This is a genomic window from Rahnella sp. P4_A8 (assembly GCF_056402435.1).
In genome coordinates, this window is record NZ_JBFUHK010000010.1 from 1 (window position 1) to 114,363 (window position 114,363).

106 protein-coding genes and 5 pseudogenes (1 of these 111 only partly in view) are annotated in these 114,363 nt (G+C 53.8%); 51 read left to right on the top strand and 60 right to left on the bottom strand.

All coding sequences use genetic code 11. The features are described from left to right. Positions 1–205, bottom strand: a 205-nt coding sequence (locus AC1DUO_RS07720) for a hypothetical protein (RefSeq protein WP_477986957.1), incomplete at its 3' end; no start/stop codon positions are given. A gap of 65 nt (positions 206–270) precedes the next feature. Between AC1DUO_RS07720 and AC1DUO_RS07725 the strand changes: the two genes are divergently transcribed. The 3 genes from AC1DUO_RS07725 (at position 271) to AC1DUO_RS07735 (ending at position 1,760) form a co-directional block, all read left to right on the top strand. After that, a complete protein-coding gene (locus AC1DUO_RS07725; protein WP_013578020.1) occupies positions 271–804 on the top strand; it encodes a cytochrome b in 534 nt (177 codons plus the stop codon). A gap of 162 nt (positions 805–966) precedes the next feature. Next, complete coding sequence (locus tag AC1DUO_RS07730; protein ID WP_477986959.1) at positions 967–1,431, top strand: STM2901 family protein; 465 nt, start codon at positions 967–969, stop codon at positions 1,429–1,431. After that, complete coding sequence (locus AC1DUO_RS07735; protein ID WP_477986961.1) at positions 1,416–1,760, top strand: DUF1493 family protein; 345 nt, start codon at positions 1,416–1,418, stop codon at positions 1,758–1,760. The genes AC1DUO_RS07730 and AC1DUO_RS07735 overlap by 16 nt, the downstream gene beginning before the upstream one ends. 22 nt (positions 1,761–1,782) lie before the next feature. On the opposite strand, the gene AC1DUO_RS07740 is transcribed toward AC1DUO_RS07735, so the two are convergent. After that, complete coding sequence (locus AC1DUO_RS07740; RefSeq protein ID WP_013578023.1) at positions 1,783–2,265, bottom strand: Hcp family type VI secretion system effector; 483 nt, start codon at positions 2,263–2,265, stop codon at positions 1,783–1,785. Positions 2,266–2,446: 181 nt separating this feature from the next. Next, on the bottom strand, positions 2,447–3,370 hold the full coding sequence (gene panE, locus AC1DUO_RS07745; protein ID WP_119262362.1) for a 2-dehydropantoate 2-reductase: 924 nt from the start codon (positions 3,368–3,370) through the stop codon (positions 2,447–2,449). Between the two features lie 156 nt (positions 3,371–3,526). Between panE and AC1DUO_RS07750 the strand changes: the two are divergent. Next, positions 3,527–4,297 (top strand): annotated as a pseudogene (locus AC1DUO_RS07750) (Fic family protein); the annotation flags it as partial. 55 nt (positions 4,298–4,352) lie between these two features. On the opposite strand, the gene AC1DUO_RS07755 reads toward AC1DUO_RS07750, so the two are convergent. The 4 genes from AC1DUO_RS07755 to rhaS (AC1DUO_RS07770) all read right to left on the bottom strand — a co-directional run bounded on the left by AC1DUO_RS07755 (position 4,353) and on the right by rhaS (AC1DUO_RS07770) (position 8,957). Further along, positions 4,353–5,315 carry an ABC transporter permease gene (locus AC1DUO_RS07755; RefSeq protein WP_099049221.1) on the bottom strand — a complete coding sequence of 321 codons (963 nt, stop codon included), beginning with the start codon at positions 5,313–5,315 and terminating at the stop codon, positions 4,353–4,355. A gap of 56 nt (positions 5,316–5,371) precedes the next feature. Continuing rightward, on the bottom strand, positions 5,372–6,385 hold the full coding sequence (locus tag AC1DUO_RS07760) for an ABC transporter permease (protein WP_119262360.1): 1,014 nt from the start codon (positions 6,383–6,385) through the stop codon (positions 5,372–5,374). Next, complete coding sequence (locus AC1DUO_RS07765) at positions 6,382–7,896, bottom strand: sugar ABC transporter ATP-binding protein (RefSeq protein WP_119262359.1); 1,515 nt, start codon at positions 7,894–7,896, stop codon at positions 6,382–6,384. The genes AC1DUO_RS07760 and AC1DUO_RS07765 overlap by 4 nt, the downstream gene beginning before the upstream one ends. Before the next feature lie 68 nt (positions 7,897–7,964). Beyond that, positions 7,965–8,957 (bottom strand): rhamnose ABC transporter substrate-binding protein, encoded by a 993-nt coding sequence (rhaS, locus tag AC1DUO_RS07770; protein ID WP_013578029.1) that lies wholly within the window; start codon positions 8,955–8,957, stop codon positions 7,965–7,967. A 401-nt stretch (positions 8,958–9,358) separates the two neighbouring features. Here rhaS (AC1DUO_RS07770) and rhaS (AC1DUO_RS07775) point away from each other — a divergent pair, with 401 nt between their 5' ends. The 7 genes and pseudogenes from rhaS (AC1DUO_RS07775) (at position 9,359) to AC1DUO_RS07805 (ending at position 16,519) form a co-directional block, all read left to right on the top strand. After that, on the top strand, positions 9,359–10,183 hold the full coding sequence (gene rhaS, locus AC1DUO_RS07775) for an HTH-type transcriptional activator RhaS (RefSeq protein ID WP_013578030.1): 825 nt from the start codon (positions 9,359–9,361) through the stop codon (positions 10,181–10,183). A gap of 195 nt (positions 10,184–10,378) precedes the next feature. Further along, complete coding sequence (gene aldA, locus AC1DUO_RS07780) at positions 10,379–11,818, top strand: aldehyde dehydrogenase (RefSeq protein ID WP_037032738.1); 1,440 nt, start codon at positions 10,379–10,381, stop codon at positions 11,816–11,818. 71 nt (positions 11,819–11,889) lie between these two features. After that, the gene (locus AC1DUO_RS07785; protein ID WP_119262358.1) at positions 11,890–12,471 is read left to right on the top strand and encodes an LUD domain-containing protein; all 582 of its coding nucleotides are present in this window, start codon (positions 11,890–11,892) and stop codon (positions 12,469–12,471) included. 240 nt (positions 12,472–12,711) lie between these two features. After that, positions 12,712–13,689: a hypothetical protein gene (locus AC1DUO_RS07790; RefSeq protein ID WP_477986966.1), complete on the top strand. Its 978-nt coding sequence runs from the start codon at positions 12,712–12,714 to the stop codon at positions 13,687–13,689. A gap of 201 nt (positions 13,690–13,890) precedes the next feature. Further along, positions 13,891–14,163: pseudogene (locus AC1DUO_RS07795) on the top strand (contractile injection system protein, VgrG/Pvc8 family); the annotation flags it as partial. 74 nt (positions 14,164–14,237) lie between these two features. Beyond that, positions 14,238–15,602: a hypothetical protein gene (locus tag AC1DUO_RS07800; RefSeq protein WP_262409258.1), complete on the top strand. Its 1,365-nt coding sequence runs from the start codon at positions 14,238–14,240 to the stop codon at positions 15,600–15,602. A 98-nt stretch (positions 15,603–15,700) separates the two neighbouring features. Continuing rightward, positions 15,701–16,519: a hypothetical protein gene (locus tag AC1DUO_RS07805; protein ID WP_013578035.1), complete on the top strand. Its 819-nt coding sequence runs from the start codon at positions 15,701–15,703 to the stop codon at positions 16,517–16,519. A 34-nt stretch (positions 16,520–16,553) separates the two neighbouring features. Here AC1DUO_RS07805 and AC1DUO_RS07810 read toward each other — a convergent pair whose 3' ends face one another. Next, positions 16,554–17,312 carry an alpha/beta fold hydrolase gene (locus AC1DUO_RS07810; protein WP_119262357.1) on the bottom strand — a complete coding sequence of 253 codons (759 nt, stop codon included), beginning with the start codon at positions 17,310–17,312 and terminating at the stop codon, positions 16,554–16,556. 787 nt (positions 17,313–18,099) lie between these two features. On the opposite strand from AC1DUO_RS07810, the gene pqqU reads away from it, so the two are divergent. Then, positions 18,100–20,253 carry a TonB-dependent receptor PqqU gene (gene pqqU / locus AC1DUO_RS07815; RefSeq protein ID WP_477986969.1) on the top strand — a complete coding sequence of 718 codons (2,154 nt, stop codon included), beginning with the start codon at positions 18,100–18,102 and terminating at the stop codon, positions 20,251–20,253. A gap of 178 nt (positions 20,254–20,431) precedes the next feature. Beyond that, on the top strand, positions 20,432–22,831 hold the full coding sequence (locus tag AC1DUO_RS07820) for a glucose/quinate/shikimate family membrane-bound PQQ-dependent dehydrogenase (RefSeq protein ID WP_112197657.1): 2,400 nt from the start codon (positions 20,432–20,434) through the stop codon (positions 22,829–22,831). Positions 22,832–22,902: 71 nt separating this feature from the next. On the opposite strand, the pseudogene AC1DUO_RS07825 reads toward AC1DUO_RS07820, so the two are convergent. Both AC1DUO_RS07825 and AC1DUO_RS07830 read right to left on the bottom strand, forming a co-directional pair. Continuing rightward, positions 22,903–23,124: pseudogene (locus AC1DUO_RS07825) on the bottom strand (LbetaH domain-containing protein); the annotation flags it as partial. Next, entirely contained in the window at positions 23,105–24,007 is a 903-nt protein-coding gene (locus AC1DUO_RS07830; RefSeq protein ID WP_013578040.1) for an AraC family transcriptional regulator, read from the bottom strand. The gene AC1DUO_RS07830 and the pseudogene AC1DUO_RS07825, both read right to left, overlap by 20 nt. A 134-nt stretch (positions 24,008–24,141) precedes the next feature. On the opposite strand from AC1DUO_RS07830, the gene AC1DUO_RS07835 reads away from it, so the two are divergent. From AC1DUO_RS07835 to AC1DUO_RS07845, 3 genes are read left to right on the top strand one after another with little or no spacing between them, the layout of a single operon-like run. Continuing rightward, on the top strand, positions 24,142–24,885 hold the full coding sequence (locus tag AC1DUO_RS07835) for an SDR family NAD(P)-dependent oxidoreductase (protein ID WP_477986972.1): 744 nt from the start codon (positions 24,142–24,144) through the stop codon (positions 24,883–24,885). Between the two features lie 17 nt (positions 24,886–24,902). Beyond that, entirely contained in the window at positions 24,903–25,307 is a 405-nt protein-coding gene (locus AC1DUO_RS07840) for a VOC family protein (protein WP_013578042.1), read from the top strand. Continuing rightward, positions 25,304–26,287 carry a saccharopine dehydrogenase family protein gene (locus AC1DUO_RS07845; protein WP_013578043.1) on the top strand — a complete coding sequence of 328 codons (984 nt, stop codon included), beginning with the start codon at positions 25,304–25,306 and terminating at the stop codon, positions 26,285–26,287. The genes AC1DUO_RS07840 and AC1DUO_RS07845 overlap by 4 nt, the downstream gene beginning before the upstream one ends. Here the strand turns inward: AC1DUO_RS07845 and AC1DUO_RS07850 are convergent. From AC1DUO_RS07850 to AC1DUO_RS07875, 6 genes are all read right to left on the bottom strand, one after another. Further along, on the bottom strand, positions 26,260–26,919 hold the full coding sequence (locus tag AC1DUO_RS07850; protein ID WP_014416637.1) for a LysR family substrate-binding domain-containing protein: 660 nt from the start codon (positions 26,917–26,919) through the stop codon (positions 26,260–26,262). The genes AC1DUO_RS07845 and AC1DUO_RS07850 overlap by 28 nt on opposite strands. A 296-nt stretch (positions 26,920–27,215) precedes the next feature. Continuing rightward, on the bottom strand, positions 27,216–27,860 hold the full coding sequence (locus tag AC1DUO_RS07855; RefSeq protein WP_013578045.1) for a hypothetical protein: 645 nt from the start codon (positions 27,858–27,860) through the stop codon (positions 27,216–27,218). A gap of 198 nt (positions 27,861–28,058) precedes the next feature. After that, on the bottom strand, positions 28,059–28,298 hold the full coding sequence (locus AC1DUO_RS07860; protein ID WP_072012244.1) for a DUF1272 domain-containing protein: 240 nt from the start codon (positions 28,296–28,298) through the stop codon (positions 28,059–28,061). A 212-nt stretch (positions 28,299–28,510) separates the two neighbouring features. Next, on the bottom strand, positions 28,511–28,882 hold the full coding sequence (locus AC1DUO_RS07865) for a VOC family protein (protein ID WP_119262355.1): 372 nt from the start codon (positions 28,880–28,882) through the stop codon (positions 28,511–28,513). 97 nt (positions 28,883–28,979) lie between these two features. Continuing rightward, the gene (locus tag AC1DUO_RS07870) at positions 28,980–29,669 is read right to left on the bottom strand and encodes a helix-turn-helix transcriptional regulator (protein ID WP_013578048.1); all 690 of its coding nucleotides are present in this window, start codon (positions 29,667–29,669) and stop codon (positions 28,980–28,982) included. Positions 29,670–29,708: 39 nt separating this feature from the next. Next, entirely contained in the window at positions 29,709–31,130 is a 1,422-nt protein-coding gene (locus AC1DUO_RS07875) for an MFS transporter (protein ID WP_119262354.1), read from the bottom strand. Positions 31,131–31,264: 134 nt separating this feature from the next. On the opposite strand from AC1DUO_RS07875, the gene AC1DUO_RS07880 reads away from it, so the two are divergent. Next, positions 31,265–32,170: a LysR family transcriptional regulator gene (locus AC1DUO_RS07880; protein ID WP_119262353.1), complete on the top strand. Its 906-nt coding sequence runs from the start codon at positions 31,265–31,267 to the stop codon at positions 32,168–32,170. Between the two features lie 4 nt (positions 32,171–32,174). Here the strand turns inward: AC1DUO_RS07880 and exoX are convergent, their stop codons facing one another. After that, positions 32,175–32,837: an exodeoxyribonuclease X gene (exoX, locus tag AC1DUO_RS07885; RefSeq protein ID WP_013578051.1), complete on the bottom strand. Its 663-nt coding sequence runs from the start codon at positions 32,835–32,837 to the stop codon at positions 32,175–32,177. Positions 32,838–33,225: 388 nt separating this feature from the next. Here exoX and AC1DUO_RS07890 point away from each other — a divergent pair, with 388 nt between their 5' ends. Genes AC1DUO_RS07890 through AC1DUO_RS07915 form a run of 6 tightly spaced genes read left to right on the top strand, consistent with a single transcriptional unit; the run spans position 33,226 to position 39,667 of the window. Then, complete coding sequence (locus tag AC1DUO_RS07890) at positions 33,226–34,380, top strand: mandelate racemase family protein (RefSeq protein WP_037033211.1); 1,155 nt, start codon at positions 33,226–33,228, stop codon at positions 34,378–34,380. Positions 34,381–34,430: 50 nt separating this feature from the next. Next, positions 34,431–36,074 (top strand): ABC transporter substrate-binding protein, encoded by a 1,644-nt coding sequence (locus AC1DUO_RS07895; RefSeq protein WP_404814849.1) that lies wholly within the window; start codon positions 34,431–34,433, stop codon positions 36,072–36,074. A 41-nt stretch (positions 36,075–36,115) separates the two neighbouring features. After that, positions 36,116–37,132, top strand: coding sequence for an ABC transporter permease (locus tag AC1DUO_RS07900; protein ID WP_119262445.1), 1,017 nt, complete (start codon positions 36,116–36,118; stop codon positions 37,130–37,132). Continuing rightward, positions 37,129–38,034 carry an ABC transporter permease gene (locus tag AC1DUO_RS07905; RefSeq protein ID WP_013578055.1) on the top strand — a complete coding sequence of 302 codons (906 nt, stop codon included), beginning with the start codon at positions 37,129–37,131 and terminating at the stop codon, positions 38,032–38,034. The genes AC1DUO_RS07900 and AC1DUO_RS07905 overlap by 4 nt, the downstream gene beginning before the upstream one ends. Next, on the top strand, positions 38,006–38,872 hold the full coding sequence (locus AC1DUO_RS07910) for an ABC transporter ATP-binding protein (protein ID WP_119262444.1): 867 nt from the start codon (positions 38,006–38,008) through the stop codon (positions 38,870–38,872). The genes AC1DUO_RS07905 and AC1DUO_RS07910 overlap by 29 nt, the downstream gene beginning before the upstream one ends. 24 nt (positions 38,873–38,896) lie before the next feature. Further along, positions 38,897–39,667 carry an ABC transporter ATP-binding protein gene (locus AC1DUO_RS07915; RefSeq protein ID WP_112151588.1) on the top strand — a complete coding sequence of 257 codons (771 nt, stop codon included), beginning with the start codon at positions 38,897–38,899 and terminating at the stop codon, positions 39,665–39,667. Positions 39,668–39,710: 43 nt separating this feature from the next. On the opposite strand, the pseudogene AC1DUO_RS07920 reads toward AC1DUO_RS07915, so the two are convergent. Beyond that, positions 39,711–39,845 (bottom strand): annotated as a pseudogene (locus AC1DUO_RS07920) (type VI secretion system baseplate subunit TssG); the annotation flags it as partial. Beyond that, complete coding sequence (locus AC1DUO_RS07925) at positions 39,791–40,033, bottom strand: hypothetical protein (RefSeq protein ID WP_119262352.1); 243 nt, start codon at positions 40,031–40,033, stop codon at positions 39,791–39,793. The pseudogene AC1DUO_RS07920 and the gene AC1DUO_RS07925, both read right to left, overlap by 55 nt. 230 nt (positions 40,034–40,263) lie before the next feature. On the opposite strand from AC1DUO_RS07925, the gene AC1DUO_RS07930 reads away from it, so the two are divergent. Continuing rightward, on the top strand, positions 40,264–41,244 hold the full coding sequence (locus AC1DUO_RS07930) for a GNAT family N-acetyltransferase (protein WP_013578069.1): 981 nt from the start codon (positions 40,264–40,266) through the stop codon (positions 41,242–41,244). Between the two features lie 16 nt (positions 41,245–41,260). Here the strand turns inward: AC1DUO_RS07930 and AC1DUO_RS07935 are convergent, their stop codons facing one another. The 9 genes from AC1DUO_RS07935 to AC1DUO_RS07975 form a co-directional block, all read right to left on the bottom strand. Next, positions 41,261–43,048 carry an ABC transporter permease subunit gene (locus AC1DUO_RS07935; RefSeq protein ID WP_112151458.1) on the bottom strand — a complete coding sequence of 596 codons (1,788 nt, stop codon included), beginning with the start codon at positions 43,046–43,048 and terminating at the stop codon, positions 41,261–41,263. Continuing rightward, positions 43,048–44,556 carry an ABC transporter substrate-binding protein gene (locus tag AC1DUO_RS07940; protein ID WP_119262350.1) on the bottom strand — a complete coding sequence of 503 codons (1,509 nt, stop codon included), beginning with the start codon at positions 44,554–44,556 and terminating at the stop codon, positions 43,048–43,050. Before AC1DUO_RS07940 ends, AC1DUO_RS07935 begins: the two co-directional genes overlap by 1 nt. A 13-nt stretch (positions 44,557–44,569) precedes the next feature. Continuing rightward, entirely contained in the window at positions 44,570–45,808 is a 1,239-nt protein-coding gene (locus AC1DUO_RS07945; RefSeq protein ID WP_119262349.1) for an MDR family MFS transporter, read from the bottom strand. 4 nt (positions 45,809–45,812) lie between these two features. Continuing rightward, on the bottom strand, positions 45,813–46,628 hold the full coding sequence (locus AC1DUO_RS07950; RefSeq protein ID WP_119262348.1) for an ABC transporter ATP-binding protein: 816 nt from the start codon (positions 46,626–46,628) through the stop codon (positions 45,813–45,815). After that, positions 46,628–47,446, bottom strand: coding sequence for an ATP-binding cassette domain-containing protein (locus AC1DUO_RS07955; protein WP_119262347.1), 819 nt, complete (start codon positions 47,444–47,446; stop codon positions 46,628–46,630). The genes AC1DUO_RS07950 and AC1DUO_RS07955 overlap by 1 nt, the downstream gene beginning before the upstream one ends. Positions 47,447–47,703: 257 nt before the next feature. Continuing rightward, positions 47,704–48,759, bottom strand: coding sequence for a LacI family DNA-binding transcriptional regulator (locus tag AC1DUO_RS07960; RefSeq protein WP_119262346.1), 1,056 nt, complete (start codon positions 48,757–48,759; stop codon positions 47,704–47,706). Next, a complete protein-coding gene (locus AC1DUO_RS07965; RefSeq protein WP_119262345.1) occupies positions 48,760–50,169 on the bottom strand; it encodes a sucrose-6-phosphate hydrolase in 1,410 nt (469 codons plus the stop codon). Next, positions 50,166–51,539, bottom strand: a complete 1,374-nt coding sequence (locus AC1DUO_RS07970; protein ID WP_013578077.1) for a sucrose-specific PTS transporter subunit IIBC — start codon at positions 51,537–51,539, stop codon at positions 50,166–50,168. Before AC1DUO_RS07970 ends, AC1DUO_RS07965 begins: the two co-directional genes overlap by 4 nt. Positions 51,540–51,614: 75 nt before the next feature. Next, positions 51,615–53,195, bottom strand: a complete 1,581-nt coding sequence (locus tag AC1DUO_RS07975) for a carbohydrate porin (protein WP_119262343.1) — start codon at positions 53,193–53,195, stop codon at positions 51,615–51,617. Positions 53,196–53,445: 250 nt separating this feature from the next. Between AC1DUO_RS07975 and AC1DUO_RS07980 the strand changes: the two genes are divergently transcribed. Both AC1DUO_RS07980 and bamA read left to right on the top strand, forming a co-directional pair. After that, positions 53,446–54,384: an aminoimidazole riboside kinase gene (locus AC1DUO_RS07980; RefSeq protein ID WP_013578079.1), complete on the top strand. Its 939-nt coding sequence runs from the start codon at positions 53,446–53,448 to the stop codon at positions 54,382–54,384. 214 nt (positions 54,385–54,598) lie between these two features. Next, the gene (gene bamA / locus AC1DUO_RS07985) at positions 54,599–57,022 is read left to right on the top strand and encodes an outer membrane protein assembly factor BamA (RefSeq protein ID WP_119262342.1); all 2,424 of its coding nucleotides are present in this window, start codon (positions 54,599–54,601) and stop codon (positions 57,020–57,022) included. Between the two features lie 211 nt (positions 57,023–57,233). On the opposite strand, the gene AC1DUO_RS07990 is transcribed toward bamA, so the two are convergent. From AC1DUO_RS07990 to AC1DUO_RS08040, 11 genes are all read right to left on the bottom strand, one after another. Beyond that, complete coding sequence (locus AC1DUO_RS07990; RefSeq protein WP_013578081.1) at positions 57,234–57,620, bottom strand: methionine-R-sulfoxide reductase; 387 nt, start codon at positions 57,618–57,620, stop codon at positions 57,234–57,236. 95 nt (positions 57,621–57,715) lie between these two features. Next, positions 57,716–59,086, bottom strand: coding sequence for an efflux transporter outer membrane subunit (locus AC1DUO_RS07995; RefSeq protein WP_119262443.1), 1,371 nt, complete (start codon positions 59,084–59,086; stop codon positions 57,716–57,718). Further along, positions 59,086–62,202, bottom strand: a complete 3,117-nt coding sequence (locus AC1DUO_RS08000; protein WP_119262341.1) for an efflux RND transporter permease subunit — start codon at positions 62,200–62,202, stop codon at positions 59,086–59,088. Before AC1DUO_RS08000 ends, AC1DUO_RS07995 begins: the two co-directional genes overlap by 1 nt. After that, the gene (locus AC1DUO_RS08005) at positions 62,202–63,341 is read right to left on the bottom strand and encodes an efflux RND transporter periplasmic adaptor subunit (RefSeq protein WP_119262340.1); all 1,140 of its coding nucleotides are present in this window, start codon (positions 63,339–63,341) and stop codon (positions 62,202–62,204) included. The genes AC1DUO_RS08000 and AC1DUO_RS08005 overlap by 1 nt, the downstream gene beginning before the upstream one ends. Before the next feature lie 126 nt (positions 63,342–63,467). After that, positions 63,468–63,959 carry a PadR family transcriptional regulator gene (locus AC1DUO_RS08010; protein WP_119262339.1) on the bottom strand — a complete coding sequence of 164 codons (492 nt, stop codon included), beginning with the start codon at positions 63,957–63,959 and terminating at the stop codon, positions 63,468–63,470. A gap of 271 nt (positions 63,960–64,230) precedes the next feature. After that, positions 64,231–64,812, bottom strand: a complete 582-nt coding sequence (locus tag AC1DUO_RS08015; protein WP_119262338.1) for a PqiC family protein — start codon at positions 64,810–64,812, stop codon at positions 64,231–64,233. Further along, entirely contained in the window at positions 64,809–66,404 is a 1,596-nt protein-coding gene (locus AC1DUO_RS08020) for a PqiB family protein (protein WP_112151446.1), read from the bottom strand. Before AC1DUO_RS08020 ends, AC1DUO_RS08015 begins: the two co-directional genes overlap by 4 nt. Next, positions 66,397–67,020 (bottom strand): paraquat-inducible protein A, encoded by a 624-nt coding sequence (locus AC1DUO_RS08025; protein ID WP_119262337.1) that lies wholly within the window; start codon positions 67,018–67,020, stop codon positions 66,397–66,399. Before AC1DUO_RS08025 ends, AC1DUO_RS08020 begins: the two co-directional genes overlap by 8 nt. Continuing rightward, the gene (locus AC1DUO_RS08030) at positions 67,017–67,634 is read right to left on the bottom strand and encodes a paraquat-inducible protein A (RefSeq protein ID WP_119262336.1); all 618 of its coding nucleotides are present in this window, start codon (positions 67,632–67,634) and stop codon (positions 67,017–67,019) included. Before AC1DUO_RS08030 ends, AC1DUO_RS08025 begins: the two co-directional genes overlap by 4 nt. Positions 67,635–67,660: 26 nt before the next feature. After that, positions 67,661–68,323: a DUF3313 domain-containing protein gene (locus tag AC1DUO_RS08035; RefSeq protein WP_013578090.1), complete on the bottom strand. Its 663-nt coding sequence runs from the start codon at positions 68,321–68,323 to the stop codon at positions 67,661–67,663. A 207-nt stretch (positions 68,324–68,530) separates the two neighbouring features. Beyond that, complete coding sequence (locus AC1DUO_RS08040) at positions 68,531–70,903, bottom strand: TonB-dependent receptor domain-containing protein (protein WP_477987006.1); 2,373 nt, start codon at positions 70,901–70,903, stop codon at positions 68,531–68,533. A 386-nt stretch (positions 70,904–71,289) separates the two neighbouring features. Between AC1DUO_RS08040 and AC1DUO_RS08045 the strand changes: the two genes are divergently transcribed. From AC1DUO_RS08045 to AC1DUO_RS08055, 3 genes are all read left to right on the top strand, one after another. Beyond that, on the top strand, positions 71,290–71,901 hold the full coding sequence (locus AC1DUO_RS08045) for a TetR/AcrR family transcriptional regulator (RefSeq protein ID WP_013578092.1): 612 nt from the start codon (positions 71,290–71,292) through the stop codon (positions 71,899–71,901). Between the two features lie 137 nt (positions 71,902–72,038). After that, positions 72,039–72,851, top strand: coding sequence for a siderophore-interacting protein (locus AC1DUO_RS08050; protein ID WP_119262335.1), 813 nt, complete (start codon positions 72,039–72,041; stop codon positions 72,849–72,851). Positions 72,852–72,853: 2 nt separating this feature from the next. Further along, a complete protein-coding gene (locus AC1DUO_RS08055; RefSeq protein WP_223509528.1) occupies positions 72,854–73,336 on the top strand; it encodes a PadR family transcriptional regulator in 483 nt (160 codons plus the stop codon). Between the two features lie 55 nt (positions 73,337–73,391). Here AC1DUO_RS08055 and map read toward each other — a convergent pair whose 3' ends face one another. Together map and AC1DUO_RS08065 are read right to left on the bottom strand one after the other, a co-directional pair. Then, positions 73,392–74,147, bottom strand: a complete 756-nt coding sequence (map, locus tag AC1DUO_RS08060) for a type I methionyl aminopeptidase (protein WP_477987008.1) — start codon at positions 74,145–74,147, stop codon at positions 73,392–73,394. Positions 74,148–74,184: 37 nt separating this feature from the next. Continuing rightward, a complete protein-coding gene (locus tag AC1DUO_RS08065) occupies positions 74,185–74,439 on the bottom strand; it encodes a ParD-like family protein (RefSeq protein WP_013578096.1) in 255 nt (84 codons plus the stop codon). 159 nt (positions 74,440–74,598) lie between these two features. Between AC1DUO_RS08065 and AC1DUO_RS08070 the strand changes: the two genes are divergently transcribed. Beyond that, on the top strand, positions 74,599–74,988 hold the full coding sequence (locus tag AC1DUO_RS08070) for a hypothetical protein (protein ID WP_013578097.1): 390 nt from the start codon (positions 74,599–74,601) through the stop codon (positions 74,986–74,988). Positions 74,989–75,089: 101 nt separating this feature from the next. Here the strand turns inward: AC1DUO_RS08070 and AC1DUO_RS08075 are convergent, their stop codons facing one another. From AC1DUO_RS08075 to AC1DUO_RS08085, 3 genes are read right to left on the bottom strand one after another with little or no spacing between them, the layout of a single operon-like run. After that, a complete protein-coding gene (locus tag AC1DUO_RS08075) occupies positions 75,090–75,356 on the bottom strand; it encodes a pentapeptide MXKDX repeat protein (protein ID WP_477986981.1) in 267 nt (88 codons plus the stop codon). Between the two features lie 51 nt (positions 75,357–75,407). Then, entirely contained in the window at positions 75,408–76,211 is an 804-nt protein-coding gene (locus AC1DUO_RS08080; RefSeq protein ID WP_013578099.1) for a molybdopterin-dependent oxidoreductase, read from the bottom strand. A 10-nt stretch (positions 76,212–76,221) separates the two neighbouring features. Then, the gene (locus AC1DUO_RS08085; protein WP_119262332.1) at positions 76,222–76,848 is read right to left on the bottom strand and encodes a cytochrome b/b6 domain-containing protein; all 627 of its coding nucleotides are present in this window, start codon (positions 76,846–76,848) and stop codon (positions 76,222–76,224) included. A 154-nt stretch (positions 76,849–77,002) separates the two neighbouring features. Between AC1DUO_RS08085 and AC1DUO_RS08090 the strand changes: the two genes are divergently transcribed. The 7 genes from AC1DUO_RS08090 to AC1DUO_RS08120 all read left to right on the top strand — a co-directional run bounded on the left by AC1DUO_RS08090 (position 77,003) and on the right by AC1DUO_RS08120 (position 83,701). Continuing rightward, positions 77,003–77,725: a response regulator transcription factor gene (locus AC1DUO_RS08090; protein ID WP_013578101.1), complete on the top strand. Its 723-nt coding sequence runs from the start codon at positions 77,003–77,005 to the stop codon at positions 77,723–77,725. A 3-nt stretch (positions 77,726–77,728) separates the two neighbouring features. Continuing rightward, positions 77,729–79,195 carry a sensor histidine kinase gene (locus AC1DUO_RS08095; RefSeq protein ID WP_119262331.1) on the top strand — a complete coding sequence of 489 codons (1,467 nt, stop codon included), beginning with the start codon at positions 77,729–77,731 and terminating at the stop codon, positions 79,193–79,195. A gap of 246 nt (positions 79,196–79,441) precedes the next feature. Further along, positions 79,442–80,941 (top strand): UbiD family decarboxylase, encoded by a 1,500-nt coding sequence (locus tag AC1DUO_RS08100; RefSeq protein ID WP_013578103.1) that lies wholly within the window; start codon positions 79,442–79,444, stop codon positions 80,939–80,941. A 59-nt stretch (positions 80,942–81,000) separates the two neighbouring features. Beyond that, positions 81,001–81,570, top strand: coding sequence for a UbiX family flavin prenyltransferase (locus AC1DUO_RS08105; RefSeq protein ID WP_121019887.1), 570 nt, complete (start codon positions 81,001–81,003; stop codon positions 81,568–81,570). Between the two features lie 39 nt (positions 81,571–81,609). After that, positions 81,610–82,323, top strand: coding sequence for a DUF554 domain-containing protein (locus tag AC1DUO_RS08110; RefSeq protein ID WP_112151437.1), 714 nt, complete (start codon positions 81,610–81,612; stop codon positions 82,321–82,323). Between the two features lie 87 nt (positions 82,324–82,410). Continuing rightward, positions 82,411–83,265, top strand: coding sequence for a LysR family transcriptional regulator (locus AC1DUO_RS08115; RefSeq protein ID WP_014416647.1), 855 nt, complete (start codon positions 82,411–82,413; stop codon positions 83,263–83,265). A 115-nt stretch (positions 83,266–83,380) separates the two neighbouring features. Then, positions 83,381–83,701, top strand: a complete 321-nt coding sequence (locus tag AC1DUO_RS08120; RefSeq protein ID WP_013578105.1) for a DMT family transporter — start codon at positions 83,381–83,383, stop codon at positions 83,699–83,701. Positions 83,702–83,761: 60 nt separating this feature from the next. Here AC1DUO_RS08120 and AC1DUO_RS08125 read toward each other — a convergent pair whose 3' ends face one another. The 7 genes from AC1DUO_RS08125 to AC1DUO_RS08155 all read right to left on the bottom strand — a co-directional run bounded on the left by AC1DUO_RS08125 (position 83,762) and on the right by AC1DUO_RS08155 (position 89,097). After that, positions 83,762–84,235 carry a helix-turn-helix transcriptional regulator gene (locus AC1DUO_RS08125; protein WP_013578106.1) on the bottom strand — a complete coding sequence of 158 codons (474 nt, stop codon included), beginning with the start codon at positions 84,233–84,235 and terminating at the stop codon, positions 83,762–83,764. Further along, positions 84,232–85,581, bottom strand: coding sequence for a type II toxin-antitoxin system HipA family toxin (locus AC1DUO_RS08130; RefSeq protein ID WP_119262329.1), 1,350 nt, complete (start codon positions 85,579–85,581; stop codon positions 84,232–84,234). Before AC1DUO_RS08130 ends, AC1DUO_RS08125 begins: the two co-directional genes overlap by 4 nt. A gap of 195 nt (positions 85,582–85,776) precedes the next feature. After that, positions 85,777–85,998 (bottom strand): YdgH/BhsA/McbA-like domain containing protein, encoded by a 222-nt coding sequence (locus AC1DUO_RS08135; RefSeq protein WP_014416648.1) that lies wholly within the window; start codon positions 85,996–85,998, stop codon positions 85,777–85,779. 167 nt (positions 85,999–86,165) lie between these two features. After that, positions 86,166–86,789: an NAD(P)H-binding protein gene (locus tag AC1DUO_RS08140; RefSeq protein ID WP_112151436.1), complete on the bottom strand. Its 624-nt coding sequence runs from the start codon at positions 86,787–86,789 to the stop codon at positions 86,166–86,168. Continuing rightward, complete coding sequence (gene hutX, locus AC1DUO_RS08145; RefSeq protein ID WP_014416650.1) at positions 86,786–87,298, bottom strand: heme utilization cystosolic carrier protein HutX; 513 nt, start codon at positions 87,296–87,298, stop codon at positions 86,786–86,788. Before hutX ends, AC1DUO_RS08140 begins: the two co-directional genes overlap by 4 nt. After that, a complete protein-coding gene (gene hutW / locus AC1DUO_RS08150; protein WP_014416651.1) occupies positions 87,285–88,610 on the bottom strand; it encodes a heme anaerobic degradation radical SAM methyltransferase ChuW/HutW in 1,326 nt (441 codons plus the stop codon). Before hutW ends, hutX begins: the two co-directional genes overlap by 14 nt. A 112-nt stretch (positions 88,611–88,722) precedes the next feature. After that, a complete protein-coding gene (locus tag AC1DUO_RS08155; protein WP_013578111.1) occupies positions 88,723–89,097 on the bottom strand; it encodes a hypothetical protein in 375 nt (124 codons plus the stop codon). Positions 89,098–89,475: 378 nt separating this feature from the next. Here AC1DUO_RS08155 and AC1DUO_RS08160 point away from each other — a divergent pair, with 378 nt between their 5' ends. From AC1DUO_RS08160 to lldD, 5 genes and pseudogenes are all read left to right on the top strand, one after another. Continuing rightward, on the top strand, positions 89,476–89,694 hold the full coding sequence (locus AC1DUO_RS08160; RefSeq protein ID WP_013578112.1) for a YgdI/YgdR family lipoprotein: 219 nt from the start codon (positions 89,476–89,478) through the stop codon (positions 89,692–89,694). A 125-nt stretch (positions 89,695–89,819) separates the two neighbouring features. Further along, positions 89,820–90,152 (top strand): annotated as a pseudogene (locus AC1DUO_RS08165) (ATP-binding cassette domain-containing protein); the annotation flags it as partial. 95 nt (positions 90,153–90,247) lie between these two features. Beyond that, on the top strand, positions 90,248–90,466 hold the full coding sequence (locus AC1DUO_RS08170; RefSeq protein WP_014416654.1) for a hypothetical protein: 219 nt from the start codon (positions 90,248–90,250) through the stop codon (positions 90,464–90,466). After that, the gene (locus tag AC1DUO_RS08175) at positions 90,435–90,701 is read left to right on the top strand and encodes a hypothetical protein (protein WP_112151433.1); all 267 of its coding nucleotides are present in this window, start codon (positions 90,435–90,437) and stop codon (positions 90,699–90,701) included. The genes AC1DUO_RS08170 and AC1DUO_RS08175 overlap by 32 nt, the downstream gene beginning before the upstream one ends. Before the next feature lie 202 nt (positions 90,702–90,903). Then, positions 90,904–92,067, top strand: coding sequence for an FMN-dependent L-lactate dehydrogenase LldD (lldD, locus tag AC1DUO_RS08180; protein ID WP_013578113.1), 1,164 nt, complete (start codon positions 90,904–90,906; stop codon positions 92,065–92,067). A gap of 44 nt (positions 92,068–92,111) precedes the next feature. Here lldD and AC1DUO_RS08185 read toward each other — a convergent pair whose 3' ends face one another. From AC1DUO_RS08185 to fhuE, 9 genes are all read right to left on the bottom strand, one after another. Beyond that, a complete protein-coding gene (locus tag AC1DUO_RS08185) occupies positions 92,112–93,239 on the bottom strand; it encodes a GGDEF domain-containing protein (protein WP_119262327.1) in 1,128 nt (375 codons plus the stop codon). 112 nt (positions 93,240–93,351) lie between these two features. After that, on the bottom strand, positions 93,352–95,544 hold the full coding sequence (gene pqqF / locus AC1DUO_RS08190; protein ID WP_119262326.1) for a pyrroloquinoline quinone biosynthesis protein PqqF: 2,193 nt from the start codon (positions 95,542–95,544) through the stop codon (positions 93,352–93,354). A 7-nt stretch (positions 95,545–95,551) separates the two neighbouring features. Further along, complete coding sequence (pqqE, locus tag AC1DUO_RS08195; protein WP_437176668.1) at positions 95,552–96,685, bottom strand: pyrroloquinoline quinone biosynthesis protein PqqE; 1,134 nt, start codon at positions 96,683–96,685, stop codon at positions 95,552–95,554. Next, on the bottom strand, positions 96,672–96,929 hold the full coding sequence (pqqD, locus tag AC1DUO_RS08200) for a pyrroloquinoline quinone biosynthesis peptide chaperone PqqD (protein WP_037033221.1): 258 nt from the start codon (positions 96,927–96,929) through the stop codon (positions 96,672–96,674). The genes pqqE and pqqD overlap by 14 nt, the downstream gene beginning before the upstream one ends. 26 nt (positions 96,930–96,955) lie before the next feature. After that, complete coding sequence (gene pqqC, locus AC1DUO_RS08205; RefSeq protein ID WP_037032804.1) at positions 96,956–97,723, bottom strand: pyrroloquinoline-quinone synthase PqqC; 768 nt, start codon at positions 97,721–97,723, stop codon at positions 96,956–96,958. An 11-nt stretch (positions 97,724–97,734) separates the two neighbouring features. Beyond that, a complete protein-coding gene (gene pqqB, locus AC1DUO_RS08210; protein ID WP_477986993.1) occupies positions 97,735–98,646 on the bottom strand; it encodes a pyrroloquinoline quinone biosynthesis protein PqqB in 912 nt (303 codons plus the stop codon). A gap of 58 nt (positions 98,647–98,704) precedes the next feature. Then, positions 98,705–98,776 carry a pyrroloquinoline quinone precursor peptide PqqA gene (pqqA, locus tag AC1DUO_RS08215; protein WP_013578120.1) on the bottom strand — a complete coding sequence of 24 codons (72 nt, stop codon included), beginning with the start codon at positions 98,774–98,776 and terminating at the stop codon, positions 98,705–98,707. A gap of 170 nt (positions 98,777–98,946) precedes the next feature. Further along, positions 98,947–99,984, bottom strand: coding sequence for a dipeptidase (locus tag AC1DUO_RS08220; RefSeq protein ID WP_119262324.1), 1,038 nt, complete (start codon positions 99,982–99,984; stop codon positions 98,947–98,949). 336 nt (positions 99,985–100,320) lie between these two features. Continuing rightward, positions 100,321–102,546, bottom strand: a complete 2,226-nt coding sequence (fhuE, locus tag AC1DUO_RS08225; protein ID WP_119262323.1) for a ferric-rhodotorulic acid/ferric-coprogen receptor FhuE — start codon at positions 102,544–102,546, stop codon at positions 100,321–100,323. 599 nt (positions 102,547–103,145) lie between these two features. Between fhuE and AC1DUO_RS08230 the strand changes: the two genes are divergently transcribed. The 9 genes from AC1DUO_RS08230 to AC1DUO_RS08270 all read left to right on the top strand — a co-directional run. Continuing rightward, positions 103,146–104,048, top strand: coding sequence for a homocysteine S-methyltransferase family protein (locus tag AC1DUO_RS08230; protein ID WP_119262322.1), 903 nt, complete (start codon positions 103,146–103,148; stop codon positions 104,046–104,048). 69 nt (positions 104,049–104,117) lie between these two features. Next, positions 104,118–105,659 (top strand): ABC transporter substrate-binding protein, encoded by a 1,542-nt coding sequence (locus tag AC1DUO_RS08235; RefSeq protein WP_187514645.1) that lies wholly within the window; start codon positions 104,118–104,120, stop codon positions 105,657–105,659. Between the two features lie 94 nt (positions 105,660–105,753). Continuing rightward, the gene (locus tag AC1DUO_RS08240) at positions 105,754–106,692 is read left to right on the top strand and encodes an ABC transporter permease (RefSeq protein ID WP_119262442.1); all 939 of its coding nucleotides are present in this window, start codon (positions 105,754–105,756) and stop codon (positions 106,690–106,692) included. A gap of 18 nt (positions 106,693–106,710) precedes the next feature. Further along, on the top strand, positions 106,711–107,526 hold the full coding sequence (locus AC1DUO_RS08245) for an ABC transporter permease (protein ID WP_013578126.1): 816 nt from the start codon (positions 106,711–106,713) through the stop codon (positions 107,524–107,526). Continuing rightward, positions 107,523–109,112 (top strand): ABC transporter ATP-binding protein, encoded by a 1,590-nt coding sequence (locus tag AC1DUO_RS08250; RefSeq protein WP_119262320.1) that lies wholly within the window; start codon positions 107,523–107,525, stop codon positions 109,110–109,112. The genes AC1DUO_RS08245 and AC1DUO_RS08250 overlap by 4 nt, the downstream gene beginning before the upstream one ends. Before the next feature lie 235 nt (positions 109,113–109,347). Next, entirely contained in the window at positions 109,348–111,012 is a 1,665-nt protein-coding gene (locus AC1DUO_RS08255; protein ID WP_013578128.1) for a methyl-accepting chemotaxis protein, read from the top strand. A gap of 125 nt (positions 111,013–111,137) precedes the next feature. Next, positions 111,138–112,025 carry an RAHN family extended-spectrum class A beta-lactamase gene (gene blaRAHN / locus AC1DUO_RS08260; protein WP_119262319.1) on the top strand — a complete coding sequence of 296 codons (888 nt, stop codon included), beginning with the start codon at positions 111,138–111,140 and terminating at the stop codon, positions 112,023–112,025. 102 nt (positions 112,026–112,127) lie between these two features. Further along, a complete protein-coding gene (locus tag AC1DUO_RS08265; RefSeq protein ID WP_041673406.1) occupies positions 112,128–112,541 on the top strand; it encodes a hypothetical protein in 414 nt (137 codons plus the stop codon). Between the two features lie 554 nt (positions 112,542–113,095). Then, a protein-coding gene (locus AC1DUO_RS08270; protein ID WP_014416667.1) for a diaminobutyrate--2-oxoglutarate transaminase crosses the window boundary here: on the top strand, positions 113,096–114,363 show its 5' portion. The gene runs 118 nt beyond the window's last position; only the first 1,268 of its 1,386 coding nucleotides appear in the window; it begins with the start codon at positions 113,096–113,098; the stop codon falls past the right edge of the window.

A 114,363-nucleotide genomic window follows, 5' to 3' on the forward strand; every position in this document is an offset into this window, starting at 1 on the left:
CATTAAAGCAGCGCTGGATGGCGGCGCGACACTTGAAAGCTTCCTGATCGCGCGCTGACCTCACGGCTGATGTGCTGCGCTTTTCTGCCCCGCTTTTTAGCCGGGCAGAAAAACGTACTTCACCGCCAGTTTTTATTCTGCTGTTCCCCCTTTTAAAAATTCTCGCGTTTCTGGGGATTTTTTCCTTTTCATTACTCTCCGTCATTGTTCTTAAGGTAAGCTTAAGTCTGCACAAGTAAGGTTAACGTCTCTTCGTTTACCGGAACTTCTATGCGTACCCGATATTCTTTCGTTCAAATTATGCTCCACTGGCTGGTGTTTGTGTTAGTCGTACTGACCTATGCCACGATGGATATAAAAGGGTGGTTTGCAAAAGGCACTCCAGCGAGGGAGTTATTAGCCCTTACGCATTACAGCCTGGGATTTTGCGTATTATTCCTGATGTGTATGCGTCTGTTTGTTCGCGCAATGTATGTCACGCCGCCGGTTAAACCCGCGTTGCCGCGCTGGCAGCATTATTTGTCAGGTTCGGCTCATGTACTTATATATCTGATGTTTTTAAGCTTGCCGGTGCTGGGCATCTTGTCACGTTATTATGGCGGCCATGACTGGACGATGTTTAACATCCTTATGCCTAAAAGTGTTTTTCCGGATCTCCCTTTACAGAAACAGTTTAAAACGCTGCATGAATGGCTCGCGAACGCCGGGTATTATCTTATCGGATTACATGCTCTGGCTGCCCTCTGGCATCACTATCGCCGGCGCGATAACACGCTAATCCGGATGTTACCTTCGCGAAAATAGCCCGCGGGTGCGTGGGTCTGAGAAACCGTTGCCAGTTTCTGGTATCAACGGAGCGATTAACGTGACGGAAGGAACAATGATGATATCCAGTGCGAGGGGGCATATTGCCTGCTAATAAATGCGGCAGTATCCTAAAGCCCTTCTAATCAAAAGGATATTGAAATGGATACTATTGAAGAGCTAAACGGAACGTACTTTTATCACGGCCACGCCAATCTGARTAATCAAGAGTTATTTGGTCTAATTTTTATTGAAAGCTTATCAAATCACCTCGGGTTAGATACTACGGCTACAGTTCTCATTATTACAGGGCAGCCTTACATTCCGGTTCCGGGCAAGATGGTAACTGCAATACCGGGAACAAGCGTGGCGTCAAAGCTATCGAGGGCCCTTTTAAAGCAAGCGAAACTGCCCTTTGGCCTTAAAGCGTGGACGCCGGTTGGTAAGTCGTTCAATACCTTGACTATGCGAAAAACCACAAAATGGGCTGCACTGATAGATAGATATGTCCCCTTTGTTGGATATGCAATGGCGGTCATATTAATCCAGCAGGTGGCCGCCGAAACCAGATCAAAATATAATTTAATAGCCCGTCCAGAAGATCGTATTGCATGGACATACTTTTAATGGAAGAAAAAGTCTTATCAATGTTCCGCGAGGAAATACCTGGCTACTACGATTTCGATTTGAAAAGAGAGGTTCCGCTTGAGTTTGATACCGAGCTACAAGATTTTGCTCCAGGTGATGATTTCGTATATGCCCTCGAAGCTTATGAAAAAACCTTTAAAGTGGACCTGTCAGTCGTAAATTGGTCCTTCTACTTTCCCTGGGAAAACCTTCCGTTTTTCACTCGCTGGTTTAAGGTTAAGCGTAAGGACATAGAAAAGACCAGAAAGCCCTTAACTGTAAGAATGTTCGCAGAATCGGCTAAGGCGGGTAGATGGCTTTATGATTAAGGGGCTTTAGCCCCTTTTTTAATCATGCGGTTTGGCGATCATTCCACGAGTCAGCAAAGATAATGTTCCCATCATTATGCTTCCAGGTGATTTTCTCGTAACGCAACTCAACAGTTTCCATATGATTTTCATTCGGATTGCTGGCTGCGGCCATTGCTGGTGTAATCGAAACGATACGCACCTTTTCCAACAGCATGTTGAAATACTCCACTTCCTGACCAGCATCATTTATCCGATACCATTTGATTTCAGCTGAAGCAAGGCATTGACCCGTTGCCACTGCCTTGTAGATGTATGGGCTGGACGAATCGAACTCTTTAACCACAAGCAATGGTGAGTGCATACGTGTACCCGTCACTTTGCCCGTAGCGTTATCAGTGGGAATCATTAAGTTGTGGTGAAAACCTCGAACCTCGATACTGTATTCCCGATGTTTGACATCCACACCGCCTTTAATCAGTGCACCGCCGTCGTCTTTAAGCCATAAATATGCCGGGATTGCCATTTCCGAAAATTCCTTTTTAAAAGTGAGGCTTCAAATTATTCCTTTGTTCAGCCAGGCACAATTAGCGACTGTTGTAATAGACTGATTTTCAGATGTTTATTATTCATGGCGGGTTATCATTGGGATGAATGTTGAATGCGCCCGTTCAGCATTTTAACTTGCATAAACAGGCGCAAAAACTTTACTGTTTTACGCCGTTCTTCTGATAAACACACAAATGCGTATACGCCGCCTGTAACAGCGGAATAGTAATCCCCACACGCGTTGCGCGCTCAACCAGATCGCCAATAATCTGCTCAGCTTCGATGGGGTAACCCTGCATCATATCGCGGTACATGGAGGAGGTCTGCGGCGAGCTTTTATCGGTTACCGCTTCCCTGACTTTTGCCACGGCAGCGGCGCGTTCCGCGTAGCCAAAGGCTTTCATGGTGGTCAGCGCTTCGGTGACGATGGCATTCGCAAACTCCGTCCCGCCCGGCGCAGAAGCCACTTGGCCGATATTGCCGCGCATGGTGCAGGTGATCGCGCCGAAGCTCGAGAGCAGCAGCCATTTCTCCCACAAATCCGTGATAATCGTTTCAGACAGCACGGCGTCGATATCGGCACGTTGAAATGCCTCGTCGACTTTCAGAATACGTTCGGTTTTTTCGCCGGAGAGTTCACCGTAAATAATCTGATGCATTGGCGTCATCTGGTGAATATGTCCGTCAGTATCCAGCGTCGCGTTGATTTTACATAAGCCGCCGATCAGGGCGTGTTCACCGAAACGCAGACTCAGCGTCTCCATATGTTTCATCCCGTTAAGTACCGGCATCACCATGGTGTTTTCACCGACAACCGGTGCGATATCTTTCATTGCCGCTTCCAGCCCGAAACTTTTTACAGTCAGTAAAATCAGATCATAAGGCCCGGTCAGCTGCGATGCCTGTAAGACATTGGGCTGGAAATGGAAATCACCGTGCGGACTGTGAATCGTCAGCCCGTTTTGCTCAACCACAAGCGCGCGTTTTTCACGTAAAAGAAACGTCACATCCTGCCCGGCCTGCGCCAGCCGCGCACCAAAATATCCGCCGGTCGCGCCAGCTCCCACCACTAAAATTCTCATGCGTTATCCTTTTTTATCAAGACATTCAGAAACCCTGTGTTTGTTTAAACTACGGGAGGAGGGCGGCAGGGATCAAGAGCCATGATGAATGAGGGATTTTTGAAGATTTTGCCGCGTGATACTATGCCCCATCACTATTTCAACAAGGAGCACTGAATGGCAGGTTATCAGCCTCCGTACAGTATCACACCGCAGATCCTCAACCGGGTTGTGGACGTCGGGGAATTGCTGGGGCGTTGGGCTGCGCATGCTGAACAGTCATCTGTGCTGCTGCGAAAAGAAAACCGTATCCGCACGATTCAGGCTTCACTTGCTATCGAACACAACAGCCTGTCGACACCGCAGGTGACCGCCATTATGGAAGGCAAACGCGTGCTGGCGCCGCAAAAAGATATTCAGGAAGTGCGTAACGCCATTCTGACGTACGAACAGTTACCGGCATTGAAAAGTCATCGTCTTGAGGATGTTCTGAAAGCTCACCAGACGCTGATGCTCGGACTGGTGGATGCGCCCGGCCACCTGCGCAGCGGCAATGTGGGTGTGTATCGTGACAATCGGCTGATTCATATGGCACCACCGGCCGGGCAACTCCCGCGTCTGATGTCAGATTTGCTGAACTGGCTGAAGGAAACGGATATCCACCCGCTCATCGCCAGTTCGATTTTCCATTATGAGTTTGAATTTATTCACCCGTTTGCCGACGGTAACGGCAGAATGGGGCGCTTATGGCAGACGCTGATCCTCAGCCAGTGGCGTTCAGAGCTCGCCTGGCTGCCGGTAGAAACGCTGATCCATAATCAGCAGCAGGATTACTACCGCATTCTTGGCGAATGCGATCGTGCCAGTGACTGCACGGCATTTATCAGTTTTATGCTCGATAAACTGGCGGAAGCATTACGTGAAGGCATTGAAACGCAATCCTCACACTGAACGTCAATGACTCATTCGACACCCCCCGCCCGAAGACGGGGGAGTTACACCGCTATTTCCCCCGCGCCAGAACCTTGCGGTACAGCACCGGCAGTGAAATCACCACGATCAACATCGCACCGACAATCACCGACATCACGATGCCCGGCACATTCAGCAGACTGAGGCCGAAAGTCAGCAGCCCCATCAGAAACGCGGCAATAATTACGCCGGTCATGCTGCCGGAACCACCGAGCACGCTGACACCGCCGAGCACGGCCATGGTAATCACGCTCAGTTCCCATCCGAGAGCCAGTGTTGGCCGCGTACTGCCGAGGCGTGACGTCAGCAAAACGGCCGCCAGTCCGGACATCACGCCGACCAGCACGAACAGCGTCAGATTATGGCGTTTCACGTTAATCCCGGAGTACCACGCGGCGACCGGATTGTTGCCGATGGCATAGGTGCGGCGTCCAAAGTTAGTTTTGTGCAGCAGGAAATAAAACACCGCGCCCAGCACCAGGAACAGCGCGAATTCAAACGACAATGGCCCCCAGACATAGCCCTGACCAAACCACGCGAAACTGGCGGGATATTTATTCAGCGACTGATCGCCGAGCAGCACGTAGGTGATGCCACGGAACAAGCTCATGGTGCCGATGGTAATCACGATAGACGACAAATTCAGCCGGGTGACCAGCAGGCCGTTAATCAGCCCGCACAACAGGCCGACGCTCAATCCGACACCCACCAGCGCCGGTGTTGGCAAACCGGCCTGCGCGCAGAATCCCATAATGGTGGAACTCAGCGCCATGGTTGAAGCGACCGACAAATCGATTTCCCGGGCGATAATCAGCATCGCCATCGGCAGCACAATGATGGCTTTTTCGGTGAAGTTAAACGTTGCGTCCGACAGGTTCCATATATTGAGGAAATACGGCGAGGCGAACGCATTCACCACAAATACCAGCAGCGTCACCAGCAGTAAAAATCCTTCCCAGCACATCAGGCGGCGGAAAAACGGCGTGACAGCCATGGTGGTGTTTTCTCCGGCAGCGGAGTGCGGCGTGTTGCGCGACGTTAAGGTCTTGTTCATGATCTTACCCCGGTTTCAGTTCGCACAGGCTGGACGGCGGGAGAGTGGCGCAGAATCAGCCGTCCTTTACGTTTGTTGGCGCGTTCGTTGAGGATGACGGCAATCACAATCACGCTGCCAGAAATCGCCATCTGCCAGAACGGCGACACTTCAATCACCGGCAGGGCATTGTTGATGACGCCGAGGAACAGCGCGCCCAGCAGGCAACCGACCACCGAGCCGATGCCGCCCATGGTGCTGATCCCGCCAATGACGCAGGCTGCAACAATTTGTAATTCAAAGCCGTTGGCGACGTCCACGTAAGCCACGGCGAAGCGTGAGATCCACAGATAGCCGCAGAAACCCGCCAGCGCGCCGGAAAGGCAGAAGCTGACGAACTGCATTTTGCCTGCGTTGATGCCGGTGTAATACGCCGCCGTGGCGTTGCCGCCAGCCGTGTAAAGTGCGCGTCCGGTCCGGCTGTAACGCAGGAAATACGCCACCAGAATCAGCGCGGCAATCGCACACCAGCCAAGCAGCGGCAGACCAATAAAGGTGGCGCGTGGCAGACTGAGGAATTCCGGGCTCATCTGATGGGCATTGATCCAGCCGCCGTTTGAGAGCAGGAAGATAATGCCGCGATAAATGCTCATGGTGCCGAGCGTCACCACAATCGGCGGAATACCGACTTTCCACACCAGGAGGCCATTAATCGCCCCCATCACCAGCCCGAGTACGGTTGCCAGTAACACCAGTGACCACACCGGAATATCCGGATGATGGAAGTTAATCAGCGCGACGATCATGCCTGTCAGCGCCAGATTGGCGGCCATCGACAAATCGATACCTTTGGTCAGCAAAACCATCATCTGCCCGAGCGCCAGGATGATCAGAATCGAGGTATCGTTAAACATCTCCAGCAGGTTTCCGGCACCGATAAACTCCGGCGAGCGCACGCCGACGCCCAGCACCATCAGCACTATCACCACCGCCAGCAGCAGCTCGCGGTATTTCAGCAGGTTTCTGATCATGCTGCCTCCTCGCCCGCGCCGCTGGCGGCACTGACAATCATTTCTGCGCTGGCTTCACCGGCGTTGAATTCGGCGACCATCAGTCCTTCATGCATCACAATGATGCGATCGGCCATGCCCATGACTTCCGGTAATTCGGAAGACACCATAATCACTGCCAGCCCGCGCCCGACCAGTTCAGACATAAACTGATGCACTGCCGCTTTCGAGCCGATATCAATGCCTTTGGTCGGTTCATCGAGAATGATGATGTCCGGTTTGGTCGCCAGCCATTTGGCGATCACCACTTTCTGCTGATTTCCGCCCGACAGCGTGCCGACGGCCTGTTTCCAGCTTGACGCTTTCACCTGCAACCGTCTGGCGTAATCATCGGCCAGCGCCCACTCTTTTTTGTCGTTGAGCACGCCGCGCGGATTAAGCTGGCTGAGCTGTGGCAGGCTGATGTTCTGGCTGATGGGCAAATCAATAATCGCGCCTTGTTTCTGGCGCTCTTCCGGCACATACACAATCCCCGCGCGGATGGCCTGAGAAGGGCGGGAAAAATGCTGTTCTTTGCCGTTGATCAGAATTTTGCCGCCGTTCGGTTGCGTGACGCCAAATAACGCCTGCATCAGTTCGGTTCTTCCCGCACCGACCAGCCCGTAAAAACCGAGGATTTCGCCTTTGCGCAGTGAGAAGTTAATGCCTGCGAATTCGGTCGGATGGCTGAGGTTTTGCACCTCGAGCACGGTGTCGCCCGGTTCGCAGTTCACTTTCGGGTAAGCCTGACTGACTTCGCGACCGATCATCATAGTCACCATTTGCTGTTCGCTGATGTCGCTGATTTTGCCGGAGCCGACATAGCTGCCGTCGCGCAAAACGGTGTAGTAATCGGAAATGGAGAAGATCTCGTCGAATTTGTGCGAGATAAACAGAATCGCTTTACCCTCCTGTTTCAGGCGTTCGACAATCTGATAAAACTCAACGATTTCATGCTGAGACAGGGCGGCGGTGGGTTCGTCGAGAATGACCACCTGCGCATCAAACGACAGCGCACGGGCGATGGCCACCATATGGCGCTGCGCGATGCTTAACTCTTTCAGAATGGCATGCGGATCAATGTTTACTTCCAGACGCGTCAGAATATCGCGTGCCTGCTGATGCATCGCCGGCCAGTTCAGACGTTTAAAAATGCCGCGGTAAAGATAGTGACCGACGAAGATATTCTCGGTCACGGAAAGCTCGTCAAACAGCACGGTTTCCTGATGAATGGCGGTGATGCCGATTTTGTGTGCGGATTCCGGATTCGGCAGTTTTATCGGAATGGCTTTATAGTGCAACTCGCCTTCTTCCGGCTGATAAATGCCGGTCATGACTTTCACCAGCGTCGATTTCCCCGCGCCGTTTTCGCCAATCAGGGCGGTTACTTTTCCCGGATACAAATCCACATGAACGTTATTTAACGCCCTGACACCCGGAAAGACTTTGCTGATGCCCTTCAATGACAACAACGGTGTCGCTGAATCACTCATGGAGTTTCCCCTGTCTGGCTAAGTACAACAAAACGGCTGAACGGTAACCCGGTCAGCCGCATTCAGGATCAGAAGATTTTAGAGAATTTATCGATGTTGCTGGCGTCGTAGACAAACGGTTCAGCCATTGCGCCGCTGCCGTCTGCATCGAGTTTCACTTTGCCTAAACGGCCCATGCTGGCTTCGGTTTTAGTGGCGGTGCCTTTCACCAAATCATCAGCCAGATAAGTGGCGGCGTAACCCAGATCAATCGGGTTCCAGATAGCAAAACTTTTGGTGGCGCCCGATTTTACTGCGCCCGCCATTTCAGACGGCAGCCCCAGTCCCGTTACATACACCTTGCCGATTTTGCCCTGATCTTTCACTGCCTGTGCGGCCGCCACGATACCCACGGAAGAAGGGGAAATAATCACTTTCAGGTCCGGATAGGATTTCAGCAGGCCAATGGTTTCGCGGTAGCTTTTATCTGACAGATCATCGCCATAAGCGACCGTTACCAGATTCACCGAAGGGTATTTCGGCAGCACTTTTTTCATTTCCGCAATCCACAGATTCTGGTTGGTAGAGGTTGGCGTGGCGCTCAGGATGGCTACATCGCCTTTTTCTACGTTCAGGGCTTTCAGCGCATCGGCGGCCAGTTTGACGTTGGTTTCGCCAATCAGCGCGTTGTTAGACGGATTAAGGTGGATCTGGCGGCCCTCTTTGGCGACACCGGAATCCCACGACACGACTTTAATGCCGCGTTGCATGGCTTTTTTCAGCACCGGCACCAGCGCATCCGGGTCATTGGCGGAGACAGCAATGGCATCGACGCCCTGGGCGATCAGGCCATTGAGCACTTCTATTTGCGCCTCGGCGGTGGTGGTGGTCGGGCCGGTATAAATCACTTTCACATCGCCCAGTTCTTTAGCTGCCTGCTGTGCGCCAACGTTTGCTGCTTCAAAAAAACCATTACCCAGCGATTTTGCTACCAGGGCGATTTTCACTTCTGCCGATGCCGCGCCTGCCAGCAGGATGCTGCTCGCCATCAGGGTAAGGCTCAGTACGTGTTTTAATTTCATTTTTTGTACTCCGCATAAGTCCGCATAAAGTTTAACGACCAAAAAGTTGCCGACGCGCCAGGCGCATGATCACGACTCTAGGAGGTTGCTGACAGCCTCACCTTTCCGCGAGTGCCAGTTCAGTGCGAACTATGGCAAAGACGCAAAGGTTTGAGCGAACAACCTCACAATTTGATAACAATCTTATTTCAGGCAGGCTAAACGGTCAGAAAAACACACATTACCGGTTTCAGAAGACCGCACTGAAATAAGGCATAAAGCTACGCAGTACGCCGGATTGCACCGGATTTCATCAGGCGGGAAATGTTTTGTTCAAAAGCGGCTGGCGGATCACAGTTTCAGCCCGATGGCTGCCCCGGCGGCGACTAAGATATTACGATAGTGTTAATAAGGAGTCGGAAATGACCGTGTTACGCAGTAGTGAGTATTTCCCCTCAGGAGATTTCCCGGTCGCCATTGAACCCCGTTATCCGCAGGAAACTTTTCCTGAACATCATCATCAGGATTTCAATGAAATTGTCCTGGTCGAGCAAGGTACCGGCACGCACGTTTTTAATGACCAGCCGCTGATCCTCAGCGCGGGGAGCGTCTGTTTTGTGCGTCACAGCGACCATCATCTTTATGAAGATACCGAAAACCTGCATCTGACCAACGTGCTGTATCGCAGCCCGAACGCGTTTCGTTTCCTTAATGGCGTCGGTGATTTATTGCCGCAGGAAGTGGACGGGGTGTATCCGGCGCACTGGCGCATCAGCCCGACTCAGATTGTGCAGGCCAAAACGCTGATTAATTTGCTGGCGCGACAACCCGCCACGCAATCGCCGGAATCTCAGGCTCAGCAGGAATTATATTTTATGCAGCTCTTATTATTGCTGCGCAAAGGCAGCCGTGATGTCGGATATCGCGGGCAGGGCGGTGATCTGAACAATGTTCTGGACTGGATGAATGAGCATTATGATGAGGAAATCGACTGGCCGGCACTGGCCGCGCAGTTCTCGATGTCGCTGCGTACCTTGCATCGTCAGATGAAACAACAAACCGGCTGCACGCCGCTCAATTACCTCAACCGCCTGCGTCTGCTCAATGCGCGCAACATGCTGCGTTTCAGCGACAGCCCGATCACCGAGATTGCCCACAACTGTGGTTTCTGCGACAGCAATTACTTCTCCACATTGTTTAAACGTGAATTTGGCTATGCACCCAGAAGTGTTCGTCAGTATCAGTAAGCGGAACCCTGTATTTTGCAAAATTGTTATGTCGGGCAGTCCGACCATGACATTTTTGCCATTTCTTAAAATTAAGTGGCAATCACGGAAAGGTAAAAACCAGACGGATAGAACAGGCTGTTAAAACTTCACAAAAAAGAACTTTTTTATTAACAACTCGTTCATCAACTCTATCCGTATTTTGGAGACCCTTACATGAGCACAGTTCAGAAACGTATGTACATCAACGGCGAGTTCGTTGAAAACACCGGCGGTAAGTGGATCGACGTTGTGAACCCGGCGACAGAACAGGTGATTTCGCAGATCCCTGAAGGCTCAGCAGAAGACGCCAGAAAAGCCATTGATGCAGCAGAAGCGGCGCAGCCGGGCTGGGAAGCGTTACCTGCGGTAGAGCGCGGCGTGTGGCTGCATAAAATTGCCGACGGTATTCGTGAGCGCGAAGCCGAACTGACGGAAACCATTATTGCGGAAGGCGGCAAAACCTACGGCCTGGCGCAAACCGAAGTACTGTTCACCGCCGACTACCTTGATTACATGGCGGAATGGGCACGCCGTTACGAAGGCGAAATCATTCAGAGTGACCGGCCAAATGAAAACATCTTTGTGTTCCGCAAAGCCATCGGCGTGACCACCGGTATTCTGCCGTGGAACTTCCCGTTCTTCCTGATCGCCCGTAAAGCCGCCCCGGCGCTGATCACCGGCAATACCATCGTCATCAAACCGAGTGAAATCACGCCAAACAACGCGGTGATTTTCGCGGAAATTATTCACAAAATTGGCCTGCCAAAAGGTGTGCTGAATATTGTCACCGGCTACGGCCCGACCGTCGGGCAGGAACTGGCGGCGAATCCTAAAGTCGGCATGGTCAGTCTGACCGGGAGCGTGGCTGCAGGTATCGCCACCATGACTGCGGCGGCACAGAACGTCACTAAAGTCTCACTGGAACTGGGCGGTAAAGCACCAGCCATCGTGATGAATGACGCCGATTTGGATCTGGCGGTGAAAGCCATCGTGAGCTCGCGCGTCATCAATACCGGGCAGGTGTGTAACTGCGCGGAGCGTGTTTACGTGCAGGAAGGCGTATACGACGAATTCATTTCGCGCATCAGCGAAGCGATGAAAAAAGTGACGTTCGGCAATACCGCCGAGCAAAAAGAGCTGGATATGGGGCCGCTGATCAGCGCGGCGGCATTGCAGCGTGTGGAAGATAAAGTGGCGAAAGCCGTGTCACAGGGCGCAAAAGTGCTGCTGGGCGGCAAACGTCATGGCGACAAAGGTTTCTTCTATCAGCCGACGGTGCTGGTGGATGTGAAGCAGGACATGCCGATCATGCATGAAGAAGTGTTTGGTCCGGTGCTGCCGGTCGCCACGTTCAAAACGCTGGATGAGGCGATTGCCATGGCAAACGACAGCGAATATGGCCTGACGTCATCGATTTACACCAGCAATATAAATACGGCGATGAAAGCGCTGAAACAACTGAAATTCGGCGAGACCTACATCAACCGTGAAAACTTCGAAGCCATGCAGGGCTTCCATGCGGGCTGGCGTAAGTCGGGCGTCGGTGGTGCCGACGGTAAACATGGCTTGCAGGAATATCTGCAAACGCATGTCGCGTACCTGCAGTTCCATTAATTAACACACTGTGGCCGGAGCAGGGGAACCTGACTCCGGTTTTGCTGACTTTCACCTGACAAGGAAACCCCATGAGCCGCAACGATTTCCTGACCGGCATTCGTCAGCATAAATTCATGCAAACGCTGTTCCCGCCACCGGCTGAAAAATCCCATCCGCAGCAAGAATTTGGCCGTGCGCTGACCCTGATGGGCGGTATCTGGGATGACCGGTTCCTGCGGGCACCGCAAAATGGCTACACCACGCTGAATGCCTATCTGCGCGGGTTATATCCGGCAGACTCGCTGTTTTGCTCCGCCACGCCGGAGATTATCGCAGAGAGGAGTCTCGACGCCCGTACTCAGGCGGCATCGCTGAAAGATGTTGATGTCGGCGTGGTCCGTGCCTGTTTTGGTGTCGCAGAAACCGGCGCCGTCTTTCTCAGTGATCCGCAACTTTGTGTGAACACCCTCAGCGCGATGGCTAAAAACCTGGTCGTGCTGCTCGACGTTAACCACATCATCGAACATCTGCATCTCGCCCACCGTCAGCCGCAACCTTTCAATGCCCGCTACACCATTATGGTCACCGGCCCGGCGGCGATGGCCGACAGCGAAAGTGCGCTGATGCTGGGTGCCAAAGGCGTCCAAAGCCTGCGGGTGATCGCGCTTTAAGTCCGAAAACCCACGGATCCTGCTGTACTCATCCCGCTTAAAATAACTCCTGTAAATAAAATAAATCCTATCTGATACAATCAGTAAACGGGTGCACAACGGGCGTGCCCTGACTTTTTACGGCAAGTGAGTGCGGCAACCATGAGCGTGATACAGAGCCTTATCAAACAAGCATTTGGAACCGGTAACAGCAACGAAGCAGCCACTTTCCTGGCCAGTGCGTGCAACCGGATGAAAGCCATGGATAAAACAACCATCGCCCGCGAAGTGGAAAGCGCGCTCAGAGGCATCAGTTTCAGCCGCGCCGAGACAGATAAGGCAAAAGTAAAAACTGTTTATAAAGACACCGCCGTCACGCTCGAAAAGCTCGCCTCACTGGAAAAACAGGTGTGCAGCCTGAAGAATGAACTGGCCGTTGCGCGTAACCAAACAGGCAAAGGCAATACAGAAGACGCTGAGCGGATGAAAGGGGAGTTGTTGCGTCTTAACACCCGCATCAGCGAACTGCTTCGACAATCTGACATACAGAAAAAGCAGCACGCCGATGAACTGGCATTGTTGCGTTCGCGCCAGCGTGCAGACGGCCATTCAAACTCCGCAGAACTCGATGCCGCCAACAGCCTGATTGCGTATACCGGCAGTCAGATGACCGCGATGGCGGCGGCGTGTGATGCGCTGCAACAGCGTTTAACCCGGCTGGAAACCGAGTCGGAACGCCGGGTGCGTGAGGAAGAAGATAAACGCCATGCCGCCAACCGCCGTGCTGACGGGAATTACGCCCTGCTCGGACAGCAGAAAGAACTGACGGCCGAGGCGAACCGTAAAATCACGCAGCTACGGGCCAGCCTGAAACTCGAAGAGTATGAAGGGCAGAACGCGAAGACCGAAAAGGCAAAACTGAAGAAGCAGATGGCCGAGCTGGAAGATGAAAACAGCCGCCTGGCCGAACGCTTGTGTGATAACGAAGAAGACTGCGAACGGCTCAGTAATGCGCTGGAAAGAACAAATCAGGAATTTGCTGCCTACAAAAAGCAAAAAGAACGCCTGACCCGCTGGATCCACATACCCGGCGCCATGATGGGGATTTCCGTCGTTGCGCTGGTATTGTACTCAGATGCCCAACCCGGACATCTGTTTGACAGTCTCGCCCCCGCTGTATTTCTGGGCAGCGTCGTCTATGCCCTTTCCCTGATGATTGCGTTTACCCGCAGGGCGTAACCGGGGGGCGGGTCTAAAGAGCCTCTGTTGTGGTCAGATAACAGAAGGGCTTCACTAGCTTTTGTCTGGTACCTCTTATTATTAACACTTCCCGAATTCCCAATTCTGAGTAAACTCTATTCCCACAATTTCACCATGTGAATACAGTTTCCTCACACCCCGAAAAGCAGGATGCTTTTCACATGTCAGCCAGGGACCGGAATGAACACACTTTCCCGCTATTCTCTCGATATCTGGAACAGCCCGTACCATCTGGACGTGCTGAGCTTTCGCGGCGAGGAACATCTCAGCGAGACTTTTTCCTACACCGTTGACGTCACCTGCCCCGAACCGGATATCGGTGCCGCGCAGATGCTGCGCCAGTTCACCTGCTTTACCCTGGGCACGCCTTTCCAGCCTGAACGCGTCGTGTACGGCGTTATCCGTGACTTTCAGCGCCTGTCCACCTCCGCCGACGAAACCCTGTACCGGATCCGGACTGGGAACGCTACACCTCACTTGATGCGGCAACGGACAGCCTTTTAACGAAATAACAGGGACAATCACCAATGGATGACAATTTCGAAAAGGCGCTGGCATTTTTCACCCCGCCACCTGACAGCTGGGTCTGCAGCGGACAAAGAAAAATTGAGGCCGCAGGCCAGTGGATTTGGGAAACCCTGCAGGGAGATTTCAATACCGGACAAACCACCGGACAGGTCGTCACGGGGACGGTGATTTCCATGATCCCTTTTGTGGATCAGCTCTGCGATATCCGCGATCTGGTGGCGAACTGCAAAAAAATTAATGAAGACGACAGCGACACCTGGGCATGGGTTGCGTTATGCCTGACATTGATCGGCTGCTTCCCGGTGTTAGGGTCGCTGTGCAAAGGCGGATTTAAAGTCCTGTTTTTGTATTTGCGCAAAAGTCATCTGGATCAGCTAAACAACCCCGGCCAGCTTTACCGTGCGCTTGAAGGCGCCATCGGGTTACTGAACGACTTTCTGAATATGCCCGCCACGCGCAGCGCGCTGAAGTATCTGAAAATTTATAATCCTTACCGTTTCCTCGAGGAAAAATTACGCGGCGTGATCGACAGCCTGGACGTCTTCGACCTGTTAAGTGTTTTTGATGAACTCCTCTCCGTCACCAAAAAACTTCTCGATAAAGTCACGGCCTGGGGCCCGGCATCGTTAAAGCAACCCGTAGCCGCGTTGTGGAACATGCTGATGGCAGTACGTCGCAACGCGGACCGGATGCTGGGTAAAGCCCTCGCCCCCGTCACGGATTTACTGGAAAAACTGGCAAACCGCCTGCGTGTTGAAGGTGACAATGCCTACCGCGCGCATGTGGGCACCAACGTACACCTCTACGGCGGCGAACGGGCGGCTAAAGAAGTGGAGATGTTTAAGCAGGAAAAACCGGATTGGGTGGATGTTGGGGTATCCGTGGAGAAATATAAGCCGATTAAAAAACTATCCAAATCACAAATCGTCCAAATTGACCAAGGCTGGCCAGACATTAAAAACATGCCTCACCGCAAAACACCTTTGAATGGGAAATTTAATACTTTCGATAATTCCATGACAGGCGTTGAAATTCCCCCGGGTGAAATTATCTATCGGGTCATTGACCCAAACTCTTCAGACAACAGCATCTGCTGGATGCGTAAGGCAGAGTTTGAAAAACTGACATCGAAAAGTGACTGGCGTAAAAACTTTGCCGTATGGAAAAGCTGGAATGAAAACGGGGAATATGTCGTTTACACCGTTCCGCCGGGGCAACCGCTTAAAGTCTGGGAAGGTCGCGCTGCAACACAAGTTAATGAGAATGCCAAAGAATATTCGCTGGAAGGTGGAGCGGTACAAATCGTACTGGACCCGTCGCAGCTTAGAAAAGAGTTTACCGGTGAGCGGCGTAAAACCCGCTGAGGCTATGGTGATGTGGCCGGTGACCCTGTCAGCCCTTATCTGGGGCTACCGAAGCTAGAGAATAAAAACAACTGGTATGAACCAAAAGGAAAAGAATAATGGGTATTTTACATCCGCAGGAATGTTACTTTTTAGAAAAATTTATCTCAGCAGAACATTATGCCGAAACCCGTGATGCCATTATTGCTTATATCGATGCACATGAGGAAGCACTGGCAAGATATAAACGTGAAATGCCGCTTAACGCCAGAAAGCTCCCACAGTGGCAACAGGCCGATGTGGTATGGGAGTCTCGGGTGATGCCTAATATCAGGCCAATGAAAGAACGATACATGAAAGCTTATATCCTACGAACTCATAACGATATCAAAGCATTCGATATCGGTCATGCTATGAGCAATATTAACAAAGGTATTGTCGAGTTTTGGAATGGCTGGATGAAGGAGGAGGATATTTTAAATATCTCTGAATTAGAATATAAAGCATCAGCATTAGACAATAGACTGTCATATACTTTGCGCGGCAATTGGGACGACGGGGATTTGACCTATACCGGCTGCGGAAGCTTATATTCAAACATTGAACTCCCAGCAAAAATACCTTGTTATGAACTTGATCCTTCCGTAAGAATAGAAATAGGACAAAATCCCGAACAAACAGGATTCTATCTTCCGGATATTAAGTTTGCACCAGCCCGGTTTATTCCCGAGGACTTTGGGCAACCAGTCCCTGCATCTCAGGGCATCAGGCGCAGTAACTGGTCAGACCCAGACACAGGTGAAAAAGATTACGGTTGGGAAGAAACTGAGTGGACCGAAACCGGCTGGACCCTTATCCGTCGGGTTGAAGGCGAATTTATCGATGTGCCGCCAGAAGGTTTTTTCCCAAAAGGATTACCGGAAGAATTATACGGCTGATCAAAGTGTTCGCCTTAGTCCGCCGTCAATAATTTTACTTCACTGCCCCCATTGCCGCCTGCTCAATCAGTGCGGCCACTTCTTTTGGATGTGATTCATAAACGGAATGGCTGGCGCCTGCGATTTCCACGGTGTGGCTGTGTGCGCGTTTGGCGTACATGCGTTCTAAATCAGGGTTAATGATCTTGTCGGCCTTCGCCACCATGTACCAGCTCGGTTTCACTTTCCAGGCCGGATCAGGAATGTTCGCAGTAAATACGCTGGCGGATGTCAGCATCTGGGCCTGCGCTTCGAATTCAGCCTGTTTACGTGGCAGGTCTGCGGCGAAATCAGACGGGAAATTGGCCGGATTGATGTACAGGAAACCGTCCGGCGTTTTCACAAACGGATGCGCGGAGTTCGGGTATTTCTTACCGTTAATTGCTTCGGTTTCCCCGTTGTCCAGCGCATGCGCCGCGATATACACCAGCCCCGCTACGTGCGGATCGTTGCCTGCTTCAGTAATAATCGCGCCGCCATAACTGTGGCCGACCAAAATGGCAGGGCCGTTTTGCCTGTCCAGAATACGTTTAGTGGCTGCAACGTCATCGGCAAACGACGTCAGTGGTTCCTGTACCAGTGTCACTTTATAGCCATCGCGGGTCAGAATGTCATACACCGGACGCCAGCCAGAGCCACCAACAAACGCGCCGTGAACCAGCACGATATTTTTCACTGGCGCAGCGGTGGCTGCCTGGGAACCGAACGCCGCAGTGGCGGCAAACAACAATGTTGAAACTACACGTAAACGCATGGCACGACCTCTTTTACTGTGATCAGAAATGAAACTCAGTGTGTGATGCCACTTTGCGTGTGGCGCTCTGACAGAGGAGTGACCTGCGGATGACAAAAAAGTCATAAAGCCGCTGACCCGCAGGATGCGGTGAAAACGTTTCCCCGGGTTTATTTGCGGGTATTTTAAGCGCTGTGAGAATTCTCCATTTTATATCTTTTGTAAAGACGCCACGGTTTCATTACACGGAACTTATCGTCTGAAAAAACAGCGATGAATATGCCGCTGTCTTGAAATAGTGGTCTATATTTATTCTGAGGTCTGCGCCTTCGTCTGGATTTCGAAAGACAAAAAGGAATTAGCCAGCTGAAAATATTCTCTGATAAATACGCATCAGGTGCATTTTTGTTTTCCGGTAAATCACCTAATTATCAGCAGGTTGTATATTGTGTAATCGTTACCACTCAGGCGCAGATAAATACCGGGAGATCGTTGGATGATTTTTCGAATGAAAGCGGATGTTTATTTTGTATCGGAATATAAACGCTATCAGACGAATAAAACCCTGTATTTTGCGCGGAGATAGAATTTGAAAATGGCCTCAGATGTACACTGCGTGCGGTATTTTGTTAAAAAGTTATATTTGTAAAGTTGCGTATGTACTAACAGGAAGAAAAAATCTATAGTGAGCCCCTTCACGGCTCTCAATCAGATTGGTCAATTTATGTCTACTTCTTATGTCCAAAATTGAGAGATGCGTCGTATTTTTTGACTCAACCTTTTAACGTAAAACAAAAGAACTCATAAAGTGAACGCCAAAACCTCTGCTTTTATCATCACGTTTTTGTCATTTTTTAACCCGGTATCAGTCAGTTACGCCCAGTCTTCGACAGCGTCGCCGAAAGATGATGCGGGTGACACCGCCGGCTCATCAACAATGATGGTCATTAAGCGTGAAAGCACCGGTAAATTATCCGAACTCGATACCCCGGCGGCAGTCAGCGTGATTGATGGCGGGGATTTCAGAAACAGCAAAGCGCAGGTCAATCTGTCTGAAAGCCTTGGCAGCGTCCCCGGTTTACAGGTTCAGAACCGCCAGAACTATGCGCAGGATCTGCAACTTTCCGTTCGCGGATTCGGCAGCCGTTCCATGTATGGCGTGCGCGGTGTGCGTATTTACGTTGATGGTATTCCTGCCACCATGCCGGACGGGCAGGGACAGACCTCCAATATCGATCTGAACTCGGTAGAGCGTGTTGAAGTGCTCCGCGGGCCGTTCTCAGCGCTGTACGGCAACGCCTCCGGCGGCGTGGTGAACGTGGATACCCAGACCGGTTCTCAGCCTGCCAAACTGGAAGCGGGCACTTATTTCGGCAGCTACGGTTCGTTTCGTAACAGCGTCAAAGCCAGCGGCGCAACCGGCGACGGCACCCATGCCGGTGATGTTAATTACCTGATTTCCGGTTCCCGTTTCACCACTGACGGCTACCGTGACCATAGCGGTACGCAGAAAAATCTCGGCAACGGCAAACTGGGCGTGCGTATTGATGATGACAGCACCCTGACGCTGATGTTTAACAGCGTGTCCGTGGATGCCAACGATCCGGGTGGCCTGACAGAATCTGAATGGCATGATGACCCGAAGCAGGCCAAACGCGCCGATCAGTACAACGCCCGTAAGAGTCTGGATCAGACACAAGTCGGGTTACGCTATCAGCGTCAGATGGGCGAAAACGACGAGTTCAGCCTGATGACTTATCACGGCGAACGCCACACGACGCAATACCAGACCATTCCGGCGGCATCGCAGAAAAATCCGCTGAACGCGGGCGGGGTGATTGTTCTGGAACGTAAGTATTCCGGTGTGGATACCCGCTGGAAACATGACGATCAGATAGGTTCCGTGCCGTTTTCCGTCACCGGCGGGCTGGATTATGAAACCATGACCGAGCGTCGTTTCGGTTATGAAAACTTCAATGATGAAGGCGATCTGGGCGTGAAAGGCGACGAACGTCGCAACGAAAAGAATGTGATGTGGAACCTCGATCCCTATCTGCAAACCACGTGGAACCTGACATCGCGCTGGACGCTGGATGCCGGTGCGCGTTACAGCACCGTGAGTTTCGACTCGCAGGATTATTACATTACCGGCAGCAACCCTGATGACAGCGGTTCGCGCCGTTATCACAAACTGCTGCCGATGGCGTCCCTGAACTATGCCGTGACGCCTGCACTGAACACTTATATTTCGGCCGGGCGCGGTTTCGAAACGCCGACCATTAACGAGCTTTCTTACCGCACCGATGGTAAATCTGGCCTGAATCTGGGACTGGAACCTTCCACCAGTAACACCGTGGAACTGGGCAGCAAATGGCGCGTGGGCAACGGTTTAGTGACCGCTGCCGTCTTCCAGACCGATACCGATGACGAGCTGATTGTGGCACAAAGTGTCGGCGGGCGGTCAAGCTACACCAACGCCGGTAAGACACGCCGTCGCGGTCTGGAACTGTCGTTAGATCAGCAGATTGAAGAAAACTGGCGCGTGAAAATGGCCTGGACGCTGCTCGATGCTACTTTCCGCAACGAGACCTGTGGCGCGGGTGATTGCACACCAGCAGGCAACCGACTGCCGGGTATTGCGCGCAACATGGGCTACGCTTCTCTTGAGTGGGCGCCGGTTGACGGCTGGCACGCGGGCGCCGATGTGCGATACATGAGGGACATTGAAGTAAACGACGAAAACAGTGAACAGGCCCCCGCTTATACCGTGGCCAGCGTGAATGCGGGTTACCGCTTCAACTGGAACAAAGTGACGCTCGATTTGTTTACCCGCGTCGACAACCTGTTCGACAGAAATTATGTCGGTTCTGTGATTGTTAATGAAGGCAATGGCCGTTATTTCGAACCGGCACCTGGCAGAAACTACGGTGGCGGCGCTACGCTTTCTTATAGTTTCGAATAACTTTTAGTCAGTACGTTCAGTCAGCAGAACAATGAACCACGCGGTGCTGCCCGTTACCTGCACTTTTTGAAGCGGGGCAGCACATGCAAGGAATGACACCCGGTGAGAACCGGATGTTCTTGAAGATTCGGCTCATGCCYGAATCGACGATTATAAAAAATCAGTAAGGTCATCAACTATGGAAACGAAAGCCTCGTTATCACGCATCGTCGTCATAATTACCGCTTTGTTCGCCGCGTTAAGCGGGATTTATCTTCTTGTCGGCGGTATCTGGCTGGCAAAATTAGGTGGTTCTCTTTATTACATTATTGCCGGTGTTATCTCGCTGGTTACCGCGTGGTTGCTGTATCGCCGTCGCTCTTCTGCATTACTGCTGTACGCAATCTTCCTGTTCGGCACCACGGTGTGGGCGGTGTGGGAAGTAGGCACAGACTTCTGGGCACTGACGCCGCGTTTAGACGTCACCTTCTTCCTGGGCCTGTGGATCCTGCTGCCGGTTGTGTATAACCAGATGCTGGCGAAAAATGCTTTCGCACGCGGCGCTCTGGCCGTTTCCCTGCTGTTCACCGTGATTGTGCTGGCGTACTCCGTCTTCAACGATCCGCAGGAAATCAACGGCACCCTTAAAGCTGCCGATGCTGCACCGGCAGCAACCGATTCCGGCGTTCCTGCCAGTGACTGGCCGGCCTATGGCCGTACTCAGGGCGGTACCCGTTACTCGCCACTGAACCAGATCAACGATAAAAACGTCAGCAAGCTCGACGTGGCCTGGACTTTCCGTACCGGTGACCTGAAGACCCCGAACGATCCGGGCGAAATCACTGACGAAGTGACGCCAATCAAAATCGGCGACATGCTTTACCTGTGTACGCCGCACCAGAAGCTGTTTGCTCTGGATGCCGCGACCGGTAAAGAGAAGTGGAAGTTCGATCCGCAGCTCAATTCTAACCCGACCTTCCAGCACGTGACCTGTCGCGGTGTGTCTTATCATGAGACCACACCTGCTGCACAAGGTGATGCGGCTAATGGCGCAGCGCCTGCTGTCTGTTCACGTCGTATCATTCTGCCGGTCAACGATGGCCGTCTGTTCGCGCTGGACGCTGAAACCGGCGCACGTTGCCCGGCATTCGGTAACAACGGTGAGCTGAACCTGCAAGGCAACATGCCTTACGCAACGCCAGGGCACTACGAGCCAACGTCACCGCCAATCATCACTAAATCTGTGATCATCGTGGCGGGTGCGGTTACTGATAACTACTCAAACCGCGAGCCTTCCGGCGTGATCCGTGGCTTTGATGTGGAAACCGGTAAACTGCTGTGGGCCTTCGATCCGGGTGCGGCTGAACCGAACAAAATCCCTGAAGATGGTCAGCACTTCACGCCAAACTCCCCGAACTCATGGGCGCCTGCGGCTTATGATGACAAGCTGGATCTGGTCTACCTGCCAATCGGCGTAGCGACACCAGATATCTGGGGCGGCAACCGTACTCCGGAAATGGAACGTTATGCGAGCGGCCTGCTGGCGCTGAATGCGACCACCGGTAAACTGGCCTGGTTCTATCAGACCGTTCATCACGACCTGTGGGATATGGACGTTCCGGCGCAGCCAACGCTGGCTGATATCACTGACAAGAGCGGCAACAAAGTTCCTGCGATTTATGTACCGACCAAAACCGGTAACATCTTCGTGCTGGATCGCCGTGACGGTAAGCTGATTGTTGACGCACCTGAAAAACCTGTTCCGCAAGGCGCAGCGAAAGGCGACCACGTTTCTCCGACTCAGCCGTTCTCCGAACTGACTTTCCGTCCGGAAGCCAAACTGACCGGTAAAGACATGTGGGGCGCAACGATCTATGACCAGCTGATGTGTCGTGTGATCTTCCACAAACTGCGTTATGAAGGCACCTTCACACCGCCATCCGAGCAGGGCACGCTGGTGTTCCCGGGTAACCTCGGTATGTTCGAGTGGGGCGGTATTTCTGTGGATACCGACCGTCAGGTGGCTATCGCGAACCCGATCGCACTGCCGTTCGTGTCTAAACTGATCCCACGTGGTCCTGGCAACCCTATAGAGCCAGATGAGAACGATAAAGGTGGTTCCGGTACTGAGACTGGCATTCAGCCACAGTACGGCGTGCCATTTGGCGTGACGCTGAACCCGTTCCTGTCTCCGCTGGGCTTCCCATGTAAACAACCTTCATGGGGTTACATCTCCGGCGTTGACCTGAAAACCAACGATATCGTGTGGAAAAAACGTATCGGTACCGTGCGTGACAGCTCACCATTACCGCTGCCGTTCAAAATGGGTATGCCAATGTTGGGCGCACCGATTTCTACCGCCGGTAATGTGTTCTTCATCGCAGCGACCGCAGATAACTACCTGCGTGCATTTGATATGAGCAACGGTGACAAACTGTGGGAAGCTCGTCTGCCAGCAGGTGGCCAGGCGACCCCGATGACTTACTCTGTGAATGGCAAACAGTACGTTGTTATCGCAGCAGGCGGTCACGGTTCGTTCGGCACCAAACTGGGCGATTACATCATCGCTTACGCACTGCCAGACGCTGACGCTAAATAATTAGCTGTCATAAGCTCTGAAATCTGAAAGGCCGCGAAAGCGGCCTTTTTTATGGCTACAACGCCCGTAGCCATCGCGCCGTGGCCGATAAAGCAGTTTTCCCCGACAGTGACATATTCACAAATAAAGGTATGCGACTGGATTTTTGTCCCCCGTCCGATGCTGGTGTTGGCCTGAATTTCCACAAAGGGCCCGACAAAAACGTCATCACCGAGAATACAGTCATACACATTAGCGGGTTCGTAAATCACCACATCCTGGCCTGCTTTCACATTACGGATTGTCACGCACATTGATGACCTTACGCAGATGGGCAACATCTTTTAGCGGTGGCAGACCAAAGATGCGGGCGTAATCCCTGTTAAACTGGGGCACACTCCTGTACCCCACTTCCTGGGCAACAAACGTCACGCTTTGTTGCCTGCCTAATAACATCGTTCTGGCATGAAGTAGCCTAACGCGCTTTTGATACTGTAAAGGACTCATGGCCGTGACGGCTTTAAAGTGACGATGAAAAGCCGATACGCTCATCGCCTCCCGTTCGGCCAATGATTCAACGACAAACTCTTCTGTAAAATTATGTCTTAACCAGCGAATGGCATTGCCGATTCGGGCCAACATCGTGCCCGGAGAAGCAATGTCCCTCAGCATCCAGCCATGAGGTCCTTTCAATACGTGATACAGAATTTCGCGCTCATAATTGGGCGCGAGGGCGGGGATATCGTCGGGGGTCTTCATCAGACGCAGCATTCTGACCCACGCATCAAGAAGTTCCGATGTCACTGAGGCAACAGAGAACGCGCCTTCCGGTCTGTTTTTCATGGCTGATTGAGGTAAATCGTCCAGCATAGCAGCCACCCGTTGAGGTTCCAGGGTCAGACTCACCGCCAGATACGGTTCTCCCGTCGCAGACGGATGAACAGCACCCACTGCAGGTAAATCAACCGACATCACAAAATACGAGGCAGGGTCATAGTTGAAAACCCGGTCTCCCACCGTCATCGACTTACTTCCCCTGAGGATCAGATTGATCATTGGCTCATAAACCGCAGCCAGTGCCGAAGCCGGAATATTTCCCTGAACCATCGCGACGCGTGGGATCCCCGTCTCCGTTCGCCAGTTGCTGGCGTGTGCGGCAAGACCACAAAGCTCATCAAGCTGGGATTGCATCATCATGTCTTACATCCTCGGTCTCATCGTTGAAAGGAGCATAAAGCAGAAACAGGCAAGAATCGAGCAGGAACACGGAAGCCCCTGTTTGACCCTTACCTTACTATTACTCCAACGCAAACACAGAGAAAGGAAACATCATGAAAGTTATTCTTGTAACAGGTGGAAGCAGTGGTACAGGAGCCAGTACGGCTATCCAGTGTGCCGCACGCGGTATGGGCGTGGTACTCACCTACCATAATCATCCCGAAGCCGCTGACAAGGTTATCAAACAAATCGAAGCGACTGGCGGTAAGGCTATCGCTGTCCAGCTTGACGTTTCGCGCTCTGAAACTTTCCTTACCTTTAGGAAGACCCTTGAGGATTTACTACACCGTTTCTGGCAACGTTCTGATTTTGATGTACTGATCAACAATGCCGGTTTCGGCCTTTTTAACCCGATTGAAACGGTGACAGAAAATGAGTTCGACAGTCTGTTCAATGTTCACCTTAAAGGCCCGTTCTTCCTGACACAGGCTCTTTTGCCCGTCCTTGCTGATGGGGGGCACATCGTGAATGTGACCAGCGCAACGACACGCGTTGCGACTTCAGGTGTGGCGCCTTATGCCGCTTTCAAAGGAGGGCTCGAGGTACTGACACGCTATATGGCCAAGGAGTTTGGGCCACGCCGTATTCGCGCAAACGCTATTTCTCTAGGTGCAATTCGTACCGGCCTGGGCGGCGGCCTGAATGATGAGTTCGAAGCCTTACTCGCTTCACAAACAGCGCTTGGACGCGTTGGGGAGCCTGACGATGTAGGTAAGGCCATTGCGAGTCTGGTGTCGGATGAAAATGGCTGGGTTAATGCTCAGTCCATCGAAGTGGCTGGCGGCTATCACATTTAATGATGACAGGAGGCTCTATGATCGATCATATCTTTCTATCGGTGACTGAAATCGGGCGATCCGTTGCGTTTTACACCGCAGCCCTGGCGCCTCTCGGCGTCACCGTTCGCCTGGACTATGACGGAAATGATGGGCCGCCGGGGCATCCTGACCTCAAAGGCTTTGGTGCCAACGGCCGGATATTTTTCTGGCTGCGCGAGGGGGACGCTGCAGGCGGGGCCACGCACGTTGGCTTTGTCGCTAATAGCAAAGAAAGGGTTGATGAAGCCTATGCCGCAGCAATGAGTGCGGGAGCCGCTGACAATGGTGCGCCGGGCGCACGCCTTTATTATGATCCCCGTTATTACGCTGCCGGCGTTATCGATCCCGACGGCTACACCCTGGAATTCGTCTATAAAAGTTGGCAGCACACCTCATCATGAAAACATTACTTATTTACGGTGCCACCGGTTATACCGGACGCATGATTGCCAAACAGGCAAAAGACGCTGGTCTCAATTTCGTGATTGCCGGCAGAAATAAAGAAAAACTGGATGAACTRGCGAAAACATTGGACGTAAGGGCCCATGCTTTTGCGTTGGATGATGCCGGGGCTCTCCCTCGTCATTTAGACGGGATAACGGTTGTATTGAACTGCGCCGGTCCTTTTGCTCATACCTCAGAATCACTGATGCGAGCCTGCATTATTCAGGGTGTTCATTACCTGGATATTACTGCCGAAATCAACGTTTATCGGCTGGCTGAGTCACTGCATGATCTCGCCTCCACGGCCAGGGTCATGTTACTGCCTGGTGTGGGATGGGATGTTGTGCCAACGGATTGTCTCGCGGTGACGATAGCTGAAAAGGTGCATGAGCCTGTACGCTTGAGAATTGCGCTGCAGGTTGCAGGCTCAATGTCACGGGGTTCGGCCTTCAGTGTGGGAGAGATTATCAGCGCGGGTCTGCTTGCCAGGGTCAATGGTGAACTGACGACGAAAACCGATGCCAAAACAGACTTTTTTGATTTTGGTGAAGGGAAAGTAGAATGTGCGCCACTCTCTTTCGGTGATCTTGTTACTGCATGGCATTCAACCGGCATTCCAAATATTGAAATGTATGTCCATGTGAGTGGCGATGCCTTTCCATCCGGAGATTTATCACGCTTGCCTGATGGCCCCTCTCAGGAAGAGCGCGCAGGTAATGTCGCTCGTGCAGTGGTAGAAATGACCGGGGTTGATGGTGACATTCACCATGCAGTCATTGAAACGGTCAACGGATATTCCTATACGCCACTCGCTGCGGTCGAAGCCGCCAGGCGGGTGCTTAGCGGAACAAGCCAGCCTGGATTTCAGACGCCAGCTAAAGTATTTGGTGCAGATTTTGCGCTGAGTATTCAAGGGACGCGTATTTCCATACTTTGAGCCATAGGTGTGTAAAACCATGCTAAAGCTGCGCGGCAGTCAGTCTCGAGCATCTGTTCAATAAGATTGCGCACCGTTGGCAATCGCTCATGCCTTCGAAATAGTGCCGCCACCTCCGAAACAATAGCAGGGCCGGCAATTTCTCTGAAAACGACATTCGGCAATTGAATCGTGTTGATCAGCACACTGGGAATGATTGCGACACCCATACCCAGCGCTACTTGTGTCAACACCGCAACCAGAGTTCCGGGCGACGAGACGATATGTGGATCGAATTTTCCGCGCCTTGCGACCTCACGCAAGCCCAGACCTTGTTCTGGGATCACAAACGACTCATTGGAAAGCGCGCGCGGGAGAATGTCCGTCGACATCTTCGACAGAGCGTGGTCTGCCGGCAGAGCCACACAGAATCGGTCCCGTGCCATGACATGGCTGGAGACAGACAGAGGCAGATGCACGGGCGTTCGGACAAAAGCCAAATCTATCCTGCCTTCCTCCAGGAGTGGCAGGATCTGCTCGGTGGGTAATTCCTTCGTGTTAAGCATAACGTCGGGCCATTTATTGCGAAACCGCTGGACCTGTTCCTGGAGTACCCCAAAAAATGCCGCTGAACCAACATAACCTATCTCCACTCTTCCAACCTGACCCCAGACACCTACACGCAGTTGTAGCACGTGCCGATTACGGTAAGCTTCATAAGATAATGATCGGAGACAATAAGAATGATTTTGAGGCCGCCCAGGGATACGAAATGTCGTTTGCATTTGCAAATTGGGGTTATGGATCTCTGGTGGACGAGAGTGAAGCAGTCATTCTCAGAAAATTCATAGATATTCTCGACTTCGTAGATTTACCATCTTGATGAAACATCGTGTATTTGTTGACCACTTCAATGCCGGATGGCAGGGAAATCTGGACATAGGTTTCGCTATTTCCCGCAGCCTGTCACTTGCGGATAATTGCGGCAAACCAGCATGAGTTTATGTTTCGGTTCAAAACCTTTATCCAGCATGCATTGCTGAACTTTCGCGGCCTTAAGAATGGTCGGAACGAAAGGAACCGAGCCTAGCGGTTTCGGATATCCGCATTCATACATCATTTGTAACGCGAGCTTATCGTTCTCCACAGCGTGTGAAAAATGCAGTGAGGCGCCCGCTTTACGCCAGCTGATGAGCTGTGACTCATCCCGGCCTGAATCCGGTTTGATCGGGTGAAAACCCTTATCGGCGACAAAAGGTAGCGCTTCGAGCTGTCGCTGACTGAGCGGATGTCCCTGTTGTTTCTCGATGCAGGCAGGGGTGTTTTTGTAGTAATCGCAAATATGGAAATCGCCCTTATAGGTAAATCCTTTCCCCTCCATGCACTGGTAATACAGCACCGTTTCATTGTCGGTAAAAGAAGGTTCCGGCCCCGGAAGCGGGACGCCGCATTGCCCCATCGCAACACGCGCGTCATCTATGGTGCTGCCAGGGCGCTGCCACTGGGTTAAATCAGGCGGGGGCGGACACCCGGTGAGCAGAAAAACCGAACCGATCAGTGCAGATGAAGAAACCAGAGAAGTGATGCGGGGCATAAAAATCCTTTTTAATAATAATGTTATAGAATTCTTTGACTCCCTTTATGCAGCGGGAGTGGCAGGAGAAGGATAACTTTAGTTCAGTTTCAGGAAACAGAAGCGTTTATATGTCCTGAAGTAAGGAGAAGACAGATGACCGTTGTTTTGGATGAAGGCACGCCAGCGGCTGAAACTCTGGCGTGACACTGCGCGGAACTAAGAAGCACAGCCCTCTGGCTTAAATACCCGTGTTATGGACGCCGGATTATTGGCCAGTTTATTGGCCGGTCTGCGCGGACGGGCAACGAGTTCTCCGCCACAGTTGGGGCATATCCCGTGAAGTTTGTCTTCGGCACAGGTTACACAGAATGTGCATTCAAACGAGCAAATTCTGGCATCAGCAGCAGGGGGGAGATCGGTATTGCAACACTCGCAGTTGGGTCTCAGTTCCAGCATAGAATTTATCCTTCAACAGTATGACTTCAGGGATAACCATCAGACGTTCGCCGGTCTGTTTCGTCATAAACATATCCTGAAACAGGTGTTTGGGAAAGATCCGGCGCAAGGACTGACCGGAATAACGAAACATCTGCGGCAATCGCTGGAATGCGTATCAGAACCCGTTGATTTAAGCAGAGCGCCTGTGAGGGCGCTCCGGGTTGAGCTGTTTACTCTATCGACAACCGGTAAACCCGCAGGCGATACCCGTCAGGATCCAACGCGAGAAAGGTATAGCCGAAATCCATCTCAACAGGTTCCTGCATTATCTCAAGTCCCTTATCGCGCCAGAGAGAGCAGAGAGCATCGACCTGTTCATTGCTGTTAGCAGAAAAGACGATCTCACCATTTCCGGCATAACCTTCAGCGGCGGGTTCGACAGTATGCTTTGACCAAAGGCCCAGCCTCATCCCTGAGGGTAGAACAAACATGGCGAAAGTGGCTGAAGCCTCAACGGGTTGTTTTTCCAGAAGGTCTTCATAGAATCTGGCGCTGACCTGCGGATTGTTGACGTACAAAATAACGAAGTTTGAATCAATCATTAATGGCCCCTCAGGAATGAAAAGACATCCGGTTTGATGTCTGTTACTGAGTATCTTAGTGGCCACCACTGCCAGTTTCTGTCAGGAGTGATTCGGGTTACTGAGGTGAGATTTGTTCCTTATCCTGCCACTCTTTCAGCAATCTCTGACGCCGCCTTGGGTAGCGCTCATCCGTTCGTTTGAGAGACATAATGCAGTCGGTGCGGAAATGACGAAAGCTCTGACGCGACTCGCACCATGCGATCAGTATCTGAACCTGATCGAAATAACCGAGGGCAAATGGCCAGATCACCCGGGAGGAACTTTCATTTTTCAGGCTGCGATAAACAATTTCAATTTTACGTTCGTCTTTAATTGCCTGACGGATTTGCGGTAATAAGGCTGCGTCTGCGCCAGAATTGTCTGCTGGGCCGATGAGTAAGGTTGTCGATTCCAAAGACATGCGCAGATCTTCGGGCAGCACCGCTGCAATTTTGGCAAGCGCGTTTTTTGCTGCCGCGCTCAGTTGCCCGTCGCTACGTCTGGATACCCAGCGGGAACCCAACACCAGTGCCTGGATTTCATCCTCGGAAAACATCAGAGGAGGAAGCATGAAACCGGGGCGCAAAATATATCCCAGCCCCGGCTCGCCCTGAATATCGGCTCCCTGCTCCTGCAATGTTGCGATATCCCGGTAGAGCGTTCTGACGCTGATATTGAGTTCCGCAGCCAGCGTTAACCCGGTCACCGGAAACCGGTGGCGGCGGAGGATCTGAATTAAATCAAGCAAACGCTGGGAACGGGACACGGTGTTACTCTCTTAGGTATCGGTTATCTATTATTTCCATTATTTCTCCGCCTGCAAGTGACCGCGCTGACCTCGCAGGCGGCTCACGCTTATCACACTCGCCAGCACCGTCGCCATCACCGCCACCCATAAACTGACCTGCACTGCCCGGGCCTCCTGCACCACACTACTGGCAGAATAAATTGTCAGGATGACCCCGACGCACGCGGCACCGAGACACTGGCCGAAGGTGCGCATAATGGCCAGTACGCCGGAGGCATAACCGCTGTTTTCCCGTGAAGCGTTGGAGAGCATTTCACGGTTGTTCGGGCTCTGGAAACAGCCGAAGCCCAGTCCGCAGATAAAGCTTCTCAGGCCGATATCCCAGACCTGGGGTTGCGCGGGAAGTTGCGCGAGTAACAGTAATCCCACCGCAAATACCGCCAGACCCACAGTAGAAATAATGGCGGCCGGATAACGGTCGGCAAGGCGTCCTGCATGCGGTGCCGCCAGAATAATCCCCAGCGGCCAGGGCGTGAAAAGTAATGCGGAAACAAAGGCGCTGTAACCGTAAACGCTCTGAAACAGGAACGGCAGCGCGACAAAGGTGATGCCCTGGCTGACGAATGAGGCCAGGGAGGTGAAGGCCGCCAGCGTGAACCGCGTGGAGGCAAACATGCCGAGCGGCAGCAGCGGTTTTGGCGCCCGACGCTGACGCCAGACAAAGGCCACGCCTGCAATTATCGCCGTCAGGCCATAGGTTATGGCGGTGGCAAGTTTGTCATTTCCCGGATGCGCAAAGGATTCTGCCGCCATAATCAGCGCGCCCAGTGCGACTGCCGATAAAATCGCCCCGGCAGTATCAAACGGCTGGCGCGTACTGGCGGGGTTTGATGGCACCACGCGCAGCGTAAGAATGACCGCAATAATGCCGAGCGGAATATTGATCGCGAACAGCCACTGCCAGCTCATCGCCGATAATATTGTCCCGCCCAGCACCGGCGCGACAGCGGTGCTGGTGGCGATCATCAGAGCATTCAGCCCCAGTATTCGTCCGAGAAGGCGGTTGGGGAAAACGGAGCGCAATATCGCCGGGCCAATACTCAGCGTGGCTGCTGCGCCAATTCCCTGAAGCACCCGCATGATAATCAACATGTCGAGCGATGATGACAGCGCACAACCCAAAGAGGCAAGGGTGAACACCGTCAGTCCGGCGGCAAACAGCGGACGGAAACCGATGCGGCTGGCCAGCGCGGCGAAGATTGCCAGTGTCATGGACGCCGACAGCAGATAACCGTTCGACACCCAGACCGCTGCACCTGCCGAGATATCCAGTGCATGTGCAATCTGTGGCAGTGCGATGTTGACCATCGAACCGTCGAATACCGCCATCGTTGCCATGATCATCACGGCGGCCATGGCAAATCCCCGTTCACGGCCGGGTAATCCTTCATCGCCTGGTTTGTCGGAAAATAATTCCATAACGCATTCGCCTTATTGATATTGAGTCAGGTAACTATACCGGCAGGTAATATAGTGCGGAAGACGCAGCATCTGCACTTAATACCTGCACCAAACGCCTTCTCTCATTATTGCCGTTGCGTTACTCTGTTCAGATGACTGAACCCGATCTGAACTTACTTATTGCACTTGATGTGCTGCTGGCTGAAGCAAGTGTAGCCGCTGCTGCCCGACGTCTGGGATTAAGCGCCTCTGCTATGAGCCGTACACTGGGTCGCCTGCGCGAAACCACCGGCGATCCGCTGCTGGTGCGCGCCGGACGAAATATGGTGCTGACGCCTTATGCCGAAGAAATCCGCCAGCGCACCCGGAATGTGGCGTTTGAGGCGCGCGCCCTGTTGCGGCCTTCATCAGCAGATTTCAATTTAGCCAGACTTGAGCGTACTTTCCTGATCCGTTCCAACGATGGTTTTGTGGTGGCATTTGGCGCGGCGATGATTGCCGCCGCTGCGCAGGTGGCCCCTTCTGTATGTTTGCGATTTATGCCAAAACCGGAAAAAACCTCCAATGCGTTGCGGGAAGGGCGGGTGGATCTTGAGATTGGTGTTTTAGGCGAAATGGGACCGGAAATTCGTTTGCAAACTTTGTTCCGCGACAGGTTTATGGGCGTGGTGAGAAAAGGTCATCCGCTGGCGCTTAAGAAAACGATTACCGCGCACGAATACGTGTCGTTCGGGCATGTTGTCGTTTCACGTCGCAACAACACTTACGGACCTGTGGATGACGCGCTGGCCGAAGTCGGGCTGAAAAGGAAAATTGCCGCCGTCGTGCCGGGTTTTTCCGCCGCCCTGGCGATTGCGCAAAACTCCGATCTGGTGGCGCTGATCCCCGCGTCATTCATGATTGCTGAGCCAGACCGGTTATATGCTTTCGAACTGCCGCTGGAAACCCGTGAAATCACGATTTCCCAGATGTGGCATCCGCGTTCAGAAGTTGACCCTGCGCACCGCTGGCTGCGGCAACTGGTATTGGGAGTGTGTCGTGATAAGGTGACGCTGTAACGCGTTACTCTACCTCCAGATAATGCCTGAGTGTCATCCGCAGGTCAGGCGTTAATTCTTTGATGTTATTCAGCATCCAGCGCAGGTACATCGGGTCGTCTTCGGCGATTTCAGCAATTTTTCTGCCGCGATATTTCCCAAACATCATGGTGCTCACCAGCGCAGGGCGGCCGGTAATGGTCACCATTTCTTCCGGTGTCCAGCCGGATTCATCCATGATGCGGATAAGTAACGCGGCGGTGATGTAGCAGTCAAACAGCGCGCGGTGATGATGCAGATCCGCAGGCGTTGCCACGTCCAGCTTGAGGGATTTGTAGAGCGCCATGTTGCTGTATTTGATCCCCGGCCATAAACGGCGGGAAAGTTTCACGGTGCAAATCCAGTCACCCGGCATATCGGGTAGCATGCGCTGGTCAAAGCTGGCGTTATGGGCCACATAATATTGGCTGCCGTGATAACGTGGAATGATCTCTTCAATCCACGGTTTGTCGGCCACCATGGCCTCGGTAATTTTGTGGATGGCCATTGCCTGATGGCTTATCGGCCGGTCGGGGCGCACCAGATCACTCATCGGGTTGACGATTTTCCCGTCTTCAATGTCGACCGAAGCCACTTCAACCACGCCGCCTTGTAATCCACAAGTTTCCGTATCAATAACGCGCAACATATTCCACTCCGACTGGTCAGCAAACACCTTCTAAAAACGTTAGCCTAACGGATTGACTTCCTCGTGCCCACTTTTCTCATCACAAAGTAAAGGCCGCAATATCCCCCTACATCCCATCCGTCTATTTCCTGTACAGATCACACTTCCCCTCACTTTCGTGAAAATGCTCACATTCCGTCGTGCAGATGCCCAAATCTACCGGCAAATTTTCGGCTTTTAGCCGTGGAAATGCGTCACCAAACTGGCTAAGTTCAATAATGAAACGCTATTTTATTATTGTTGGATTGCGGTTTTAAAGAAGTGTGAGTGTGCTCACACTGCTGAATGGACGCGCAATGATGAAGCGCTCTGAAGGGCGTTAACTCTCTCAGTAATGGCAGGTATCGCTGTGAAAATAAGTTCTGTTGAAGTCTCTGTTTTTACTTATCCGACCCGTCGCGTTTCTGACAGCGCGGGTCATTCTCATCCGGGTGAAGAAAGTCAGGCGAAAATGGCCATGTTAACGATCACCACTGACGAAGGTGATTGCGGATATTCGTTCGCACCGCCGGAAGTGGTGCGTCCGCATGTGGTGAACGCATTTTTCAGGAAAGTGCTGATAGGTCAGAATCCGTTCGACCGCGAACGCCTCTGGCAGGATCTGGTTCACTGGCAACGTGGCAGTGCGCATCAGCTGACCGAGCGGGCACTGTCGTTTGTCGAGCAGGCATTGTGGGATCTTATTGGCCGCAAACTCAATATGCCGGTGCACAAACTGCTGGGCGGTTTTCGCGAAAAAGTCCCGGCTTACGGCAGCACCATGTGTGGCGACGAACTGAAGGGCGGGCTGTCGACGCCGGACGAATTCGGGCAGTTTGCCGAAAAACTGGTGGCCCGCGGTTATCAGGCTATCAAGCTGCACACCTGGATGCCGCCGGTGGCGTTCGCGCCGGATCCGAAAATGGACATCAAAGCCTGTGCCGCCGTGCGTGAAGCGGTCGGGCCGGATATCGAACTGATGCTCGACGGCTATCACTGGTACAGCCGCAGTCAGGCGCTGACCATCGGTAAGGCGCTGGAAAAACTCAACTTCGCCTGGTTCGAGGAACCGATGGAAGAAGAGAGCATGGCTTCTTATGCCTGGCTGGCGGAAAACCTGTCTATCGACGTGATCGGGCCGGAAAGTCTGGGTGGCAAGCACCACAGCCGTGCGGACTGGGTGAAGGCCGGTGCCTGCGACATTTTACGCGCCGGTGCCAACGGCGTCGGCGGCATCTCGCCGTGCATGAAAGTCGCCAGTCTGGCGGAAGCTTTTGGGATGGACTGCGAAGTGCACGGCAACGGCGCGGCGAGTCTGGCGGTGGTCGGCGCCATCCGCAACTGTCGCTGGTACGAACGCGGCCTGCTGCATCCGTTCCTGGAATACGACGAACCTGCTGCATACCTGAACAGCATTGTTGACCCGATGGATGAACACGGCTTTGTTCATCTTTCTGACCGCCCCGGCCTCGGAGAGGACATTAATTTTGATTACATAGAAACCCATACCGTCAGCCGCGACTGACCTGCGGGCAGAAAAATAATAAACCTCTGACTCTACCCGGAAGGTACATCATGAACTCTGGCAAACCGTGGGGCGCATGGCTTTTCGCGCTCCTGCTGATGACGGCTGGCTGGACGGCGCAGGCAAAAACGCCGCCCGACCAGCTGATCATCGGCATGAACATGAATAACCTGTTAACACTCGATCCGGCAGCGATGACCGGCAATGATATTGTCGGCATCGTGGTCAATCTCTATGACCCGCTGATTGAGCTTGATCCGCAACAACTCACCAACGTGCGCCCCGCACTGGCGACCTCGTGGGAGGTCAACGACGCCCGCAACCTCATCACGTTTCATCTGCGCGAAGGCGTGAAATTCCACTCCGGCAATCCGGTGACTGCTGACGATGTGGTGTGGTCGATGCGCCGCATTCTGCATCTCAATCTGGCACAGGCCTCGGTGTGGAAATCCTACGGATTCAGCAAAAAGAATGTCGATGAGATGGTGCGTTCGCCGTCTCCCGGTATCGTCGAAATTCAGTTACCCAAACCCAATGATCCGAAACTGGTGATCTACTCGCTGGCGGCGCTCGGCAGCGTGGTGGCGCTGGACAGCAAAACCGTGCAGGCCCATGAAGTGAATGGCGACTGGGGTAACCGCTGGCTGACCACCAACGAAGCCGGTTCCGGGCCATTTCGTCTCGATAGCTGGCAGGCGAAAGATGTGCTGAACATGAGTCGCAATCCGCAGTACTGGCGCGGTGAACCGAAACTGTCGCGCGTGGTATTCCGTCATTTTCAGGAATCCCAGACGCTGCGCCTGATGATTGAAAAAGGCGATCTGGATATTGCCAATAACATGGCGGTGTCCGATGTGAAAGCGCTGAGCCACGACCCGGCCATGCAGGTCGATCAGGTGAAAAAAGGCACCATTTATTACGTGGCGATGAGCATGAAAGAGCCGCATTTCGCTAACCCGAAAGTACGCGAAGCGGTGCGCTATCTGATTGATTACCAGGGTATCGGCAAGGCGCTGATGGACGGTTATGGCATCGTGCATCAGCGTCCTATCCAGGTCGGTATGCCTGCCACGTTGCCGGATCCGGGTTATAAGCTGGATATCCCGCGTGCCAGAACTTTGCTGGCGGAAGCCGGTTATCCCAACGGTTTTGATACTACGCTGCGGGTACTGGCCGATCAGCCTTTCCTCAATATCGCGATTGCGGTGCAGTCCACGCTGATGCAGGCGGGGATCCGCGCCAAAATCGTTACCGGTACCGGCAACCAGATTTACGGCGCGATGCGTGAACGCAAGTTCGACATGCTGGTCGGGCGCGGCGGCAGCGGCGTGGAACCCCATCCGCATTCCAGCCTGCGTGCGCTGGTCTACAACCCGGATAACAACGATGCGGCACGGCTGACCAATTTTCAGGGCTGGCGCACCGGTTTCTATGACAAACAGCTGAATGCGGATATCGATCAGGCGCTGCTGGAACGTGACCCGGAGAAACAAAAGCAGGATTACTTCGCCATTCAGCAACGCTACGACGCGCTGATCCCGGCGCTGGTGCCGCTCTCGCAAATGGTTGATTCCATTGTGGTGCGCAGGGACGTCAAAAACTACCTGCCGCATCCTTCTGCCACCACGTTCCTGCGTGACGTCTGGAAAGACGAACCTGCTGACGTGCAGCCAACCGGAGGTAAAGGGTTATGACCATGCAAATTCCGGCTCCTGCTTCAAAGCAAACGGCGCGGATGTCATTCCCTGCCGGGCGCATCGGCAAACGTCTGGTGCAGGTAGCGGTCACGCTGTTCGGACTGCTGCTGCTGACGTTTTTTATCGGCCGCGTGATGCCGGTGGATCCGGTGCTGGCGATTGTCGGACCGGACGCCGACCACAGCACCTATGAGCAGGTTTACCATCAGCTCGGCTTTGATAAACCGCTGTGGACGCAGTTCGGTATTTACCTTTCCGGGCTGGCGCATGGCGATTTGGGCAATGCGCTGCTGACCGGTAAACCGGTGACGCAGGACATTCTGCGCGTGTTCCCGGCCACCATGGAACTGGCGACGCTGGCGATCATTCTCGGTGCGGGCGTCGGCATTCCGCTCGGTGTGCTGGCGGCGGCAAAACGCAACAGCATCGCGGATTATGTGGTGCGCATCATCAGCCTGGCGGGTTATTCCACCCCGATATTCTGGGTCGGCATGATGGGCTTGCTGGTGTTTTACGCCTGGCTGGGCTGGGTCGGCGGTGCCGGGCGGCTGGATTTCAGCCTCGACGGACAGGTTACCCGCCACAGCGGTTTTATGCTGATCGACGCACTGATCGCAGGCAACGGGGAAGTGTTTCGCAACGCGCTTAATCATCTGATTTTACCCGCGGCACTGCTCGGTTTTCACTCGCTGGCCTACATCAGCCGCATGACCCGCAGTTTTATGCTGGCGCAGCTTTCGCAGGAATTTATCATCACCGCCCGCGTGAAAGGGCTGAGCGAATGGCATGTGCTGTGGAATCACGCGTTCCGCAACATTCTGGTTCAGTTGCTGACCGTGGTGGCGCTGGCATACGGCTCGCTGCTGGAAGGCGCGGTGCTGATCGAAACGGTGTTTTCCTGGCCGGGCTTCGGTTCGTATCTCACCAGCAGCCTGATGCTGGGCGATATGAATGCGGTGATGGGCTGCGTGCTGGTGGTGGGTATGATTTTCGTGGTGCTGAATTTGCTCTCTGACCTGCTGTATCAGGTCTTTGATCCGAGGACAAAAGTATGACGATTTCCCTTGATTCCGTCACGCTCAGCGCGGGCGACGAAAAACGTCAGCGCGTGAAAAGGGCGTTTGGCCGGGCGGGCCATTTTCTGTGGCAGATGGCGTGTAATCCGCTGACCGCCATCGGTGGCGCGATTGTTCTGGTGCTGATGATTGTGGCGGTTTTTGCGCCGTGGATCGCACCGTTTCATCCGCTGGTGCAGGATTTAAACAATGCGCTCAGCCCGCCGTCGGCGGCGCACTGGTTCGGCACTGACGAGTTTGGCCGCGATATCTTCAGCCGTCTGGTGTATGGCTCGCGTATCACGCTGTATATCGTGTTGCTGGTGTCGGTTACCGTCGGGCCGCTCGGTTTGCTGCTTGGCGTTACCGCCGGTTATTTCGGCGGGAAAACCGACATGGTGCTGATGCGCGTCACTGACATCTTCATCTCGTTCCCGAGTCTGGTGCTGGCGCTGGCATTTGTCGCGGCACTCGGGCCGGGGCTGGAACATGTGGTGATCGCCATTACGCTCACCGCCTGGCCACCGATTGCGCGTCTGGCGCGGGCCGAAACGCTCTCGCTGCGACAGGCTGACTTTATCTCAGCGGTACGTTTGCAGGGCGCGAGTCCGCTGCGGGTGTTGTGGCGTCACATTGTGCCGCTGTGCCTGCCGTCGGTGATCATCCGTATCACCATGAATATGGCGGGGATTATCCTGACCGCAGCCGGTCTGGGTTTCCTCGGGCTTGGCGCCCAGCCGCCGGATCCGGAGTGGGGCGCAATGATATCAAGCGGCCGTACGTACATGATGGAGTGCTGGTGGGTGGCGACTATTCCCGGTCTGGCGATCCTGATTAACAGCCTGGCGTTCAACTTTTTAGGAGATGGCCTTCGTGACATTCTCGATCCCCGAAATGACTGACGCTCCGGCGTTACTCGATGTGCAGGATTTGCACGTCAGCTTTGTGAATGGCCGTCAGGTCACGCAGGCAGTACGCGGCGTGTCTTTCCAGCTCGGGCGCGAAAAACTGGCGATAGTCGGTGAATCCGGATCGGGTAAATCCACCGTGGGGCGTGCGCTGCTGCATCTGCATCCGTCGAAAGCGCGTATCACCGCCAGCAAAATGCAGTTCGCCGATGTGGATTTGCTGCACGCCAGCCCGGCGCAGATGCGACAGGTGCGCGGTAAGCGGATTTCAATGATTATGCAGGACCCGAAATATTCGCTGAATCCGGTGCTGTGCGTCGGCGATCAGATTGCTGAGGCGTGGCGTTCGCACCACAAATGTTCCTATAACGATGCCAAAAGCAAAGTGCTGAACATGCTCGACGTGGTGCGTATCCGCGAACCTGAACGTGTATACGGCCTGTATCCGCACGAGATTTCCGGCGGACAGGGGCAGCGCATCATGATCGCGATGATGCTGATCACTGACCCGGAAATGGTGATTGCCGATGAGCCGACCTCGGCGCTTGATGTGTCCGTGCGTTTGCAGGTGCTGGCGCTGCTCGACGACCTGGTGAAAACCCGCGGTCTGGGGCTGATATTTATCAGTCACGACATCAATCTGGTGCGCAGTTTCTGCGACCGCGTGCTGGTGATGTACGCCGGGCGCATTGTCGAATCCATTGCCGCAGCCGATCTGGATAACGCGCAGCATCCGTACACCCGTGGTCTGCTGAACGCGCTGCCGGACATGGATAACCGCCGTTATCCGCTGCCGGTGATGCAACGTCAGGCCAGCTGGCTGACCGATTAAGGAGCACGTATGCCACAGAAAACGATGATAGACGTGCGCAACCTGAACCTGAGTTTCGGTGAGGGCGCGAAGACCACGCAGGTGCTGACCGAGGTCAATATTGCCGTGCGTGAAGGCGAGATTTTCGGGCTGGTGGGCGAATCCGGTTCCGGTAAAACCACGGTGCTGAAATGTCTGGCGGGATTGTTTACTCACTGGCAGGGTGAGCTGGAAATCGATGGTCAGCAGCTCGAGCACCGCATTGGCCGCGAGCGTTGCAGACTGGTACAGATGGTGTTTCAGGATCCGTATGGTTCACTTCATCCGCGCCATACTATCGGCGATATTCTGGAAGAACCGTTGCAAATCCATCGTATCGACCAGCGGGAGCAGCGGATTAACACCATTCTGGAGAAAGTGGGTCTGAACCGCGCATTCCGCAGCCGCTATCCGCATCAGCTTTCCGGCGGTCAGCGCCAGCGCGTGGCGATTGCGCGGGCGCTGATCCTTAAACCGCGTGTTCTGCTGCTCGATGAACCCACGTCTGCGCTGGATGTTTCCGTGCAGGCGGAAATACTTAATTTGCTGTTCGATCTTCAAAAAGAGGAAGGGTTGACGTATCTGATGGTGACACACGATCTGGGGGTTATCGCCCATCTTTGCCAGCGTGTTGCAGTAATGAAATACGGCAAAATCCTCGAAACGCTGGACACTGATGCCTTGCTGCGCGGCGATATCCGGGATGATTACACCCGCGTGCTGGTCGATGCCAGCCGTGACTACAGCCGGGAAATGGCGGCAAAAGTGATGCTATAGGAAGGATAAAAGGCCACTGTAGCGGCAGTGATGCAGCGGCCTTTTACCTCTTATCCCTGATCCTGCCCAGTTTCATCGTCACCTGCTCCGGCATTTTATCCAGATTATCTTGCCGCAACCCCATCACCACGTTGTAACCCGCGAACAGAGTGCGATCGCCCAGACGCGGCAGCGGTGCGCATCTTTCCCCGTGCGTGTAAACGCTATCTCATAGCGCAGAATATCGCTGATAGCCTCGCTGCCGCTGAACCTGAGCACTGAAATATCGACGCCGGGCTGCTGAGATTCAAGTCTTTTAAGACGTAGCTGATAATGGTTGTGGACCGGTAATTTACTGCCTGCAAGAATATATTCCTGAATGCTCATTTTTTAATTCCCTTTGACACAACGCAGCATGTGGCTGGTTAATCGACACCCTGTTTACTGGTTATGAAATGAATCCATTGTGTTTCGTTAACATAATGCCAGATAAGTGCCGGCGCAGCGGCTCAGAATTGAACGGTAGTGTATGAGTGGATTGAGGGATGTAGTTCAGGGTTGACAGAATGGCGGAAGCTGTTTAATTTCGTTGATACTATCAACTAACAGAGTTAAAAATGACGGCCATTCATTCGATTCGCACCGAGCTGCGTTACCTTGTCAGGGAGCTCGGGTTGCTGGATAAAAACTGTTTTCGCTCGGGTTTATCTCTTACGCAGGCGCATCTGCTGACCTATCTTTCAAAGAACGGCGTGACGTCTTTTGCTGAGTTATGCCTGCAACTGAGCATGGATAAGGCCTCGCTAAGCCGCACGCTGAACGTGCTGGCCGGAAAAAATTATGTTGAACCGGTCACCGGAGAGAGAGACAAGCGGCAAAAAAGTTTTCAGCTGACGACGGCAGGTGCGCAGTGTTTAGCCGCGGCTGATGCTTCGGCGGATAATGAATTTTCATTTGTTCAAAATGCAATGGAATTACAGCAAGCGCAGGAAATAATTAATGGGTTACGTGCGTTGAGAATAAATACTTTCCGGCGGAATGCCGCACGTCATCCGCAAAGAATACAAATTGAAATTATGCGCAGTAATTACCTTCCCGAAGTGAAAAAACTCTTAATGGAGACTTTTTCGCAGGAACAGAATATTCCGCAGGCGCTTATTCTGTTACCCGCAGAGCTTAAAACTAAATGCTGGATAGTTCGCTCGGGAGAATATGTTCTGGGCACTGTCGCCTGCTGGCAGGAAAATAACGAATGGCACTGGGGAAGGTTTGCCGTTAATCCTTGTTATCGCGGGATGGGCATCGGCAGGCAACTGGCGCGGGTTTCCCTGACGGAGATGCTTGAAGAAACAGATAACGTGATAATGGAGGCGCGGGATTCCACGGTCAGGATCATCAGCGAGCTGGGTGGAAAAATCACCGGGCCCACCCGTGATTTCTACGGCATGCCCATCACCCCGATGCATCTGAAAAAAGAAGATTTTGAGCACGTAACAGAACAGCGAAAAAATACACGCCTGACCGGAGATTGTCATGAGGCGAAATTGAGTCCGGCCGGTCATCAGGGCGGCAGTACCGTCAGATTGGCGCGAAAATAATGATTCAGGTAACAGTTCAGCCAGCCCTGACGGTTTTTTTCCAGCGCAAACTGCTCATCGTCACCGCCATCACGGACAGCAGCGCCAGCGCACCGGCAGGCGCGAGCACACTCCACGGGGCGCGTTCAATATACGGCATCCCTTCCGCCAGCACGCGTCCCCATTCCGGTGCGGGCGGGGATGCGCCAAGCCCGAGAAAACCTAATGACGCCAGCGCCAGCGCGATGCCCGGTAAACGCAGCAGGGCGTGGCGCAACAGCGGACCCGCCAGCGCAGGAAACACATAAAATACATTACGGCGCAACGCGCCCACGCCAATGACCGCAAGCATCTGCATGTATGGCCTTGCGCGGATTTCGGCCACCAGCGCGGCGGTATGTGCTGCCAGCGGCGCCCAGCTTACGGCGGTGACGGCAATCGCCGCGCCGGTGGCGGTTGGGCCATTGATGGCAGCGATCACCAGCCCGGCAATGACCGGCGGCAGTGCGTTAGTGACTTCAATCGGGCCGGTCATAGCACGGGGAAAAGCACCGGTAATCACGCCTGCGAGCAGGCAAATCAGTGAAACACTCAGTGCCTGCAAACAGGTGCTGAATGTGCCACGCGCCACGCGGGCGAGAAGGTCACGACCCATCGCGTCAGCGCCAAACGGCAAAGCGAAAGAGGGGGATTGCAGGCGCAAATACTCTGATGTCAGCGGGTCGCGCGGCAAACCGGCGAGAACCATAACGACCAGAACGCTCAGACAAAGCCACGGCAGCCATGCCCGCTGTTTCTCGGGCGTGGCATCGGGTTGCGGAACCGGCACCGCACCCAATGACAACGCACGGCCCAGTAATATCCGCCGCATGCCGCCCGTCAGCATGCCGATGGCGGAGGCCAGCAGCAGCAGGATCAGCACGCCGGTTTGTAACGCCGGTAAATCTCCCGCTGCCGCCGCGCCCAGCGTAGCGCGCCCCAGGCCGGGGATGGCGAAGACTTTTTCCACCGCGATTGCACCGCCGGTCAGCGACACCAGCACCAGTCCGGTTAACGGCATTACCCCGGGCAATGCGCGCCGGATGATGGCCAGTGCGGTATGGCGGCGCGAAATGCCCAGCACGCTCCAGGTGGTCAGCCAGCTTTCATTAAAGACACCGCTGAGGGCATCGGAATACAGCCGCCCGAGATATCCGCCTGCCGGAATGCCCAGCGCCAGCGCAGGCAGCACAGCGTAATACCAGCCGGACCAGCCATAAGGCGGGAAAAATTTCAGCCAGACAGCGCCGGTAATCAGCAGCACCGACGCCAGTAAAAACTCGGGCAGCGCCGTCAGCAGTGCGGCCAGAAAACCGGCCGGGCGTGCCGTGCCGCCCTGCAAGCCACGAATCATCGTGCCCGCGCATAACAGCAGTGCAATCAGAAACGCCACGCCAGCGGAAGCCGCCATCAGCGTCAGTGAAACGCCGGTGGCCCGCAACATGCCGGGTAAAACCGGCATGCCGGATACCCAGGAAATTCCCGCGTCCCCCCGCAACAAACCGGCCAGCCAGTGGGTCAGTGCATGCCACGGCCCCTGATCTAACCCCAGAGTAAGGCGGATCGCATTGAGCGTTTCTGCCGTGGCTTCCTGCTCACCGGATTTTGCGCGCAGCAAGGTCAGTGCCGGATCACTGCCCGACAGCCACGGCAACAGGCCGATCAATACCACGATGGCGGCCAGCGTCAGCAAGCGCGAAATCAGCGGTATCCACGCACCGCCGGTCTGGCTCATGCGAACACGGCTGACGGCCATGCAGGTGCGGCAATACAGAGATTCACTCATCAGTCGGCCTGAACCGCACGTTGTGTTGCGGCATTGATTAATGTGCGTTCACGCGGGTCGCGCACTGCATCACGAATATCCGCTGCTTCGCCCTGAATCACCCGTTCATGCAACATTGGAATGGCGGCATCCGTGGCGAGGATCAGGTTTTCAGCCTGCATGATCGCCTGGCGGCGTTCAGCGCCAGCCGGAATAACGGCAGCCTTTTGCAGCGCCTGATCGATGTCAGGGCGGCAAAGCTGCGCAATGTTAAACGACCCTTTGCAGGCAAAATCGCTGTACATATAGGCCACCGGGTCGCCGGAATCCAGCACCGTCGCACGGGATAAAATAAAGGCATCGAACTTGCCTGCCAGCGCGTCAGATTCGATTTGTGAGTATTCGCGCACTACCTGTGTCACGGTAAAACCGGCGGCCTTCAGTTGTTGCGCAAGATACACCGCCACCTCCGGCAGTTCAGCGCGGTCACTGAATGTCGCTAACGTGATGGTTTCACCGGCCGGTTTACGGGCAGCTACCGGATGGCTCACCGGCTGGCGCAGTTGTGCTGCCCAGGGGAGTGCCGGGCCGAGCAGACCCTGCGCCACATCTGCGCGTTTTTCGTAGACATTATCCACCAGTTGCTGACGGTTAATCGCCTCGCGAACGGCGGCACGCAGCGCCGGATCCTGCATGACGCCGAGGCGCGTATTGAGATACAGCGTGTTGGTGCGCGGCATCGGCACCTCGTGGATTAAGTTCTGATCGAGCAGCGGGGCCTGAGACACGGGAATGGCTTCGACAATATCCGCTGTGCCGCTGCGTAATGCCGCGCCGCGTGCGGTGCCGTCCGGCACGAAACTGACATCAATGCCGCTGGCTTTGGCCTTTTCACCCCAGTAACCTGCGAAACGTTCAAGCCGGGCGCTGCTGGTGCCATTCACCTGCACCAGTTCAAACGGGCCGGAACCGGTATGGCGTGGATCCGCCACGCCGCTGGCGCTGTAGGCTTTTTGTGAAAGAATCGCCAGTTGCGGGCTGGACAGACGCTGCGGCAGCAACGGATCCGGCAGTGCGGTGGTCACAATCACCGCCAGTGCGCCGTCAGCCACGGCGGTCAGTTGCACGCCATCCAGAATGCGCGGTTTCGGCGCGGCATGGGCGGCGACGGTCAGTGCATTCACCACTGTGGCGGCATCAAGCGGGCTGCCGTCGTGGAATTTCACACCGGCACGCAGCGCGAAACGCCAGCTGTGATTACCGATTGGCTGCCAGCGGATGGCCAGCGCCGGTTGCGCTTCGCCGAGCTTATCGAGCGTCACCAGCGTCTCTGCTGTACTCCAGCGTGAGAGTTTAAATGCATCGTCGCTGAGCGGCGTCAGGCCGGAACGCGGCGGCTGTAACATCGCCAGCCGCAGGCGTGGATCCGCGCTTTTTTCCGGGGTTTTATCGGCTTCACTGAAGCAACCGGTCAGTAAAAGGGCAGCAGAAAGCAGCCCGGCCAGCGGGCTTACACGTAACAGAGACATCAGAAGTTCCTTGTCAGATTGCAGGAGGGGGCAACTGGCGGCAGATTCGCCACATCGCCAGCGCGCTTAAAAAGGGAACGGCGGCCAGCGCCAGCCACGGAATCACTGCGCCCGGAGAGGGTGTCAGGGCGTTATCGAGCAGGCCGCCGAGCAGGAAATTGCCCGCGAGCACCGCAGCGCCGCCCATCGACGACAGCGCACCATAATGCGCACCGAGATTATGTTGCCCGGCAAAGCGCGGAATGAGATCCATCCCGACCGGCACAATCAGCATCTGGCCGACAGTCAGCAGGGTAATCAGTAATACGGAAGGCAGCAGCCGCAGCCAGCCTTCCGGCGGTATTGTCCAGGCGAAAAGCGCCACGGCGATAAACGCGGAAGACAGCAATCCGAAGCCCGCAGGTAAAATCCGCGCCGCGCCTATCCGGCGGGAAAAACGCGCCAGCGGCATTTGCAGAACGATCACCAGAACCGAGGCCAGCACGAACAGCGGCCCGAGATCCTGCTCGCTGCCGCCCGAACGGCGCAGCTCCACCGGCAGCGCCAGATACAACTGGTTGTAGCTGAACAGATAAGCGCTGTAGGCAATAATAAAGGCCACAAAACGCGGCTGACGGAAGGTCTGCCACCACGGCACAATTTTCAGTTCAGCGGTGCGTTCCGGCGTGGCGGGCAGCGTGAAAAACAACACCACCAGCGCAATCAGAAACAGACCGGAACCGGCCAGCGCCACCGGCTGAAAACCGTAACCGGACAGCAGCGATCCGAGCAATGGCCCCAGCACCGCACCCAGTTCCGCGCAGACCGCCGAGAGCGCGAACCATTCTGCCCGGCTGCGTTTTCCGGCTTTCTCGCTGTGCGTTCCTGCCTGTGCCAGCAGCGCTTCGATCGAAGGGGAAAACAGTGCGCCGCCGATGCCGGTCAGACAGGCGCCGAGAATCACCGGTGCCAGTGTGTCGGAAAGCCCGAGCAGCAGAAAACCGGTGATACGCACCACGCAGCCCAGCAGAATGATGACCCGTGCGCCGTAGCGGTCAGACAGTGCCCCGCCGAGCAAAAACATGCCCTGTTGCGAGAATGTCCGCAAACCCAGCACCAGCCCGATCGCCCAGCCGGAAAGCAATAAGTCGTCGCGCAGAAAAATCGCCAGGAACGGCACGACGGCATAAAAGCCAATGTTAAATACCAGATTGCTGGCGAGCAGCAGCGGTGGTTTTGGCGCAGAAGCGCGGGCAATGGAACGGGTCAGCATCCGGTTATCCGTTAACGGTCAAAGGTAAATGAGGAATGGCCTGCAGCAGTTGCCGGGTATGCGTATGGTCCGGGGCGCGCAAAATATCCTGTGTGGCGCGGTCTTCCACAATTTTGCCGCCGTGCATTACCAGCAACCGGTCGCATAGCCCGGCCACCATCGAGATATCGTGCGTGACCATCAGCAGACCCATGCCATTTTGCTGCGTCACCTGTTGCAGCAGTTGTTTGATCTGCCCGCGCAGGGGAAGATCCAGCCCGCTCACCGGCTCGTCGGCCACCAGAAATTGCGGGCGGATCGCCAGCGCACGGGCAATCGCCAGCCGCTGCGCCTGCCCGCCGGAGAGTCCGGCTGCCGTCCGCCCTATCAACGTTTCGTTCAGGCAGACCTGCGCCATCACGTCAGTCACGCGCAGACGGATATTGCCGCTAAACCCGAGGCGTTTCAGCGGTTCGGCAATAATCTGATAAACGGTCTGAGCCGGTGGCAGCGAACCGGCCGGATCCTGCGGAATGTACTGCACGCGCTGCCGGTATGCGCGCAGAGACCGTGCAGAGCCGGGGCGAATTTTAACACCGGCGCAATATACTTCACCGCTGTCGGGAGATTCAAGCGCCAGCAAGATTTTCAGCAGGGAGGATTTTCCGCAGCCGGACGCGCCGACCAGCCCGAGCGTTTCGTGGTGGCCGATACGCAGCGACAGATGCTCAAAAAGCGCAGCGTGCTGCCTGCGCCAGCCGGAACGCGGCAGGGCGAAATGGCGGCTGACGTTATGCAGATGCAGAAACGGTTCGGTGAACAGATGCAGTGAAGATTCCATCAGACGGCAACCCCGCGCAGCGACGCGGCATTCTGATGCAGCGCGGCGGCCTGTCTTGCAGCGTGAACCAGTTTTCTGGAATAAGGATGTTGCGGATGACGGAGTAACTGCGCCATACCGGCAGATTCCACCAGCACGCCGTTTTCCATTACCAGTGCGCGCTCGCATAGCTGCGCGGCGACGGCAATATCATGGGTGATAAACAGCAGCGCCCGGGGTGATTGCGGGCGGGTGCAGGCGTTATGCATGACCTGTAAAACCTGTTGCTGGGTCAGCACGTCGAGCGCGGTGGTCGGTTCATCCGCCACCAGCAGCGAAGAAGAGGATTGCATCGCCAGCGCCAGGCACAAACGCTGGCGCTGACCGCCGGAAAGCTCCGCCGGATAACGGGTGGAAAATTGTGCAATATCGCCCAGCCCGACGGCATCCAGCATCGTGCAGATTTCGTCTTCGCGGGCGGCGGGCAGGGCGAGACGTAGCTGTTTTCCGAGCGTCATCAGCGGGTTCAGTGCGGTGGAAGAATCCTGAAAAACCGTGGCGACGCGGCTGGCAGCACAACGTGAAACCGGATGTATGCCGCGCACTTCGACGCTATTCACCCGAATGCTGCCGCCGTGTATCGCGCCCGCAGGCAATGTGCCGGTGATGGCTTTGGCAGTCAGTGATTTACCGGAGCCGGAAGCACCAAGCAGACAAACCCGTTCGCCCGCACTGACGCTGAAACTCAGTCCGCTGACGCGTTCTTCACCTGCGAGCCGCACTGTCAGCCCTTCCACCGCGAGAACCGGTTCAGTATTTTGCGTCCTGTTGTATGTCATTCCCTAAACCTGTTCATCGCTGCGACTGTTTTGATATGTGATAACATAACAAAATGTGTCAATTTAATGCAAAAGGTTTTGTGATTTTCTCTGTGCTATTTGCCGGTGCAACTGTGTGCAGCACCCTTTCAGGCAGCGAAATGATGAGCTCGCCGCTGTCGTAGCCGGGACATGATGAAGCAAAGCTGGGAGGAACAATCAGATGACGCGAGATGAATTAACATCTCTCATCATCCTCATGTGACGACATTGAATATCTATTTGATCTGCGAGAAGTGCGGGGAACGCCAGTGCAATTTAGGGGTTAAAAAGCATTGTGGCTGTGCGATGGGGTGTTCATTCATCAGATCATTTATCATGCTGAAGCAGTGCATGGCCAGCTCCCCGCAGTCCTGAGCGACGGTATCAATTTTCACGGACAGCGAGTCGTAAAGATAGTGATCGTCAAAACTGCAAAGATGGATATCACTCTCAAGCAATTGATGCTGACTCATATAGCGCAGAACCCCTTCCATCAAACCGCAGGAGGCCACGAAAAGCGCTTTGGGTGGACGCCCAAGCCGGGCACACAGCTGCGCAAACATTTCGTAGCCGGAGCTCGGGTGGTAGTTGCCGTACACAATCCAGTCGGGGTCGAGACTGACACCTGCCCGCTGCAGGCCAAGCTGATAGCCTGCGAGGCGATCGCGGGTCGGAGAAATTCGCGGCTGGCCGCCGATAAAATAAAACTCGTCCCGCTGAATTTTCGCTATCCGCGAAACCAGTTCTGCTGAAGATTCGATGGCTTCACAGACAACAATAGGGAGCTGCGTGTCCTGCATATGACGGTCAAACAAAACGACGGGGACTTGCTGGCTGATTTTTACGTATTCCGCATCGCTGAGCATGCTGGACGCCACAATCAGGCCATCGACCTGACGCTGGATGAGATTATTGACCACCATGGTTTCCTGGCTGGTATTTTCATCCGTACAGGCAATCAGCAGCTGCATGCCGTTCTCACGACACAGTGTTTCAAGTTCGTTAGAACAGGCAGCAAAACCGTAGTTGGTCATTTCCGGCACCACCAGCCCCAGGGTGAAACTGCGGCTGACATTCAGCGAACGGGCGTGAATGCTCGGCTGATAATGATGTTCAGCCGCCACGGCGAGCACCCGATCCCGGGTAGGATCGGAGATACGAAACTTCTTGCTGTGCCCGTTGAGTACCTGGCTGGCAGTCGATTTCGATACGCCAGCCAGTTCGGCTATGCCACTGATAGTGATGCGTTTGGTCTTTTTCACTGCGCCATATTCTGTTGTCCGGAAAGACATTTATTCTATCACGCATTCCGCCAACGACCAGTGGCGCAGCGTAATCTGATGAGAACCCTGCAAGTTCAATTGTGCTGGTAAAACAGGGAAATAGCGTGCGGACATCACCGCTTCTCCGTCATTAATGAAAATTTCAAGGCTCGATGCATCGCTTAACACCGTCAGCTTACGTAACTGCCCCTGCCAGACACGATGTTCAGGCACACCCGTACGTCGGTTTTTACGGCTTAAACGCAGCCATTCTCCGTCGAAGCTGAGGGTCATATCACCACCAAAATCGGCGATGAAGGGGTGCTCAGTGACAATCTCTGTCTCGGCGTGGGTGATGTCCAGAGGCAGGCAATAGTCCGCAATCCCTTGCCATGTCTGCTCGTCACGACGAAGTTGTTGCAGTTCACGGGCCGGTTTCTGGATGATTTTTCCCGCGACCAGTGTCAGTTCGCGCGGGCAGGTCAGGGTATGCAGCCAGCCGTTTTGTATCGTTGGCTGGAAAAATTCATCACCGTCCGGGATCCCCATCCACCCAATCAGCAGGCGTCGCCCGTCATCCGTCTGCGTGGTTTGCGGTGCATAAAATTCGAACCCCAGATCCAGCTCAGCGAAATCGCCGTGCGTAAACGTGGCATTGGCGTAATCCAGTTGTCCGACAAAATAACCCGACTGGAAGGTATTCAGATAACGGTCAGATTCCGCCGCTAAACCTTGCGGGCAGCAAATCAGAATGTCGTTTTCGGCCAGCCGGAATAAGTCCGGGCACTCCCACATGTAACCGAACTCACCCAGCCCGTGTAAACCTGAACCGGCAATTTCGCCGAGCAGATCCCACGCGGATAAATCGTCAGATCGCAGCAATAACACTTTGCCCTGAAGGCTGAGATCCTGAGCGCCCAGCACCATGTACCAGTGTTTGTCATGCCACCAGACTTTCGGATCACGCACATGTCCGGTATAGCCTTGCGGCAGGTTGAATACCGGCCCGGTTTTATCAAACTCACCCTCAGCATTTTCGCGCGCCAGACACTGAAACGCCGTGCGGCTGCCATCGGGATATTTCACGTTGCCGGTGTAAATCAGCGTCAGTTGGCCGTTGTCTGTTACGGCTGAGCCGGAATAACAGCCGTGGGTTTCGTATTCTTCTGACGGCGCCAGCGCCAGTGGTTCATGCTGCCAGTGAAGTAAATCTGCTGAACTCCAGTGCCCCCAGAACTTGGCACCGTGCGCGCAGGCCAGCGGGTTCCATTGATAGAACAAATGGAATCGACCGTTATGCTGGATAAAGCCATTAGGGTCATTGAGCAGCCCGACCGGCGGCGCGAGATGCCAGCCGGGACGGTACGGATCTGCCGCCGCTCTGACCTGACCGGCCACCACACTGCGCAGCGCTTTTTTCAGCAAACTGACTTCTGTCATTTTTCACTCTCCGTGTTGTATTTCAGCAGCAATGACAACAGGAATGCGCTGCCGAAGGCAATCACCAGACCAATCAGGTAGCTGAGAATCGAACTGGACTGCACGATGGCCAGCCCCGGAATACCGGTCAGGCCAACCGCCGTCATATTGACGTGCATCGCAACCACCCAGGCGCCGCCAAGCGCACCGCCGACCAGAGCGGCGAGAAACGGTTTCATGAAGCGCAGGTTGATACCAAAAATTGCCGCTTCCGTTATGCCCAACATCGCGGAGAATGCTGAAGGCACGGCAATGGCTTTAATTTTCGCATCACGCGTTTTGAAATAGACCGCAAGACAGGCTCCCCCCTGTGCAACATTCGCCATCGACCAGATAGGCAGCAGGAAATTCACCCCGATATTCGGGTTCCCCAGCAAACCGGCCTCAATCGCATGGAAGCTGTGGTGAATACCGGTGATCACGATAACCGAATACAATCCGCCAAACACCAGACCTGCCACCCAACCGGCATGGGTAATTAACGTGCTGAGAATAAAGGAGATACCGTCCCCGAGCGCACGACCCGCAGGGCCGATGATCAGGAAAGCGATAAAACCGGAAATGATGACCGTCAGGAAAGGCGTCAGGATCAGATCCAGTGCATCAGGGATCACTTTGCGCAGGCGTTTTTCGATGAAGCTCATAAACCAGACCGCCAGCAAAACCGGGAATACCGTGCCCTGATAACCGATCATCGCAATTTCAATACCAAAGAAATTCATGGTATGGAAACCACTGGCAACGCCCCAGGCGTTAGTCAGTGCCGGGTGAGTCAGAATGCCGCCCAGTGTTGCACCCAGGAACGGATTACCGCCAAATTCGCGCGCGGCAGTGAAACCAATCAGGATCGGCAGAATGATAAATGCCGCCGAGCTGAACATATCGAGCATGATAAAAATCGCGCTCTCAGGGTTGGCCCAGCCGTAGGTTTTCACCATGCCGAGCAGCCCCATCAGCAGGCCGGATGCGACAATCGCCGGAATAATCGGCACAAAGATATTCGACAGCACGCGCGCGAGTCGCTGGAAGGGATTGAGTTTTCGCGCCGCAATATCGGCGGCTTCGGATTTGCTCGATTCGCTGATACCGGCCACTTTAATAAACTCGGCGTACACCTTGTTCACCAGTCCCGTACCAAAAATGATCTGAATCTGTCCGGCGTTGCTGAAACAGCCTTTTACGCCTTCCACTTTTTCGATAGCACTTTTGTTGATCAGACTGTCGTCTGCCAGCACCAGGCGCAGACGTGTGGCACAGTGTGCCGCGCTGGCAATATTGTCCTTCCCACCCAACAGCGGAAGCAGCTCAGTCGCGATTGCATTGATGTTCATAGAATCCCTTAATTTGTCATTACCGTTAACACCCGGTCAGACCGGGTGCTTTTTTTTTAAATCAAACCCTGCCGTTTAGAACCAGGTTTCCATCTGGATGCCGAAATTCCACTGTCCGCCCGCTGTAAAGCCATCAGTACCAAATGAATCACTGGAGGAATAACTGTCGAGTTCTTTGCTCCAGTCCATGTAAGTGGCAAAGAAGCGGATTTCAGGGCGGCTCAGCATGTTGCTGATATCGCCCACTTTGAAGGTTGGTGCGAAGGTCAGTTTGTAGAAACCGCCTTTCACTTTGTTGTAATCGCTGTAACCCTGCGGATTGAGATCCATATACTGATAGCTGCCTTCATACGCCAGCTCGAAGTTCTCGGTAATTTGCTGAATCAGCCGGGTGTTGAAGGTCAGCCATTTATAGTCATCGCCGGAGACATAACGGTCTTTGCTCTGCTGAGCCAGAACAGCCGGAGCAATACTCCAGTTTTTGCTGATCGGTGTGATGCCGTAGGTTGCCAGACGCAGTGTACTGGCATCGTCAGTCAGATGTCCGTCAGAGCCCAGTGCTTTCACCTCCGCCCCCAGTCCGTGACCGTAAAGCAGCGCGGTTTTGGATGACCCTTCACGCAGACCATAGAAACTGTCGCCGTGGTACGCCAGCATGGTATGGAAGCCGGTATCCGCCGCATTAGTGATCCCATTTGTGCCGCTATTTTCGCGATCCTGATTGTTTTTGGCACGCAACCCGCTCAGCATCCACTGGAAAGGCCCGGCATAGTTGTTGGCTGTGACAATGTAATTTTCGATGCGGGTATCATCGTTGTTATCGTCTTCAAGATCGTCAAAGTTTCTTCCGTAAAGCGAGAAGTTACTTTTCAGGTTATCTCCCCATTTGACGTCATAGATCCCGCCGCCGGTCCCCGCCAGGAAGATGATGTCGGAATCGAGCCAGTGAATGTCGAAATTATCGCGGTCAAAGCGTTTACCCGCCCACAGCGTGGAATCTTTCCACGGACCGGTGAACGTCGGCAGCGAGCCGAGTTCAACAAAGGCCTGACGGATATTTAAATCGCTGGTCGCGCCGGTCCAGTCGTTGTAGCTGCGCTGACCGTCAGCCAGCATAACTTTGTAGCGGGAAGTCGCGCCGCTGGCCATTGTCTGGTTATGCTCCAGATTCAGCTCAACGTAGGTGTTGTTTTCATTGCCAAGACGCCCGACTGCTCCGCCGGTTTGTCCGGCAGGCGTCACGTACGGGCCGCTTTCCGTGGAGGTCGCCGAGTCATTCATGATCACGCCGGAACGGGCATATCCCGTGAATTTAAACCCGCTGTTATCACTGCTGTTTTTATTGTTATCAGCGGCTAACGTTTCAGTGCGTTTAGCCACATCGGCGGTTTGCTGCTGGGTGATTTCAGCCGTCTTCGCCACCTGACGGGTTTGCTGTTCGTTGCTGGCGGTGCGTGTTTCGAGTTGCTTAACCTGCTGTTCTGCCTGCGTAGCACGGGCTTCGGCCTTAGCGGCGCGGCTTTCGGCGAGTTGTAGTCGTTTTTCCATCGCCGCAAAGCGCGCTTCAATCGCACTGGCGGAGATATCGGCACCCTGGGCCGCAGAAGAAAGAATAAGTCCAATAGCAACAGCAAGATAGCGAGGTTTCATCATCATTTTTATCCCTTCAGAGGAAGTTTAATTATTATGGGAAAACCATTTTGCTAAATTGCTAAACTGGTTTTCCTGAGCACAATAAACACCCGTTATGTATTTACGCAACGAAGTTCGGCAGCCTTGTGCTGGATTTGTGATCTTGCTGGCAATTCCATCTCTCGTCCTGAAAATTCATTTGCTCTTGATTAGCTAAACCGGTTCTTCTATTTTATCGACAGACGATTTATCAGGATTTAAAAAAGGAATGAAGATGAATAACCGGATTTGGGTTTTGGGTGACGCCGTGGTGGATCTGATCGCTGAAGAGGATGACCGCTTATTAAAATGCCCGGGCGGGGCACCGGCGAATGTTGCCGTCGGGATCCGCCGCCTCGGGGGAGACAGCGCATTTATCGGACGCGTGGGCGATGACCCTTTCGGGAAGTTCCTGATGAAAACCCTCGCGGATGAGGGGGTGAATATTGACTGTATGTACCTTGACCCTCATCACCGTACCTCCACCGTGGTGGTGGAAAACGATGCTGACGGCGAACGCTCTTTCACGTTTATGGTGCGTCCGGGCGCGGATTTATTCCTCCAGGCCACCGATATTCCGGCTTTCCATCCCGGGGATTTTTTACATTTATGCTCAATCGCGTTATCTGCGGAACCTTCACGTTCCTCCGCCTTTCTGGCAATGGCGAAGATGAAAGCGGCAGGCGGTTATGTCTGTTTTGATCCCAATATCAGGCATGACTTGTGGTCTGATGAGGGACAACTGCGTGAAAATCTTGCCCGCGCCTTGTCGCTGGCTGATGTGATTAAAGTCTCAGAGGATGAGCTGGAATTTCTGACGGGCGAAGCGTTGCTGTCGGAGGGGATGCTGCGTCTGTGTGACCGCTATAATCCCGAGCTGCTGCTGGTCACGCAGGGAAAACTGGGGGTTTCGGTTTACCGGAAAAATAATGCCAGTCTGAAGCACTATCCGGCCCGCGAAGTGAAAGCGGTGGATACCACCGGCGCCGGAGATGCTTTTGTCGCCGGATTACTGGCCGGGCTGGCGCAACACTGGCCGCTGACCTCGGAGAGTGTCTGGCAACAGATCATTCATCAGGCACTGGCATGCGGTGCTCTTGCCACCACCGCCAGAGGCGCAATGACTGCATTACCCGACAGCGTTACCTTAAAAGCGTTCTCCTCTCAGGGGTAACCGCGCCCGACGATGTTGCCTGGACCGCAACTGTTCACCCGACGAAAATAATGTAAGTAATCTGTAATCCAACGTCATGTTTTACGAAAATCAAATGTTTGCCGCTGAACCTCCTATATATCCCACAGTCTGTTAGCGAGGTTATTTCTTCTGATAGCAAAATATTTTGTTAACAGGAATTTTTGTTAGTTGAAAAACGGCGAGCACGGATCACATGACAATGAAAAAATTACTCTTAGCGTCGCTGCTGTTCAGCAGTGCCCCGGTTTTTGCTGCCGGCGGGTTTGTCGTAAAAGACATTCACGTCGAAGGATTGCAGCGGGTCACCGTCGGCGCAGCCTTGCTGAGCATCCCCGTGCGCGTGGGCGATACGGTATCCGATGACGATATCAGCCAGACGATCCGTGCCTTGTTTGCGACCGGCAATTTTGACGATGTGAAGGTGCTTGAAGATGGCAACACGCTGATTGTTCAGGTGAAAGAGCGGCCAACGATTGCCAGCATTACGTTCTCGGGCAACAAAGCCATAAAGGACGAGATGTTGCAGCAGAACCTGGAAGCCTCAGGGATCCGCGTCGGGGACGCGCTGGATCGCACCACCATTTCGTCGATTGAAAAGGGACTGGAAGATTTTTATTACAGCGTCGGCAAATACAGCGCGAGTGTAAAAGCGGTGGTGACGCCGTTGCCGCGTAACCGCGTGGACGTGAAACTGGTCTTTACCGAAGGTGTGTCGGCAAAAATTCAACAAATCAATATTGTGGGCAATAAAGCTTTTACCAGTGACGATTTAATCGCCCATTTCCAGCTACGCGATGAGGTGCCGTGGTGGAATGTGATTGGCGATAAAAAATATGAAAAACAAAAACTGTCAGGTGATTTAGAAACACTTCGCAGTTTTTATCTCGACCGCGGTTATGCCCGTTTTAATATTGATTCCACCCAGGTCAGTTTAACGCCGGATAAGAAAGGGATTTATATTACCGTCAATATTACTGAGGGTGCGCAATATACCGTGTCCGGCGTGGTAGTGACCGGCGACATGGCCGGACATTCTTCCGAAATTGAATCGCTCGCCACCATTCCTGCCGGTGAATTGTATAACGGCGCGAAAGTCACCAAAGTGGAAGGTGACATCAAAAATCTGCTGGGCCGCTACGGCTATGCCTATCCGCATGTCACAACGCAAAGCGACATTAATGAAACGGATAAAACCGTGAAACTGCATATCAGCGTGGATACCGGCAACCGTTATTCGGTGCGCCGCATTCGTTTTGAAGGCAATGACACCTCGAAAGATGAAGTGCTGCGGCGCGAAATGCGCCAGATGGAGGGCGCGTGGCTGGGCAATGATCTGGTGCAGAAGGGCAAAGATCGCCTCAACCGTACCGGCTATTTCGAGTCGGTTGATGTGGATACCCAGCCGGTGCCCGGTTCAGCGGATCAGGTTGATGTGGTGTATAAAGTTAAAGAGCGTAACACCGGCACATTCAACGTGGGCCTGGGTTATGGCACCGACAGCGGCATCAGTTATCAGTTGGGCGTAACGCAGGACAACTGGCTGGGCAGCGGTAATACGGTCAGTTTCAGCGGCACGCGCAACTCCTATCAGACCTATGTCGAAGTCTCGGCCACTAACCCGTATTACACCGTTGATGGCATCAGCCTTGGCGGCAAAGTGTTCTACAACCATTACGACGCGGAAGATAACGATCTGGCGGCGTATAATCTGCAAAGTTACGGCACAGGCGTGAATCTTGGCCTGCCGGTCAGCGAAAACAATACGCTGAATCTGGGGCTGGATTATGTTCACAGTACGCTGAGTGATATGGAACCGCAGGTCGCGGTCTGGCGCTATCTCAATGCCAGCGGCGTACATCCGGGGCTGGTAACGACGTCCACCAACAGCGATGCACAACTGAGCACCAATGACTTCTTCGCCAGTGTCGGCTGGGCGTATAACGATCTTAACCGTGGCTTCTTCCCGTCATCTGGCACGCGCGCCAGCCTGGCGGCAAAAGTGACCACGCCTGGCTCGGACGACAGTTATTACAAAATCACCTTTGATGCCAACCATTACATTCCGCTGAGCGACAAATCGGACTGGGTATTAATGGGCCGCGCCAAAGCCGGTTACGCGGCAGGCATTGGCAGCAACGAAGTCCCGTTCTACGACAACTTCTACGCAGGTGGCTCCAGCTCGGTTCGCGGTTTCTCCTCCAACACCATCGGGCCGAAAGCGGCATATTACAAATGCAGCAGCGCTGACAGCTCGTATTCCACCTGTCCGGTGACCAAATCGACTGATGCGGTGGGCGGTAATGCGATGGCGATTGCCAGCGCGGAACTGTATGTGCCGACGCCGTTCATCAGCGAGAAATACGCCAGTTCAGTGCGCACCTCATTATTTGTCGACTCCGGTACGGTGTGGGATACGAGATGGAAAAATACCTCAGCGACCGAAGCCGCGGGTATTCCGGATTACAGCGACCCGACACATATTCGTGTTTCCAGTGGTATTGCGTTGCAATGGCAATCCCCACTCGGCCCGCTGGTGTTCTCTTATGCGCAGCCGCTGGTGAAATATGAAGGGGACAGTGCGGAGCAATTCCAGTTTAATATCGGTAAGACGTGGTAATAATAACGCTGTCTTACAAAGTTATTACTTTTTACAGACGCAATGAGAATAGAAAATAAATCTGATTCAATTATAATGCCGGCATGATGTTTATTGAGCAACCCTTAGGGTAAAACATCATGCCATTATAATATTGTTGGAGTTCTTTCTTTTAAGGGCTGCCCCTGTGCGGCCCTTCTTTTTATTCGTTTATCACAGCAGAAATAAGCGATTATTCTGCTTTGTGGTAATTCCCTTGCGCATCGGCACTTTCAAAAATCATTGAAACGGAATTGACACAATGGCGCAGATTCTTCTCGGTTAAATATTCCCCCTCAAAAACATGCCCCAGATGTGCCTTGCAGTTGGCACACACAATTTCTGTTCTGCGGCCATCGGCATCCGGCACACGTTCTACCGCACCCGGAATTTCATCGTCGAAAGCGGGCCAGCCGCAATGGGATTCGAATTTGTGTTCTGAGGAATACAGCGGCGCAGAACATCTTTTACAGACGTAACGGCCCGGTGAAAAGTGGTCGTTATACTCACCGGTATTCGGGCGCTCTGTCCCTTTGTTTTCGATGACAAAACGTTCAAAATCATTCAGTTCTCTGTTCATTATCATTGCTCCTGGCAGGTGACATTGCAGCCTTATAGTGTAGCGCTATATTGGGGCGACATATCAAGCTGCAAGTGCCCTCCTGCCATAGTGTGCTATTTCACGCCGCCGCCCAGCGTCTGCCACAGGGTGATACGGTTTTCAAAATCAGTCTGTTGCAGGGCAATCAGGTCGGTCTGCGCCGACCACAGTGAACGCTGATCGGTAAGCACCGTCAGATAATCGCCCGCACCGGTTTCATAACTGCGGCGCGCCAAATCGTAACTGCGCTGTGCGGCCGCAACATATTGCTGCTGGGCATCCATCTGTTCACTGAGCGTGGCACGGCGGGCGAGGGCGTCCGCCACATCTTTAAAGGCGCTCTGGATGGCTTTTTCATACGCGGCAATCAGCCCCTTTTTCTCCGCTTCAGCGTAGCGCAACTGCGCGGTATTACTGCCGCCGGTAAACAGAGGCAGGCTCAGGCTGGGCGCGAACGACCACACATTGCTGCCGTGGCTGAACAGGTTCGACAGCGAACTGCTGCCGACGCCTGCGCTGGCAGTCAGCGAGAGCGTCGGGAAGAAATTCGCCCGCGCTGCGCCGATATCCGCATTGGCACTTTTCAGGTTATGTTCCGCTTCCAGCACGTCCGGGCGGCGCAGTAATACCGACGACGAAATCCCGGCGGGCACCAGTTTGATGGCCTGCGGTGCCAGGCTTTCCAGCGTACCCGGCAACAGATTTTGCGCCACGGTGTCGCCTGCCAGCAGATTCAGGGCGTTGATGTCCTGCGCGACCAGCGTCTGGTAGCTGGCGACACTGGCGCGTGCCTGCTGATAAATCGCCATCGAAGAGCTGACGTCCGGCCCCGAGGCGACGCCTTCCTGTTGCCGCCGTTGCGTAATGCTCAGCGAATCCGCCGCGCTTTTCAGGGTATCCTGCGCCAGTTTCAGATTGCTGTTGTCCGCCGCCAGTGTGATCCACGCGGTGCTGGTTTCTGAAATCAGCGTCAGACGGGTGTTCTGCGCGGTCGATTCACTCGCCAGCCAGGTTTCTTTTGCCGCTGTGCTCAGGCTGCGGTTACGGCCAAACAGGTCGATTTCAAAACTGCTGACCGCACCGTCGGCGGTGGCGCTGCTGCTGACGCCTGCATCCTGCGTCCGGCTGCGGGTTTGTGAAAGCTCAGCATCCAGCGTCGGGAACAGGCTGGCGCGTTGCTCGCCATACAGCGCTTTGGCGGCTTCAATATCAGCAATCGCTTCCTGCAAATCGCGGTTGCTGGTCAGCGCTTTGGCCACCACGGCATTCAGGCGCGCATCGGCCATGATGCCCTGCCAGTCGCTCAGCACCGTGGTGGCCGCTGGCTGTGCGCCCTGCGCAGGCCAGACTGCAGGCACCGGCGCGGCAGGGCGCTGATAATCGGGATCCAGCGAGATACAGCCTGCCAGCAACATGGCCAGCGAAATAATACTCAGACGAAAAATCATGCTGACTCCTGCGCGTCTTTGTGACCGGTGAAGACTTTTTTCACCAGCACGAAGAACAGCGGAACAAAGAAAATAGCCAGTAAGGTGGCGGTCACGGTGCCGCCAATAATGCCGGTACCGATGGCGATGCGGCTGTTAGCCCCTGCGCCGGTCGCGACTGCCAGCGGCATCACCCCGGCGATAAAGGCCAGCGACGTCATCAGGATCGGGCGTAAACGGGTGCGGGCAGCGGAGAGCGCGGCAGCGGTCAGGGTGCTGCCTTGTTTGAGTGCTGTTTCGGCAAACTCAACTATCAGGATGGCGTTTTTCGACGACAGGCCGATGGTAGTCAGCAGCGCCACCTGGAAGTAAACGTCGTTATTCAGGCCACGCAGTTCGGCGGCAAGGGATGCGCCAAGCAGACCGAGCGGGATCACCAGGATCACGGAGAACGGCACGGACCAGCTTTCGTACAGTGCGGCGAGACACAGGAATACCACCAGAATCGAGATGGCATACAGGCTGAGCGCCTGACCGCTGGCGAGCTTTTCCTGCAGAGAGAGTCCGCTCCATGCCCAGGTTGAACCGGCGGGTAATTTATCCGCCAGCGCTTCCATTTTTGCCATCGCCGCGCCGGAACTGTAGCCGTCGGTGTTCTCGCCCTGGATCTCATAGGAAGTTGATCCGTTATAGCGCGCCAGACTTTCCGGGCCATAGGTCCAGTGGGTGGTGGCGAACGCGGAGAACGGCGTCATGCTGGTACCGTCGCTGCTGCGCACAAACCATTTATTCAGATCCGCCGGTTTGGAACGAAACTCGCTGTCGCCCTGGATATACACTTCCTTGACGCGGCCACGGTCAATGAAATCATTGACGTAAGTGCCGCCCCACGCGCTGCTTAGCGTGGCAGTGACATCGCTGAGCGTCAGCCCGAGCGCCACGGCTTTGTTGTTGTCGATATCCACCTGCAACTGTGGCATTTGTGGCAAATCATTGGCGCGAACCGATTGCAGTTCCGGACTTTTGGCGGCCAGTGCCAGCAGTTCGGTGCGCAGTTTGAGTAAGTCCGCGCGGCTGGTGCCGCCGGTAGCCATCAGCTCAAAGGTGAAACCGTTGCTTTGCCCGAGCCCGTCCACGGAAGGCGGCGTCATGGCGATGACTTTTGCGTCGCGGATCACCGCCAGATCCCGCATCGCGCGACCGGCTACCGCCTGCGCGGTGTTTACGGCACCCGGACGTTCATCCCAGTTCTTCAGTGACACAAACGCCATCCCGGCATTCTGACCGCTGCCGCTGAAGTTAAAGCCGGTGATGGTGAATATGACGTTGGTATTGGCTTTCTCTTTGCCGAGGAACCACTCTGTAACACGGGAATTGACGGCTTCGGTACGGTTCGCTGTCGCCCCGGCGGGCAGGGTGTATTGCACCATGACTTCGCCCTGATCTTCAGACGGCAGGAAGCTGGTCGGCAGTTGCCACATCAGCACGCCCATCAGTGCGGCCATGGCGCCGTAAATCAGCGCCATCACCACCGGACGGCGCTGCACATGCGTCACGCCATTTTCGTAGCGTTGTTCAGTACGCGAATACAAACGGTTGAAGCCACCGAAGAAACCACGGGTAGCCTGTGGTTTATGGCGCAGAAACGCGCCGCACAGCGCCGGTGTCAGGGTCAGCGCCACCACCACGGAAAGTATCATGGCGGAAATAATGGTGACGGAGAACTGGCGGTAAATCACCCCGGTTGAGCCGCCGAAAAACGCCATCGGCAGGAACACAGCAGAGAGCACCAGCGCAATCGCCACCAGTGCGCCGGAGATTTCTCCCATCGACTTCTCGGTGGCCTCGCGGGCGGGAAGCCCTTCATCACGCATGATGCGCTCAACGTTTTCCACCACCACGATAGCGTCATCCACCAGCAGGCCGATGGCCAGCACCATCGCGAACAGCGTCAGGGTGTTAATGGAATAGCCGAACAGCGCCAGTACGCCAAACGTGCCGAGCAGTACCACCGGCACCGCCAGCGCGGGGATCAGCGTGGCGCGCAGATTCTGCATAAACAGATACATCACCACAATGACCAGCACGATGGCTTCGATCAGCGTTTTAATGACGTCTTCCACCGACACTTTAATAAATTCGGTGCTGTCTTTCGGATAGGCGACGTCATAGCCTTTCGGCATGCTGCGCTGGTATTCGCTGATGGTGTTTTTCACCAGCGTGGCGGTATCGAGCGCGTTGGCGCCCGGCGATAACATCACCGCCATACCCGCCGCCGGATGACCGTTCAGCTGTGAAGACGCGGTGTAATCTTCGCTGCCCATTTCGACGCGGGCGATATCACTGATGCGCACCACCGCGCCGCCGGTATTGCCTTTAACAATGATCTTACGGAACTGCTCCGGCGTTTGCAGACGTGATTGCGCACGCACCGTGGCGGTCAGTTGTTGTGAAGCGGAAGACGGCAGACCGCCAATTTTACCGGCGGAGATTTGCACGTTTTGCGCTTCGATGGCCGTTTCCACATCTGACGGCATCAGGTCATACGCCGCCAGTTTGGTGGGATCCAGCCAGATGCGCATGGCATATTCCGCACCAAACACCTGCAAGCTGCCGACGCCGCTGACGCGCGCCAGCGGATCCTGCATATTACTGACCAGCCAGTCGGCGATATCCGAGCTGCTGGTTTTGTCGGTTTTATCGTACACCGCCATGATCAGCAGGAAACTGGACTGCGACTTGGTGACCGTCACCCCGGCTTCCTGCACTTCCGTCGGCAGGCGTGATTCCGCCTGCTGGACTTTGTTCTGCACCTGCACCTGCGCGGTATCGGCATTGGTGCCCTGTTTGAAGGTGACGGTGATATCCACCGACCCGTCGGAACTGCTGCTGGAGCTGAAATACAGCAGATTATCCAGGCCGGTCAGTTGTTGTTCGATGACCTGCGTGACGCTGTTCTCCAGCGTTTCGGCGTTAGCCCCGGAATAGGTGGCTTTGATTTTCACTGAGGGAGGCGCGACGTCCGGATACTGCGCGACCGGCAGCGTGCGGATCGCCATAATCCCGGCCATCATGATCAAAATCGCAATCACCCAGGCAAAAACCGGGCGACGCACAAAGAAGCGGGAGAACATCAGGCGGCTCCTTCTGTGCTTTTCGCAGCGGCGGCGTTATTCACTTCAACCGGTTTCACCGTATCGCCCACCGTGACTTTGTCACTGCCTTCCACCAGCACGCGATCGCCCGCCTGCAAACCTTTGACAATCAGCCAGTGGGTTCCGGTAGCCTCGCCGGTTTCGATATGACGTTGTTCGACTTTGTTGTCGGCGGTAACCACCAGCGCGGTGGCATCGCCTTTGGCATCCCGTGTCACACCTTGTTGCGGCGCGAGCACGGCATTTTCGACGACGCCTTCATCCACGTCAGCGCGGATAAACATCCCCGGCAGTAAAACGTGTTGCGGATTCGGGAACACGGCGCGCAGCGTGACCGAACCGGTGGCTTCATCGACCGCCACTTCGGTCAGTTCCAGACGACCTTTTTCGGGGTAGGTTGAACCGTCTTCAAGGGTGAGCGTGACACTTAAAGCATCGCTGTTCGTTGCCAGCGCGCGTTTACGCAGACTGAGCAAATCGGCGCTGGAACGGGTGAGATCCACGTACATTGAATCGAGATTTCGCACCGTCGCCAGCGCGGTGTCCTGCGCGGCAGAGACCAGCGCGCCCGGTGTAACGGAGGAAATGCCGATACGACCGGCAATCGGCGACGTGACCCGCGTCCAGTCGAGATTGATTTTGGCCGATTCCAGTGATGCGGTTTTTTCATCCACGCTGGCGCGGTCTTCTGCACAGGCCGATTGCGCATCTTCCGCATCCTGCTGCGACACGCCTTGCTCTTTCACCAGTACGGCATAACGGCGGGCTTTCTGGCAATCCGAGAGCACCAGCGCTTTGGCGCTTTTCAGTGCAGCGGCAGCCTGATCGTACGTCGCTTTATACGACGACGGATCAATCTGATACAGTGCCTGACCGGCTTTAACCCAGTCGCCTTCGGTGAATAAACGTTTTTGAATAATACCGCCGACCTGCGGCCGCACATCCGCCGTCAGTGTGGCGGTGGTCCGGCCGGTTAATTCGCTGACCAGATTGAACGATTGTGCTTTTAGCGTGACGACGCCCACTTCAGCGGGCGCGGCAGTGGGCTGAGCCGGTGGTGAATTATCGCAACCACTCAGCGCGATAAGTATCAATAAGCAGGAGAATCTTAAAGGCATTTTGGTGTCCGTAAATAATAAATAATATAATTAAAGGCAAAGGAGCCCCGGCTGTTTTATCGAAATAAAACAGTCAGGATCCCGTTAAAATTATTTAAAGATGTGCCGTTGTTTATAAATCAGGAATCATAAATCATGAATTTTCTTCGTGACCTCATTAATGTATTTAACCATCTGCTGATATATTTCCGGCGTGACCTCACCGTTATAGGCTTTCGTCCGTACGGTGATTTTTAAATTCTCAATGGCGTAAATCATCTCAGGTGCGGGCGGCGGGTTATTTTCAATCACGCGCTTTTTCATTTTTTCTTCTATGGCGCGGATTTCGTTTCTTCTTGCCGCCAGATATTCAGAACCGGCCGGTGTCATGGAAAACTGTTTTTTCCCGCCTTCTATTTCTGCGGCGGTGGCAAAGCCGTTGTCAACAATATGCGCCAGGATCGGGTAAATCACGCCGGGGCTGGGGATGTACACCCCCATAGAATAGCCTTCGATGGTTTTGATAATTTCGTAGCCATGCACCGGGTTTATCTGGATCAGATGCAACACAAACAGCGCCAGTTCCTGACGGGTGAACAGTTTGCTTTTACGCCGTACAGCAGGTTCGGTTTCGCTCATGATTTTTCTCCTTCGCTGATTGCCGACGACCTCAAGATATATCTTACAAGTTTGCAGGGCAAGACAGTGACGGAGCGGGAAACTAACGTAAGGATAGTGTTAATGCGTTGTTTTATAATGACTAAATCATGATGGTGCTCTCAGGTTTGCCCCTGTTGCTGACACTTCTTAACAGTTCAGAACAGGGGTAACTGATTGATCTTGAGATAAACGGCGGAAAGATGCCGTAAACCTATTTTTGCCGTGTAAGCATTGCGAAAAAGTCCGGTTTTCAGCGGCAGTGGCGGCTTTTTATGGCATCTGAAACATCGGCGGCCAGTGCCGCAATCAGTTTCTGTTGCGCGGTGATAAGTTCCGGCACGCCACCCGTCACGGCAATCTGATGCTGTGCGCGACAGGTCAGCATTTTTTCATCTGCGCCAAAACGCAGTTGCCAGCGGGCTGTCAGACTGGCGTGACGTTGCGGCCAGGCATCCAGTTGCTGCACGGTTACGCGCAGGGTGATAACCGGTTTATCGGGCGGCGGTGTCAATTCGCGGATGTCTGTTGTATTCAGCGAGCGTTCAAGCTGCGCCGACAGCGCACTGCGTATTTCCTCCGGCAGCGGCGCGGCCCACAACGTGCTATCCGATATCACGATTTCGCCGTCACTTTTACGTATCACCAGTTGCGGCTGATTAAGCTGTTCAGGCACGGTCACCGGTTGCACGCGCAGCACAAATGCAGCCGGGGGTATTGCAGACGGCGCATTCTCCGCAGGTGTGATCAGGGTGTAATAATGAGGTGCAGGAGAGGCGCAACCGCTTAACCCCAGCAGGAGGCAAACCCCGGTTATCACGCGGATGACATTCATGGTTGCTCCTTATTTTCACTGTTTCTGCCAGCGATCAGCGCCTGTGGCTGGCGCGTGAGCAGGCCGGTGAGGGTGCGCAGGGAATATAATGTCCGCTGGAATTCGGCCAGCGTTTGCAACAGCGGGGAGTCCGCCGCCAGCAGGGTTTGTGCGCTGCCCATCGTCTGATCGAACTGGCGCAGGGTTTGCGTGGTTTGTGGCAGAACCTGACGGTTCACCTGAATCAGCGTCTGATTGAGATTGCCCAGTGTGGCATTCAGATTGCTGCCAATCGACTCAATGGGCATTGTCGATAACTTGCCAATCAGTGTCGCGAGCTGTTCCTGCAGGTGATCAAAGCCGCCATTGAGTGTCGGGATCTGCAACGGTCGCACAGTCATATCAAAAGACACCGGCAGCGCCGAAGGCACAAAATCGAGCGAGATATACAACTGTCCGGTGAGCAGATTGCCGGTGCGCGCCTGCGCCCGCAGTCCGTGTTTCACCATGTCGCGCAGGAACGTGGCAGCCTGCTGCTGGCCGTCTTTTTCAGGTTTCGGCAGTTTCTCCTGCACATGCCCTAAGCGGTTCGGATACACCTCAATCGTCACCACCGAGATAAACCGTGAAGCGGCAGGGTCGTAATCGAGCTCAATCGCCGTGACTTTCCCGAGCTTCACGCTGGAAAACTCCACCGGCGCGCCGGTTTTCATGCCGCGCAGCGACTGCTGGAAGCGCAACTGCAACACCTGCGGCGTGCCGTCCGGCGGGGTCATTGCCGAGGCCTGATCGTCTGCCAGCGTATATACGCGGTGGCTGGCTGCCGGTTTTGCCGTGCTGTCGTCAGGTGGATTGGCAAACGCGATGCCACCGGCTATCACCGACGCCATGGTCTGCGTTTTGATCTGCAAACCTTCAGAATCGAGCGATAAATCCACGCCGCTGGCATTCCAGAAACGGGTGGCGGAAGTGACGAACCGGTCATACGGCGCATCGATAAATACGTTCAGGCTGACGCCTTTGCCGTCAGGGCGCAGCGCATAGGAAGAGACCCGCCCGACCGGCACGCGGCGGTAATACACCGCCGAACCGATATCCAGTGAACCCAGATCGTCGGCCACCACTTCAAACTGTTTGCCGGGCATCCCGTTGATCACCGCCGGGGGCGATTCCAGTCCCTGAAAGTCACTGCCGGATTTCTGCGATGTGCCGGTATCAAGGCTGATATACGCGCCGGAAAGCAGGGTATCGATACCCGATACGCCGCCCATGCCGATGCGCGGACGCACGACCCAAAAACGGGTGTCCTCCCTGGGCAGATTTTCGGCGTTTTTCATCAGTGAAACGGTGACCAGCACGCGGCGGCTGTCGGGGCTGAGCGAAATCGATTTCACCCGCCCGACCGTGACGTCTTTGTATTTCACTTCGGTTTTACCGGCTTCTAATCCGCTGGCGGTCTGAAAAGTAATGGAGATTTCCGGGCCGGTATCCGCCCAGACCTGTAACAGCAAAAACAAACCCACTGATGCCGCTATGGCGGGCACCAGCCAGATCAGCGAGGGGCGAAAACGGCGCGGGACAATGTCCGGCGGGGGTGAAGCGTGTTCAGTCATTATTCTGATTTTCCCAGAGCAAACGCGGGTCGAACTTCAGGGCAGCCAGCAGGGTGAAGATCACCACTGCGCCAAAAAAAACAATACCGATGCGCGGTTCGGCAGTGCTGAGGCCGGGGAACTGCACCAGCGCTGCGATCATCGCGACCACCATCACATCGAGCATCGACCAGTAACCGATATGTTCCGTCAGGCGGAACAGGCGCGAGCGACGAAGCTGACCGGAAGCGGGACGTCGTTGTACCGCGATCAGCAGCCCGCCGAGGATCAGGAACTTGGCACACGGCACGACAATGCTGGCGGTAAAAATGATTGTTGCGATGATGTAATCACCGGCATCCCAGAACCCGGCAATACCGCCCAGAATGGTGCTTTCACTGCCGCGACCGGCAAAACTGTTGTACATCACCGGCAGTAAATTGGCGGGCAGATACAGCAACAGCCCGGTGAGCAGCAATGCCCATGACTGGCTGAGGCTGTCCGGCAATCGCGGATGCAGCGGCGCATGGCAGCGCGGACACGGCAACGCCCGCACGCCAGGCACTTGTTCGCAGGCCAGTCCGCAGACATGACAGCGCACGATGCCCTGCGTTAATGCGTGCGGAACCGGCGTCATTCGCGCTGGCCTTTTAGCGTTTTGAGGCTCCACAGCGGGTGGAAATCCTGATGGTTGATCACCGGTAATAACAGGCACAATCCGAGCAGCGCCCATGTGCCGGGGCCAGGGGTGATTTGCACCAGTCCCGAGAGTTTGATGGCGGCGATAAGAATGCTCAGCAACGCCACTTCCGCCATGCTCCAGGGCGCCAGCCCGGCCAGCAAACGCATCGCAGAAGCGAGTCCCGGCGCGGCTTTTTTCCGGCAGGCGTGCCATAACACCCAACCCAATAAGACAATTTGCAGACACGGACAGACGATGATCAGCATGGCCAGCGGAATGGCCAGTGGCGATGCGTAGCTGTACGCCAGCGCCATCGCGGTTTGCCACAACGTTGCCGCCTGCACCTGACCATGAAACTGAATTTCCAGCACCGGAAAGGCATTGGCGATAATGAAAAACAGCGCGGCGGTGACCGTCAGCGCAAACCATTGTTCCAGACTCAGCCAGCTTCCCCGATACAGTACGGCACGGCAACGCTGGCAATGTGCGGCCTCGCCGGACCGCACAGGTTTTCGGGTATACAGACTGTCGCAATGTTTGCAAACGACCTGCTGCGGATAGATTTTCATGGTGATGTCCTGTGTCCTGCCGTCACTTATTTCAGTTGTGCCTGCAACTGTTCCGCGCCTTTATCCAGCCCGGTTTCGGCCGCACTCAGCGCACCCCAGGTCGCGCCAATGTTCAGCGAGTTCGGGTATTGCTTCGCGATATAAGCCTTCAGCAACTGATTGGAGGGGGCGTCATAAATTTCCACCGCATAACTCACGGAGCCGGTGAATGAACCCTGTTTGCCGCGCACTGACTGCACGATGTTGTACGGCCCGCCCATCAGATCAAAGCGGGTGAACGTGCCCAGAAACGCGGTGGTGGTTTGCGCGCCGGTGAGCGTCAGCCGGATGCGTAAGGTGCCTGGGGTAATAGCGTTGGTCAGCGGGAAACGCCCGCCGACACTTTTGCCGAACTGCTGCTGCATGTACGCCGCCAGTTGCTGTTTTTGCTCCGCCGTGACGTCATCAAACTGGGCATCCTTGCCCTGATAAATCACCACCGGATCGAGGATCGCGCGGCTGTATTTATTCCAGTCCGTCGGGGTGTTGTAGCTGTATGCGATATGGCCTGAATCGTCCTGGGTATCAGGTTTCATTTGTGGAGAAGAGGTGACCCCGGTGTAGGGCACAGGCTGGGTACTCGCGCACCCGGTGAGAAAACCCAAAGAAATCAAAGCCGCCAGAGAATAGCCGTGAACGGATGCAGACATTTTTCCTACCTTTTTAAGAATCGTCGCGGGACGTCGGTTTCGGTTTATTTCAAAACCGTACGGTACGGTTCATTTATGGAGTAATAAAATTCCCATGTCAAGAAAATGTACAGGTGGGTTTAGTTTTGAGGAGAAGGTCACAAGGCGTAAAAAAGGCGTCATGTTTGCACATGACGCCTATGATGTTGTCCGTTCGGGCGTTATCGGTTAGAAATCGACGTTCACGCCCAACTGGAAGCTGCGACCCGGCATCACAGCCAGCGCTTTGTTGTACTCATCCTGATTGGTGGTTTCGGTCAGGGTGCGGCTGCTCAGGTAATCCCAGTATTTGCGGTCGGTGATGTTATAAACGCCACCGCTGAGTTTCACGTTCTTCGCGACTTTCCAGTAGGCCGTTGCATCCACCATACCGTAGCCCGGCACATTCATGTATTCGGTGGTGGAACCCGTGATTGGCGTACCGGCATTGGTGTAGCTCTGGCGGCTGGTCGCTTCGGCTTTTTTACCTTTCACGAAGGTGGCGGTCAGGGCGGTGCCGTAGATGCCGGATGGCGCATCCCATGCCACGCCAGCCACAAACTTCATTGGCGGCACGCTGTCGAGGTCAACATATTTGTCGCCATCGTAGCTGGATTTCGATTCACCCTTGGCATAACCCAGTGCGAAGGTGGTGCTCAGGCCATCAACGCTGCTGAACCAGGTACCGTAGTTAATTTTGGTACTCAGATCGCCACCGTAGATAAAGGCTTCATCGCGGTTTTCTGCCTGATAAATCGTATAAATATTGGAGGGCACATTGGTGAACATACCCGGGCTGCCCGCGCGGGTGTAGCGGGTGTTAGCAATGAAGTTTTTGTAGGTGTTATAGAAGAGAGAAGTCTTGAAGGTCACGCCTTCCGTGGCTTCGCCTTTCATGCCCCATTCAAAGTTATTGCTGGTTTCGGTTTTCAGATTAGTGTTACCGATCAGCGCGTACTGACCACGGCCTGCGTAGTTAGAACCGAGGTTCCAGGATCCGTAAAGCTGGCTGGCATCCGGGAACTGGGCACCGCGCTGGTACTGCAGGTAAGTCATCAGCTTAGGGGTGATGTCATAGGTGAAGGCCAGTGATGGCAGGGCCTGTGTATCGGAGTTGGCTTTACCGTACAGGGTGGAAACCTGATCTTCAGAAACAATGCTGTTGGACAAGTCTGACAGGTTTTCTGCCTTGGTATTCTGATACGCGACACGCACCGCAGGCACGACAGAGAAGTTATGGCCGTCGAGGTCAAACTTGATGGTGTCTTGCAGGAAGCCGCCGAAGATATACGTCCGGCTGTTAGCTTCCGGCTGCATGATAGTCGTGAAAGCACTTTGATCCGGGCTTTCGCGGAACGGACGTTCAGTGTTGGACACGCGGCCGTTGATACCGGCACTCAGCTCATGGCGACCCAGCGTTTTTAGCCAGCTGGTCTCCGCGCCGTAAGTGTTCACGTCATAGTTTGAGTAGACGTTCATCATCTGCTTACTTTCGTTTGGCAGATAGGTGTTGTCGTGTGCCTGGGTGTACTGGTAATACACTTTCGAGACGATGGCATCCACGTAATCGTTGAATGGCGTCCATTCATCTTTCAGGCTCGCGCCCCAGCGGCGGGTGTTACTTTGCTGTTGTGCGGTACCCAGAATCGCGCTGCCAGCATTGTTCCAGGTATCGTAATGGGTGTGGTTCACTTTCTCGTAGTAATCGAGGGTGCCGGTGACTTTATGTGCATCATTCGGCTGCCAGATGACCGACGTCATAATGGCGTCAGAGTGCCAGTTGGCCGGATACGCATYGAGCGTATCGCTGTTGTTGCTGGTTTCCTGGCCGTCGCGGCGGCTGATGGCGATCAGGCCCCGCAGGGTTTCGTCACCGGCGGCAGCGGTGATGCCGTTGTGCCAGGAACGATCCGAAGAATCATAATCAGACTGGTAACCGAAATAGACTTCCTTGCCCGGACGCAGGTAATCGTCGGCAGATTTTGGCAGGAAGGAAACGGCACCACCGATGGAGGTGTTGGCGCGATCGGCTGATGTGGCGCCGGATTCAATATCCACCTGACCGTAAATATACGGGTCGATGTAATCGCGGCCAATACCAAAGGTGTTCAGGCCCGCACGGCTGACGTAGCTGCGCCCGGTAGCGTTTGGCTGCGGAATACCGTCGACGTCGATACCGACGCGGTTGCTTTCCAGTCCACGGATGTTATAGCCGGTATAACCGCTGCGGTCGAAGCCGCTTTTGCCATTGCCGGAGCCACCACTCGCGCCGGTCGCGGTGATCAGCGGCTCATAACGCATGATAGTGCCGAAATCATTACCGCCTTTTCGCTGCATTTCTGCCGCCGTGATGGTGGTTTTCGAGCCCGGTTTTTTATCCGGCATCGTTTCGGTGACAGTCATGACTTCTTCATTGTTCTGCGCCAGATCCTGCGCGGTACGCACCGCCGGTTTTTTTTTGATGGCTTCAGAAGATTGCGTATTGCTTGCTGTGAGATCGGTATTGTCTTTAACGGCTTCCGCTGCATTTACGTTAAAGGTGGTGGTGAGAATCGTCCCCATGAAAATGACGTTTTTCACCAAACCCTGCTGTGTAAAGGATTTGAACATTTGTTATAAGTCCTGGACTAATTTTTTTAAGTTCTGCTCGCATTTACTGCCTTTCGACAAATCAGACGCGCTGGTCATCTGCATGCAATTCTTCCGTGAAAAGGCCATTATCCTTATAAAATATGGGTTTATTTAACATCCGCACCCATTTCGGCTTCGTGAGAATGATAATGATACTGATAATTGTTATCAACAAAATGATAAAAAAAATGTAGTTCTTAACGAAATCTTTGCAATTCGTCTTTCGAAACGGGCCAGGGGGCGCGGCTTTACAAGCCGGAAAGGCATGGTTAGAGTGGGTACAAATAGAAACTGTACCGTACAGTTAAGGAGTGAAAATGAAAGTACGTACCGAGGCCAGAAGGGATGCCATTGTGGATGCCGCGGCGGAATTATTTCAGGAGTGCGGCTACGAGCGTGCTTCGATGAATGAGCTTGCCCGGCGGCTTGGCGGATCAAAAGCCACACTTTACAATTACTTTCCCTCCAAAGAATCGCTGCTGGTGGCGGTGGTTAAAGCCTACGCCACCGGGCATCTTTCCGATGCCGTTGACGGGCTTTCCGCCCCCTTGCCTGATCTGCCGCTGGAAACGGTGCTGACCCGTTTTGGTGAAAGAATGTTGCTGGTGCTGACCAACGACGGTACCGCGCTGGCGGTATACCGGATGGTGATTGCCGAAGCCGGGCGTTCTGACATCGGTATGTTGTTTCACGATGCCGGTCCGGGTGAAGCCATCGAATCACTGGCGGCATTTTTAGCGCTGGCGATGCAAAAAGGGCAACTCGGCAATGCTGATGCCGATTTGCGCGCGCGCCAGTTTCTGGCGCTGGTGACGGCGCAAACCAATATGCGTTTGTACCAGAGCGACCCTGCGCCACTGGACGTCATCGAGATCAAGCAACTGGTGAAAAACGCCGTCGAGATGTTCCTGTACGGCGCCGTGCGCTAGCCATTCTTCCTCCTGCCACTGCAATCCGAAGCCATCCACGCGATGGCTTTTTTGTTTTTCCTTACACTTTCCGGGATTGCAGAAAACATGACTAAGATATATCTTTCGGCAAACCTTATCGCAAAAGAGAGAACGTGATGGCACAACATCGCACTGAAACCCCTGCCGCAAACCTGCCGGTCCGGGTCAAAAACGAACTGGTTTTCCGTCATATCACGGTAAAAAGCAGTGAAACGATTTCCGGCTGTTTTAAACGCATTGTATTAAACGGCGACGAGCTGACCGGGTTTACGTCACGCGGCTTCGATGACCACATCAAACTGTTTTTCCCGGCGAATCCGGGGGATGCCATTACACCACCCGCTGCAACCGAAGAAGGGATTGTGTGGGGCGAAGGGCCGCGTCCGCTGAACCGCGAATACACGCCGCTGCATTACGATGCACAGACCAACGAACTGACACTGGATTTCTATATTCACGACGGGGGTGTCGCCAGCGAATGGGCGGCTGATGCGAAGCCGGGCGATAAACTGATCATCGGCGGGCCACGTGGTTCACTGATCATCCCGACCACCTATAAATGGCAGTTGTATGTCTGCGATGAAACCGGTCTTCCGGCGGTGAAACGCCGTCTGCGTGAGCTGAAACAGGCGGCGTCTGACGCCAAAATCACCGTGCTGGTGAAAGTGAAAGACGTGAGTTGCGTCAGCTATTTAGATGATGAACAAGACTTCAACATTGAATGGATTGTCAGCGATGAGCACAACGGTTATCAGGAAGATGACGCGGCGGTTAAAAAACTGAAAAGCCTGCCGCTGCCAGAAAGCGATTACTACATCTGGGTCACCGGTGAAGGGAAATTCGCCAAAGGGCTGAATGATTATTTCGTGGAAACCCGTGGATTGGATGCGAACCTGGTGCGTTGTGTGGCCTATTGGCATAATAAATAACGATGATGAATCATAAACACCGCCGCGAAAGAATGTTCGAAACGGGGGATATCCGCCTGCTGATGCTGCATTTTTTGCAGCGGCGTCCCGCCCACGGTTATGAGCTGATCAAGGCCATCGAAGAATTATCCAAAGGTGAATACACGCCGAGCGCCAGTATCATTTATCCGAACCTGACCTTTTTAGAAGAACAGGGGTTGATTTCGGCCAGCCAGGAAGAGGGCGGTAAGAAGCAATATGCGATTACACCGGAAGGTTCGCAATCGCTGGCTGAACAGGGAGAACTGCTCGGCTCAGTGACGGAGAAACTGCATTCGCTGGCGATTTTATCCAACAATCGCAGCATTCCTGAAATGCAGCGCGCGATAAACAATATCCGCATGGCGCTGAACCTGCGGCTGGCGAAAGGCCCCATCGGACAGGAGACACTGTATAAAATCACCGATGCGTTAGACCGGGCGACAAAAGAAATCGAGCGCAGTTAGCCGTACCTCAGAAAGCAAAAAGCCTCCGGATGGAGGCTTTACTGTCCCGGTATTGTCACTTATCTTCCGGCCACGGGGTCAGTATTTCATAACCATCTTTCGTCACCGCAATCATATGTTCCCATTGTGCGGACAACGAATGATCTTTAGTCACCACGGTCCAGCCATCGGGCAGGACTTTGTTTTGTTTTTTACCGGCATTGAGCATCGGCTCGATGGTAAATAACATGCCTTCCTGCAATACCAGCCCGTGACCTTGCTCGCCATAATGCAGCACCTGCGGATCTTCGTGATAACCCATGCCGATGCCGTGACCGCAATACTCTTCCACAATGGAAAAACCTTCGCGTTTCGCCACCGCAGCAATCGCAAAGCCGACGTCGCCGAGTGTTGCGCCGGGACGTACCACTGCAATACCGGCCATCATTGCTTCATAGGTGGTATCCACCATACGGCGCGCCATAATGCCGGGTTCACCGGCGTAATACATACGGCTGGTATCGCCGTACCAGCCGTCTTTGATCAGCGCCACGTCGATGTTAACAATGTCGCCTTTTTTTAGCGCCTTATCGGAAGGAATGCCGTGACAAATCACGTGGTTGACGGAGGTGCAGGTGGTTTTCTGATAGCCGTGATAACCGATATTGGCCGGGATCGCCTGCAATTCGTTGACGATAAAATCGTGGCAGATGCGGTCCAGTTCGTTGGTCGTAACGCCTGGCACTACGTACGGCGTGATCATATGCAACACGCGCGCCGCCAGTTTACCGGCGATACGGGCTTTATCGATGCCTTCCGGCGTTTTGACCATGCGGTTATTGTTGACGAAATACCTGCTGTCTAAACCATTATTCATTGCTTGCCTTCCTGTGTGTGCCACCCACGTTTAACAGCGTGCGGATACTTCCGGTGTTTTCTTCAGATTCCATGCTGCACTGCACCAGCAATTGCGAAATCTGGCTGTGCGTCATATCAGGATGGGTTTCCATCAGCATGCCAATCTTCATCCAGTGCTCGGCCTGTGCGTTCATCGAACGCGTATAAGCCATGCTGGCAATACGCAAATTCTCGTGCATCAGTTCTGAAATCTTAATGATACCCATGGGCTTGCCTCGGTAGTATACGAATCATATATATTTTATATACTACGCAAAGCGAAAACGAAACTCAACCAGCGTGTTTCATGACACCTTTCGGAAAATGGCGTATATTGTGTTGATTTTTCAAGCTCTTATCTCAAATTTTAAATCCAAAAGGTTCACATGAAATCTACAAGTAAGTTACTTATCGGCCTTGTCTGTGTCATGGCGCTTTCTGGCTGCGCGCGTACCGAGCCGGTAACGACGCCGCATACCACGCTGGCAACCCATAATTCAGAAAGTCAGATCAGAACCGCTATTATCGACGCAGGGCAAAAACGTGGCTGGATAATGACGGATGGCGCACCGGGCGTGATTAACGGTCATCTGAATAACCGTGAACACAAAGCAGATATCCGTATTACCTATGACACCCGCGGCTACACCATTAATTATGTCGGCAGCACCAATCTGCTGGCCGGGAAAGGCGAGATTCACCGCAGTTACAACCATTGGGTGAATAATCTCGACAATGATATTCAGATTCGCCTGGCGTCCAGTGCCACAAAATAATTAAGTGTTAAGGGGGCGGGGTATTGGCTCTTAACAGAAAGTAAAACGCCTCCGCTGAACAGACGGAGGCGTTTTCGCTATATGGCCGGGTTTAGTGGCGCTTACTGGTCCGGGGACTCTTTTTTCATCGCGTCTTTGGACATGGAATCATTCGACATGCTGTCTTTCTTCATGTGATCTTTCGACATGCAGTCTTTGCCCATACTGTCTTTCGCCATAGTGTCTTTGCTCATGCTGTCTTTTTTCATGCAGTCTTTTGACATATGGCCCATGGTGTCTTTCTTCGCCATTGCGTCAGCGGCATAGGTGGTGCTCACTGCGCCCATCATCAGGCAAGCAGACATCATCATTATGGTTAACTTTTTCATGGTAAATCCTTCTCTATAGGTTTGATGTACAAAGGGTGTTGTGGAGAGTGTTCAGCTTCCGCCGAACCAGTTGTAGCCCTGATCTTCCCAGTAGCCACCGGTAAATTTATTAGTAATTTCAATCACTTCGATGTGTTTCGGATTCTTGTAGCCGAGTTTGGTCGGCATCCTCAGCTTCATCGGGAAGCCGTATTGTCGCGGCAAAATCTGGCCGTCATAGGTCAGCGCCAGCAGGGTTTGCGGATGCAGTGCCGTCGCCATATCGATACTGGTGTAATACGCGTCGGCGCATTTAAAACTGACATATTCCGCCGTGAGATCTGCCCCGATCAGGCGCAGAAAATCGCCGAACGGCACGCCGCCCCATTTACCAATCGCGCTCCAGCCTTCGACACAAATGTGTCGCGTCACCTGACTGACCTGCGCCATTTTGTACAGCGTCGGCAGTGACCATTCGCGTTTATCCAGTGCCAGACCGGCGATTTTCAGGCGGTAAGCGTTGCCGTCGACTTGTGGCGCGTCGTCTTCGGCGTAAAAAGCGTTAAACGGAAACGGACGGGTGATCATCGATTCGGCATACACCGGCGCGAGGCGTGTTGAACCGAACAGCCAGCCCTGCACGCGGTCATTGAAACCGGAGATTTTGCCCAGCGCATTTTCCACGCTGGCGTTATCGCTGATATCGCAACCGGTCAGCATCGCCACGCCGCCGAGTGTCAGTCCGCGTTGTAAAAACAGGCGGCGGGAGGGCGCATCCAGTTCGCGGATAATCTGTTTTTTCGCTTCCTGTAAAATCGCTTCGCTGTCGGAAGGACTGAAAATCTGGCTGAGGGTTCTTTTAACGATGTTTTTCATCATGTCTTCCTTAACGCCCGCGGATCATGGCAATCAGGGTTTTCGGCACCAGCCCCACCATCACGATGTGCAGCACCACGAATCCCACCAGTGAAGCCATCGCCAGAAAATGCACATAACGCGCGGTATCAAAGCCGCCCATCAGTTCGCGCAGCAGCGGGAATTGCACCGATTTCCACACCACCAGCCCGGAAAGCACCAGCACGATGCCGTCGAACATCACGAACACATACGCCGCACGTTGCACCATGTTGTAGTGCCGTAAATCGTCGTGTTTCAGCTTGCCACGCAGGGCAGCCCGCAAATCATTGAAGATGCCGCGTGGCGTCAGCGGCCAGAATTTCTGTTTCATCCGGCCGGTAAAAATGTTCATCAGCAGATAAAACAGGCCGTTAAAACCGAACAGCCACATACCGGCGAAATGCCACTGAATACCGCCGCCGAGCCAGCCACCCAGTGTCACCGCTGGCGGGAAATCAAAATCAAACAGGGGTGATGCGTTATAAATCTGCCAGCCGCTGGTCACCATAATCAGCACCGCCAGCGCATTCAGCCAGTGGGTCAGCCGCAGCCACAAAGGGTGCACCGTGGCCGGTTTGGATTTTGCCTGATGAGGTAATTCCGTGTGTATTGTCATAATGAAGTCCGGCTGTCCGCCCTGTGATGTAGCGAGTATTGAGCGGATTTGTTCCCCGAGACCTCACGCAAAGTTAAATAAAATGTGATAACTCGCAGACGGTTGCTTGTGTAGACTCAAACCATTAGGAAACGCCACGTTTTTGGGATAACACATGGATAAGACGAAGAAGATCCTGATCGTTGAAGATGACGGGGATATCGCAGAACTGCTCAGCCTGCATCTGCGTGATGAAGGTTATGAGATTACCCACGCCGCCGACGGCAATCTGGGGGTGGCACATCTGGAGAAGGGCGGCTGGGACGCGCTGATCCTCGATCTGATGCTGCCGGGCGTTGATGGTCTGGAAATCTGCCGCCGTGCGCGCAATATGACGCGGTATACGCCGATCATTATTATCAGCGCGCGTTCCAGCGAAGTACATCGCGTGCTCGGGCTGGAACTGGGCGCGGACGATTATCTGGCGAAACCGTTCTCTATGCTGGAACTGGTGGCGCGGGTCAAGGCGCTGTTCCGGCGGCAGGAAGCGATGAGCCGTAATCTGAAAATGGATGCCGGAACGCTGAGCTTTTCCGGGCTGGTGATCGACCCGATTGCGCGTGACGTGATGCTCAATCATCAGTCTGTCGAGCTGACGCCCCGCGAGTTTGACCTGTTGTATTTCTTTGCCAAAAATCCCGGCAAAGTATTCTCGCGACTCAGCCTGTTAAATCAGGTCTGGGGCTATGAACACGAAGGGTATGAACATACGGTGAACACCCATATCAACCGGCTGCGCATCAAGATAGAAACCAATCCGGCCGAGCCGGAACGGATTCTGACCGTGTGGGGAAAAGGCTATAAATTCGTGTCCTCTTCTGAGGCGTCACAAGGGTAAATCATGAAAAATCTCACGCTGGCGCAAAGACTGACTCTGGTGTTTATGGTGTTGCTGATCGCCTGCTGCGCGCTTTCCGGCTATATGCAGGTGCGTTCCAGCAACCAGTACAGCCAGTCGGTGATCCAGCGTCTGTCGGCCAATCTGGCGACGCAGATCGCGGCGAATAATCCGCTGCTCAGCCAGGGCGACTGGGATCCGAAAGCGGTCCATACGCTGTTTGATCAGCTGATGGCGGTGAATCCGAGCGTTGAGGTGTATCTGCTCGACAAAGACGGCAATATCGTCGGCAATGCGGCGCCTCCGGGACGCTTGCAACAGCAGAAAATCGATTTAGCACCGGTGAATGCGCTGCTGCACGGCGCGAAAATGCCGGTATATGGCGACAATCCGCGTGACCCGCAAACCCCTCAGGTATTCAGCGCCGCGCCGTTGCAGGTAGACGGTGTGACCAAAGGCTATGTGTATATCGTGCTTCTCGGCGATGAATACACCGCACTGACCAGCGACGCGCAGTATCAGTCGGCGATTTCTCTGGCGCTGCGGTCTATGGGGCTGGTGGCACTGTTTGGCCTGCTGGCCGGTGCGCTGGCGTTCCGTTGGGTGACGCGCCCGGTGCGTAAACTCACGGGGCAGATTGCACAACTCGATTCCGGCGGCATGGACGCAATTCAGGCGCTGGCGAAAACGGATACTCCGGCCGGTGCCGCCCGCGATGAAGTCACGCAGTTACAACAGGCGTTTGTCGCGCTGGCAAAACGTATCGACCAGCAATGGCAAAGTCTGATGGTGCAGGATCAGCAGCGGCGGGAATTTATCGCCAATATTTCTCATGACCTGCGCACGCCGCTGACCTCCCTGCATGGCTATCTGGAAACGTTGTCGGTGAAAGCTGAACATCTGACCAACGAAGACCGGCAGCGTTATCTGAATATTGCCCTGACGCAAAGTAAAAAAGTCGGGCGGCTGGCGCAGGAATTATTTGAACTGGCGCGGCTGGAATATGGCGTGGTGAAACCGCAGAAAGAACCGTTCTCGCTGAGTGAACTGGTGCAGGATGTTTTCCAGAAATTTGAACTGGCGACTGAAACGCGCGGGCAAAAATTACTGGCGGATATCACACCGGGTATTCCGCTGGTGAATGCCGATTTAGGCATGATTGAACGGGTGCTGACAAATCTGCTGGATAATGCGATTCGTTTTACACCGGAAGGCGGCGTAATCGAAATAAAACTGTGGAAACAGGAAGGGCAGGTGATGGTGCAACTGAAAGACAGCGGACCGGGCATTGCGCCGGAGCTGAAAGACAGCCTGTTTGTGCGTCCGTCAATCCTCAGTACCAATAAACACCGTGCTGGCGGGCTGGGGCTGATGATCGTGCGCCGTATTCTGCAACTCCACGGCAGCGATATCCGGCTGATTGAACAACCGAAACACGGTGCCTGTTTTCAGTTTTCCGTACCTGTTTAAATTCCTGATTTTTAATTTCCGTCAGGGTATGAATGCCGTGGCGGAATTAACGTAATGTTTCGTCATTAAGTTATTGTGATGTATTGATTAGTGTTAAATAATTATTATTTTTTTGATATAAACCAAAAAGGTTTAGCGCGTGAATTTAAACGGTACTTTTTGATCTTCGGCAGTAAATATATATTCAATCCGGCGATGAAAATAATTTTCTCATTATGTGGAATATTTATTTACCTGGATAAAAATATGTCTAAGAAAGAAAGCCACCCTCAAAATAATAACGTGCACGACCTCCGGTCTGCGATTGCATTTTTAGAAAGCCTGCCAGGCGAAATGGTCAGTACCGATGTGGAAGTGGATCCGCATGCGGAACTCTCCGGCGTGTACCGCTATGTCGGTGCCGGGGGAACCTGTGAACGTCCGACCCGTAAAGGCCCGGCGATGATGTTTAACACCATCAAAGGTTTTCCGGGGGTGCGTGTGGTCACCGGCCTGATGTCTACCCGCGAACGTGTGGGCTATCTGCTGAACTGTGCGCCGGAAAAACTCGGTTTCCTGCTGAAAGATTCGGTGAAAAACGCCATCGCGCCCGTGGTTGTGGATCGCGGCACGGCACCCTGTCAGGAAGTGACGTATCTGGCGGATGATCCGAATTTTGACCTGCGCACCTTGCTGCCTGCACCGACCAATACCGAAGAAGATGCCGGTCCGTATTTCACCATGGGCATGTGCTATGCCTCTGATCCTGAAACCAAAGAATCCGACATTACCATTCACCGCCTGTGCATTCAGAGCCGCGACGAACTGTCGATGTGGCTGACCCCGGGTCGCCATATTGATGCTTTCCGCGAAAAAGCCGAGCGTGCGGGTAAACCGCTGCCGATTTCCATCAGCATCGGCGTTGATCCGGCGATTGAGATTGCCGCCTGCTTCGAGCCACCCACCACGCCGCTGGGCTTCAACGAACTGAGCATTGCCGGTGCATTACGCGGGAAAGCGGTGGAACTGACGCACTGTGTTTCCATCGACGAAAAAGCCATTGCCCACGCCGAAATCGTGATTGAAGGCGAACTGCTGCCGGACGTGCGTGTCCGTGAAGATCAGAACACCAACACCGGCAAAGCGATGCCTGAATTCCCGGGCTATACCGGTGAAGCCAAAGCCGCGCTGCCGGTGATTAAGGTGAAAGCGGTGACGCATCGCCGCAATCCTATCCTGCAAACCACGCTTGGCCCGAGCGGCGAACACGTCAGCATGGCCGGTATTCCGACCGAAGCCAGTATTCTGGATATGATCGACCGCGCCATGCCGGGACGTGTGCTGAATGTGCATGCGCACACCTCCGGTGGCGGTAAGTTACTGGCGGTGCTGCAATTTAAAAAATCCTCACCGGTGGATGAAGGCCGTCAGAGACAAGCCGCGCTGCTGGCGTTTGCAGCCTTTTCCGAGCTGAAACACGTGATTCTGGTGGATGAGGATGTGGATATTTTCGATACCGATGACATCCTGTGGGCGATGCAAACCCGCTATCAGGGCGACGTGGATACCGTCACTATTCCGGGTGTGCGCTGCCATCCGCTGGATCCTTCGCAACATCCAGCCTACAGCCCAGGTATTTTGCAGGAAGGTATGTCATGCAAAACTATTTTCGACTGCACAGTGCCGTTTCATCTGAAAGCCCATTTCGAACGTTCCAAATTTAAAGACGTCGATGTGAAGAAATTCCTGCCTGATTTTAAATATTAATATTATGTGCCCTTCATACTTCGCATTGCAGTGCGAAGTATGAAGGGCGGAGAGGTGAAATGAAGAGAAGGCGGATAATTGTCGGCATCAGCGGGGCTTCGGGATTTCAGTATGGAATGAAGGCACTGGAAATATTGCGCGATATCGATATCGACGTGCACCTGATTATCAGTAAAGGTGCCGAAGTGACACGTAGTCTCGAAACCGATATCGGGCGGCAGGATGTGATCCGGCTGGCCGATGACGTGCATTCCATTAATAATCTTGGGGCGTCGGTATCCAGTGGTTCTTTTAAAACCATCGGGATGATTATCGCGCCGTGTTCGATGAACACTCTGGGGTCTGTTGCTCACGGACTCACCAGTAACTTACTGACACGCGCCGCAGATGTCGTATTAAAAGAGCGGCGCAGGTTAGTATTAATGGTCAGAGAAACGCCGTTGAATCTGTCGCATCTGAAAAATATGCAGGCGGTGACGGAAATGGGCGGGATTATTTTCCCGCCGGTTCCCGCCCTGTACCATAAACCTGAAAGCGTGGATGATATTATTCACCACAGCGTGGCACGTGCTCTGGATTTATTTGACCTGGATGTTGGCAATATTAAGCGCTGGGGCGAAGACCGATAAACAGCACAGAGCGAAATACCTCAAATTTGTGGAGTTAACATGTTAATTGGACCTATTGTTAACAGCGGTGCCATTATTCTTGGCGGCCTGTTAGGGGGCTTTCTTGGCGTAAAAATGCCAGAGCGCTTGCGAACCTCGCTGCCCCAGACCTTCGGTTTGTGCTCGATGGCGCTTGGCGTCGTACTGCTGGTGAAAATGCACAGCATGCCGGTAGTGATTTTATCGGTGATCCTCGGTGCGGCTATCGGAGAACTGTTTTATCTCGAACGCTATATTGCCCGTCTTGGGAATATGGCACGCGGTATCGCTTCGAAATTTGCGCCGGATACCGGCATGGACCATAACGTTTTTACCGAGAAATTCGTGGCGATTATTGTGCTGTTTTGCGCCAGTGGCACCGGGATTATCGGGGCGATGACCGAAGGCATGACGCATGATCCGAACATCCTGTTCGTAAAAGCCATCATGGATTTATTCACAGCTGCGATTTTTGCTACGGTGCTGGGTTATGCCGTTGCACTGATTTTTATTCCGCAGTGGATTGTGCAGTTTCTTATCGCCTCGGCAGCGGTGTCTATTTTGCCGCTGACCAATGCTGAAATGATGGGTGATTTCACCGCAGCAGGCGGTTTTATTATGCTGGCGGCCGGTTTTCGCATCAGCGGAATTAAATCTATCGCAGTAGGAAATTTATTACCGGCGTTAATTCTGGTCATGCCCATTTCCCACTACTGGAGCCTGTTTATCCACTGACGGATGTCCGCACAAGCCACTTCCCCGTGAAGTGGCTTTTTGTATACTGGGCGTCACGCGGCCAGACTGACAGGAAGGGAAAGAAAGATGGATCTCAAAAGAATGCGCTATTTCTGTACCATCGCTGAGCAGGGCTCGATCAGCAAAGCGGCGAAAGTGCTGAATATCGCACAGCCTCCGCTCGGAAAACGCCTGCATGAGCTGGAAGAAGAAATCGGTTCGCCGCTGTTTATCCGCACCAGCAAACAAATGGTACTCACTGAAGCCGGACGCTTTCTGTATCGCAAAACCAGCGACATCCTCAATCAGGTTAACAGCGTCACCAGACAAGCCATCGATATCGCCTCGCAAAAAAAACGCCCGGTGCGTATCGGCGTTTCTTACCTTTATCTGCGCTATTTCAACACCGTTTTTCTTGAGCTGTACCGCAAAAACCCGGACTGGGATCCGAACATTTTAGTGTCCGAATCGACCAGTCTGGAAGAGCTGGTGATGAACAAAACGCTGGATATGGCGATGATCCAGACGCCCGCCGACGTGCGTTCTTTCTACGTGCGTGAATTCGAGCCGATAAAACTGGTCGCGGTGGTGTCCGGCGAACTGGCGAGCACGCTGCCGGAACGCACGCTTTCTTTTGCTGATCTCTCCGGTTTCCCGCTGGTGATGCTGCACCGCATGGGCGGCGAGGGGACGTATGAAGTGCTGCTCAACCGACTGTATGAAGAAGTGAAAGACGTGAATGTGATCATGAAAGTGTCCGAACCCCGGATGGTGATCGAGATGTTCCGCGACGGTCTGGTCGGTGCGGCGCTGATGCCGGGATCTGAAGTGGGTGAGAGCCGTCACTTCCGCAGCTTTGAAATCGAACAGAAGGGGAAACTTTTCCGTCCGGCCATTATTACCCTGCACACTGAAAAAGATTCTTTTTTGCCCGAGGCGTAGATTTTGTAAAGTCAGGAAAGAGTGAACTATAATCCCCACTCTTCATGCTGACTGGACGACCAGAGACTCAGCCATACAGATGCAGGGACGACCTTGCGTGTTTTAAGGACATTTTATGGCCTGGGTTTATCTGCTTTTCGCCGGTATTTTCGAAGTGGTCTGGTCGACCGCGATGAAAGAATCTCACGGTTTCACCCGTCTCATTCCCAGTATGCTTACGGTCTTCTTCATGATACTCAGCGTCGTTTTGCTGGCGATTTCCATGAAAACGCTGCCCCTCGGCACGTCTTACACCGTCTGGGTAGGCATCGGCGCCATCGGCGCTTTCATTCTCGGTGTTGTGATGTTTGGCGAAAGCCTTAATCCGCTGCGGGTCATCGCCGTCCTGCTGATTTTTTCAGGCGTAATTTTGCTGAAAGTAGCGACGAAAGGATAGAAGCGGCAACGCGGAACATGACAAAGCCGCTCTGTAAAAGGAGCGGCTTTTTTTTACATCTTACTCACTGCGCTCAAAGAGAGTCCTGAATATCTGCTGAGAAACCGGCACCAGCCCGACTTTCAGGCCAAATGGTCTAAACAGTTTGTTGATGATGTCAGGCGTGTAATTTCCCTTATCATTTTCCACTTCTGATAGCGTCTTACGTGACACTGTCACTAATTTCCCAAAGGCGTCTTGTTTTAACCCCAGCACCGTAATCCTCAGTGCTTTTAGTGCTTGTCCCTGCGTGATTTCACCCAAAAGTAACGCCCGCATGATGTCGAGCCGGGCTTGATTTCGGTCATTGGTGCTGACGGGTTTCGTCAGGTTCGACACTCTTCGCTGGGCTTGTTTTTTTCCCGTGGAAGATGTTTCTTCCTGAGCCAGCATTTGTCCGGCGTCACGCCGCACATGATTCGCCTCATTTTGTTTAGCCCGTATTTTATCAATGGTATTTCTCGCAGAGTTTGCGGCAATCTCTGGTTCTTTCATAACAACCCCCAGCGGCGTAACTTTTCAGGAATAAAACTGAAACTTATCGCGGGCATGTTCAAAATTTGCTGCGGTATGCCACGGGCTTCCAGCCGCTCTTTCAGTCCCGACAGTTGATGTGACGTGTTTTTAAGTGCCGAAAGTAATGTTTCTGCCGGGACAAGATCATCGAGTGATTGTGCAATGCCGGGATAATCGTATTCACCGCCGATTTCCAGCGGAGCCTTCCATTTCGTCGTTCTGGCAATACCTTCCGGATCGGCTTTCATCGGCGCAAAATCGTAGATTGGTGCAAGCCGGATGCTGCGTTCATCTTTCAGGAAAGAGGTGTTACGCCCATGATTATCGCTGTTACCAAAAATAATATTGAGCAGATCTCGTTGTACCCATTCAGTCACAAACCCCGGGATATCAAAATCAAAACCTTGTTCTGTCACCATATGACTGTGTGAAATCTTATCGATCAGTGCACGGAGGGTTTCTTCATGATACAGCGTCACACCGGGCGCTTTGCGCAGGAGTGAATAGACTGATTCCATTCCGAAACGTCTGATAAGTCCTTCCTCTTCAAAAGAAATATCAAAACGCGGAAGCCAGAGTGACGGATAAGTCAGCCCTTCTTCCAGCCGCATGTTTTGCGTCGGGATCGTGTCAAACCCCATGGCTTCAAGCTCATGGTAGAAATAGAATTCTGCCCGAAGAATATTGCAGTCTACCTCTGTTCTTGCGCCACGGGGATATTTGACCAAATAGGGAATGTCCCGGTTGGCAGTGTCATTCTGGTAGGTATCAATCCAGATTTGCTGTTCCTGACTACAACGCAGCAACAGCTTTGGTGCTTCGCCCCCGGCGCCTGTCGCGCCACCGGCAGCCGCACCGCGTTGTTGTGCGTAGTCCAGAAAGTCACCCGCCCGGTTTTTAACATCTTCTATAGTGAAGAAAAGTTTTTCAGCCAGCGGATTATATTCCGGTAATGATTCTTTTATGCGCAGATTGCCAACAGGGGACAAGGTGCCATGTTTGAGCAAAATGAAATTTTGCTGATCGGCTGTCAGTCCTTCGAGATCGAGATAGTTTGCCCAATAGCGGCGACTTGAACCGCTGGGAATAATATCATCAAGAAACTTCAGCCAACCCCGCTCATCGTCACCATCAAAAAACAAAGAGACGGGGTGATTCAACGATGCGGCATGGTTATCGTCACGATCAAGGTTATCAATAGCGTAATCCGAATGATAATTCAGTTCGGTCAGACGATAGTTATTCTGCTCACTGCCGGGAAAAGTGATGTTAGCAATATCAACCCAGGTATTATTGAGGAAAGCTTGTAACGTTAAAAATTCCATATGGGCTCCCATTAGTGTATGAGTGGTATATTACTCATTATCCAATGAGAGTCCATTTAATGTTACCTAAATAACTCATTAAAGGTTTTTTAAAGCAATAATGAGTGATATCCCACTCATTATGTTTTTTACCCCAATGACAAAGCCGCTCTGTAAAAGGAGCGGCTTTTGTTTTTATCTCAGGACTTCAGCAAATCATTTGTACAACACGGCAGTGCCGTGAAGACGGTTCTGACCACCGGCTTCGATGATTTTATAAGAGGTTGCACCGGCGGCAGCAGCTTTGGCTGCGAAGGTGGATTCCAGGCCCTCTAATGTATTGCCAGAAGCAGATACAGTGCCGATTTCAGCGGCGAAGCTACCGAAAGAAACCGTGGCGAGTGCAGCAGCAACAACGAAAGTTTTGATAGATTTCATGATGTCATTCCTTCTCAATGTTTGTTTGGGGAAGGCCATGTGCCTTCGATGAGAAGAAGAATAACGCCGTGGGATTAGAATGAATAGCGAAGTGATTTGCTGATATTGGTTAAAATTTCTGAATAACATGTCAGGGGGCGAAATACCCCGTTTCCGGGGCATTTAATTCAGAACCGTTCTCCCTCCAGCGTCGAATCACACAGCGCAAACACTTTGCCCCAGCCATCGCCTGAGGCCAGCAGTTGCTGGATGTGCAGGGCGGCATCGCTCCTGCGCACGCGGCCGTGAGCTTCGGTTTGGATCAGGTGCGCTTTGCCGGTCGCCTCACCGTTCATCAGGCCACCGGGACGAAGGATACATCCTTCGAGCGAGCTGGTTTGCAGCCAGCTTTCCGCCAGTGATTTCTCACGAACCGCCTGGCCGAACGCCTGTTTTGCCCGTGCGGATAACGTTGGCCAACTGTCGCCGCAACCGATAGACGTCACCAGCAACATCTGGCGGATGCCGGCTTGTTCTGCGGTATCAATGATCAGCCGGTTGGCAGTGTAATCGGCAAGTTTGCCACCCAGCGTTGACACGATTTGCGCGTCCGGACCGGCCATCTGGCAGGCCTGCAATACATCTGCGGAATTGAGTGCATCGCCTTCAATGACGGTCACGCCCTGTTCACGCAATACTGCGGCTTGTTCAGGGTTGCGGATCAGTGCCACTACCGGGCGATCCTGCGCCGTGAGCTTAACCAGTTCTGCGCCGACACCGCTGCCTGCGCCAAAAATCAGCAAAGTATTCAAGGTTGTTTCTCTCTCTCAGCCAGCATGGCGGGAAGGGCACGAAAAGCATTCAGCTGATCGGCAAGAAGCTGGTGATGGCTGTCGCGCCCGACGAAAACCTTGAGCATGGCATAACCGCAAGCGTTTAAAAACCAGACACTTGCTGTGCTCATTCCCATAAATGGCCGTTCAACCAGGGCAATATGCTGGCAGTGTGTGGCACGGATATGGCCGCTCATTCCGTGTTTACCGCGCAAATTAAAGTAGCCGTGACGATGCGTGCCGGTCGGCAATTCGCCGTGGAATTCGAGGATCAGATCCTCGTTATTCACCAGCGTTGTGACCTCACCCCATGCCGTGATGTTGTCCCAGACCGCATCAAAATGCGTGCCTGCAAACAGATAACTTCCCGGCAGATTGCGGATCACCTCCAGCGGCGTGATGGCATATTCCCGGGCGATATCTTCGACAGTGCCGTCGGGTTGCGTGGCTAAAAAGTCGATCAGGGACTGAAGGTTATCCGTGTGCATGTGCGTCATTCCGTAAGGTCAGTTGAGGGATCAGTGTTTGTAAGGCCTGCAACATATTGCTGGCCCAGAACCGCCCGGCAGGCGTGAGATTAAAACGCGGGCCTTCGCTGTGCATCAGGCCGCACTGTTGCCATTGTTGCAACAGGGGTTCAAGCGGGAAGGGGTCTTCAACAATACGGCTGAGATCATAACGGCCCGCTTCGATGCCGCCCTGCAAATCCAGCCGCCAGCGGTGCTCGCGGGTGGTTGACGCTGTCATCATCATGATAGGTTTCAACCCGGCGTCCAGTTGCTGGTAATATGCTTCCAGACTGCGCGCCGTCATATACGACTGACCCTCCAGATTGCCGCCCGCCCCGCTGCCAAAGGCCAGACAATCCGCGCCTTTTTTGATCAGCAAATTGTAGAGATTGCGCTCGCGGGTGTTGCGCGCCCAGTGACTGTTACTGATCTGATGCCAGGCATCACGCGCCAGAAACGCCTCGCCTTCGAGATAAAAATCGCGGCGCATGCTGACATCCGGCAGTGTAGTGCGTTTATTCCCGACCGCTTTGCCCAGCGGCGTGGAAGGCAGCAGGTTCAGCGCATAAAGATCAACGCCATCCAGCGGCAGGTCGCGGATAATCTGCAAATCTTCCCGCCAGCTCTCAGGCGTCTGCTCCGGCAATCCGAACATCAGGTCGCAGACCACGGCAGCCCGGTCACGTTCGCCGAGTTTACGCAGGAAACTGATGGCTTCGTCACGGTCCGCGCGGCGCCCCATTCGCTGGCGGATGCGCGTGTCAAAGGTCTGAATACCGATGGAAAAGCGGTTCGCACCGGCATCCAGACAGGCATCAATCCGTTCATCATCAAAGTTAAGAATACGTCCTTCGACGGTGATTTCGCAGTCCGGCGCCAGGGGTAAACTGCGGCGCAGCGTGGTGATAATCCGGTGCAGTTGTTTCGCGCTGAGCGCGGTCGGCGTGCCGCCACCAAAGTACACGGCGTGGACAGGGGCGGACTGATGCAGCGGCGAACCGGCTTCCTGCTCAATTTCGCGGATCAGATAATCGCAGTATTGTTCTGTGGCTTGCGCTTCCAGCTTGTTCTGGTAGAACCCGCAGAATGTACAGTGCGTGGCACAAAAAGGGATATGCAGATAGACCAGGCGCTTATTGGCCGCAAGTGTGCGCATGCAGAGCGCCTGCCACTGTGCAGGGACATCCTGCGGGGCGACGGGCTGCTGAGGCCGCCATGGCATCACTGCCCGCCGGTCGGGAAATGGCAGTCCCTGATCAGCGGCATAAAAACGCGAGAGGTCTAAGCTCATAGGGTTCTTCTTCTCCTGAAGAATCAATCATTCCCGAGCATTAAACGATAATGATTATCATTCGATCAAACCTAACCCGCGTTTTAGATGATCTGTATCAAGTTAAAAAGGATTACTGATCCAGTTCTGACTTACATTGATGCAACACGGCATCCATATCCCGATACGCCCAGTCCTGAACGTTATGTGTACTTACTGAGCGGCCAATAGACCCCACAGTGGCTTTATCAATCCAGTAGATACCCGCTGTTTCTCCATTTTTACTTACGGTCATTTCTTTCATTATATTGGCTGCATCATTTTCGGGTGTTCCGGTTTGATAGCCTTTTTGATTCAGGTTCTGACGTAAACAATAAGCAATGTCCCAGGGATGATTATTAATATAATCCACTGAAAAATTCTTTTCACCCGCACATGCTGATATCAGAAATATCAGCGTGAGTAATATTGGTTTCCTGAGCATAGTTATTCTCATCTCATTTTTCATTAGAGCTATTCCGGTTATTGATTCTCTCTTTTACCGGGCATGATGATATTGCTGCGCATATACCTCTGCGGACGCCCGATAATGAATATTATCGCGTTCCGGTACGAGCGCCAACAATTTAAAATTAGAAAATATGCGCATGGATTCTGCGTAATGTACGCATAAAAAATTCTTTATCAGGATGTTAAAATATTAACATCATCCTTATTTTTCAGCATCCCGTTGTCAAAGCGTTGTATTTAAGGACAGTATTAACGCATAACATGAGCCATCAGAATACGCTTATGCGAAAGTGGATGGTTAGAAAATAATGATATATTTATTAGCCTGATAGCGTGTTTTTCGGATGTTTAGCGTTAAAATTCAACAGGAGTTATGATGAAAAAAGTATTAAGCGTAGTGGCTGTTATGGGCATCATGTTTGCTGTCAGTGCCTGTTCCAGTGACTATGTCATTTCAACCAATGACGGGCATATGATTACAACACATGGCAAGCCGGTGAAAGACAAAGATACCGGTCTGATCTCTTATAAAGATACTGATGGCAGTGTTCACCAGGTTCATCAGGGTGACGTAAAAGAGATTGTCGAAAAATAAGTGCGCTGGCACAGGAACCGCCATTAATATCATTAATGGCGTCATCTGCAGGGTAAAAATATATATTTCTTTCTCAGAAAGTTATAGCCGATTGCCAGCCCGAAAAACATAAATCTCTCTTATGGTCTGGTTCAAGGGGAAATAGAGCACGTTTGCTGACATCGCTGATGCTGCTCGACGAGCCGACCACCTATCTTGATATCAGCCATCAGGTTGAGCTGATGAACCTGCTGCGCAGTCAGAATCAGCAGGGGAAAACGCGGGTGGCGGTGCTGCACGATTTGAATCAGGCCAGCCGCTATTGTGATTATCTGGTGATGATGGCGGCGGGCAAAATTATCGCGCAGGGCACGCCGGAAGAGGTGATGACACCCGAATTGCTGGCGCAGGTTTTTGATATCGATGTGCAAATCTACCCTGAACCGGCGTCGGGCAGGCCGATGTGTATTGTGCGGTGAAATGGGGTGTTATAGATTGTGGAGCGAGCGTCATGCTTTTTTGTCATTCAAACTTGTAAAATCTCGTGTTAAGTTAAATTTAAGGATGATGCTTCATGACCTTGCATGGAGAATTTGTCGTTAATGATGCGTGTTTTTTACCACTGAAGAGGTTCGGCGCAGGTACTTTCACCCTTCAGCATCGCAGTGATTTTATGGCTATTCGTCAGGCCTTGATGTCTACCCGGCAGACAGAATTACCCAATGGTTTAATGAGTTATGGAATGATAGAGGTGATCCTGAATGGGCAGGCGTCGTGTGACAACGGGATTTAGAATATTAATTGCAGTGGGCATTTACGTTCTGGTTTTTCTTATTCTGCGGCCTTCATCCCCGGTGACTAAAGAACAATATATCTTCTGGAATGACACAGCCGCGTTATTTGGAGAACCAGACGTTGAAGGCTTTATCGGATTGACGCTATTTATTATTTGTCCTGTTATCACAGTTCTTTTGTATCAGGTGATCGTCAGGCTTTTACACTGGCATCTGAACAAACCCGATAAATGATGAATCCGTGGACATCATCAATGCGGCGAGATTAAACCCGCCGCGCATTTTCAAGATTTCTCCTTCTTTCTACTCCCATGCTCTGCCGCGTAAAAATATGGTTTTTCGTTGCCATTGTTTTCTCTCAGGTTGTGTTTATCAGCTACACTTTTGACACCCCTACAGCGCCAATCAAAAGAGCGCAAGATAACGAGAAAACATCATGATCATTTCTGCATCAACGGACTACCGCGCCGCGGCAAAAAGTAAACTGCCGCCATTCCTGTTTCATTACATCGACGGCGGCGCTTACAACGAGCATACACTCAGACGTAATACCGCCGATCTGGCCGACATCGCCTTGCGTCAGCGCATCCTCAAAAACATGTCCGATCTCAGTCTTGAGACACAACTGTTTGGCGAAAAACTGGCGATGCCCGTCGTGCTGGCACCGGTCGGTCTGACCGGTATGTACGCGCGACGCGGCGAAGTGCAGGCTGCACGCGCGGCGGCGAAAAAAGGCATTCCTTTCACGCTTTCCACCGTCTCTGTCTGTCCGATTGAAGAGGTTGCACCGGCCATCGACCGGCCGATGTGGTTCCAGCTTTATGTGTTGAAAGACCGGGGTTTCATGCGCAATGCGCTGGAACGCGCGCAGGCGGCGGGGGTTAAAACACTGGTGTTTACCGTGGATATGCCGACGCCCGGCGCACGTTATCGCGATGCGCATTCCGGCATGAGCGGTCCAAACGCCGCTGCACGCCGCATGTTGCAGGCGGTCATGCATCCGCAATGGGCCTGGGATGTGGGGCTGAATGGCAAACCGCATGATCTGGGTAATGTTTCCGCTTATCGCGGCAAACCCACCACGCTGGAGGATTATATCGGCTGGCTGGGCGCAAACTTCGACCCGTCGATTTCATGGAAAGATCTGGAATGGATCCGTGAGTTCTGGAAAGGCCCGATGATTATCAAAGGGATTCTGGATCCGGAAGATGCAAAAGACGCGGTGAAATTTGGTGCTGATGGCATTGTGGTCTCCAACCACGGCGGCCGTCAGCTTGACGGTGTGTTGTCCACCGCCCACGCACTGCCGGCTATTGCAGACGCGGTGAAAGGTGACATCACCATTCTCGCCGATTCCGGCATTCGCACCGGTCTGGACGTGGTCCGCATGATTGCGCTCGGTGCAGACAGCGTGCTGCTGGGCAGGGCGTTTGTGTATGCGCTGGCGGCGGCGGGCGAGGCCGGGGTCATTAATCTGCTGAACCTGATCGAAAAAGAAATGCGGGTAGCGATGACATTGACCGGGGCGAAATCCATTGCTGATATCAGTGGCGATTCGCTGGTTTACGGACGGAATCAGGTGCATCGCGCGACCTTGTAAAATGCAGAGGGCGCAACTTCCGTTTGAAGCCACGCCCTGTTTCATTACCCCACGCAATAGCCGTTTCTGCCCGCATGTTTGGCGTCATACAGCGCACCGTCGGCACGTTTGAGTAATTCCAGCGAAGTCATGCCCGGCGACCATTGCATAATGCCCTGGCTGACCGTCACCGTGTCTGCCACCTGTGATAAGGCGTGCGGGATAGCCGCCTGCGTTACGCTTTGCCTGATGCGTTCCGCGACGACCTCCGCATCGTCGGCGGTGGCGCTGTGTAGCAGGATCACAAACTCCTCACCGCCATAACGGGCCACCAGATCGGCCGGTTGTCTTACGACCTGTTTGAAACACTCCGCGATGCCCACCAGACAAGTATCTCCGGCCTGATGGCCGTAATGGTCGTTGTATTTTTTGAAATAATCCACGTCAATCATGATCAGGGAAAAGGTGCCGCCCTGACGTTCCGTTTGCGCAATCAGTTGTTCAAGCTGATTATCGAGCTGGCGGCGGTTCGCTACGCCCGTCAGCGGATCATAATGCGCCAGATTATCCAGCTTACTGACCAGCAACTGGTTGTCGCATTCCCGCCTGACAGAAAGGACAAACCAGCGGCTGAGCATAATACGCGCGCTTTCAAACAGGGCGCTGACGACAATCATCGCAGCGATTTCCAGAATCGGAATATCCGCTTTCAGCAGTACCAGATGAAAAAATAATGAAAACCACAGCGGTAATGTGAAGCTGTAAAGGATCGGCATGGTCGGGTACAGCGCAATCAGCGCCGTAAAAATCAGCATACAGAACAGCGGGAAGACCAGTTGTTGCTGCGTGTCACTGGCCAGCATGAAATGGAACACCACGGCCCAGAATAAACCGACCAGAAACGCCAGTATCATCGCGGGCGTACGTGAGCGTATGAAGCGCAGCACGGGCAAAAGAATGATAAAAAATACCAGGAAAATCAGGGCTAAATTATCCAGCACCGGACCGGAAACCGCCACGTCGGCGTTCGGATCCAGTAATACCCTGAACTGATGACGTCCGAATAAAAAAAGCACAAAACCAAGATTGGCGAGCAGCAACCAGATAGCGCTGATGCGCAGTGAGGCTTTTTTATAGTGATCCAGCAGGGCGTTAAACGCTGTGTCTTGCAGCGTGTGAGTGGTTTTTTGCATGGTTTTCCTTAACGTCGTCTTCGTGAATAGTGTAGACGAAGAAGAGTTTTTACTCCTCCCCCTGCGGAGGCCAGGAGGGGTTTTAAGGACGAAACGATGGCCAAAGCAGACATCAACTTCTTGATTTTTTTGTAATACCCCAACCTTCCCCTTCGCAGGGGAAGGCGTTGTCCGGTGTTCCCAGACAGGCAGCCAGTTGTTCCCCAGTTACGCCCGCGATGATCATCTCATTCACGGGGGGCGCAAAGGCAAACTCCCTTAACCATTGCTGCCTCGCCGCTTCCAGCCTGTCAGCGGGCCGCGCGCTAAGCGATTCCCGCAACACGCAGCGCTTTTCTTCCAGTGTCTCCGGGGTAATGCCGTCAATGATGGCCGGGATCTGCGCGATAAACGTATGGATAAACCCCAGCAGTGTTTCTGCGCTATACGTCGGCGATTGTAATGCAAACAAAATGCCGGACTGGCGGGCGGTCTGATGGAAACGGCAACTCACTACGTATCCGACATTTTTTTCGACGCGCAATTGCTGGAAGAATTTGGGTTCGAGGAACGACGCTAAAATCTGCGTGGCGGCCAGGCATTCAGCGGTGTTTTCCGCCAGCGGACAGAATAGCAATACCGCAGCATCGTCTCCGGCGGTCGTGAATTCATGCACTCCGCCTGACGAGCTGCTGACCACTTCCGGCAGTTTTGCCAGCAGGGTGCGTATCGCGATATCCGATGCCAGCTGATGCTGTTCCTGCTCAAACAGCCGTTTGCCTTGTGCCAGCGCGGCGGGAGAAGGCGCGCGCAGCAGTTCGAGCGCCGTGGCGAGCGTGCGCGTCGCCCATGCCTGAGAGCCGCTAAGTTGTAATAATCCGTTGCCCTGCGCACAGGTAAACACCAGAGAATGACCTGCATGGGCAGATTGCGCGCAAAGGGCGCGCAGGCTGGCGCGGGCGATACACGCCTGAAGTAAGGTCAGCGGGGCACCGGTGGTCAGGATGCTTTCCCCTGTTTTATGCGTGATTCCGGCGGACGGGAGGTAAAACCTAAAAGGTGATTTCGTGACGTTGTCACATTGTGATTGCCATTCTTTAAAACTGACCGGCAGGGTGAAGCCTTTTACCGGGGTGTTTTGACCAGACACATCCGGCGCAATCCACAGCCGCGTCATGTTTTCCGGCTTTAACTCGCTGAGCAATATCTGCCAGCCGTTATGCGCGGCGGGCGGGAAATCCAGGGTGCGGACGCGCAGTTGATCCAACGGCGTCAGGCGGCTGAAATCGCGATGCGCGAGGGCAATGTAATGTTGCAAATGCCCGGTGCGTAAAGCATGAATCTGTTGCAGCCAGTGGCAGAACAGTGTTTCCACACGTGCACATAAAGCAGGCGTGGTATCGCAGGCGAGAAATTCAATACTGAGAATAGCGTCACTGTCGGATGCGTACGGCAGCGAAACCTGCACGTTGTCTGCCAGCGCCTGGGTTCGAAGTTGATCCAGCAAACTGCCCGGCGCTTCATCCGCCAGGAGCTGACGCAATAACGTCAGCGCGGGCGAGGGCGTGACCGGGAACGAAAAACGCAGTCGTGGTGACCCGTCAAGACGCAATTGCAGATGGCGTTCGTCGCGCAATACCAGAGGCTGAGCAGGCGCTGGCTGAGAACCGTTGCAGGCAACAAAGGCATTGCCGTAATGCTCTGCCAGCGTGGTCAGTTCAGCGACAGATTGCGGCCCCTGTAACCACAACGTGAGCTGCCCTGCGGTGAAGAATTGCTGATGATAGTCCGTCAGTGCCTGTTGCAGAGCGGAAATATCCTCACCGAAAGCGGTACGGTTACCGACGTGAAAATCATGCAGTTGTGCCGGAGCCGCAAAGGCCAGACTCAGCGCCGCATTACAAAGGGAATCCGCATGACCGGTCAGCATCCGGTATTCGGCGTCGATCACCGCCACTTCCTGCTGCACGGCCTCCGTTGCCAGCAAAGGTTGCGCCAGCATGTCCGTCAGACGCGCCAGACCGTCTGCAAACTTTGCCGGTGTCATATCGAAAAACCACGCCGTCGAGGTGGCGTGCGTGCTGGCGTTGAGTCGCGCCCCTTCGGACTGCGCCCACATCATCAGCCGTTCATCACCCTGAAACTGACGGCTTCCGGCAAACACGACGTGCTCGAACAGGTGCGCCAGACCGGGAAACGCGGGCGGTTCGTGATGACTTCCGGCATCCAAATGAATGAGTGCGGCAGCACGCGAGGCCTGCGGGTCATGAAGAATATTGACCCGCAATCCGTTAGCCAGTGTCAGGGTGTGTACGGCTGGCAGCATCAGACCCTCAGCCTTTAAAAATCAACTGCGAGTTCGCGCGGTTGCGGAACTGCAACTGATTGATCTGAATGTTGGTACAGTTGGCCTGTTCGCGAGCTGCCAGAATTTTGCCATGATGTTCGGATTTGGAGCACACCGGATCGGCGTTGTCGGCGTTGCCGGTGAGCATAAACGCCTGACAGCGGCAGCCGCCGAAGTCTTTCTCTTTTTCAGAACAGGAACGGCAGGGTTCCGGCATCCAGTCGAAGCCGCGGTATTTGTTAAAGCCGAACGAGTCGTACCAGATTTCCTGCAAGGTATTTTCCAGTACAGACGGGAATTCGACCGGCAACTGACGCGCGCTGTGGCACGGCAGCGCCATACCTTCCGGCGTCACACTGAGGAATATCGCTCCCCAGCCGCCCATGCAGCCTTTCGGACGTTCTTCGTAATAATCGGGCGTCACAAACAGCAGGTTGGCCAGATTACCGGTGCCCGCCATTTTCTCGCGATACTGATGCACCACATTTTCGGCGCGGGCGATCTGCTCGCGGGTCGGCAATAGTCCTTCGCGGTTAAGCTGCGCCCAGCCGTAAAACTGACAGGTCGCCAGCTCAACGTCATCGGCTTCCAGCTCGATACTCAGGTCGATAATCTTGTCGATCTGGTCGATGTTATGGCGGTGCAGCACGAAGTTCAGCACCATCGGATAACCGTGGGCTTTCACCGCTTTTGCCATCTCCAGTTTTTGCCTGAAGGCTTTGGCGTTACCCGCCAGTGCGGCGTTCAGCGTTTCATCGCTGGCCTGAAAACTGATCTGGATATGATCCAGTCCGGCTTCGGCAAACGCATCGATTTTCTTCTCGGTCAGCCCGATACCGGACGTGATCAGGTTGGTGTAAAAACCGAGATCGCGGGCAGCGCGGATAAGCTCAGGCAAATCTTTACGCACCAATGGCTCGCCGCCGGAGAAACCGATTTGCACTGCACCCATTTCCCGCGCTTCTTCGAACACTTTGATCCACTGTGCGGTGGTCAGCTCTTTGTCCTGTTTGGCGAAATCAAGCGGGTTCGAGCAATACGGACATTGCAACGGGCAGCGGTAGGTCAGTTCGGCCAGCAGCCACAACGGTGGTTTGACCGCAGGTTTAAGCAGGTTCACGGAAGGTAATCCACTTTTGAGCATGGGCCTGAGCGAAGAAATCTTTGACGTCATCATTCACGCCACCGGCTTCCGGGAAGCGGGCATTCAGCTCATCGATGATATTGGCAATCGTCCGCTCGCCGTCGACCAGTTGCAAAATGAAGGTCGCGCTGTCGTTAAGTTTCGCCATCCCTTCCGGGTATAAAATCACGTGACAGTCCTGCGTTTTCTCAAACTGCATGCGGTAGCCGCGACGGAACATCGGCGTGTAGTGTTCGGTAATGGTGATCACAGAAGTCGTCCTTTATGCCAGACCGCCTGTTGCGTCACGCTGTGGTATGGCGGGCGGTTCAGTTCGTAAGCCATGCTCATGGCATCGAGCATGCTCCACAGAATGTCGAGTTTGAATTGCAGGATTTCCAGCATGCGCTGCTGTTTTTCGACGGTATCGCAGTATTCCAGCGCCAGTTGCAGGCCGTGTTCCACGTCGCGATTCGCCTGACTCAGGCGGCTGCGGAAGTAACCGTAACCTTCTTCCTCAATCCATTTGTAATGCTGCGGCCAGGTATCGAGACGCGCCTGATGGATTTGCGGGGCGAACAGTTCAGTCAGCGAGCTGCATGCCGCTTCCTGCCAGACGGCGCGGCGGGCAAAGTTAACGTAAGCATCGACCGCAAAACGCACGCCCGGTAACACCCTTTCTTCTGAAAGCAGCACATCACGATCCAGACCGACCGCTTCCCCCAGTCGCAGCCAGGCTTCGATACCGCCTTCACTGCCGCCGTATCCGTCGTGATCGAGAATACGCTGCACCCATTTGCGTCGGGTTTGCGCATCCGGGCAATTGGCCATAATGGCCGCGTCTTTCAGCGGAATGCTGGTCTGATAATAGAACCGGTTCGCTACCCAGCCCTGAATTTGCTCGCGCGTCGCCTGACCATTGTGCATCGCAATATGGTACGGATGATGGATGTGATAAAACGCGCCTTTGGCCCGCAGCGCCTGTTCAAAAGCTTCCGGCGTCATCGGTGACGTCCGGTTTGAAGATGTCGTCATAATCGTTTTACCTAAAGTTCGATGCGCATCCCGTCCCAACTGACTTCGATGTTTTGCTGCGTCAGTGCCTGCCGCTCGGCAGAGGCTTCATTGAGGATCGGGTTGGTATTATTAATATGGATGAGAATTTTGCGTTCTGCCGGAAGGGAAGACAGCAGGGCAATCAGCCCTTGTTCTTCGGCAAGGGCCAGATGGCCCATGTCCTTGCCGGTATTGCGGCCGACGCCGGTGGTCGCCAGCTCGTTGTCCTGCCACAGCGTGCCGTCAATCAGCAGGCAATCGGCTTTATGCAGCCACTTCAGCAGTTCATCATCTGGCTCGCCCAGACCCGGTGCGTACAGCAGCGAGGTGCCGGTTTTCGTGTCTTCAATAAACAGCGCGATATTGTGGCCGGGGAGCGGTTTGCCGCGGTATTTCGAATAAGGCGGCGCGTTACTCAGCAGCGGAATGGCCGTGAATTTCAGATTCGGGCACACCGCCACGGAGAAGCGCTTCTCCGGCCCGATAGCGTGGTGTTGCAGGCCGCCATTCCAGTGCGAAAGCATGGTGAAAATCGGGAAGCCGGTGGTGAGATCTTCATGCACTTCCGGCGTACACCACACCTGATGCGGAGAGCCTTCGCGTAAATTCAGCAGGCCGGTGCAGTGATCAATCTGGCTGTCGGTCAGGATGATGGAGCCGATGGCGGTGCCGCGTAAAACGTCGTGTTTTATCAGTTCCGGCGTGGCGGCAATCTGGTGGCAAATGTCCGGCGAGGCGTTACACAGCACCCAGTCGGTGCCATTGTCGCTGACGGCAATTGACGACTGGGTCCGCGGAGAGGTTTTCATGGTGCCGTTGCGAACGCCCTGACAGTTGCTGCAATTGCAGTTCCACTGAGGGAAGCCGCCGCCTGCCGCGGAACCAAGTACGATAATCTGCATGTGAGAACCAGGGGGAAAGGGAAGGAAGATGCCCACAGTTAACCGTGGGCACAAGGGCTTAGCGGTTAGAAATGTACAGCGTCACTTCTAAGCCTAAACGCAGGTCTTCGAAAGAAGGTTTAGTCCACATAATTACGTCCTCTTGGTGATTACAGTTTTAAGTTCACTGCCGTTTTAATTGCGGCAGGTGATCGGCTTATTGTCAAATATCGCTGGTTTGGCTAAGAAAATGTTGCGATGAGCTCAAACCGATATTGCCCTGTAAGCCACAGGGATTAGCGCAAAATTCCGGATGAAAAACTATTCACCCCACGTTTGCTTTAATACTTTCAGCCAGTTACGGCAGGCGATTTTTTCGATCAATACGTCGCCGTAACCCGCATCAGACATGGCCTGAATCAGTAACGGCAATCCGGCGACATCGCCGAGGACATCCGGCACATTGATGCCGTCGAAATCCGAACCAAAACCGACATTTTCTTCGCCCAGTTTACCAAGAAGGTTATCAAGATGTTTAACAATTTCGGTGATTGGGGTGTCACCGTTACGTTTTCCATCTGCCCGCAGAAACGCTGTGCCGAAATTAACGCCAACAAAGCCGTCGCTTTCCGCAATGGCAGCCAGTTGTTTATCGGTTAGGTTGCGCGGTTGCGGGCATAGCGCATGCACATTGGAATGGGTGGCAACCAGCGGTGCATCGGTGAGTTTTGCCGTCTGCCAGAAGGCCTTTTCGTTCATGTGCGAGACATCGAACAAGATCCTTTTCCGGTTACACTCACGCAGCAATCCAAGCCCGGCGGGCGTCAGACCCTCACCGGTATCCGGCGAACCCGGAAAATCGCCTTTCACGCCGGTCCCAAACTGATTGGGTAAATTCCACAGTGGGCCGATGCTGCGCAGCCCTTTTTCATACCAGAGTTCCAGCCGCGAGAAGTCATCTCCCAGCGCTTCCGCGCCTTCAATATGCATCACCATTGCCAGCACGTCGTGAGCGATACACTGCTCAATTTCGGCAACCGTCCGGCAGATTTTTGCCCGCCCGGATGACTGTGTTTCGATACGTTCCAGCAGTGAAATCTGTGCCTGTGTGATGGCTAACGCGTCATGAGGCACAGCCGGAGAATTTGGCTTCAGTTGTGGCATATACGAATCAGGTGGTACGAAAATGGCAAATAAGCCACCCGCGAAGCCACCGAGGCGACAACGCCTGAGATCGAGATGTCCTTCCAGTGAGCCATCAAGAAACAGGGCAGCAGGATCTGCTGCATCATGCAGCCACAGGCGCAGTAACAGGTCGTTATGACCGTCGAAGACAGGGGGATGTGGAATGGAGTTCATGATGTTAATGGTACTTTATAAAAGCACGAAAATGTATGCGGAATATGTAATGGTTTGTTTGGGTGATGTTAAGTGATTTGACTGACTTGTTTTCATGTGGAGGTGAAAGAAAAATACGGCTTTGACCTTTTGTCTGCTGGTCAGGCAAATCTCAGTCAGCTCCCTCCCCTGCGAAGGGGAGGGTTGGGGTGGGGTATTAAGGTCAAAATCCAATAGTTAAAGTGTGCTTTTACAAAGAATTAGCCATTAAAACCCCCTCCCAACCTCCCCCTTCGCAGGGGGAGGAGCAAACAGAAAAACATTCTGCATTTGAATTATTGCTGCGGCCTCAGCAAATCAGAAACTATAGCTCGCCGTCACCGACACATTCCTTGGTTCGCCGTAGACCACATACTGGTTCACGCTGGTGTCATATTCTTTGTCAAACAGATTATTCACGTTGGCCTGCACCGCCAGTTGTCTGGTGACCTGATAACGACTGAACAGGTTAACCAGCGCGTAGCTGCCTTGTTCCGCATAACGGGTGCCGTTGCCGCTTGGGCCCGGAACGGTATCCCAGACGTGGGTCTGCCAGTTCACGCCACCGCCGACGGTCAGATCCTGCAACATCGGCAGACGGTAGCTGGAGAACAGTTTTAGCTGGGTGCGCGGCAGTTGCGGATTAACTGCATCGCCATTTTCATCTTCTGCAATGTAACGGGTACCGCCGAACGTCATCTGCCAGTTATCGGTCAGCGCGCCGTTCACTTCAAATTCCACGCCGCGGCTGACGGTGCCGTTTTTGCCTTCATAGGCGGTATCGGTTGTGCCAGGAATAATGCGGCCGGTGCTTTGTGCCACGTTATCCAGCTCCGCGCGGAAGATAGAAACCGACGCGGTCAGACGGCTGTTAAACCAGTCAGATTTTACGCCCGCTTCGTAGTTTTTGCCGATGACCGGTGAAAGGTAGCCGCCGTTGATATCGCGGTAAGTTTGCGGCTGGAACACTGAGGTGTAGCTCGCATAGGTCGACCAGGTATCGTTGATGTCGAACACCAGACCTGCGTACGGCGTGATGTTGTTCTTCTCGATCTGGTCGGTGAGCGTGTGAGAATTCCAGTTGGTGTAGCGTGCGCCAACGATCAGGTGCAGCGGATCCGCCAGTGAAAGACGCGTAGCCACGTAAGCCGATTTCTGACGGATAACATTTTCTTCCGCCAGCGCGCGCGGACTCCAGTCAGTTTCAGGGAACTGACCGTTGAAATCGTTAAAATTGCCCAGTTCTTCGGTTGAGATATTGGCAAATGAACTGTAATAGGTGTTCTGCTGTTTGCTGTAGCTCACACCGGTCATCAGTTCATGCTGACGGCCAAACAGTTCATACGGGCCGCTGGCAAAGGCATCTACACCATCGACTTTACGTTTACCGGTGTTATAACCGGTTCCCGCCACCACCGGATAACCGGCATAAGCGGATTCGCCGACGCCGGTGGTTTTATCGAATGTCCCGTCGATATACATCATCTTACTGTCGATACGGGATTCGGTATGGGTGCCATTCAGCGTGGCCTGCCAGCCGTTATCGAACGACTGCTTCAGGGTGGTGAACAGCTTAGTCGTTTCTTTATCGCTGTACGCCCAGTCCGGTGCGGAGTTAAAGCCGCGACGATAATCGGTTTTGCTGCCGTCCAGATACCAGCGCGGCATACCGCCCCAGGTCGGGCTGTCGGTGTTGGTTTGCTGGAATTCGTAGCCTGCGGAAAGCAGGGTGGAATCGGTGAGGTCGGCATCCACGGTGGCATAGACGAATTTTTTGGTGGCGCCGTAGCGTTCAACGTAGCTGTTTTTGTCCTGATAACCGGTGATCAGGCGGCCACGTACGCTGCCGGATTCGTTCAGCGGTGTGGATAAATCTGCCACGTAACGTTGTTTATTCCAGCTACCGTAAGTAGCAGAAACATTGCCGGTGAATTCTTTGCTGTCGGCGTGTTTACGCACCTGATTGACGGATGCTGACGGGTTGCCGGGGCCGGTCATCAGACCGGTTGCACCGCGCACCACTTCGATACGTTCATAAATCGCCGTGTCAGACTGGGAATCACCCAGATCCCAGCGCGGGTCGAAGGTGGTCGGAATGTTATCGACCATGTAGTTGTCGATCAGAAAGCCACGCGCGTAATAAGTACGGCGGTCGAGATCCGAGACGCTTTCCTGAATACCGGTGGTGTTTCTCAGCACATCACCCAGAGATTGCAGTTGCTGATCCTGCATACGTTGCTTGCTGATGATACTGACGGATTGCGGAATATCGCGCGCCGTCAGGGCCATTTTTGTGCCCGCAGTGGTGACCGGAACACTGTAATCGGTGGCGGCAGTCTCCGCGACCCCGGCGCTATTATTCTCACCGGTCACGACAACGGTATCGCCCGCCGTTTTTTTAGCGGGAGTTTCTGCGGCATAAGCAGAATGCAAAGACGACGAAATTAACAATGCGATCACTGAAAGTGAAAGTTTCTTTCCTGAATTATTATGAATATTTTGCTTATTGTTCCTGACAACGCAATTCCCTGAAAAGACACACATAACTATTCTCCAGACGGTTATTTTTTTATTTTTAAGCCACGGCATTTTTGTATGAATACGGCTTTATCTGCATGAGCAAATCCCGCCAGAATCCCCCGGAACAAGGGCTGGACAAGATAAAAAGGTCATGGTTAATAAAGCGAATGAGAATAATACGCATTGGGTTTAACGATGTAAATAAATATTACAGACAGGGGGAGGAGTGGGGGTTGTCGCATAGCTCCCTCCCCTGCGAAGGGGAGGGCTGGGGTGGGGTATTAAGGTCAAAAACTAAATTCAAAGTGTGCTTTAACTCATTGCTTTGTATTTAAAACCCCCTCCCAGCCTCCCCCTTCGCAGGGGGAGGAGCCAAAAACCGCCCCGGTCTGGCCGCCAGACGTTGCTGAGAAAGTGCTCAGTTAGCTCCCACCCCTTCGCAGGGTGAGGAGCAAAGATAAAAACCCTTTCACCCTTCACGGCGAGTGAGACCAATTTGCCATTAAAAACCCACCTTTTAGCCATTAAGAAATCTAGACATCTAAACGTTCGTTTTGTAGAGTGTCACCACCTGCCGGATTAACGTTTGATTCGGCTAAGAAAAATACAACGGCGGTGACACAATGTTCAGTAACGTTAAAATCCTCGACGGCGGCATGGGGCGCGAACTGGCCCGGATGGGCGCTCCTTTTCGTCAGCCTGAATGGTCTGCGCTGGCACTGATGGAGGCTCCGGAATTTGTGCGAGCCGCTCACGATGCTTTTATTGCTGCCGGTTCTCAGGTCATCACCACCAACAGTTACGCCGTAGTGCCGTTCCATATTAGTGAAGATGTTTTTGTGGAGCAGGGCGCGGCGCTGATTGCGCTTTCCGGCAAGCTGGCGCGGGAAGCAGCGGATGCTGCACCGGCTGATGTGCTGGTCGCGGGTTCACTTCCTCCGGTTCTCGGGTCTTATCGTCCGGATCTGTTCGAACCGGTGGCAGCCAAAAAATTACTGCAAGTGCTGGTGAATAATCTGACGGACAGCGTCGATGTCTGGCTGGCCGAAACGCAAAGCTCTGTGGCGGAAGTCGAAGCCGTGCGTGATGTGCTCGGCGATGACCCGCGTCCGCTGTGGCTGTCTTTTACCTTGCAGGACAATCTTGATGAAAATGGCAATGCGCTGCTGCGCTCCGGCGAATCAGTTGATGATGCCGTAAACGGCGCATTACGGATTTCTGCCAGTGCGGTGCTGTTCAATTGCAGCCGGCCTGAAGTGATGGCCACGGCGGTGAAAACCGCGCGTGCCGCACTGACGGCGCAGGGATCTGCGCTTGATATCGGCGTGTATGCCAATGCCTTCGAACCTTCCGATAATCAGCGCGGTGCCAATGAAGGGCTGAGCAAAATGCGTCAGGACACCGATCCTGCCGGATACCTGGATTTCGCGAAAGACTGGGTGGCGCAGGGTGCCACCATGGTCGGGGGATGTTGCGGGATCGGGCCTGAACACATCGCCGCGCTTAAGCAGGCCTTCGCTAAATAACATCCATAAAAAGAATAAAACGCACATTAATTCTGAAGATGCATTCTTCGCAGACAGGGGAAAAACATGATTGATCGTCGTTCGTTTATCAAAAGTGCGGGGGCACTTTCCGTTGCTGCGGCTACCCACTCTTTGTGGCTGGGCAATGCCTTTGCTGCGGAGGCAGAAAAGCCGAAAAAAGGCGGGCATCTGGTTGTTGGTGTGGATAACGCTTCCAGCACTGACCGTCTGGATCCGGCATTCTGGTTCGAAACTTACATGTATTTCGTCGGTTCTCAGATGTTTAACAATCTGGTGGAAATCGACGAAAACGCCAGACTGGCCCCCTCGCTGGCTGAAGCCTGGGCCTCAACCGACGGCAGCAAAACCTGGGTGCTGAAAATTCGCCAGGGCGTGCAGTTCCACGATGGCCGCTCGCTGGGCGCGAAAGATGTGGTGTACTCCCTGAATCACCATCGTGGTGAGAAATCCACCTCGCCGGTGAAAGGTTATCTCGATACCGTCAGTGCAATTGAAGCCACCGGCGACCATGAAGTCACGATTAAACTGACCGCGCCGGACGTTGAATTCGTCTGGCTGCTGAGCGCCGTGCATTTCGCCATTACCGCTGAAAATGAAAACTTTGACAAAGGCATCGGTACCGGCGCATTTATCCTTGAGAAATTCCAGCCGGGCGTCTCTACGCTGACTAAACGCAATCCGAACTACTGGAACAGCGAACGCGGGCATGTCGATTCTGTCGAAACGCTGGCGATGAATGATTCAACGGCCCGTGTGGCGGCACTGGTCAGTGGTTCGGCACAATTGATTAACCGTGTGAATCCGCGCATCGTCAGCCGCATCGAACGTATGCCGAACCTGAAACTGGTGCGCGCCAAAGACAGTATGATTTATACCTTCCCGGGGCTGTCGAATCTGGCGCCGTTCGATAATGTTGATGGCCGTCTGGCGCTGAAATACGCCATCGATCGTCAGAAAATTATCGATACCGTGCTCGGCGGTTATGCCAGCGTGGCGAACGATAACCCGATTTTCCCGTCGAACCGTTACTTCGCGAAAGACATTCCGCAACGTCCGTACGACCCTGAAAAAGCCCAGTTCCACTGGAAGAAATCCGGGTTCAGCGGCCCGCTGACCCTGAACGTTGCCGATGCCGGTTTCCCTGGTGCGGTTGATGCCGGTCAGCTTTATCAGCAATCCGCCGCCAAAGCTGGCATTAATCTGAATGTGGTGCGCGTGCCGGACGATGCGTTCTGGAATGATATCTGGCAGAAGAAAGCCTTCGTGTCGTCGAACTGGGCGAACCGTCCGACCGCCGATGCGCTGCTCTCGCTGGTATTCACCAGCCAGTCTTCATGGAACGAATCCGCGTGGCACGTTCCGGCTTTCGATGCGATGGTCAAAGCCGCGCGCGGTGAAGCGGACGAAGCGCGCCGCAAACAGATTTACCATGACATTCAGGTGATGCTGGTTGATCAGGGCAGCGAGATCATTCCGCTGTATGCCGATGCACTCGACGGTTGTTCCGCCAAAATCAAAGGGTTCACGTCCGTTCCGGGGATGCCGCTGAGCGGTAACCGTGCGGCAGAGAAAGTCTGGATCGAAGGCTGAACCGGGTAAAAATATGTCTGACTTATCTGCACAACAGAAAGCGACTCAACGGCCTGCGGGCCGTTTTTCGCAACCTCATTCCAGCTTGCTGAGCATGGTGCTGATACGCCTGTTTTATGGCGTGCTGGTGGTGCTGGCAGTTTCCGTGCTGATTTTTGCCGGTGTGCAACTGCTGCCGGGCAATGCTGCGACGGCGATCCTCGGCCAGAGCGCCACGCCGGATGCCATCCGCGAACTGAACTTGCAACTGGGGCTGGATAAACCGGCAGTCAGCCGTTATCTGAGCTGGTTGGCCGGTGTGTTGCACGGCGATTTTGGCACCAGTTTCTCCACCCGTGAAGCCATCAGCGGCCCGCTGTTTACCCGCCTGGGCAACACGTTGTTTCTGGCCGGATGTACCGCCGCGATTGCGGTTCCGCTGGCGCTGCTGATCGGATTTATTTCCGTTCGTTATCAGGGCAGCGTAATTGATACGCTGCTCAACGCCATCACCCGCGCAACCGTCGCGCTGCCGGAGTTTTTCTCCGGCTATCTGCTGATCCTGATTTTTGCCATCACGCTGGCATGGGCGCCGAGCAACAGCAGTATTACGGCGGATATGCCGCTGGCAGCTAAACTCTCCGCCATTTCCCTGCCGTGTGCCACGCTAGTGCTGGCGATCCTTGGCCATATGAGCAACATGACCCGCGCCGCGCTGATTGCCGCGCAAAGTTCGGCGTATGTCGATACTGCGTTGCTCAAAGGGCTGTCGCCGTCGCGCATTTTGTGGCGTCACGTATTGCCCAATGCCGTGGGGCCGATCATCAACGTCGTGGCGATCAATCTGGCGTATCTGATGGTCGGTGTGGTGATTGTTGAGAACGTATTTGTTTATCCGGGACTCGGGCAGTACATGGTCGACAGCATCAGCAAACGTGATATTCCGGTGATGCAGGATTGCGCGTTGCTGCTGGCTGGCATTTATATCCTGCTGAATTTGCTGGCGGATGTGATGTCACTGGTCGCCAATCCGCGTTTACGCCACAACCGCTGAATCTTAGGAATTGCTGTAATGCCTGCATTAAAACCTGCTTCGATACTTGGCCTGCTGGTGCTGAGTCTGTTTATTCTGATCGCCATTTTTGCGCCGTGGCTGGCGCCTCACGCGCCGGATCAAACGCTTGGGATGTCCTGGGATTTACCGGGACCGGATTCCATTCTCGGCACGGATAATCTCGGCCGTGATTTGCTCTCCCGCCTGATCTGGGGCACCCGCGTTTCCCTTGGGGTGACCGCGCTGGCGGCGCTGGTGGCGTTTATCGTCGGTTGTACGTTCGGGTTTATTGCCGGACTGCGCGGCGGCTGGTTAGATCAGGTGATTTCCCGCTGCAACGATATCGTCATGGCTATCCCGACGCTGATCCTGGCGCTGATTGTGCTGGCCGTCTTGCCAAAAACCATTCTGGTGCTGACGCTGGTGCTCGGCTTGCTGGAATCGACCCGTGTGCTGCGCGTGGCACGATCCCTCGCGGTGGATATCGGCGTGATGGAATTTGTTGATGTGGCGCGGCTGCGCGGCGAAAGCCTCGGCTGGATCCTCTGGCATGTGATCTTACCCAATGCGCTTCAGACGCTGATTGCCGAATTCGGCCTGCGTTTTATTTTTATTCTGCTGTTTCTTTCTGCGCTGTCATTCCTCGGGCTGGGTATTCAGCCACCCACCGCCGACTGGGGCGGACTGGCGCGCGATAACAAAGACGGTATTTTGTTTGGCGTCTGGGCGGCGCTGGTGCCGGGTGGCGCCATCGCGGTACTGGCGCTGGCGGTCAACGCCGTGGCGGACTGGCTGATGAGCGGTGAGCGTCGTGTGTGGGGGAAAAAAGCATGAATGAGCACTTACTGCATGTCGAAAACCTGCACGTGGTGTCGCAGGGTAAAAATCCGCGCACGCTGGTGGATGACGTCTCTTTCACGGTGAAGCAAGGCGAAGTGCTGGGGCTGATCGGCGAATCAGGCGCAGGTAAATCCACCATCGGACTGGCCATTCTCGGGCACTGTCGTCAGGGGATGCGCATTCAGTCCGGCAGAATTACATTCAGCGGACAGGAACTGACACAACTTTCTGACCGCCAGTTGCGGCAGGTGCGCGGCAGGCAGATTGCTTATGTCGCGCAGTCTGCCGGAGCAGCGTTTAACCCGGCGATCACGCTCGGTGAGCAGGTCATTGAGGCGGCGCTGAAACATAAAATTTATCCCCGACAGCAAGCGCAGGCCAAAGCCATTGCGCTGTTTGAACAACTCGGCCTGCCGGATCCACAGGCATTTTATCAGCGTTATCCGCATCAGGTTTCCGGCGGTCAGTTACAGCGCGCGATGATTGCGATGGCACTGTGCGCCGGTCCTGAGTTGTTGATTTTCGATGAGCCGACCACCGCGCTGGATGTCACCACACAGCTCGGTGTGCTGAAAGCCATCAGCGATGTGATCCGCTTTTCCGGCGTCGCGGCGATTTACATCAGCCATGATCTGGCGGTCGTTGCGCAGATAAGCGATCACATCATGGTATTGCAGCACGGTAAAACGGTTGAACAGGCGGAAACGGCGCAACTGCTGAGCCAGCCGCAACAGGATTACACCCGCCGTTTGCTGCATGCGCAGGGCGGGAGCAAAACGCCGCAAACCGGCGATGCGCCGGTGGCGCTGGATATCCGCAACATCAGTGCGCGCTATCATGCGCAGCCGGTGCTGCAAAACATTTCACTGAGCTTGCCGCGCGGGCGCACGCTGGCGGTGATCGGCGAATCCGGCTCGGGGAAATCTACGCTCGGCAAAGTGATTTGCGGACTGCTCACGCCGCAAACCGGTGAGGTCAGTCTGAATCAGCAAGTATTACCTGCCAGTTTGCGCCAGCGCAGCCGCGTTCAGTTGCGCGATGTGCAACTCATTCATCAGATCCCCGACACGGCGCTGAATCCTAAAGAGCGTATTGGCAGCCAGATTTCCCGTGTGCTGGCCTGCTTTACGTCGCTGAACCGCAGCCAGCGTGAGGCGCGGGTCAGTGAATTGCTGGCGCAGGTCGGATTACACGCTGAACTTGCGATGCGTTTCCCTGCCGCACTTTCCGGCGGGCAGAAACAGCGTGTGTGTATTGCGCGGGCGCTGGCGGCTGAGCCAAAAATTATCGTTTGTGACGAGCCAACGTCGGCACTCGATCCGTTAGTCGCCCGCGATGTCCTGGCGTTACTGCGCCAGATCCAGCAGGAAACCGGCATTGCTTACCTGTTTATCACCCACGATTTACAGGTGGTACGTGAAGTGGCGGACGAAGTCGCGGTGCTCAGACAAGGCGTGATTGTGCGCCACGGCCCGGTGGCATCTGCACTCGCCGAACCTCTGGACGATTACACCCGCGAGTTACTGCGTTCGGTGCCTGAAATGCGGGTGGGCTGGCTGGAGGAAATGTTTGCTAATTAATACTTGTCCTCCTGCCCGGCGGTTTTGTTGTGCTCCTCCCCTTCGCAGGGGAGGAGCAAAATGGTCATCCTTATTTACACTTTCGCAATATTAACGTCACTAAAGATTCCCTTATTTATACCGATAACCCTTTTGAATTAAATAAATCATTAGAAAGTCGTTCCGCTATGTAACCAATATTTTGAATTTTTTTTCATGGTATTTGTTTTATTGGCCAGGAAATAAGGGAAATAAAATGTTTAAACTGATCAACAATATGCGTGTCGGCGCCCGTTTAGGGGCCGCATTCAGCCTTGTCATTTTGCTTTTAGTCATTGTCAGCGGGATTGCAATCACCAAAATAAGCAGCATTAACACCAGTATTGAACAAATAATCAGCGACCGGTACGTGAAAGTCCGGCTGGCATTTGATGTTCGCGACGGCGTAAACGACCAGATTAAATATCTGCGGGGTATCGTTATCGATACTAAAAATCCTGAACAGAATAAAAAGCGTTATTTACAACTGGATGACACGGTCAAAAAAACCAATTTAGCGATGGATAAAATCGCCGCGATCCAATCCACCGTGACGGGCAAGCAGAAAATTAAAACGTTGCAGGAAGCGGGTGAAACCTTCGAAACGGCGAAAGAGCAACTGATTGCCTTAGCCCGTGCCGGTGACATGGACGGCGCGACCGAATTTGTTCTGCGCAAACTCACCACCTCGCAAAATGCGTATCTGGATCTGGCAACCGCATTTGCCAACTCTCAGGATCAGCAGTTGCAGGCTGAAGGTAAAACAGCGATAGCAGATGGCGCCACCGCCATTCAACTGACGCTGATTTTTTCCGCGCTGGCGATTTTAATGGCGGCGGCGCTGGGCTATTTCCTGACGCGTTCGATCACCCGTCCATTGCATACCGCAGTGAAAGTGGCAGAAAACGTGGCGGCAGGGGATCTGACCACACAAATCCAGGTGATGTCGCAGGATGAAACCGGGCAGCTCATGCAGGGGCTGAAAAACATGAATGAAAACCTGCTGAAAATTGTGACCGAAGTGCGTGCCGGCACCAATGCCATCACCAGCGCGTCCAGCGAAATTGCTGCCGGAAACCTCGATTTGTCTTCCCGCACTGAACAGCAGGCCAGTTCGCTGGAAGAAACTGCGTCGGCGATGGAGCAGATGACCGCCACCGTGAAGCAGAACGCTGATAACGCGCGTCAGGCTAATCTGCTGGCCGCGCAGGCTTCCCGCGTGGCGGTGCAGGGTGGCGAAGTGGTGGGCGAAGTGGTGAATACAATGGAAGGTATCAACACTTCCTCGCGTAAAATCGTCGATATCATTGCAGTGATTGACGGCATTGCTTTCCAGACCAACATTCTGGCGTTGAACGCCGCCGTTGAAGCGGCGCGTGCCGGTGAGCAGGGCCGTGGATTTGCTGTCGTGGCTTCCGAAGTGCGCAATCTGGCGCAACGTTCTGCCAGTGCCGCGAAAGAGATCAAAGTGCTGATCGACGACTCGGTGGCGAAAGTGGATAACGGCACGCAACTGGTTGCCAAAGCCGGGGCTACCATGGCGGAAGTGGTGTCCAGCGTAAAAAATGTGACTGACATCGTGGGCGAAATTGCGATTGCCAGTAACGAACAAAGCACCGGCATTGAAGAGATCAACAAAGCCATCACTCAGATGGATGAAGTCACCCAGCAGAACGCCGCATTAGTGCAGGAAGCTTCGTCGGCGGCATATTCGCTCAATGAGCAGGCTGAGCGTTTATCCCAGGCGATCAGTATCTTTAAAGTCAGCGCCGGTTCGGCAACGGCGGCGGTGCGTAAAGCCGGGCAGACAAAATCTCCCGCCTTGCTGTCAAACCGTCAGCCGGTTCCGGCCGCTGATCAGGGCAACTGGGAAACGTTCTAAATCTCCTGTTAGTTTCTCAAAGTTTTCCGTTTCATGTTTAAAACCTGACAATTTCTGTCGGGTTTTTTACTTTCTGCCTCAGCTTTTGCCATAATCCCTTCGCCAATATAAAGGAGAAGGCTTTGATGATGAAAAATACCCTGCGTAAAACCGTGCTGATGGCGGCGGCTGTAGTGCCAATGCTCGCATTCAGTACGGTGTCATGGGCGCAAACGGCGACAAAAATGACGTCTGTGCAGCAGCAGCTTGCGGCGCTGGAAAAAGACAGCGGCGGTCGTCTTGGTGTGATGCTGATTAATACTGAAGACAATTCCCAGATTGCTTACCGCGCTGATGAACGTTTTGCCATGTGCAGCACCAGCAAGTTCATGGCCGCGTCAGCCATTCTTAAACAGAGCGAAACGCAAACGGAGTTGCTGAACCGCCGCGTCAGCCTCACAAAATCTGATCTGGTAAATTATAACCCGATCACCGAAAAGCATCTCGATACCGGCATGACGGTAGGCGAACTGGCCGCCGCCGCCTTGCAGTACAGCGATAATACCGCCATGAATAAACTGATTGAGCAGCTTGGTGGCCCGCAGAAAGTCACGGAATACGCCCGTACGCTCGGCGATAAAACGTTCCGTCTGGACCGCACTGAACCAACGCTGAACACCGCCATTCCGGGGGATGACCGCGACACCACTTCACCGCGTGCGATGGCACTGAGTCTGCAACACGTCACGCTGGGCAGCGCGCTGGCTGAACCGCAACGCGCGCAACTGGTGGAATGGATGAAAGGCAACACGACCGGCGCGATGAGTATCCGTGCGGGGCTGCCTGCGACCTGGGTGGTCGGCGATAAAACCGGCAGCGGCGATTACGGCACAACCAATGATATTGCGGTGATCTGGCCGGATAATAAGGCCCCGCTGATCCTGATTACCTATTTCACCCAGCCGCAGAAAGACGCGAAATCCCGCCGCGATGTGCTGGCTTCTGCTGCGAAGATTGTGACGCAGGGTTATTGATTTACGTTGAAAAGGACAAAGAAAAGGGCCCGCAAGAGCCCTTTTTGATTGCCGTGTAACGGGCAGATATGGGTTATTTTAGAAACAAGAGAAGGGAATAGAATGTCCAGGCCGTTTTCAGGATCTGCGCAGGCGCTCATGATGTCATTGCTGACGGGACAGGCTACGCACTGGCAGCGCGCGTGGGTTCCGCTACCGTTGACCTCTTCGGTCTGGCAATCAGTCAGCGGCGTTTTATTTTCCAAAATACTGCAACCGGTCTGGTGGTGCTGCCGTTGCCCTGAGCCTGTGGTGACGGTGAAGAAAAACACGGTGTACTGGCTGGCTCATCTGGTTCAGGAACCGGGTCCGGCGGCTGATAAACTGTGGATTGATGCGGTGCGAACGCGCTATCAGATGCAGACCAACAGCATCCTTCCGCCGGAAACCGATGCGATTTTGTCGCAGGTGTTCCAGGATTACGTCACCTTATATGAGTTCTACCGCAAAGGTCGGGTTAATGAGCTGAATAATTAGGGAAATATCCGAAGGGATTGTTTATATACGCGGCGGACATTATTCTCTGTATTATTTCTGTAATAACCGCACCGATGTCGCGGTGTAATATATTTCAAAATTTATATCTGACGGCTATTCAGCCAGTTACTGCACCGTACTTTAATATCATCGCCCATATAACAGCCGCAGGCTATAATTAAACAACTTTCCTGAAAGACTGTTCACCGGGCATCAACCTCCGGTGCGACGTCGTAGCCGCAGGGGTATTGATGCCTGACAACGGTGTGATTTTAAGCCTGATATGTCGCGTGTTGACCCGTCGTTCTGCAAGACGGATGTGCTTTTTAGTGCTTTATTAATGACCGTGTAACGGAGTTAAGTCAGCACGATCGTTCATTAAATCATCAACATATTGATTCCTATAGGAAATAATAAACAAATCTATACAAAATAAATTATTGAGGTGGGGGCAAAAAAGCCATATATTGGCCGCGTTTTTCATACGCTTGTAATTTTCTTAATCAAATTTATTCAATTGTGGCGTTCTAATAACACACGGTTGTAGGAGAGATATGATGACGGATAAAGTCCGTATTGACAGTTTTGGTGCGAATTCATTAAACGGAAACAATGAAACCTATTTGGCAAGACAAGCTGAATTTGAATCGAATGTTCGGAGCTATCCACGTAAGTTGCCTCTGGCAATTGCGAAGGCCAATGGCGTTTGGATCACGGATGTTGAGAATAATCAATATCTTGATTGCCTGGCCGGTGCGGGTACGCTTGCTCTTGGACATAATCATCCTGACGTGCTGCAAAGCATCCAAAATGTCATTACCAGCGGCTTGCCGTTACATACACTGGATCTGACAACACCGTTGAAAGATCAGTTCTCTGAATATCTGCTTTCTTTATTGCCACAACAGGGCAAAGAGTATTGCCTGCAGTTCACCGGTCCGTCGGGTGCTGACGCTGTTGAAGCTGCCATGAAACTGGCTAAAAAAGTCACCGGCCGTAGCGGTATCATCAGTTTCTCGGGTGGCTACCACGGTATGACACACGCCACACTGGCGGTGACCGGTAACCTGTCTCCGAAAGAAGCTGTTAATGGCATGATGCCGGAAGTGCAGTTTATGCCTTACCCGCACCAGTACCGCTGCCCGCTGGGCATTGGCGGTGACGCTGGCGTTAAAGCATTAACCTATTACTTCGAAAACCTGATCAACGACGTTGAGAGCGGCGTTCGCAAACCTGCGGCTGTCATTCTGGAAGCGGTTCAGGGCGAAGGCGGCGTGAACCCGGCTCCGGCTGAGTGGTTGCAGCGCATCCGTAAAGTGACTCAGGAACACGGCATTCTGTTGATCCTCGACGAAGTGCAGGCGGGTTTCTGCCGTACCGGCAAACAGTTCGCCTTCGAACATGCGGGCATTGAGCCGGATATTATCGTGATGTCCAAAGCGGTCGGCGGCGGTCTGCCACTGGCGGTTCTGGGTATTAAGAAAGAGTTCGATGCCTGGGCTCCGGGTCACCATACCGGCACCTTCCGCGGTAACCAACTGGCGATGGCCACCGGCCTGACCACGCTGAAAATCCTGAAAGAAGAAAAAATCGCCGAGAAAGTGGCAGCGCAGGGTGAATGGCTGAAAGCCAAACTGGCTGACATGCAGAAACGCTATCCGGTTATCGGTCACGTGCGTGGTCTGGGCCTGATGATCGGTATTGAGATCGTCAAACCCGACGAAGCGCAGGATCACATGGGTTGCTATCCGGCTGACGGTGAATTGTCTGCATTGCTGCAGAAAAAATGCTTCCAGGCTGGCCTGATCCTCGAACGCGGTGG

What these genes read in the sequence shown, in the direction of transcription:
- AC1DUO_RS07725 (WP_013578020.1), top strand. Translation starts at nt 271, where the DNA reads ATGCGTACCCGATATTCTTTCGTTCAAATTATGCTCCACTGGCTGGTG.
- AC1DUO_RS07735 (WP_477986961.1), top strand. Translation starts at nt 1,416, where the DNA reads ATGGACATACTTTTAATGGAAGAAAAAGTCTTATCAATGTTCCGCGAG.
- AC1DUO_RS07740 (WP_013578023.1), bottom strand. Translation starts at nt 2,265, where the DNA reads ATGGCAATCCCGGCATATTTATGGCTTAAAGACGACGGCGGTGCACTG.
- panE (WP_119262362.1), bottom strand. Translation starts at nt 3,370, where the DNA reads ATGAGAATTTTAGTGGTGGGAGCTGGCGCGACCGGCGGATATTTTGGT.
- AC1DUO_RS07755 (WP_099049221.1), bottom strand. Translation starts at nt 5,315, where the DNA reads ATGGCTGTCACGCCGTTTTTCCGCCGCCTGATGTGCTGGGAAGGATTT.
- AC1DUO_RS07760 (WP_119262360.1), bottom strand. Translation starts at nt 6,385, where the DNA reads ATGATCAGAAACCTGCTGAAATACCGCGAGCTGCTGCTGGCGGTGGTG.
- AC1DUO_RS07765 (WP_119262359.1), bottom strand. Translation starts at nt 7,896, where the DNA reads ATGAGTGATTCAGCGACACCGTTGTTGTCATTGAAGGGCATCAGCAAA.
- rhaS (WP_013578029.1), bottom strand. Translation starts at nt 8,957, where the DNA reads ATGAAATTAAAACACGTACTGAGCCTTACCCTGATGGCGAGCAGCATC.
- rhaS (WP_013578030.1), top strand. Translation starts at nt 9,359, where the DNA reads ATGACCGTGTTACGCAGTAGTGAGTATTTCCCCTCAGGAGATTTCCCG.
- aldA (WP_037032738.1), top strand. Translation starts at nt 10,379, where the DNA reads ATGAGCACAGTTCAGAAACGTATGTACATCAACGGCGAGTTCGTTGAA.
- AC1DUO_RS07785 (WP_119262358.1), top strand. Translation starts at nt 11,890, where the DNA reads ATGAGCCGCAACGATTTCCTGACCGGCATTCGTCAGCATAAATTCATG.
- AC1DUO_RS07790 (WP_477986966.1), top strand. Translation starts at nt 12,712, where the DNA reads ATGGATAAAACAACCATCGCCCGCGAAGTGGAAAGCGCGCTCAGAGGC.
- AC1DUO_RS07800 (WP_262409258.1), top strand. Translation starts at nt 14,238, where the DNA reads ATGGATGACAATTTCGAAAAGGCGCTGGCATTTTTCACCCCGCCACCT.
- AC1DUO_RS07805 (WP_013578035.1), top strand. Translation starts at nt 15,701, where the DNA reads ATGGGTATTTTACATCCGCAGGAATGTTACTTTTTAGAAAAATTTATC.
- AC1DUO_RS07810 (WP_119262357.1), bottom strand. Translation starts at nt 17,312, where the DNA reads ATGCGTTTACGTGTAGTTTCAACATTGTTGTTTGCCGCCACTGCGGCG.
- AC1DUO_RS07820 (WP_112197657.1), top strand. Translation starts at nt 20,432, where the DNA reads ATGGAAACGAAAGCCTCGTTATCACGCATCGTCGTCATAATTACCGCT.
- AC1DUO_RS07830 (WP_013578040.1), bottom strand. Translation starts at nt 24,007, where the DNA reads ATGATGATGCAATCCCAGCTTGATGAGCTTTGTGGTCTTGCCGCACAC.
- AC1DUO_RS07835 (WP_477986972.1), top strand. Translation starts at nt 24,142, where the DNA reads ATGAAAGTTATTCTTGTAACAGGTGGAAGCAGTGGTACAGGAGCCAGT.
- AC1DUO_RS07840 (WP_013578042.1), top strand. Translation starts at nt 24,903, where the DNA reads ATGATCGATCATATCTTTCTATCGGTGACTGAAATCGGGCGATCCGTT.
- AC1DUO_RS07855 (WP_013578045.1), bottom strand. Translation starts at nt 27,860, where the DNA reads ATGCCCCGCATCACTTCTCTGGTTTCTTCATCTGCACTGATCGGTTCG.
- AC1DUO_RS07860 (WP_072012244.1), bottom strand. Translation starts at nt 28,298, where the DNA reads ATGCTGGAACTGAGACCCAACTGCGAGTGTTGCAATACCGATCTCCCC.
- AC1DUO_RS07865 (WP_119262355.1), bottom strand. Translation starts at nt 28,882, where the DNA reads ATGATTGATTCAAACTTCGTTATTTTGTACGTCAACAATCCGCAGGTC.
- AC1DUO_RS07875 (WP_119262354.1), bottom strand. Translation starts at nt 31,130, where the DNA reads ATGGAATTATTTTCCGACAAACCAGGCGATGAAGGATTACCCGGCCGT.
- AC1DUO_RS07880 (WP_119262353.1), top strand. Translation starts at nt 31,265, where the DNA reads ATGACTGAACCCGATCTGAACTTACTTATTGCACTTGATGTGCTGCTG.
- exoX (WP_013578051.1), bottom strand. Translation starts at nt 32,837, where the DNA reads ATGTTGCGCGTTATTGATACGGAAACTTGTGGATTACAAGGCGGCGTG.
- AC1DUO_RS07895 (WP_404814849.1), top strand. Translation starts at nt 34,431, where the DNA reads ATGAACTCTGGCAAACCGTGGGGCGCATGGCTTTTCGCGCTCCTGCTG.
- AC1DUO_RS07900 (WP_119262445.1), top strand. Translation starts at nt 36,116, where the DNA reads ATGTCATTCCCTGCCGGGCGCATCGGCAAACGTCTGGTGCAGGTAGCG.
- AC1DUO_RS07905 (WP_013578055.1), top strand. Translation starts at nt 37,129, where the DNA reads ATGACGATTTCCCTTGATTCCGTCACGCTCAGCGCGGGCGACGAAAAA.
- AC1DUO_RS07915 (WP_112151588.1), top strand. Translation starts at nt 38,897, where the DNA reads ATGATAGACGTGCGCAACCTGAACCTGAGTTTCGGTGAGGGCGCGAAG.
- AC1DUO_RS07925 (WP_119262352.1), bottom strand. Translation starts at nt 40,033, where the DNA reads ATGAGCATTCAGGAATATATTCTTGCAGGCAGTAAATTACCGGTCCAC.
- AC1DUO_RS07930 (WP_013578069.1), top strand. Translation starts at nt 40,264, where the DNA reads ATGACGGCCATTCATTCGATTCGCACCGAGCTGCGTTACCTTGTCAGG.
- AC1DUO_RS07935 (WP_112151458.1), bottom strand. Translation starts at nt 43,048, where the DNA reads ATGAGTGAATCTCTGTATTGCCGCACCTGCATGGCCGTCAGCCGTGTT.
- AC1DUO_RS07940 (WP_119262350.1), bottom strand. Translation starts at nt 44,556, where the DNA reads ATGTCTCTGTTACGTGTAAGCCCGCTGGCCGGGCTGCTTTCTGCTGCC.
- AC1DUO_RS07945 (WP_119262349.1), bottom strand. Translation starts at nt 45,808, where the DNA reads ATGCTGACCCGTTCCATTGCCCGCGCTTCTGCGCCAAAACCACCGCTG.
- AC1DUO_RS07950 (WP_119262348.1), bottom strand. Translation starts at nt 46,628, where the DNA reads ATGGAATCTTCACTGCATCTGTTCACCGAACCGTTTCTGCATCTGCAT.
- AC1DUO_RS07955 (WP_119262347.1), bottom strand. Translation starts at nt 47,446, where the DNA reads ATGACATACAACAGGACGCAAAATACTGAACCGGTTCTCGCGGTGGAA.
- AC1DUO_RS07960 (WP_119262346.1), bottom strand. Translation starts at nt 48,759, where the DNA reads ATGTCTTTCCGGACAACAGAATATGGCGCAGTGAAAAAGACCAAACGC.
- AC1DUO_RS07965 (WP_119262345.1), bottom strand. Translation starts at nt 50,169, where the DNA reads ATGACAGAAGTCAGTTTGCTGAAAAAAGCGCTGCGCAGTGTGGTGGCC.
- AC1DUO_RS07970 (WP_013578077.1), bottom strand. Translation starts at nt 51,539, where the DNA reads ATGAACATCAATGCAATCGCGACTGAGCTGCTTCCGCTGTTGGGTGGG.
- AC1DUO_RS07975 (WP_119262343.1), bottom strand. Translation starts at nt 53,195, where the DNA reads ATGATGATGAAACCTCGCTATCTTGCTGTTGCTATTGGACTTATTCTT.
- AC1DUO_RS07980 (WP_013578079.1), top strand. Translation starts at nt 53,446, where the DNA reads ATGAATAACCGGATTTGGGTTTTGGGTGACGCCGTGGTGGATCTGATC.
- bamA (WP_119262342.1), top strand. Translation starts at nt 54,599, where the DNA reads ATGACAATGAAAAAATTACTCTTAGCGTCGCTGCTGTTCAGCAGTGCC.
- AC1DUO_RS07990 (WP_013578081.1), bottom strand. Translation starts at nt 57,620, where the DNA reads ATGAACAGAGAACTGAATGATTTTGAACGTTTTGTCATCGAAAACAAA.
- AC1DUO_RS08000 (WP_119262341.1), bottom strand. Translation starts at nt 62,202, where the DNA reads ATGTTCTCCCGCTTCTTTGTGCGTCGCCCGGTTTTTGCCTGGGTGATT.
- AC1DUO_RS08005 (WP_119262340.1), bottom strand. Translation starts at nt 63,341, where the DNA reads ATGCCTTTAAGATTCTCCTGCTTATTGATACTTATCGCGCTGAGTGGT.
- AC1DUO_RS08010 (WP_119262339.1), bottom strand. Translation starts at nt 63,959, where the DNA reads ATGAGCGAAACCGAACCTGCTGTACGGCGTAAAAGCAAACTGTTCACC.
- AC1DUO_RS08015 (WP_119262338.1), bottom strand. Translation starts at nt 64,812, where the DNA reads ATGAATGTCATCCGCGTGATAACCGGGGTTTGCCTCCTGCTGGGGTTA.
- AC1DUO_RS08020 (WP_112151446.1), bottom strand. Translation starts at nt 66,404, where the DNA reads ATGACTGAACACGCTTCACCCCCGCCGGACATTGTCCCGCGCCGTTTT.
- AC1DUO_RS08025 (WP_119262337.1), bottom strand. Translation starts at nt 67,020, where the DNA reads ATGACGCCGGTTCCGCACGCATTAACGCAGGGCATCGTGCGCTGTCAT.
- AC1DUO_RS08030 (WP_119262336.1), bottom strand. Translation starts at nt 67,634, where the DNA reads ATGAAAATCTATCCGCAGCAGGTCGTTTGCAAACATTGCGACAGTCTG.
- AC1DUO_RS08035 (WP_013578090.1), bottom strand. Translation starts at nt 68,323, where the DNA reads ATGTCTGCATCCGTTCACGGCTATTCTCTGGCGGCTTTGATTTCTTTG.
- AC1DUO_RS08045 (WP_013578092.1), top strand. Translation starts at nt 71,290, where the DNA reads ATGAAAGTACGTACCGAGGCCAGAAGGGATGCCATTGTGGATGCCGCG.
- AC1DUO_RS08050 (WP_119262335.1), top strand. Translation starts at nt 72,039, where the DNA reads ATGGCACAACATCGCACTGAAACCCCTGCCGCAAACCTGCCGGTCCGG.
- AC1DUO_RS08055 (WP_223509528.1), top strand. Translation starts at nt 72,854, where the DNA reads ATGATGAATCATAAACACCGCCGCGAAAGAATGTTCGAAACGGGGGAT.
- map (WP_477987008.1), bottom strand. Translation starts at nt 74,147, where the DNA reads ATGGTCAAAACGCCGGAAGGCATCGATAAAGCCCGTATCGCCGGTAAA.
- AC1DUO_RS08065 (WP_013578096.1), bottom strand. Translation starts at nt 74,439, where the DNA reads ATGGGTATCATTAAGATTTCAGAACTGATGCACGAGAATTTGCGTATT.
- AC1DUO_RS08070 (WP_013578097.1), top strand. Translation starts at nt 74,599, where the DNA reads ATGAAATCTACAAGTAAGTTACTTATCGGCCTTGTCTGTGTCATGGCG.
- AC1DUO_RS08075 (WP_477986981.1), bottom strand. Translation starts at nt 75,356, where the DNA reads ATGAAAAAGTTAACCATAATGATGATGTCTGCTTGCCTGATGATGGGC.
- AC1DUO_RS08080 (WP_013578099.1), bottom strand. Translation starts at nt 76,211, where the DNA reads ATGAAAAACATCGTTAAAAGAACCCTCAGCCAGATTTTCAGTCCTTCC.
- AC1DUO_RS08085 (WP_119262332.1), bottom strand. Translation starts at nt 76,848, where the DNA reads ATGACAATACACACGGAATTACCTCATCAGGCAAAATCCAAACCGGCC.
- AC1DUO_RS08090 (WP_013578101.1), top strand. Translation starts at nt 77,003, where the DNA reads ATGGATAAGACGAAGAAGATCCTGATCGTTGAAGATGACGGGGATATC.
- AC1DUO_RS08095 (WP_119262331.1), top strand. Translation starts at nt 77,729, where the DNA reads ATGAAAAATCTCACGCTGGCGCAAAGACTGACTCTGGTGTTTATGGTG.
- AC1DUO_RS08100 (WP_013578103.1), top strand. Translation starts at nt 79,442, where the DNA reads ATGTCTAAGAAAGAAAGCCACCCTCAAAATAATAACGTGCACGACCTC.
- AC1DUO_RS08105 (WP_121019887.1), top strand. Translation starts at nt 81,001, where the DNA reads ATGAAGAGAAGGCGGATAATTGTCGGCATCAGCGGGGCTTCGGGATTT.
- AC1DUO_RS08110 (WP_112151437.1), top strand. Translation starts at nt 81,610, where the DNA reads ATGTTAATTGGACCTATTGTTAACAGCGGTGCCATTATTCTTGGCGGC.
- AC1DUO_RS08115 (WP_014416647.1), top strand. Translation starts at nt 82,411, where the DNA reads ATGGATCTCAAAAGAATGCGCTATTTCTGTACCATCGCTGAGCAGGGC.
- AC1DUO_RS08120 (WP_013578105.1), top strand. Translation starts at nt 83,381, where the DNA reads ATGGCCTGGGTTTATCTGCTTTTCGCCGGTATTTTCGAAGTGGTCTGG.
- AC1DUO_RS08125 (WP_013578106.1), bottom strand. Translation starts at nt 84,235, where the DNA reads ATGAAAGAACCAGAGATTGCCGCAAACTCTGCGAGAAATACCATTGAT.
- AC1DUO_RS08130 (WP_119262329.1), bottom strand. Translation starts at nt 85,581, where the DNA reads ATGGAATTTTTAACGTTACAAGCTTTCCTCAATAATACCTGGGTTGAT.
- AC1DUO_RS08135 (WP_014416648.1), bottom strand. Translation starts at nt 85,998, where the DNA reads ATGAAATCTATCAAAACTTTCGTTGTTGCTGCTGCACTCGCCACGGTT.
- hutX (WP_014416650.1), bottom strand. Translation starts at nt 87,298, where the DNA reads ATGCACACGGATAACCTTCAGTCCCTGATCGACTTTTTAGCCACGCAA.
- hutW (WP_014416651.1), bottom strand. Translation starts at nt 88,610, where the DNA reads ATGAGCTTAGACCTCTCGCGTTTTTATGCCGCTGATCAGGGACTGCCA.
- AC1DUO_RS08155 (WP_013578111.1), bottom strand. Translation starts at nt 89,097, where the DNA reads ATGAAAAATGAGATGAGAATAACTATGCTCAGGAAACCAATATTACTC.
- AC1DUO_RS08160 (WP_013578112.1), top strand. Translation starts at nt 89,476, where the DNA reads ATGAAAAAAGTATTAAGCGTAGTGGCTGTTATGGGCATCATGTTTGCT.
- AC1DUO_RS08170 (WP_014416654.1), top strand. Translation starts at nt 90,248, where the DNA reads ATGACCTTGCATGGAGAATTTGTCGTTAATGATGCGTGTTTTTTACCA.
- AC1DUO_RS08175 (WP_112151433.1), top strand. Translation starts at nt 90,435, where the DNA reads ATGGGCAGGCGTCGTGTGACAACGGGATTTAGAATATTAATTGCAGTG.
- lldD (WP_013578113.1), top strand. Translation starts at nt 90,904, where the DNA reads ATGATCATTTCTGCATCAACGGACTACCGCGCCGCGGCAAAAAGTAAA.
- AC1DUO_RS08185 (WP_119262327.1), bottom strand. Translation starts at nt 93,239, where the DNA reads ATGCAAAAAACCACTCACACGCTGCAAGACACAGCGTTTAACGCCCTG.
- pqqF (WP_119262326.1), bottom strand. Translation starts at nt 95,544, where the DNA reads ATGCTGCCAGCCGTACACACCCTGACACTGGCTAACGGATTGCGGGTC.
- pqqD (WP_037033221.1), bottom strand. Translation starts at nt 96,929, where the DNA reads ATGTTCCGTCGCGGCTACCGCATGCAGTTTGAGAAAACGCAGGACTGT.
- pqqC (WP_037032804.1), bottom strand. Translation starts at nt 97,723, where the DNA reads ATGACGACATCTTCAAACCGGACGTCACCGATGACGCCGGAAGCTTTT.
- pqqB (WP_477986993.1), bottom strand. Translation starts at nt 98,646, where the DNA reads ATGCAGATTATCGTACTTGGTTCCGCGGCAGGCGGCGGCTTCCCTCAG.
- AC1DUO_RS08220 (WP_119262324.1), bottom strand. Translation starts at nt 99,984, where the DNA reads ATGAACTCCATTCCACATCCCCCTGTCTTCGACGGTCATAACGACCTG.
- fhuE (WP_119262323.1), bottom strand. Translation starts at nt 102,546, where the DNA reads ATGTGTGTCTTTTCAGGGAATTGCGTTGTCAGGAACAATAAGCAAAAT.
- AC1DUO_RS08230 (WP_119262322.1), top strand. Translation starts at nt 103,146, where the DNA reads ATGTTCAGTAACGTTAAAATCCTCGACGGCGGCATGGGGCGCGAACTG.
- AC1DUO_RS08240 (WP_119262442.1), top strand. Translation starts at nt 105,754, where the DNA reads ATGGTGCTGATACGCCTGTTTTATGGCGTGCTGGTGGTGCTGGCAGTT.
- AC1DUO_RS08245 (WP_013578126.1), top strand. Translation starts at nt 106,711, where the DNA reads ATGCCTGCATTAAAACCTGCTTCGATACTTGGCCTGCTGGTGCTGAGT.
- AC1DUO_RS08250 (WP_119262320.1), top strand. Translation starts at nt 107,523, where the DNA reads ATGAATGAGCACTTACTGCATGTCGAAAACCTGCACGTGGTGTCGCAG.
- AC1DUO_RS08255 (WP_013578128.1), top strand. Translation starts at nt 109,348, where the DNA reads ATGTTTAAACTGATCAACAATATGCGTGTCGGCGCCCGTTTAGGGGCC.
- blaRAHN (WP_119262319.1), top strand. Translation starts at nt 111,138, where the DNA reads ATGATGAAAAATACCCTGCGTAAAACCGTGCTGATGGCGGCGGCTGTA.
- AC1DUO_RS08265 (WP_041673406.1), top strand. Translation starts at nt 112,128, where the DNA reads ATGTCCAGGCCGTTTTCAGGATCTGCGCAGGCGCTCATGATGTCATTG.